Raw genomic sequence first — 115,343 nt, 5'->3', positions numbered from 1 at the left:
GAGTAATTCCGGCGTGGGCTCACTATCGTGTCGGCTCGCGTGAATTGCGCTCAAGGGTTCGCTCCGCTCGCAAAGAGTCCTGCATGCTTCCTGCGGAAAAATCGTCAAATCGTGCACTGTTCCGCATCAAATCTTAGCTCGCACTCACAATCAAGGCAACGAATTAAGGCGGCACTCGCAATTCGCAGGCCATTTCCCTGCAAATACTTGCGCTATTCTGATGCCACCGGCGAACAGTTCGAACTGAAATTCGCAGTAAAACAGGGACTGATATGACGTAAAACGCCACTTTCCGGCCGAATGTTCGCCAAAAACCTCGCAAAACAGGCCCTGAAGAAGGCGTTTCACGCACACTGCCCGCGACGAAGCGCACGACGCCCGCGATGAAGCAATCGTGAGCGGGGCGATTGAGCCTGTTCTGCCAGGCGGAAAAAGGGAGCTCACTGAACGATCCACCACCCCGGATTCACGCAACGGAAGAGCGGTATCGACAGGTGATACCGCTCCCGGTGAATGCGGGCGGGACGATTAACAAGGCAGACCGTATCTTGTTAGCGTCGCCTTCAGAGTCGTGATCTGATCTTCGGAGAGTGGCGTCATCGGCAATCGCACACTTCCACAATCGCGGCCCAGAATTCCCATTGCCGCCTTCACAGGAATTGGATTTGTTGACAGCGACAGCATGTCCCGACACAGCGGGAACAATTTGTGATGAATCGTCTGAGCACCCGCGATATCGCCGGACATGAAGGCCGCGATCAGTTGCTTGACGTCTTTTGGCACGATGTTCCCGACAACGGAGACAACACCACTTCCTCCCAGAGACATCAGTGGAAGTGTGAGACTGTCGTCCCCCGAAAGGACCGTCAAGTCTGAGGCAGACAGGATTTGTGATGCCTGATCCATCATGCCCGTCGATTCTTTGATCGCTACGACGTTCGGGCACGCTTCGGAAATACGGCAGATCGTCTCAGGCTCCATGTTCTTTGCCGTACGCCCCGGAATGTTGTAGAGCACAATCGGGATATCAACAGCATCGGCAACCGCTTTGTAGTGCAGGAAAAAACCTTCCTGCGTTGGCTTGTTGTAGTAAGGGGCAACCATTAGTGCGGCTGTGGCTCCTGCAGACCACGCGAACTTTGTAAGTCGGATAGCCTCCGCCGTACTGTTCGACCCTGTCCCTGCCATCACTTTGATGCGACCCGCTGCCTGCTCACATACGATACTGATCACTCGCTCGTGTTCTTCGTGCGAAAGCGTGGGGCTCTCGCCGGTTGTACCCACAGGGCTGACGCAATCTGTGCCAGATTCGATCTGAAAGTCAACCAGATCCCGCAGCATGCTTTCGTTGACGGTACCATCGCTGTTCATCGGTGTCACAAGTGCCACCGTTAGTCCCGAAAACTGTTCCCCTTTACGAGCCATGATTCCATCTTCTCAGTTGCTGAAGTTTAAACGTCGTGAGGCCGGTTGACCTGAAGCCCCGATGCCCTGAAGTGGGAAGCTTACGCACGAATCCACATCCGGCAAACCGAATCAGCCTCGATTCTTCCAGTCGATACCAGACAGACTGGCTAATGCCAGTTGCAGTGCATGCGTCCCGTTACGGCCAAAACCCTGAGCCATCACGGCATGGTAGAGCTGCTGCCCAAGCGCGAGGCCGGGCATCGACAGTCCCATTCGCTTTGATTCTTCGAGTGCGATTCCCATATCTTTGATGAAATGTTCAACAAAGAACCCCGGATCGAAATTGTTATCGATGATTCGCGGTCCCAGATTTGAAAGGGACCAGCTTCCGGCAGCACCGCTTGAAACGGATTTCAAAACTGTCGGAAGATCAAGCCCGGCCCGATATCCGTACAACAGGGCTTCGCACACACCGATCATTCCCGTGGCAATCAATATCTGATTCACCATTTTTGTATGCTGGCCGGCACCCGCCGGCCCCTGATAGACAATTGTTTTGCCCATCGCCTGCCAAAGAGGCTGAAGCGAATTCACAACGCCTTCGTCGCCGCCAATCATGATCGACAACGCGGCATTTCTTGCTCCGATATCACCCCCGGAAACGGGGGCATCAATGCTGTGGACACCCTTCGCCAAAGCGACTTCGCTGATTTCCATCGCCAGAGACGGCTGACTTGTCGTCATGTCAACCAGGACGTTGCCGGCAGACGCCCCGTTCAGAGCTCCGTTTTCACCCAGAAAGACCTCGCGAACATCCGACGGAAAACCCACGATCGCAAACACGATGTCAGAATTCTCAGCGACTGATTTGGGACTGTCAGCCCATTCTGCTCCATTGCTGAGCAGAGAATCGGCCTTCGATTTTGTACGTGAATAGACGGTCGCATGAAATCCGGCCTTCATCAGGTGGCCGCACATGCTGGCTCCCATCACCCCCGTGCCAATCCAGCCAATTCGAGTCTTGCCGGGAACGACTTCCACTAGTGCCATTTGCCAGTTTCTCCTGAAGTTGAATTTCTCTGATTTGTGTGCCTTGAAGCATCAAACAGCGTTTCACGGGGCGCAAACCTCCAGTGCTTACCTGTTGTGCCCAGTTGAATGGAACGCCATGCCACTGCGAATCTGCAGTTTAGCGCAGTGACTGAATGCGACGTCCGGGAATCAATGAGGCACTAGAACTTGGGTTCCCAGCCGGGCTCATAGGTTCGAGCCCACAATTTGTCTGCTTCCGGGTTGGCAATCACGTGTCCGTTCGATGGATCGACGTTGATGGTATCACCCGTGCGATGGGCGATGTTTCCAAGATGGCAGAGCAATGTCGATTTGTAGCCCTCTTCGATTTCTGAATTCAGCATGGTTGGATCATCAGCACGGATCGCTTCGATAAAATTGGAGGCGTGAGCTTCCAGGCCGTCCTGACCATCCACCTTCTGAATCTCCTTCGTCTTTTCGTCGTACAGGGTATAGCCCCAGCTGTTCATTCGCAGGCTGCCTTTTTCTCCATGGAATGACACGCCGAAACTGTCTCCATAAAAACCATCCCGGTTACAGCTCAGGCCTTCCCAGATAATCTGCTTTTTCCCTGGGAACTCAAAAGAAACCAGATGCGTATCGGCAGTCTGCTGATCGTCCTCAAATCGATAGCGTCCGCCCGAAGATGTCACTCGTTCCGGGTAATCCGCGTCCAGCCCCCAGCGGCTCAGATCCAGTGAATGAATTCCGTTGTTTCCCAGTTCGCCATTCCCAAAGTGCCAGCGCCAGTGCCAGTTGTAATGCACAATGTTGGACTGATAAGGAGTTCGCGGCGCCGGCCCCTGCCATAATTCATAGTCAATGTGGTCCGGCACGGCTTCAGGCATGCCAGTCCCCATCGGCCCTCGAAGATTTGCATACCAGCTACGGCTGTAATAAACCCGACCAATACGCCCTTCGTGCAGCAGAGAAATCGCTTCCACAATTTTCGCTCCGCTTCGGCGTTGATTTCCCATCTGCACACAGCGTTTATGTTTTCGAGCGGCCGCAATCAGCATCTCACCCTCCGCCGGATTATGACAGCAGGGCTTTTCCACGTAGGCATGCTTGCCGGCCGCACACGCCATGATGCCAGCCGGAGCATGCCAGTGATTGGGCGCGGCAACAATCAGAGCGTCCACGTTCTTGTCGTCCAGAATGTGGCGGAAATCTCCTGTCGTGCGGACATCGTAGTCAACAGTTTTCGCAAACGATTCGTGTGCCGACTTCAACCGGATGCTGTCGGTATCGCAAAGATAACGAACTTTCACCCCCTCCAGTTTCGCAAACACTCGCGCCAGTGCCGAACCGCGACTCACGCCCATGATGCCGACGGTCACCTGTTTCTTTTCTGCCTGACCAGGTTCTGCCGCGAACAGCCCGGCATTCAGGGCCGACGTCGCTGCGATGCCAGCGACAGCGTTTCCAACAAACTGACGGCGAGTGGTATCTGCAGATGAGTTGGAATCTGAAGATGAAAAGGTCATAGATCGCATCCCAATCCGGGGCCGGGCGGCCGACGTCTAAGATTTTAAATCACGGAGGCATCGTCTGCCCCAGCAGTTTCAGGTGAGGCCAGAAAGCGTAACGAGGCAGCCGTCACAACGCCAGCAGGACGAGTCGAACCCGGCAGCGACTTCTGCAAGGACCAAAGAACCTGGTACCGTGTTCTGGAATTGAACTTGATTTCCATTTGCCCCGGACGGCCCGGGCAATCTGAAATTCGTCTCCGGTGTGTGGACGATTCGAGCCTATCAGCCCGCTTATCCGGCAATGCTTACCTTTGCGGCCGAAATCAGAAATCATATTCTGTTTTCGTTGATCGACGAATGCGATCTGGAGTCTGGCAGGATCTGTACCTGGCAGGACCGCAGTCTACCCATTCGCCGAATAAGGAATGGAATTGCGTTCCCGGGACGACAAGGCAACCCTGCCACTTACTCCGTTTTGCCAGACTTGTCCGGCCCACACACAATATTCAGACGGCCAGCGGGCGATGATGGATGGCCGTTATGTTTCACGAAGCCGCCGCAAAAATGTACGCCGCTTTCATGTCTGAACTTTGCCGCTTCATGATCGATGCAGAGATTGCAACGGACGAGACCATTCGTGGATGTACGGATGCAGAACTCAGGCAACTCGAGCAACAACTGTCGATTTCCCTTCCGATATCGATGGCCGAATGCCTGCGACAGATCGGGCACGCATGCGGGAGGCTGATGGATGGCGATCTCTTTGGAGCGGACGCTTTTGAAGGGGCCCGCGAAGTTGCCGTTGAATTGACCGCTGCAAAAGATTCTCCCTGGCGATTGCCGGAACACATGATTCCGTACCTCCAGCATCAGGGTTACGAATTCCTCTTTGTTGATCCCCATGCAGGAGATGATCCCCCTGTTTGGCTCTACGTTGAGACAGAACCTGAACCAAAGGAATGGGCACCTTCTTTTACCGCATGGTTGCGCGAAGCGGCCATCAGTGCTGTGGAGTGTAAGCCATGGAATGAGGAAGTCTGCCGAGAAATCAGCCTGCATCGAGACGATTGGACGTCTCGCAGGAAGACGCTCGACGAATACGACAGTGAAGCAGGCCAGATTCGCAGATCTCTGATTGCCCGGTTGAGCCAAAGAGACCGTGAACTCGGCCGGATTACCGGACCGATTGAGTTCCAGGAGATTTGGAATCGGGAATTCCCGCAGAGCGAGCTGTGCCGTAAACTCAACACAGAAGGGAAACGCATTCCCTGGGGCTGGATCAGTCCCCGGGAGGCATAGGAAAATCGGGAAATCCTTTATGGTGAATAACTACACCATGCACTGGATTTTGGTTAGGCAGCGTTTCCTGAAAGAAGAGAATCAGGAAGCGGCCGGGGGTGGCTGTTTTTTCGAGACTGAATCGATGGGAGGCCGCGATATTGAGTTACGATCTCATGGTGTTTGATCCATCCGCCGCGCCAATGGATCGCGAGGAGTTTCTGGCGTGGTGTGATTTGCAAAATGATCAAACCGAAGTCTTCGATCCAACTCGCACTGAATTCTCAACACCCGGGCTGCGATCGTGGCTTGAAGAAATGCTCCGGGTATTTCCTGCCATGGATGGACCTTACTGCAGTGCTGACCGAGACGATGATCCCCATCTCACGGACTATGAAATAAACCGTACGAGTATCTTCGCCTGTTTCGCGTGGTCAAAGGCAAAATCCGCGTACAATGCGGTGATGTCAATCGCTGAAAAACATGGCATTGCCGTTTATGAAATCAGTGACCCCGGGGGAAGAATCTGGCGACCCGGCGGCGATGGCTTGCTGTGCTGACGTGGAGGAGACGAAGTTGCTCGCTACCCATCCCTGGCCGCTGGCTTCTTTCGAAAAGCCAAACGCAATTTGGAAAGTGCGGCGCGAATCACAGCTCACCTCATGGCACCCCGGGATCCTCTCGCTAGAATCGCACGGCGACAGAGCAACGGGTGAACAGAGCGACGGGTGAACTGAGCGGCCCTCGAAGAGCGTGGCTCCGGAATCAATTGCAATACACATGGTGGTTTGCCAGAGGTCGCAAATCCGGGGCATGGAGCACAAACCACTGATCATGGACCTTCGGCAGGAAGCTATCAGACGTGTCAGAAAAAATCCCTCAAACCTGCCCCGCCTGCCGTGGTTCATTTACCGCGTCCAGCCAGAGCACCAGGTGCCCGCATTGCGGCGTGATGACTGAGCTGGGCATTGACGGGAGGGCCAGGTACGCCTTTGTTGCTCCGCGACCGGCAAACGGCACGTCTTTTACGGTAACGGATCTGCTGAAGGAGTTAACCGCGCCGCATATGACTGGCCCGGGCCTACCGGATCAACGCGGCTTGATCAGCATTTTGAAGACCGTATCAATCAACGATGTTTGTCCGGTGTCCGGAATGACTCCTTTGCTTTGGGCCATCGAGAACGGAAGGCACATCGCGTTTTGTTTTTTGCACGGTGCAGACCCGTCCAAACGAGGGACGGGGGACTACGACTGTACGCCGGTGGAACTTGCGAGCCGTCAGAAAAACTTCGAGCTTGTCGAAAATCTCCTTCGCCGAGGGGCGGAAGCAGATCCTGCACTTCTAAAGGCCATCGCAGATAAACGCGAAGCGGAAGAAAACGAAATCAGGCCTCGCGCTCAATTTGTCAAGGACACCATCGACCGCTTTAAACGAGAGTCAAAGACCACCAGCTTTCAGGAGCATGTTCGGCAACTGGAGTCGTTGCTGGGCGTGTCTTCTTCTGTGGCACGTGGTCGCGGAATGCAAGCCTTCGCGAAGGTCCCGATACGGGCACTGGCGAAGGCAAACCATTTTGAAGACGATATCGAATACCTTGCGTCGATGCATGAGTTGAGCCTGAAGGCAGGTTTCACGCTCTTCTGCGAACGGGGGCTGGATATCGCTAAGGTGGTACGGCTGCTGCTGGCTCCGACAATCCGAATTGAGGAAGTTGTTGCCGCTTCAAATCTGCTGCCGCTGGACGACACGGTGTTTGAACGAGTCGTTATCGGTACTGCTCTCAGTAAATTGAATGATGACTATCCTTTCCAGTTGCTTGAATGTGGACGCGATGGCGTTTCAGGTCAATTCCGGCAAACTCCGGAAGACACATTCAAGCTTGCCGGGCGGTTGCTGGAAATCTGCCCGCACTATGGCAGCGATCTGCAGGCAGGTCACGGTAGGCCGTGGGAGAATGTTGACGATGTCACTGCCGTCCGGAAGGAACTGGAAGCGTCACAGGGTTTTCACTTTTCGTGGGATTAATTTGCCACCGGGCGCTGGATTCGCGCGGAAGTTGATCGCTCGGTTTGAACGTCCGTTTCCGGGGATGCCGTGGTGGGTAAGCGGGGCCTGGTGACCGCTGTTGGACGGCAGACTATTTCTGGTTTCGTGGTACCCATGTTTCCGGCGCGTTCAGCATCAGTGGCGGATGAAATACGGTCAGCCGGTCACCCTGCGACTCTATCCAGCGGTTCAATTCAGACAACAGGTCCTGCTGAATCTTTGTCAGTGCGGGATCATTGGCAAGATTGTTCAGCTCTTCAGGGTCTTCCGTCAGATCGAAGAATTCCAGTTGGGGTCTTCCGTGGTGACGGGCAACGATTTCTGCTGCATGCTGGTCATGCCCGGCCGCTTCGGTCCATTCTCGGAAGTAGTCGCCCGAAGTTTCTCGCAGCAGCAGATCAATGTGGGTGGTGAATGCAAATTCCGGATGTACGTTCCAGATCAGCTTGTATTGCGATGTGCGTATGGAACGACTGAGATAGACATTCATCATCCGGTCACCGCTGTGAGTCGAAAAGATTCGGGCACGGTGCGTATCGCTTTTGCCTCGCAGAACCTCCTGGAACGACCGACCGTCAATATTTTCGGGCACCTTGCCACCAGCCACGTCAATCAGAGTTGGCAGAATGTCAATCCAGCTGACCATCGCATCAGTGCGCGTTCCGGGTTTCGTAACCCCTGGCCAAGAGATAATCAGCGGGACGTGGATGCCTTCGTCATAAAGCGTCCACTTACCAAACGGAAATTGCGCTCCGTGATCGCTGGAAAACACAAAGATGCGATCCTTGTCCATGTAACGGTCGGTAACGGCGCGCAGTTCTGCCAGGAACGCGTCCAGTTCTTTAACTTCCTGCAGGTACCGGGATCGCTGGACGCGCGTTCGCGGTGTATCCAATAACTGGGGCGGCATCGACATGGTCTCTGGATCGACCGTGGAATCAACGGGCCAGGGTACGTGCGGGTTAGAAACACCCACAAACAATGCCAGCGGTCGCACGTCGGTCCGATTCTTCAGAAAGTCGCTGACCGTCGTGCGCAGCTCCGGAATTTCCTTCTTCAGATCGTACACGTCGAAATCAAAATCTGCAGCGCTGTTGGAATGGGCTACCTTTCCGAACGACGCCGTCTGATAGCCGAGCTCGTTGAGGACTTTGGGGAGCCGAAGAATCTGACGTTTCGGATACGTGTGATTCTCCTCGGCACCGTTACGAGCGGGCATCAGACCTGTCAGCAGAGCCGCACGACTGGGGGCACAAGCCGGACTTGCGACAAACGAACGATTGAAGGTGAGTCCCTCAGAGGCCAGTCGGCTGATCGCCGGCGTCGCAATATTCTTCCCGCCGTAAACCGGAAGGTCAGCGGTCGAAAGGTCGTCTGCCAGGTAAAAGACTATGTCCGGGAGGCGGGCATGATCTTTGGCCGGAGAGTATTGTGGCAGCAGCGTCCCCCATACCGCCACCGTCAGGACAAGTGCCTTTCCGCTGTTCATGCTCTGTCTCTGCCTAATTCTACAGGTGATGAATTCCTGAGGCGATGACACCTTCAGGCGAGAACCTCGCTCAGGAGACGCCCAGGAACACCGTTGCGTGTCATCCCTGGTCATGCTCCGGCGGGATATTGCCCGAAACGCCCTGAATTACAATGATCAACCATGGTCAGGAGCCGGCTCCGGCATGTCAGTCGCCCTGAATCTCCGCATTAAAGCCCGTAATTCAGGCAGAAACGGCGTTTCAAAGGCGGGTGGGACCGCCAATTTCGTATCTGCTCTGAAATTTCGATGACGGTAAGCAATTGGGACTGGCATTTTTCTATGATTTTTGCGACAAACCAAGGCAGTAGGCCGTATCTCTTCACGATTTCAATGGTCTGCAGGTTTGGATGGCAAGAGCCTTGAACCATCCAAAAATTGTTTCCGTGTTCCGTTCCTTCAGGAGGCAACCATTAAAAGATCTCGTCCGACAGTTGCACCCCAGACAAACATTCCGCGTATGAATGATCGGATTCGCATTTCGCCGATCCGGGTTGTGAACGCAGAGGGTGAAATGCTGGGGGAAATGGAGACCGCAACCGCATTGCGGCTCGCTCAGGAAGATGGGCTCGACTTAGTAGAAGTCAGCCCGGACGCTCGACCACCCGTCTGCCGAATTATGAATTACGGCAAGGTGCTTTATGAGCGTCAGAAAAAATCCGGTGGCCCAAAGCAACACAAGACCCAACTGAAACAACTTCGACTGCGTGCGAAAACCGGCGCGCATGATATCGAAGTCAAGGTAAACAAAGCTCGCGAATTCCTGGAACGACGCGACAAGGTCAAAATCAATGTCATGTTCAAGGGGCGTGAGAACGCTCACCATGAACGCGGTGCAGAGATGCTGACAGAGATTATCAAGAGTCTGGAAGACATTGCCTCAGTCGAGCAGCAGCCAAAGATGGAAAGCGGGAAGACGATGTCAATCCTGCTCGCCCCGCTCAAACATTGATGGATGTGCGCTCGCGGGTTTTGGTCCTTCCATTTGAAGACCATAATCCGGCACATGCAGTCTCAACCGCAGTGACACCACTGCGGTTTTTTTGTGATGCACCAGCACCTCAAGGCACGAATGTTACTGCGTTATGAGTACTGAAGGAAATGGAGTTTCCACTGCACCAGCATCCGGCACTCTTCAGTCGGGGCAAGATCACTTCGACGATCCGGGGCGAACCGGAAACGTTCGGGCCGACCTGAAAACTGTCGGATGCGGGTTTCTTATGGGGGCAGCTGACATAGTTCCGGGTGTTTCCGGCGGCACCGTCGCCCTCATTCTCGGAATTTACCCAAGGCTTGTCGGCGCAATCAGCAGAGTAGATTCGAGGTTGCTGCTGGCTGTTACTAAGCGAAGATGGAGCGAAGCCGCCACGCACCTGGATCTGAGATTCCTTGCGGCGCTCGGCTTTGGGATTCTCGCGGGCATTGGCAGCCTCGCTTCGCTGATGAAACACCTGCTCGTCCACCATCGATCACTTACGTATGCATGCTTCGCGGGACTGATTTTTGCTTCAACGCTGCTCGTCGCTCGACATATCCATCGATGGAGTATGCAAACGCTCGGAGCAGCACTGCTTGGTACAATCGTCGCCCTTCGACTGGTGACGCTGGATGCAATGCATTCGCCGCCGGACACTTCCTGGTATCTGTTCCTCTGCGGGATGATTGGTATCACAGCAATGATCCTCCCGGGTATCAGCGGCGCATTTATTCTGGTGCTTCTGCAGCGTTACTTCTACATCGTTGAAACACTGAAAGAACTGCTGCACGGCAACATCAGCGCGCAGACTCTCATTCCCGTGATTGTTTTCAGCTTTGGTTGCCTGACCGGACTGCTTCTGTTCAGTCGCGTGCTGCGATGGCTGCTGACGCATCACGAACAACTGACCATGGCAATTCTCTGCGGCTTCATGCTGGGCGCCATGTACTGTCTCTGGCCATTCCAGAAGGACACAACACCAGACGAGACCGACACGAAGCGCAAGGTCTTCGTTCACGTTGCTCCGAGCGAGTCAGGCAGTTCTTCTGGCCTGGCAGGGTTGTTGTTTGTTGGTTCTGCGGGGCTTGTCCTTGGCCTCGACCGGATTGGCACAAACATGAGAAAGAAGCATTAGGACGGGCAAATGAATACGATCGAGGAACTCATTAACCAGTACGAAGCCGGGCCTGAGATTCTTGCTGATTCAATTGTTGGGTTGACGCCACAGCAGATGCAGTTGCATCCCATCGAAGGCAAGTGGTCGGTCAGCGAAGTCGTATGTCATCTGGCCGATTTCGAAATCATCTATGCCGATCGGATGAAACGAGTTCTGGCGGAGGAAAACCCAACACTGTTTGGCGCAGATCCGGATTTGTTTGAGCGACGGTTGCACTATGGCAACAGGTCAGTTGTGGATGAAATGGCCATCATCGCAGGTATACGAAAACACATCACCGTACTTCTCCGATGTGTCGATGTTGAAGACTTTCAAAGAACCGGAGTGCACACCGAAGTCGGGCCTCTCACCCTGGAAACTCTACTTGAGCAGATCACTGCCCACATTCCTCACCATGTGGAATTTGTTGCTGCGAAACGTCGAGTCCTGGGGGCCAGCTAGTGACAGCCTGCTGCGCAATGGGTGGCTGTCTGTCGAGGACCTTTGGGGATTTCCGCAACACCTGAACGAGGCATAGCTGCCTACCAGGGCTGTTCCGGGTATCCGCGGAAACCATCGTCCGCCTGATTCAGCCGCTTTCTCGCATCCTTGCCGCGCAGGAAATACGGTCCGCTTTTGCCTGGCTGGCTTGTTGATTCGTCTGCGGGCTCAACTCGGTGGATAGAATCCTCGACATTGTCGCTGGCCGCGGATTGCCTCGTATGTTGATCGGCGGGGGCGGCTGGTGCGGCCCCGACGTTCGATTGGCTCACGAAACTTTCCGCGCTTCCAGTCTTTGATTCCTTGCCATCCGTTGCCAATGCCTCCAGCATCGCCGCCATGACGTCTCGACGCAGAAGGATTCCGGCCAAACGATCATCTGTCCCGACTACAGCCAGGGCCGTGTTGCATGATGCTCGAAACAGGTGTGAAATCTCTGCGACCGGAGACGTTAATCGTACAGATTCCGCATGAGCAACGATCAACGAATGAACAGTTATTGATTCGGTGTTGTTTGCCAGCAGGCTTCGCACAACGCTGGACTCGGAGACGACACCGGCAAGTTTGCCGTCGGTGTCCTTCACGACGAGCAAGTCGCATTCCGACTGAATCAGGCGCTCTGCTGCCTCGCGAATCGTCAATGCCGGCGAAACGATATTTTCGCTTTCCTGTCGGACCAAATCCAGAACGGTCAGTTGATGCATGCCAACGCTCCCGGCAGTTGCAGTGTTCGATGCGGACCCAACCAACCGTAGATCGCCGCCAACACAGTGTTCAAACCTTTTGTGCGGTTCGTCTGGATCGTGCAAGTGTGCTGCCTTTTCTCAACGCCTGTCTCGTCTGTATCGGTTACGCTGCCTGTGGTCTTGATGACGGGATGGGTTCTCGTGTGCCTGCTCACTTGTCTACGGATCAGGCGTTGCATTCCCGGAACCTTTCATCTGAACTGTGCATTCCGTACGACCGGAGTTATCCTGACGACAGAAATCAGCATCTGATCTGCCTGCGCTGGAACGGAACAAATTGATGCAATCTGAACGGAATATTTCCTCAATCGTTAAGGCGTCTGTTGGTGTTGCTGCGATTCTGCTGAACGCAATTACGAACGGGTTACCGCGGGCGGAATCTGCACCGATATCGAAATCGATTTCTGAATGTCAGGAGCTTCTGCGTACCGGCCAGTATGAGGAGTGCCTTGCAGAAACGTCTGCTGCCATTGCGGATCGCAGCTATGGAGAAGAATGGCCTGTCCTGAAGACTCAGTGCGAGCTCGCCACAGGTCGATATGAAGAAGCGATGCAAACGATCGCAGCGGGCATTGAACGCTATTCGTGGAGTGTTCGTCTTCGAATGCTCGAACATCAGGCAGCGATGGCGAATGGTCGGAAGGAGCAGGCCGCAGAAGCACTGACGAATATTGAAAAACTTGTCTCCAGTGCCTCGTGGCGTTACACCGATGCCGATGATCTTGTGGCTCTTGGACAGGCAGCGCTCGTCCTGGGAGCTGATGCCCGTGATGTACAGGAGGGCTTCTTTGATCGTGCTCGCCGGAATTTTAAAACTCGCCCGGATGGTGTCATCGCAGCCGGGCATCTGGCTAATCAGAAAGGTGACTTTGAGTTTGCGGGTGAAATCCTGCTGCCGGCAATTGAGCTTTTCGAGTCAAACCCGGAGCTTCTGTTCGAAGCCTCTGAAGCCCTCAAGTCATCTGGCCAGGAAGCCTCAGCCGAGCTGCTGAAAAAAACTCTGGAAATCAATCCACGGTTTGCACCGGCGATGCATCGAATCGTCGAACAGAGAATTGATTCTGAAGCCTATCAGGAGGCAATCGAATTACTCGAACAGGTCTTTGCAGTGAACGCGAACAGTCCTGAAGGGCATGCACTCAGGGCGGTGATCTATCACCTGCAGTACGATTCCGATGGAGAAACGCAAAGCCTGGACGCTGCCACGAAGTATTCCGGCCCCAATGCTGAGGTCCTGCATTTGATCGGACGCAAATTGTCTCAGAAGTATCGTTTTGCGGAAGGAGCCGCTTATCAACGCCGTGCACTGGAAATTGATCCCGGGCATAATGATTCTCGCATTCAACTGGCTCAGGACCTGCTCCGGCTGGGAGAGGAAGAGGAGGGGTGGAAACTGGCCGAGCAGGCATATGAAACGGATGCCTACAATACGACGATTTTCAATCTGCTTCAGCTTCGCGACGGAATGCAGAAGTTTGTGAGTCTGGAATCGGAACACTTTGTAGTTCGTATGGATGCTCACGAAGCACGCGTGTACGGTTCGCGGGCCGTCGAATTACTCGAATCTGCCTACCAGGCGATGGTCGATCGATATGAGTTTGTTCCAGAGGGACCAATTATTCTGGAGATGTTCGACCGCAAAGATGACTTCGCTGTGCGTACCTTCGGTATTCCGGATGTCGCGGGATTTCTGGGCGTCTGTTTTGGAAAAGTAATCACTGCCAATAGTCCTGCAACGCGACGCGATTCGCCGGCGAACTGGGAATCAGTGCTCTGGCATGAGTTCTGCCATGTTGTCACCCTGCAGATGACATCGAATCGCATTCCACGATGGTTGAGCGAAGGGATTTCGGTCTACGAAGAACGCCGAAAGGATTCACGCTGGGGACAACGGATGGATGCCACCTGTCGCGATCGTATCCTGAATGCAGACAACGCGGTAACTCCGATTCGTGAGCTCAGCAGCGCATTCCTGAATGCGTCCGATGGAAGTGACATCAACTTTGCCTACTTCGAATCGTCCATGGTTGTTGAGCACCTCGTCAATGAACATGGGCTGAAAACACTGATTGCCATCCTGAACGATCTGAACACCGGTTTGTCGATCAATGATGCACTGGAAAGGCATACCGGAGGACTTGAAGGTCTCGAATCTTCATTTGCCACCTACCTTCGCGCTGAGGCGGAACGCTACGCTCCGGGGGTAAGCTTCGATTCGGACGATATCCCGGAATCTGCACTTGCGAATCCGGAGGTTCTGGAATCATTCGTAAAGGAGAATCCGAACTGTTACCCGGCGGTGTTGATTTCAGCGGATATCAGCGCAGAGGCCGGTCATGTTTCGGAGGCAGAAAAAAGTTTGCTTCGATTGATCACATTGGTTCCGGACGACTCGAGTACGAGCGGACCGCGCAAACAGCTCGCTGCTCTCTATCGTCAGCAGGGACGGTTGCAGGATGAACAGGCCGTCCTGCAGGAACACCTCAATCATACAGCCGATGATCTTGCAGCAACGCTGAGACTGCAGGAGCTGGCACTTTCCTCACATGAAAACGCCCTGACCCATGAGCAGGATGAATCCAAATCCGAAGTTCTTTCAATGGTTGTTCAGCTTGGCTATCAGGTGATGGCCATTGATCCCTTCCAAACGGCTGCTGTTTCCAGAATGGCAGATGGCGCTGAGGCGCTGAATGATCGCAGCTCGGCCATCATGGCGCTGACAAGTCTTTTGCAATTAAGGCCGGACGATGGAGCTCGGCTGAACTATCGGCTCGGCCTGCAGCACGAAGAATCGAACACTGACGAGGCAAAGCGTTTTGCACTCAAAGCACTCGAAAATGCCCCCCGCTTTCGGGAGGCACATCGATTGCTGCTAAAATTACACCGTCATGATAAATCACCTGAATCGAGCGAATCTCAACAGGAACCGAATGAAGAATCTGCTGGGAATTAGTCAGTGGATGTCTGCTCAGGCTCTCCCGCATTTTGCCGTTCAGGCGCAACAGAACGGGAATGGGAGAGCAGAAGCGGACAAGTGTTGAACGCCCCCGATCAGGGAACCAGCGGTTTGAGCGCGACTCGGTTTTCCTTGTCTACGGGATAAACGGCATGATGGTCTTCGAGCGCCTTCGAAAGGCGTGTCATCATGGTTTTAAGCACGGTCGGCTCGGATGAAGCAAGGTCATTCTGTTCGAATGGATCGGACTTAAGGTTGAAGAGTTGGTAATGACTTCCGCCCGACACTTCTGTTGGGAAGTAATGGTAAATCACTTTCCAGTCGCCGCTCCGTAACACGGTGAAGTAGTCCGTCCGATGGGGCGAATGTGGGTAGTGCATTAGAAAATCTTCGTTGCGTTCTTTGTCCGGATTGGCCGTGAGAAGAGTCTTCAGACTGTATCCATCAACAACATGGGCATCGGGCACGCTTGTTTCTGTCAGCGCTGCGATTGTTGGAAACAGATCCTGAACGGCGGCCTGCTGTGGCTGCAATGCACCTGCTGCAATGGGCAATCTGGCTTGCGTCGGGCTCTTCGGGTCCGGTGCTGCCCACGCTGCGATGAAAGGCACGCGCGTGCCACCTTCGTAGTGAGAACCCTTCTTTCCGCGCAGTGGAGCCGCACAGGCAACAGCATGTTGATGTCCGAGCGGAGCATCGCTTCCGTTGTCGCCGAGAAAGATGACGAGTGTGTTGTCGGCAACGCCCAGTTCATCAATGTGGTCAAGCATATCGCCCAGTGACTTGTCCATTCCTTCGATCAGAGTAGCAAATGCCTGTGCGTTTGCCGGCTTGCCTGAATTCTTATAGTTCTCTGCGAATCGGGGATCACTGTTAAACGGAGCGTGTACGGCGTACTGAGCGAAGTAAAGAAAGAATGGTCGCTCCTCGCGAACTGCAGCCGTCAATTCTTTCTTTGCTTCGATGGTCAATGCCTCTGTAAGAAACGTGTCTGTCCCGTGATACTGTTCAAGGCCCGGCACCGCATGGTGAGTCCTCTTGCCTTTGCCACCGAAGTTTTCGCTTGCATAGTAACTTCCCGGAGCGCCGAACGAAGCGCCAGCGACATTGACATCAAACCCAATTGCCTGAGGATTGGCGGCCTCGGCATGCCGAGGTGCAAAATGCCCTTTGCCAACGTGGATTGTTCTATAGCCCTGAGCCTGCAGAAGGCGTGGCAGCGTGATGGAATCCGAATTCAGGCCCAGCCAGTTCCAGTCCGGAGGTCCCTGAGGTCCACCGTTGTTGTTGTCAGGATTTATCCAGTTGGTTGTGCGGTGTCGCGCAGCATTCTGGCCGGTCATGATGGAAACGCGAGTTGGCGAACAAACACTCATCGCACAGAAATTATTGAAACGAATACCGCGCTTCGCCAGACGCTCCATATTCGGCGTGCGATAGAAGTCGTTAAGCGGGTACCGCTTTTCATTTCCGTTCTGGTCCGTCAGAAAAGGTAACGAAGTGTCCATCACTCCCATGTCGTCGACCAGCATGATCATGATGTTCGGCTGTGTGGGAGCGTCTGCCGCAAGCATCAGGCTTGTCAGCGAAGTTGCCAGCACAAACATCAGTGGCGACAAGCATTGCTTTCTCGCGCTCAATTGCATCGAGGAATTCCTTTCAGAAATGTAAGCGGCTGAATCGACAACTGGTAACCAGTCACAGCCTGATATGGATTCGATTGCGGTCCAGATAACCGATGAAGATCCACATGATGGCAAAGAACAAACCCAGCGCCAAAGCTACGTACCAGAAGGGCGAGTCTCGCGGAATGAATGGATCCATCGCATTCATCAGCATCAAGTGCAGCACATACCCCGCCAGAGCGTTGGATCCAAGGACTCGAAAAGGCATGAATTCAAGGCGATAGACATCGCACGCCTGGTGGAAGACGGCAAAGACAACCAGAGAAAAACCCGCACCGAACAGCAAATAGGTGAGAGTGCCGGCTCTCTGGCTCATCATCCAGTAATTCCACTGCCTGTCTTCAAATCCAGGTGGTTCAATAAACGGTAGTTCACAGAAGCCATGCCATGTCCTTCCTGGTCCTGGTACAACCGGATCTTCTGCAATCTTTTCGTGAATGCCGGGGCCATCACCTGAAGGAACGACGTCGTAAAAGCGAGTCCCACAGGAGAGAGCCCAGCCCATCAGCATCAGTCCGAGGCCCGTTACGACGAGCGACCGGGCGCGGTTCACCGACGTCATCAGATCGCAGGCGATTGTTCCTGCGATCGCAGGAATCGACCACGTGAGAAAACCAAATGGACCACCATCAATCGCATTGGGCGATGTATTGCACCAGGCAAAGTTGAATTTCCAGGATAGCCAGATATGAATGCCAGCTGAGAACAACAGGAATACGATCCGGCTTCCAATCGAAAGCCGGATCACTGGCAGGATCCAAAGCGAAGTCGCGGCAATGTGCATCAACGTTTGGAACCATTCGCGTTTCATGACACGGGCCAGAACCGCTGCCGGACCAAGTTCTACCAGTTCAACCCAGCTGCCGGCGATCCCGCTCGGCGCGTAAATGACCACTGACAACAACGCCAGTCCGGCCAGTCGCTGAATAACCCTCTTATAAGCGGCGTATTTGCCTTCTCGCTGGATACGACGTTCAAGAGTCAGCCGAAAAGCAAATCCGACAGCGAACAGAAACTGAGGCATGATCGTGTCCGCGTAGCTGCAGTAACTATGATGATGCTTCAGCACTGCCGGCGTGACATTAAAACCACCCAGAAAATTCACCAGGAACATCCCGGCGACCGTGTATCCACGAAACTGGTCCAGGGAGAGCAGCCGGTCGTTCGAAGGATGACTGAGGGTTGTGGTGGGTTTCATCTATTTGTCGCTCGCCGTAATGCGAACTTTTTCGCGGAACTGTTTCCAGTTGAGCAATGTTACGTTCTGATCCTTTAAAAGCGTACGCGTGGTTTCGGAGGTGAAGATTCGACGATCACCATCCCGTCGTTCTGAACTGTTCGTGATCGCGCGAAGTTCTTCATTGTCGAACCCACAGTGGATGATCAGTTCGCTGACGCCGGGCTTCAGGTTGCGAATGGCTTTGTAATAGCTGTTCGTCCTCTGTTCATGCGTCTCTCCGTCGTAGAACTGAGCAAGTGAGTCCAGAACGGGCAGTTGCTTCGAATCCAGCAACTTCACCATGGATATGCTTGATTCCCGAAGGCTCTCGTACTTTCCGGCCGTATCATCATCCAGCGTTCGCAGGAACAACACCGGCAGGTCGTACTCAATGCCCAGGCGGACGTAAACTTCAATCAAATCCGGTCGGCTGACCAGCGCGCCCATGTGAGTATCCAGATGACTGATCGGGACTCCAAATGACCTTGCCCGATCAATCTGCGCCCGCAATTCGGTTTCGACCTCTTCCGCTCGAACATTAGCCGCAACCTGCGGGACGTTATCCCAGAGATAACCGTCTTTGTCCACAAGACTCGGGACCTTGTCTTTCGGGGTCACGGGGCCCCAGCGATAGTGCTTCCATTCGGAATTCAGAGTCAAATGAATTCCATAGTCGAACTCAGGATGTGTTCTTGCGTATTCAGCAAATTCAGAGAACCAGGGACAGGGAACCATAACGCTGGCAGAAGTGACAATGCCCGATTCGAGTCCCTGAATCGTCGCCATATTCACGGAATGTGACATTCCAGCGTCATCGGCGTGAATGATCAGAAAACGATGTTCGTCTGCCAGCACCGTGAAGCAGGTCGCTGAAATGAACAGAAGGAAAGCTGCAATCTGAATTCGCATCCACATACAGAACACTCCGCATTTCAGTTGAACAAACAGTGAGAAGGCAATTCACGTGACGCGGACAATCGCGGTACTGAAACGTCCTGCCATTCTGGATGGTAGAACAGGGAATCATCGGTGACAGCATCCGGGCGCGTCAACCTGTCCGGGTGATCTGTCGGCCGGAGGTAACTTCCTCTTCTTTCGGTGGAAATTCAAGTCGCCGGGTCAGAGGCATTCCAGTGTCGGAAGTGCTTAAATGAACGAAGCCCTGCATTGAGATCAATGCAGGGCTTCTGTCGATTCACTGAAAGTCAGTGTTGGTCGTCTGATGGCAACAAAGCCATTATGTTGAAGCAGCTTCAACTGCAGCCTGTGCTGCTGCCAGTCGAGCGATTGGAATTCGTCGCGGTGAACAACTGACGTAATTCAAACCGATTTCATGGCAGAAGTAGACTGACTTCGGATCGCCACCGTGTTCACCACAGATGCCGATCTTCAGATCCTTGCGTGTTCCGCGACCATCAGCCACAGCGGTCTTCATCAGGCGACCGATACCGACCTGATCGATGGTCTGGAACGGGTCGGCTGGCATGATGTCATGCTCTGTGTAGTAACCGATGAAGCCCTTGTAGTCGTCTCGGCTGATGCCGAGACCGGTCTGGGTCAGGTCGTTTGTACCGAAGCTGAAGAATTCAGCCGTTTCAGCAATTTCGCCTGCAGTCATTGCCGCACGTGGGATTTCGATCATCGTGCCGGTCATGTAGTCAACGGTGATGCCTTGTTCTGCGAAGACCTTAGCAGCCGTTTCTTTGATGACAGCAGTCTGATTATCCACTTCTGCCTTGTAGCCAGCCAGTGGAATCATAATTTCCGGAAGAACTTCGATGCCTTCTTTCTTGCAGGCACATGCGGCTTCAAGAATCGCTCGAGCCTGCATCGCGGTAATTTCCGGGTAGACGATCCCCAGCCGGCAACCACGGTGACCGAGCATCGGATTCGATTCAACCAGTTCCGCAACGCGTCGCTTCACGTCTTCTTCCGTCACACCGAAAGTCTTCGCCAGCTTTGCTGCCAGCGTTGGATCTTCGTGCATGTGGTGCTCAGACAGGAATTCATGCAGCGGTGGGTCAAGAAGACGAATTGTAACAGCCTTGCCAGCCATTACTTTGAACAAGTGTGTGAAGTCGTCTCGCTGGAAGGTGATCAGTTTTGCCAGGGCCTTCTCACGATCCACCTTTGTCCGGGAGAAGATCATTTCCCGCATTTCGTCAAGGTGATCAAAGAACATGTGCTCTGTTCGGCAAAGGCCCACGCCTTCCGCACCCAGTTGAACACTGATTTCTGCGTCGTGCGATTCCGTGTTGGCTCGCACCTTCAGAGTTCGGTGTTCATCTGCCCAGGCCATCAGCTGAGCGTATCGCTGATAGACTTCTGATTCTTCCGGCTTCATGTTACCAGTCATGACTTCCATGACTTCTGAAGGACTGGTTTCGATCTTGCCTGCGAAGACTTCACCTGTAAAGCCATCCACAGAAATCCAGTCACCACCCTTCAAGACCTGACCGGCGACAGTGACTGTGCCAGCTTCGTAGTCGATGTTGAGCTTGTCGCATCCGCAAACGCAGGTCTTGCCCATCTGGCGGCTGACGAGCGCTGCGTGTGATGAAGCCCCACCAAACGCGGTGAGAATACCTTTGGCAACCTTCATGCCTCGCAGGTCTTCCGGGCTGGTTTCCTTACGCACCAGAATCAGCTGGACATCATTGTCCGCGTTGTACATTTCCTCTGCGTCCGACGCATGGAAGACGATCTGTCCGGTCGCTGCACCTGGACCAGCGTTGATGCCTTTAGCCAGCAGTCGATTGTCCTTTTCCGCCTGAGCCTTATCAGCGGGGTTGAAAATCGGCTGAAGCAGCTGGTTGAGGTCGTCGGCAGGAATACGGCGTTTTTGAAGGGCCGTCTTCGCGTCGATCAGGCCTTCGTTTACCAGGTCCACAGCAATGCGAACGGCAGCGAAGCCGGTTCGCTTGGCGTTTCGAGTCTGAAGCATCCAGACCTTGCCGCGCTGAACAGTGAACTCAATGTCCTGAACTTCTTTGTAATGCTGTTCCAGTGCTTTCCCGATGTTGTCGAGCTGAGCGTAAGCGTCTGGTGCATCCAGCTTCAGCGTTTCTTCGATACGCTTTGGGGTACGCGTTCCGGCAACAACGTCTTCGCCCTGAGCGTTGATCAGGTAGTCACCGCAGAATCCGGGGATACCGACGGAGCAGTTTCGAGTCAGACCGACGCCCGTTGCGCAGTCGTCGCCGAGGTTGCCGAAGACCATCGCCTGAACATTTACAGCCGTTCCCCAGCTGTGAGGAATTCCGTACTGCCGACGATAGACCATCGCTCGGTCATTCATCCAGCTGCCGAATACGGCTCCGATACAGCCCCAAAGTTGTTCCATGGGATCTTCGGGGAAGTCAATTCCGGCATGCTTCTTGATGACAGCCTTGAACTGGACGACGATATCCTTCAGGGTTTCTGTGCTGAGGTCCTTTTCGTGCTCAACGCCAGCCTGTTCACGGGCATGATCGAGGATATCTTCAAAGTGGTCCGGATCGTTCTTTGATTCCGGCTTGAGCCCGAGGACGACGTCGCCATACATCTGAATCAAACGGCGGTAGCTGTCCCATGCGAAGTGTTCGTTGCCGGACTGCTTGATCAGTGCCTGTACGACCTGCTCGTTGATACCAATGTTCAGGACGGTATCCATCATGCCGGGCATAGATTCGCGAGCACCCGATCGGCAGCTCATCAGCAGCGGATTGGTTGTGTCGCCGAACTTTGCACCCATGACAGCTTCGGCGTTCTTAATGGCTGCCTCAACCTGATTCTTGAGCTCAGGTGGGTATTGTCGCTCGTTTGCGTAGAAGTACGTACAGACTTCAGTACTGATTGTGAAGCCTGCAGGAACCGGCATACCAATGCGGCTCATTTCGGCCAGATTCGCACCTTTTCCGCCCAGCAGTGCCTTTTGAGTGGCGTCTCCGTCCGCTTTCCCATCACCAAAGACATAAACGTACTTAGTTTCAGCAGCCATTGAGTTAGAACCTCTTCAGGTTGATCGCCGTGATTCGCCACAGCAAACGATGAAGGCAAAACGGGTTACCCTCGAACCTCCGGACGCCCCCATCTGCCACAAAACACAATGCAGCGGGATCCGGACGAAACAAGCGGACGGGGGGTGTCGAAGCCATCATGCCGTCGACGCCTTTTGCCACCCATCGCCCTGCAAAGCTTCGCGCGCACGATGAGCGGGCTGGAACCCCGGTCCAAAACGAGCCGGAACGGTAGCAATCGCAGAATCAAACTTCAAGCAGTTTCCCGGCCTCCCCAAAAATCGGGGTGTCCTGGAGTCAGATGCATCAGTTCAGGGAAAATTCCTGTCTGAAAACCCGGGTTTGTCTCGTTCCTGCAAACGATTTCATGTTGGAAGGCATTCGTTGCTGCCCGAATTGCTGACAGCGGGTGGGTTCGCTAAAGTCGACGCTTTGTCAGGGCACAATGGCTGTACGGAGTTGGAAAATAATGGCTGTTCGAGGAGTACGTGGGGCAATCTCTGTCACCGCAGATCACGCCGATCTGATTCGTGAAGCAGCAAGGGAACTGCTGCAGGAAATCGTAAAGCGAAATGGAATCAGCGATTTCGATGATATTGTCTCGGCCGTTTTCACAACGACCGAAGACCTGGTTTCTGCTTTTCCTGCCGAAGCTGCCCGTGCGCTCGGAATGAGCCATGTTCCGTTGCTTTGCGCGCGAGAGATACCCGTTACCGGGTCAATGCCGATGTGTATCCGCGTTTTGCTTCACATCAACACAGAACGTACGCCGCACCAGATCGAACACGTTTATCTTGGGGACGCCCAACGGCTCCGTCCGGACATCACAAGTGCTCAATAGCCAGTTCCGACATGAAAATGCGGAAGTTGATCCCGAATTGTCAGTCTCCGGCGGTTTCTATACCCTCCACGTCGCCTCCGGACCATCACCCTTCCTTCTACCCGTAAAGCTGCACAACAATGACCTCTGCCAATCCTTTTGGTGCTGAATCCACTCTTTCAACATCCGCGGGATCTCTGAAGTATTTCAGCCTGCAAAAACTGGCGAAGGATGGCATTGGCGATATTCAGACCCTGCCGTTTTCCATCCGAGTTCTTCTGGAAGCCTGTCTGCGTAACGTTGATGGTTTTGTTGTCAGTGCCGACGACGTTACCAATCTGGCCAACTGGAACGCCGCCAAACCGGCGGAAGTGGAAAAGCCTGGTCGAGTGGTCCTGCAGGACTTCACCGGCGTGCCAGCCGTTGTGGACCTCGCCGCCCCGCGGCGCATTATTCTGATGGGCGGTATCTGGCGGGATCTTAATCGCAGTTAATTTCGGGATTAAGTCAGCTTATCGCAGTGCAAAGAATGCTCGTATTCGACGGCATTTCGGTGGTGAGCCAGCCAAATCTGGTCGGAGCCGGCAGGAGCCGCGAAGCAAAGAAAAGAGCTAGTGACCGAGCATCCGCCGCAAAGACCGGACGTCAAGATCATCGACTGAAGGCATCAAGAAGGATATCGCCTATTTTCAGGCATGGTTTCGGATATTCGGCTGCAGCCCAGACAGTCACACCACCATGATCAACGGCCTGGGCGTCGTGGGCTGGGGTGTCGGCGGCATCGAAGCGAAAGCGAGCGCTGGGGGCAGCCATCTGAGCGCGACGCCCGGGAAGGGCTTAACAAAACCGCTGAAGCCAGCCAAGCAGAAAGACCAACTGCCACCGACCTGGTACTTACCGTGACTCAGATGCTGAGAGCTCACAAAGTCGTTGGCAAATTTTATTCAAATTTGATGGACCCGGCCTGGATGCACTAGCCTGGGCCAACTGAGTCACCTCGCGAATATGGCACCGGAATATGGAGCAACGATGGGCGCTTTTTTCCCGGTCGACGTCGAAACTCTGCGATACCTGGAACGCACAGGTCGGCCGAAACAAGTCATTGAACGAATGAAGGGCTGCTAAAGAGCAGGTATGTTCCGCAATGCCGATTCGCCGGAACCACGTTTCAGCAGCAAGCTGGCACCCGACATGGGCGATGTGGTCCCTTCGCTGGCCGGTCCCAAGCGACCTCAGGACCGCATCCTGCTGAAGGATATGCTTTCCTCGTGGACCAAAGACCGCAGTGCACCGTCTGGCAAGACAGCGGCGGCTCCTGTCAAAGTCGGTGGCTCGATGGGCGAATCGCTGGACGCGCCGCCAGGTCATCGCGGCGATCACCAGCGCCAACAATGAAAGAACTCCAGCGTGATGATCGCCGCGGGGCTGCCGCTCGCATCGCTGAGCCGCGAAGGCCGATCAGCAAGCCATGGGTCAAAACCAGCTGGCTCCTGGAAGTCGAGTCGTCACAGAATACTACGAAAAGTCAGGTCTGGACAAAGCTCTGGATGCACTGGGCTTTCAGACCGAAGTTATGGGTGCACAACATGCATCGGCAACAGCGGCCCGCTGCCCGAACCCGTGGCTGTTAGTGATGACCGGTGACCTGACGTTTCTGCCGTCTTGTCCGGAAATCGCAACTTCGAAGGTCGAGTCAACCCGCTGGTGAAAGCCACAACTACCTGGCCATCCTCCGCTGGTTGTGGCCTATGCCATTGCCGGAACCGTCGACATTGATCTGGCCACTCAACCGCTGGGCCAGGGAAGCGACGGTCAGGATGTTTATCTGAAGACATCTGGCCAACCCAGAAGGAAGTCGCCGACACGATCGCAGCTTCGATGTCTCCCAACGGTCTGCCCGAGCAGCATGCATGGTAAGTCCGTGGGTCCCGAAGAATGGCAGAAGATTGAAAGCGCAGTGATGTACGACCTGTATGAATGGGACACCAACAGCACGTACGTTCAGGAACCACCGCTCTTTGTCGACATGCCTGCTGAACCGGCCCCGATCACCGCCATCGAAGGTGCTCGCTGTCTGGTGTTTGTCGGAGATTCCACAACCACCGACCACATCAGCCCGGCCGGTAACATCAAAGGCGATTCGCCTGCCGGAAAGTACCCGCAGGAAAATGGTGTCAAGCCCGTTGACTTCAATACTGCGGAGTCGCCGAGGTAACGACCGCGGCGATATGAACCTTCGCCAACATCCGCCTGAAGAACCTGATTGCTCCGGGTTCCGAAGGCAGCGTGGTCACATTCATTTCCCCAGCGGCGAAAAGACCTCCATCTACGACGCAGCCATGAAATATAAGGCGGAAGGAACTCCGCTGGTCGTTCTGGCCGGAGCCGAATATGGGCACAGTTCGTCTCGTGACTGGGCTGCCAAGGGAACGTACCTGCTGGGCATTCGAGCCGTCATTGCCACCAGCTTCGAACGTATCCATCGCAGCAACCTGGTAGGCATGGGAGTTCTGCCGCTGCAGTTCCGCGAAGGCGAAAGCCGCGAAAGCCTGGATCTGGATGGCACTGAAGTTTTCGACATCCGCCTGGATGATAACCTTCAGCCACGCCAGGCCGTGGAGGTCACCGCCCGCAAAGCCAACGGCGACGAAGTTCACTTCGTCACCACCTGCCGCATCGACACCCCAGTTGAAGTCGTCTACTACCGCAACGGCGGCATCTTACACACTGTGCTTCGACAGCTGGCGAAATAGCAGACGTCCAGCGGTTCGTTGTTTGCAGACAGATGGCTCCACTGGTCCTCGCAAGGTGATCAGTGGAGCAGTCTTGCGTGCTGCTTAGCAACTGCTGCAGTACGTTTGCTCTCCCGTCACAGGAAACGCAGGCAGCGATCTGAAAACAGAAGTGTAAACGACGGGCTGACTTCACGAGAGGATCTCAGTCACGACCCTTGCGTCCCTGCCTGCGGTTACGATCTGCGGTTGCCCGTTGTGTGGAAACACCAGTTCCTTCCAGTCCAGTCCAAACAATCGGAACAGGGTAGCCTGATAGTCATTGGGAGTGACTACGTTTTCCACCGCCTTGTGGCCGAATTCGTCGGTTGTTCCGTACGCAATTCCGGGTTTGAATCCGCCGCCAGCAAACCAGATGCTGAAGCCCTGCCCATTGTGATCGCGTCCGTGCTTTTCGGGGCCACCCTGATCCTGAGTCACGGGGAGTCGGCCAATTTCTCCGCCCCAGTGAACGATGGTTTCATTGAGCATTCCGCGTTGTTTGAGATCTTTAACAAGGCCGGCTGCGGGGCGATCCGTTCTCCTGCATACTGCTGGCAACGCCGTCACCAGATTGTTGTGATTGTCCCACGGTTGGCCCGCCAGAAATAACTGGACGAACCGAACGCCGCGTTCGACTAATCGCCGCGCAATCAGGCAGCGCGTTCCGTATTCACGCGTGGCATCTTCATGGATTCCATACAATTCCTGGGTACTCCTGGTTTCCTGACTGATGTCCAGTGCATCTGTTGCGGCAATCTGCATCCGAGCTGCCAGCTCGTAACTTGCGATTCGTGCATCGAGATCGGGTTCGTTGGGGAACTGGGATGAGTAGCGGCGATTCAGGGTTTGCAGCAAATCCAGATTCTGTCGTTGCGGTTCACCCTGCAAATGCGGAGGAGCTTCGAGGTTCAGAATTCGAGGTTCTCTGGGGCGAAGTACGGTTCCCTGAAACAGCGGCGGCATGAATCCACTGGACCAGTTATTGGTACTGTCAACAGGATGTCCACCGGGGTCCGTCAGCACCATGTAGGACGGCAGATTCTGAGTTTCAGAACCCAAACCGTACAAAAGCCACGATGCGTAGTGCGGTCGCCCCAGGACTCCGGGAATGCCACCATGAAAATAGCGAATTGATACTTCATGCCCATTGGCTCCGGTGTGCATGCTTCGGATCAGGCAGAGGTCGTCCGCGATGCTGGCAATTTGAGGGAGCAGTTCAGAGAATTCCGTACCACACTGACCATGTTGGCGAAATTTCCATCGCGTCCCCAGCAGCTTCTTGCTGGCTGCGTTCACAAAGCTGTATTGAATGTCGCCCTGGTAATCGCTGCCGTCGTACTTTGTCAGCATTGGTTTGGGATCGGTCAAATCCATATGCGATGGACCACCATGCTGAAACAGCGAAATCATTGCCTTTGCCGTTGGTTGCAGAGGCGGCTGTTTTGGAAGCAGATCGAATGTCTGGTTGCCGGAATCCACCCCCGGTGGCTTTGCCGTGACGCTGTTTTCCTGCAGCATCCACGCCGCCGCAACAGCTCCCGCGCCAAGCGATGATCGCTTCAGAAAGATCCGCCGGTTATGCAGGTCTGCGTTCGGGTGGGGAATGGCCATAACTGAAATCCGGAGTCAGCCTGAATTCTGTTGGAAAGGACAAACGCTGTCGTGATGCGTTCGAGCTGATCTTTTGAATTCAGGTCAGGTGGGAAGAAGAAGGAAGGCGATTCGAGGAAGGACTGCAGTTCCGTTGGAAGGCAGCGTGATCGCTGCAGTTTGACCAGAACGCCCCGGATTCTGCAAGTCCGACGGCCCCTGCGGCCCATTCTCATTCACACGACTCTCAGGAGAGCGTCCGGCAGGTTTTGTGCCAGGGTTTGCATTTCAGCTTCCCACCACCATACTTCCGACTTCCTCTCGGTGCAGATTCCTTGTTTGAACCCGTCGATAGCCGTGTGTCCGGCTTTCCGGATGGCATTCGAGAGATTGACAATGCTGTGATTGAGGAGCTTGGAAGAGATGTCAAACGTTGGTGAATTCCCGATTCCGCTGAAGAATTACAAGGCCATCGCACTGGATCCCGGCCAGACGGCATTGACAGCGGAGCAACGTGAGACGCTCAAACAAAACATCCAGATTTGTCGCGATGCGATTGTCTTCTTCACTGCGATTGCAGATGCCAAGGGCCTGGGTGGACATACCGGCGGCCCGTTCGACACGGTCCCTGAGGTCTGCATCATGCACGGCTTCATGAAGCATGCCGCCGCAGGTGGTACTCCCAATGTACTGCCCGTCTTTTTCGACGAAGCAGGACACCGTGTCGCCACGCAGTATCTGATGGCCGTTCTGGAAGGTGAGCTGCCTGTCGAAAAGTTGTACCACTATCGCGAGTACCTTTCTCATCTTCCGGGGCACCCGGAGCGAGGCTTTACCCCGGGCGTCAAGTTTTCCTCAGGCCGACTGGGGCACATGTGGCCGTTCGTCAATGGAGTCGCCATCGCAAACCCCGGTAAGGTCGTTTTCATGCTGGGATCAGATGGATCTCAGATGGAAGGGAATGATGCAGAGGCGGCCCGGCTGGCAGTCGCGCAGAAACTCAACATCAAACTGTTGATCGACGACAATGATGTGACCATCGCAGGCCATCCGTCCGACTACCTGCCGGGCTTCGATGTTTCGAAAACGCTCGCTGGACATGGTTTGCCGGTCGACATTGGTGATGGGGAAGAACTTGACAGTCTGTACGCACGCATGTGTGCAGCGGTCACAACTGACGGGCCAGTCGCATTGATTAATCGACGCAAGATGTGTGTTGGCGTCAAAGGACTCGAAGGCAGTGCTCACGGGCACGACGTCATCAAGGTCTCCGTTGCAAAAGAATATCTGACTGAACGCGGACAGACGGCGGCAGTCGAATACCTGAACAACGTCACCAAAGGACCATCCGGCCCAACCTATCAGGGTAGTGATTCGAAGAGCGTTGGTAAGAACCGGGATCTGTTTGGCAAGATTCTGAACGAGATCCTTGACGCCATTCCAGAGCCGGAACGCGTCGCATCGGTACGTGTTTTTGACAGTGACCTTGAGGGTAGCTGTGGACTCAACCACGTTCGCGCGAAGCACCCGGAAGTCTTTGTTCGCGGCGGTATCATGGAACGCGGCAACTACTCAGCTGCCGCCGGGTTTGGATTCGAAGCCGGAAAGCAGGGGATCTTCGGGACGTTTTCGGCCTTCCTCGAAATGGTGGTTTCAGAAATCACGATGGCGCGGCTGAATCAGTCGAATGTCCTCGCCCATTTCTCGCACGCCGGCTGCGACGACATGGCGGACAATACCTGCCACTTCGGGCTGAACAACATGTACGCGGCGAACGGTCTGCCGGACGAAGGTCGTGATACCACACGGCTCTACTTCCCTGCCGATCAACACCAGTTCCGCGCATGCCTGAAGAAGATCTACGGCGACGCCGGTCTTCGATTTATCTATTCAACACGGTCCGGCGTTCCGGACCTGCTGAAAGAAGACGGCAGTCGAGTCTATGGCGACGACTACGAATTTGTCACAGGCAAAGACGACGTCATTCGCGAAGGCAAAGATGGTTATATCGTCAGCTTTGGTGAAACGGTGTACCGGGCTCTGGATGCTGTCATCCGTCTGAAGGCTCAGGGACTTGAGGTCGGACTTATCAACAAAGCGACACTGAATGTCTACGACGAAGACATGATGAGCAAGCTTGCAGCGGCCCCGATGGTTCTGGTGGCAGAATCGTTCAACGTAGCGACTGGTCTGGGGTCGCGGTTCGGAACGGAACTTCTGAAACGAGGCTTCAAGGGTCGATACAACAACATTGGCACCAACCGAGAAGGCTCTGGTGGCCTCTGGCAGCAGATGGGACATCAGGGAATCGACTCCGATGGGATTATCGAATCCGTTCTGGCACTGCGTTAACAGCCTGTCGAAAAACCGGACTGGCTCGAGCTGGAGACCTGGAAACAAGCCGGTTGACATCCGTCCAGCGTGCCTCTCCCGATTTTTCAACGGATAGTTAGGTTAGGTTAAGCACACAGCCGCAACAAAAATCCATCGGGCCATACAAAATGGGCGACCTCAGGGTCGCCCATTTATTTTGCAGGCTTCCTGAATGGATGGCCTGTGACTGACTGACCGACGTTCAAATGTGACGAGAAATCAAATCAGAACCAATCCCGTCGCTATATGTCAGGTCACGTGAGAGACTCTTGATCGGCATCCGTCGTACGGTGGCCCACTGTTCGCGGTACTGTATGGCCCGGACTTCACCGTTTGGTCGCCGATCCTATCCTGAAATTTACACTTGAACCTTTTCAACTCTCAGAGACTGGCGACTGGGCGAACAAAAAATGCAGGTGCCAAAGCGATCTCATAAGTGGGCGTCGAACTGCCTTTGGTGCTTCCTGTGGTCCGTGGCGATCGGCTGGTGTGGATGGAGTCTCGGTGCAGTATATTTCTTCGACGCCATGCCTGGCTGGCTACGAATTCCTTTTGCGCTTGCATATGGAATCTGCCTGGTATACGTCAGTTTGAGGACAAAAACTTGTCGTTTGCGGCTTGCTGGGATCACGGTCTGCGTCGTGATCGTTTACGTCCTCACTCTCCTTCAGCAACCATCGAATGACCGCGACTGGGCACTTGACAATTCGATTGTGCCCGAAATCCGGATCGTCGGGAAAGACGTCAGCATCTCAGGATTCCGTCACATAACATTCAGCAGCGGACCGGAAGACGCTGAGGATGAGACAAACGTAAACTATTCCACCCTTCGATTTCAGATCGATCAGTTGCGCGAAGTTTGGTTTGTCGTACAGAAATTCACTGCCCTCGAGGGGATTGCTCATAATTTTCTGACGTTCTCATATGACCCGGGCGACGGACCTCGCTACTTCAGTGTGTCGGTAGAAATTCGTCGGGAGCGAGGTGAGTCGTTCTCTCCGACGCGAGGACTCTATCGACAGTATGAACTGATTTATGTCGTTGCAGATGAGCGGGATGAAATTGGATCTCGAACCGTGTTCCGCCCGAACGACCGCGTCTATCTGTATCCCGTAAATGCAACCAGTGAGCAGGTACAGAGTCTGTTTGTCAGTATCGCTGCTCGCATGCAGGCACTTGTGGAAACGCCGGAGTACTACCATTCGCTGCTGAACAACTGCACCAACAACATCGTCGAACACACCTATCAACTGACATCAAAGCCGATTAACTGGCTGAATCCACAAATTGTTCTCCCGGGATTTGCAGATCGGCTCGCATTTTCGCGCGGGCTGATCGGCGATGGCGATGATGACTTCGAAACCCTGCGAGCTCGTTGTCGCATTGACGGTATTGCACGAAAAGGCGGGATCACCCCGGATTTTTCGACGCTGATCCGACAGCGTCTGGACCGTCAGGGACCCGGGCCTGGGAAGCAGGGAACGATATCGAGCGATCCTCGGTGAGCGATTGGCATCTGCATTGCGTTTCCAATCAATCCGATTTGATGTCTGGTGCTGTCGGGCCGTCGTCAGAGACTTAACTGTCGGTTGAAAAACCGGGACCGGCACGCAGGACGACTGCAAAGCATGGTGTTTTACGGTCTCATGCTCGAGCCAGTCTCGTTTTTCAACAGGCGGTGAACTGGCGCTGCGGTGCGTTTGAGTTTAATTCCTGGGGCCTGGCTGGTATGAATTCGCCTCGGATGCTATCCCGGCGAGTGAATTGTTCTGTTTGAATTTCGGAGGAATCATGAAGTCAATCGTCTCGACACTCTTGGTCGGAATTTCGTGTAGTCTGTTGGCCGGGCAGGAAAAAAATCTCGTGTATCCTGAAACAAAAACTGTGGATCAGATTGATGATTACCACGGCACAAAAGTCGCAGATCCGTATCGTTGGCTCGAGAACGATGTGCGTTCTTCAGACGAAGTTGCCGCCTGGGTAGAAGCTCAGAATAAGGTGACATTCGATTTTCTGAAGGCCATCCCTGAGCGAGATGCCATCGAAAAACGCATGACGGAATTGTGGAACTACGAAAAGATCAGCGCACCCTTCAAACGCGGAGGTCGGTATTATTTTACTCGAAACGATGGCCTGCAGAATCAGAGTGTTCTCTGGATGCAGCAGACCCTGGATGACACACCGTCCGTCCTGATTGATCCGAACACCTGGTCCGACGATGGAACAATCGCGCTTTCCGGGATGGCCTTCAGCGACGACGGCCGATTTCTGGCCTACGGAATTCAGGACGCCGGTTCCGACTGGAACACCTGGCGCGTGATGGAAATCGAAACGAAGAAGGTGCTGGATGACGAATTGAAGTGGGTGAAGTTCAGTGGTGCCGACTGGACACCGGACAGCAGGGGATTCTTCTACGCCCGATATCCGAAGCCCGAAGAAGATGCCGCCTTCCAGTCGCTTAACATGAATATGAAGGTGTACTACCACCGGGTTGGCACACAGCAGTCTTCGGACGTCCTGGTCTACGAACGTCCTGACCACCCCGAATGGGGATTTCAGAATGCGGTTTCAGAAGACGGCCGGTATCTGATACTGACGATCTGGGTTGGAACTGATGATCGCTACCGTATCGTTGTCAAAGATCTGACGGAACCGTATGGGCTTCCGTATGAGCTCATCGATAACTTTGAGAATGAGTATTCCTTCGTTGGTAACGACGATCACGTGCTCTATTTCCAGACGAATGTGGAGGCTGCAAATAAGCGTGTCATCGCCATTGACTTGAAACGCCCCCAGCGAGAGAACTGGAAGGAGGTCATTCCGGAAACAGAAAACGCTTTGTCAAGCACCGGTATCGTTGGAAACATGTTTGTGTGCGAATACCTGAAGGACGCGAAAACTCAGATTCGCCTGCACACCATGGACGGGAAGTTCGTTCGTGAAGTCGAATTCCCCGGTATCGGCAGTGCGCGAGGCTTCGGCGGTCGGCGTGGTGATACGGAGACCTTCTACTCTTTCAGCAGCTTCGCATTGCCCCCCAGCACCTATCGCTACAACATGATCACCGGCGAAAGTGAACTGCTGAGAAGAGCGGATGTGAAATTCAATCCGGATGACTACGAGACCAAACAGGTCTTCTACACCAGCAAGGACGGAACTCGAGTTCCCATGTTTATTTGCCACCGCAAAGGACTCACGCTGGACGGCTCACATCCTGCGTTGCTGTATGGATATGGTGGATTCAATATTTCACTGACGCCCGGATTCAGTGTCAGCCGTTTGGCATGGATGGAGATGGGTGGCGTTTTTGCACTGGCCAATTTGCGGGGTGGCGGTGAATACGGTGAAAAATGGCACAAGGCCGGAACGAAACTCAACAAGCAAAACGTCTTTGATGACTTCATTGCGGCGGCTGAGTATCTGATCGCTGAGAAATATACGTCGCCAAAGAAACTTGCCATTCAGGGCGGCAGCAACGGCGGACTACTTGTCGGCGCTTGTATGGCTCAGCGTCCGGATCTGTACGGCGCGTGTTTACCAGCTGTTGGTGTCATGGATATGCTGCGATTCCACAAGTTTACTGCCGGCCGCTTCTGGGTCGATGACTACGGAAGTGCTGATGACCCCGAGGAATTCAAAGCGTTGCTGGATTATTCCCCTTATCAGAACTTAAAGGGCGGCGTGCAGTATCCGGCAACTCTGGTTACGACGGCTGACACAGACGATCGCGTCGTCCCCGGCCACAGTTTCAAATTTGCAGCCAAACTGCAGGCCAGTCAGTCTGGTCGCTCGCCTGTGCTGATTCGCATTGAAACTCGAGCTGGACACGGAGCAGGAAAACCAACGGCAAAGATCATTGAAGAAGCAGCCGATCAATGGGCGTTCCTTGTGAAGACTCTGGGGATGGATCTGGCTAAGTAAAGCACAACTCCCCTCTCGGAACCGTTTCTCTGACAGGCTCCGCACACGATTGTGCGGAGCCTGTTTGCTTTGTAGCCCCTGCTTCCCAAACGGCATGGCTACCCACATCGTATGTTCGTCAATGTTTCACAGGGTTACCCTGCTGGCAGCACCGTAACGCATTTTCCCGGCAGCATACGGTTCCTGGAAAGTAGGTACGCAACGCGCACCCGGACGTGGTAAGTTGAATCAGGCTGCCAATGGTTCTGGCAGTTCTCACCAGCTTGATCAAAAAGTGTGTGGCTCCAGGCCTTCCTGGAGCACTTGCAGCTACGGGGTCTTATGATGTGGAATCGACTTCTTGTTGTGGTGTTCGTCGGCGTTCTTGCTCTGCCAACTACGTCTCCCGTTCAGGCAGATGAAATCTGTCTGACATCTCCAATGGATCTTCCAGTGGGCAGCGTCATGATGGGCCAGCCGCTTGGAGCCATGGGTTTCCAGGTGGCCGCTATCTCTTTGCCGGGAACTGTCGGTGAAACCTACACGCGGCCTTCCCACCCAATCCCGCATGAGAAACACCCTCGCACGGGAATGCTGGCCGTTCGGGATAATTCAGGTTCGCCGCTTTTGAGCGTTCAGCGAATGGGCGGCTTCAGAATGCAGAATGGTGTCTGGCTGTTCGAATCAGAACGACCACTGGATCATGGCGCATCTCAGATCGTGCGAGTCGAGGCCAGAAAGAACTCCAATGATATCGAACCATACGCAACACGATTCGTTCGCTTGATTCCAGGTCGGATTGTTTATCTGGACTTTTGATTCCTCCCCCCAGTTCAATGGTGATGGCACCGGGATTTTGCACCAGTGATTTCACCCGAATCAATTGACAGAACCGATGCTGAGCGGAAACGCCTGGCATCGGTTTTTTCGTGGACACCGCTTCATCATTCGTGGACTATTCCATCATCCTGTGTTCTTATTAGCAGCCTGTTGAAAAACGGGACTGGCTCGTGCGGGAAACCTGAAAACACGACGATCTCCAGTCGTCCTGCGTGCCTGTCCCGGTTTTTCAACGCACAGTTAGGTTAGGGCATCCCATTCCTTTTGAACGCATCTTCACTGACGTTTCTTCAACGCCTGGACAAGCTGCCGGATCCCTGTTCTCGAATTCATTGACCGTCCCTGGACTAATCCATTCGGTGTTGTTCACAGATGAAACTTCCCGGCCGAAAACTGTTGTATGAAAACGAGATCTCCTGGTTCGTTCTCGCCAGTGCCATGGATGTTTTTGTGACGTACATCATTCTGCGTTTGAGCGGACAGGGACTCACACGTCTGAATATGATTGAAAGCAATCCGGTGGCTCAATGGGTGATTCGGCATTCGGGCATGCCCGGAATGGTCGCTTTCAAGTTTGTCATGGTGGCAATTGTCGTGACAGCCGCGGAGTTGGTTGGCCGCAAACATTTTCGGATCGGCCGTCTGTTGCTGCTCGCAGGAACCACAGTCGTTGGAGGAGTCGCGGTCTACAGTCTGATCCTGCTTTCCGGTCAGCTCTAGCCAGTTGACAGTTTATTAAAGACGCCCCTTAGCTTAGCAGCCTGAAAAACGGATTGGGTCGAGCGAGAGATCTCAATACACGACAGTTCCCAGTCGTCCAGCGCGCCGGTCCCGATGTTCAACGGACAGTGAGCGATCGAATGCTGCTCCGTCACCGAGTGGCACAATGCCCCTCGCTCACACTTTGGTGTTCCTTCCGCAAGATTGTCAAAGCTGTGATCTCAGAAACCATTTCGACTCGGAAAAGGAATCCGACAGGCCAATCACATCAGAACGCCGTTCGGCCGGGAAGAATCGACTCTCTCAGGGCGACGACCACCTTGTCACTAGTGTCGCACGTCTGAGCGAAACCGAAGAAGAGACTGTCGGCTGCAAACATGGCTGCAGTAAAGAAAGTCTGTGGGCGCGTCCGCGGGAATGTTCACAGACACAATGTCGCAAGATGGGCCAGCCGGTGCCATGGTTTCATTTGATCGAAGCTCACCCCGACTGACTGATCAATGTCGCTAATGACAGAACAACTCAGGCCCCGGACAGCCAGGTTGCTGGCTGTGTTTCACGTCCCGCAATTTACCTGGTCCCCGGTGACAGTTTCTGCGCGGTGCGAATTTCGGACAGATCAAGGCTGTAAAGAACCTGATTGTAGTCATGCCGTGGTACTGGGGTTGTCGTTTTCGAAAAGGTGTGGGTGAACGTGGCTTCGAATAAAAGTTGCGATTCGCCTTCGGCAGTGAATTCGGGATGAAGTTGCGGATTGTAGAACGAATACTTGTCGTGGGTCACAACTTTGATGGCGTCCTGCCATGGCCCGGTGGGCTGACTTGCGGTGGCAAACCAGAGTTCCCCGAGTTGCGAAGATTCTCCACCGAACTCAGTAAACACGCTCACCCAGCAATTCAAGTAGTCGTTCCACGCGATCGCACCTCGGTGGACTTTGACCGTACGAGTTCCGTCTGAGGAAAGAACAGTCGGCTGCGGATCGAGCGGTTGCCAGTTTTCGGGGCTGCACCAGTCCTCAAACGTTGGCTTGCAACGCAGGCTGGGAAATGGGTCGCCAAACAGAATCCATTCATGATCGGCATCCTCCGCCCATCGAACCGCATGACCGCCCGGCGTTCGCTGTGGTTTGGCAAGACCTTCCGATTGGCTCCAGAGAACTTTGAATGGCTCAAAGCGGTCTGAATCTTCATTCCAAACGCACAAACCAAGTTCATATTCGGTAAGCGGCGGTCGAATTTTGGCGTAGGTCGCACACAGCTGTTGCTTCCCGGATTGATCGGGCAGGCTCACCAGACCGTTCAGCCATGTCGGCCCATCGCCCGGCATTTTCGCGACGTTGTCGGGGATCCCTTCCTTGTCAGTGAAGTACTGGTAGGCGAGTTTTATGGGGGGCTGAAACTTTTCGAGGGGCTGTAGTGCAGTGGTGCCGGCAATCATGTGGAAGCGGCCAAGCGGGTAGTTTGAGAGAATGGTATCGCCCCAGGCCCAATACATGCGGCCTCTGTGCTGTGTGTTCTGGACGCTGTCGCAGCCCAGTATTCCCTGATCGTTCCAGTCCAGGTGTTCCCTCAGCTTTTGACTTTCTGCAAACAAACCACCACCCGTGATTCGCCCGAGTCGACGCGCTGGTAGTTCTCGACGGACACGGATTTCCAGAGAACCGCCACGGGAAGGAATCACGCGGACCCCTTCGTACCCGAAGCCGTCTTTTGCGATCGAATATCCATGACCAATGACCGAAAGCCACGTGGGTTTGTTCATCAATTCCGGGACGTCAAGACACACGACGCCCGCATTGTCTGAAATGAACCGCATCCCATGCGTTGTCCGGAGTTCAACAAGCGGAACAGGCCAGCCATTTTCACTATCCAGAATCTGAATCCGGCATGCGTCGTTCGCAGGAAGACTCCGGACAGGAATGGCAGAGACAAAAAACAACACAAACAAACATGCCGTCAGATGAAGGAATCGTCGCATGAATAACTACCAGACGTCGAAAGGCCCGATGAAAATGCCGGATAGAGAAGGGAGACAATGCCTGCTGACCAACAGGCCGCAATCACCGCCCCATGAACTGTGACCGATCAACGGACGCTGACAGCTAATGCATATACCCGGGCTCAAGAAACGTAATCCCCAGCGCAACGAGAATGCCGCCAATCAGCGTCAGCGTCAATCGAGCCCTGTTATGTGCATGGAATTCCATTTCCGGCAGAAGATCACTCAGCGAAATGCAGATGAATAGTCCGGCCGAAAAGGCCAGTGTTGCACCAACAACATAACCCTGCCAGTCACCCAGCATCCTGACACCGGACAGAAACAGGAATGCGCCGGCCGGACACATCATGGAAAACAACGCATTCACCCGGTGCTGCCATCGCGGATGCCATCCACTGGCCGACATCAGTGATGCAATGGAAACGGCGTCCAATGGCTTGTGCAGCATGATCGCCAGGAAAGTTCCAAGCCCAAACAACGAATACGGAATGCGATGCGTGGATTCGGCCTGCACACTGGCTGCCAGTGCGATCCCATCGATGAACGTATGCAGAGAAAGTCCAATCGCAATTCCCGCCCAGCTGAGTTCATGGGCATGACCACAAGGCGGACCGGACGCGATCAACTGCTGCAAACTAGCTGGCGAAGGAGAGTTGTCATGGTCATGGTCATGGTCATGGTCATGGTCGTGGTCGTGGTCGTGGTCGTGGTCGTGGTCGTGGTCGTGGTCGTGGTGGATGCCCAGGACAACATTGTTTCCGTCACTTGAACCGCAGCTATCAGTAGCGTTCTTCGCAGCAGGTTCGTGCCGATGAACATCCACCGCAACCTCCAGTGGACCGTGGTGATGAAAGTGAAACGTACGAATGAGCAGGAACATCGCAAGCATTCCTGCCATCATCCACCGCGCGGCAGAATCAATGGACGGCAGGCCATGGACCGAATGCGGAAGCAGATGAAAGACTCCAATACCAAGCATCAGACCGCCAACAAAACTGATGACCGTCTGCATGCTGTTGTGTGACAAACGCAAACGAGTAGCAAGCCAGCCACCCAGCATAGATGCCATCATGATTGCAAGGCAGTAGCCCGCCAGAAGCAACAATGATTGCGTCTTCAGCGGTGGTAGTTCGCCGCGTCTGTTGAGTCCACCGACAGCAGGATTCCATGGAGACTTTGCGGCCGCGGCGGAACCCGTGGCAGGGACAGGTTGGTCCTCCGCTGTGTACTGGGGTGCGACTTCTGCATTTTGCAGCAGAAGGAGTGGCATCGAAAATCCCACGCTGCTCCCGCCGATCATGGCAATAACGACGCAGATCAATCCACTGAGTCGCCCAATAGACTTGTCTCGGTACAGGAGTCGCATGAATGTCATTTCAACCAGCAATCAACCTCACGAACAGTGACCAGTCGCACGCAATCCGGATGAAATCAGGAGTTAAAAGGGGAGAAACAAAGTGCTGTGGGGATCGTATCCAGGTGCGAATGAATTGCAAATGCGATCTGATTGCTTCTGTGCGTCGGGAAGGGCCTGGCTATTGCCATTCAACAACTTCGCCGCTGCCAATCCGGACATCGCCATCCGCGGTTGCAATAACAATATGTCCAGCCTGGTTGACTTCCCTGCAAATTCCGGTCACCGGAGTCGGTGAATTGACTGTCACCCGCCGTCCGTTCAGCAGATGATTCTGGTTGAACGGTTGGATGATTCGAGCCGCATCCTGCGCCAGCTCATTTGCTCTGTGAAGAATGCGGGCCGTAGTCGCCAGCAGGATTTGTGTCAAATCGAATGACTGCTGTTGTTCGTCAAACATCGACGTCGCGCGAAAACGAACATCATCCGGAGCATGCGCCAGAGAATTATTGACATTGATCCCGACGCCGACAATGACTCCTGATTGCCCGTCAGTTGTGACGTGTTCGGACAGAATACCGCAGATCTTCTGGTGTTGCACATAAACATCGTTCGGCCACTTGATGCTGATCGCAGTCGACGTCAGCTCGCCGGCCAGCATGTCGTGCACGGCGACTCCCGTCGCCAGCGATAGCATTGGACAATTCTCCTGAGACAATCCTATATCGGCGGGCCTGATCACCAGCGAAAAAGTGAGTGCCCCTGCTGTGGACCACCACTCTCGCATTCCGCGTCCGCGTCCAGCTGTTTGTTCGTCGGCTAACACCAGTGCCGGAGCGTGTGCCAACAGTGGAACGAATAATTCGCGTGCAGTGGTATTTGTCGACGGAAGGGATCGATGATACTCGACATGACCAAAGATCCCTGATTTACGAATTCGGCCGAGATCAAACATCAACGGGCGGGCGGGTGACATTCCAGTGGCTCTGGCAGGAGTATGCATGCGAAGTCGTGAGCGTCGATGTTATTCGGTCAACCGAGCGAACGCTTCTTCCGCCTCGGATACTGAAACCGACGGCAGCGAAATGGTCAGTGAATGGCCGGAGACGCTGTCGGCGGGAAAGGTGGCCAGCAGTTTCCCATGGACAAACAGCGCAAGATGACTCTCTGTTGGCTCGAACAAATCGCATGACTCAGGTTTGATATAGAATCGAAGCAGCGGAGCAGGGCCTTCGGATGAACCGTGAAATGTGGTCAAATCATCTGCATCCCAGACAACCTCTGGAGAAACAAACACCGGCAGCCCATCCGGGGTTGTCTCTGCCTGCCACCCTTCTATGGGGGCAGTCGACGCAAAGCGAAAGGCAACATCGGCACTGCCGGAAACGCGTTCGCCGAAGAGCCTCGGAAACAGGTACCACCATACGCTTGCAAGAATGATTGCGAAAACGGCAAGACCCACCACGATCGTCCATCGCTGACCGGTGTGTGGCTGCGGGTCTGCCGTGTCCATCGCGAACTCTGCTGAAGGGTTACTCATCAGCTCCATCCAGAACCATAATTTCAACCTTACGGAAATCGACCGGATGACTCTCGGACTGCAGGGAGATTGTGCCCCCGGACAACATCAACGCATCGTCTTTGATCAGCGGCTTCGCATTCTTATCTCTCGGATCGAGCTGTGGCTGTTGGTATTCAAGGACGACTTCTCCTTCGAGGATATGTCGGATCACTTTATTGCCCAGCACTTCAATTTCAGCCGTGACCCATTGTTCGCCGTGGTAGGTTTTCGAAGTCGAATCGATACAGTGCTGAAGCTTCATTTTTCCGTCCATGACAACGTTGGTACCAGGGGTACAAAGATTGGACGTGTGTCGGTCATTCCTGCCGTTTCCACCCAGTAGCTGCACTTCAATGGAGACCGGAAAGTCCTGATCCTTTGCCATGGTTGCAGGATCCTGCCCGTGAACCATCACACCGCTGTTGCGCGTTGCCCAGCCTGGACCGCCTTTGCATTGCTCACCAACAAATCGGTATTCAACTCGAAACTTGTAGTGCGAAAATGGCGTCTTGTAGAAGATGTGTCCGAAGCGTTCTCCGAACTCCTCGTAGCCACCACCGTCGTACCGAACCTTCATCAGGCCGTCTTCGACCCGAAAGGTGTTTGAATAGTTTTCACCGAGTTCGCTGTAGCGAATCTTGGGCGTCCAGCCCTTCAGGTCTTTACCATTGAAGATAGAAACCCATTCGCCCTTCCTGATCGAGTCCGCATCATCTGCCTGACAGGTACCGATGGCCAGAAGGCTTGTCGTAAGCAAAGCCGCATTGAAGAAAAAAAATGACACAGGAACACGGATCGACGATTTCATTCTTTGCTTCCAAGACAGTACAGAGTGGAAAAGGTGCGGACGAAGAGCTGTCCGTTTGCTGCCGCTGGTGACGCACGCATACCGTCAGCCAGCTTGTTTCGAGAAACGATTTCCAGTGAGGGATCGGCTTTGATGACATATGTGTCGCCCTCTTCGTTGCACACATAAAGTAACTTGCCGTCGCTGACAGGTGATGCCGTGAATGTGCCATCCAGTCGAATCTTGTGAAGTTCTTCGCCCGTACCAGCCTCCAGGCAGGAAACCACACCATTGTTGGTCACCATCAGAATGTGATCACCGACGCAAACGGGGGCAGCGAGATCAGAGTTTCCTTTGGTTCGATTCCAGACGACGTGCGACTCAGAAACATCACCGCGGGTATCGTCAGCCAGCCGGACCGCCAGCAAATTTGCATTCCGCGATCCGGTGTTCAGGATTGCAAAGTCTTTGTAGAAGCACGGCGGAGCAGACGCGTTAAAATCATCGTGGCGAATTGTCCACAGCTCCTCGCCCGTGCGGATGTCGTAAGCAAATGCCGCTCGGGATCCCACGGAGACAACCTGCGTTCTTCCGTTCACGGTAGTAAACGCCGGAGTGCTGTAAGATTTCCGGAGATCTCCCTCCAGCTTTGGCTGACCGTTCTCATCCAGGTCACCGTAATCAGTTGTTCGTTCTGTTCGCCATACGGTCTTGCCCGTTTCGCAGTCAAGAGCAGTCAAAAACTGATGATCAATGCCGTCAAAAGTCAGAATCAGCAGGTTTTCAAAAATGATGGGGGATGAGCCCGGGCCACGAAAGTGGCGACAGTTGATATCTCGACGTTGCCAAATGACATGAGCGGTGTTGCGATCCAGTTTGGCCGTCCCGTACGTGCCAAAGTGAACGTAAACACCAGTGGAATCCAGTGCACATGATGGCGACGCGTAGGTATTAATTGCGTTCTTTAGTGGCTCTGGTTCGGCATTTTCGAACAGCAGAATGTGATGAATTACCTTCCCGGTTGCCTGGTCGATACAGTAGACGTATTGGCGATGCCCCTCTTCCGTAGCCGCGGTCAGCCAGATCCGGCCGTCGCCGATAATTGGCGTCGAGTGCCCGGCATTTTCAAGTGGACACTTCCAGACGATGCCCTTTCCTGATGCTTCATCCCACTCCTTTGGCAGGCCCTCAGCATCACTGGCGGCGATGTGCGAATTGAGAGTCGGCCCAGCCCGGAACGGCCAGTTTAATTCGGCAGCCGAAACTTGTGACCGGTTTATTCCAGCCACAACCATTACGCCGGTGAACAGCAGGATCGGCATTCGCTGTAGCTTCTCCCGCCGCAAACAGGTCAGTTGTCTAACCCGGCCGCTTGCCCAAGTTACTAAAACTCGCGCGCATTCTTGGCAAATTGCCATCAACCCCGGCATATCTGTAGCTCCAGACGAAGCACCCAAACTCTGCAACCTGAACAACGTGTCAACGACGAGCGCGCAAATTCCACGCTCGACAATCGATTCGTACTTTAACGATGTCGCTTCGATCTGTCTTTCTCGCCGGGCGATTTGCCGGGCTCCTGTGCCGCAGCGTGCCGTTTGAGTGGAAATTGAAGCTGCGAAACGGTAAATATCCGCTCAAACAAGTCTCGGTAGCTCAATTGGATAGAGCGTCGGCCTCCGAAGCCGAAGGTTGTGGGTTCGACCCCCGCCCGAGACACTCGTCCGTAAATAGAATTGCGGCGAATTGACGACCTGCTGACACTGCAGTTCGAGCGGTTAGCCCGCCGCGGCGTTTCAGATCTCGCGATCACTGGTTCTGAAACCGTTCAGAACTCACTCCTCTGCGCTGACTCAGAGAAACTTGTTCCAAAGCAGAAAAATGCTGCTCGCCAAGTCACTAAAATCAGCATCCTGCCTCACAGCTACATCATCGCCCAACACTTAAGCCCGAACATAGTCCGCGTTCCTTGAACAGAAATTAGGACTTGGCTCCGCGAGTTTCTGATCCACGACGGTTCTCTGCTGTTTTAGCCAGTGCTTGGGTTCGGCATTACAACTTCGTGCGAATCGGACCAAACACCATTCATGTATGTTTGATATTCACATCTGTATTCAGTTGCCGTTGGTTCGTGGTACATCAATACGATGCCAACAGAAAAGTTGTAAGGTGAGCACGCAAATGCTTCAATTCGAGATTTGTCGGCGTCCCAAGTTTCGGAGTTCCAGTGGCCTTTTGCTTCTATCACTAGCTTGTTGTCGTCATTCGACTCGCGAGTGTGAACAATGATATCAGGTTTCGAATTCTTCACGGGGCCACTGTTGGTTTTGAGCCGCTTCATTTCGTCCATATTGCGGTTGTATTCAACATCCACATGATAATCTGGAAACTGCGTGCGGAGTGCACATGCAAGTGACGCAGTGAGAGTTTGCTCGTTTGTGCATCGACGAATGAGCGAACGATCCTCTTTGAGATGGACTCGCAGTGCTGTCTCGAATCGAACTAAAATCAGGTCGTTCATAAGCATATTCGGAGGAAGATAAGGACCGGGATCAGTGCGCGGCGGGAGTAAACATCGTTCTGACCAACAAACGCATCGGGGAGCGTTTGCCGTAACCGGGCACTCACGGAAGACTTTGATTTCAGTTGCCGCGTGAATGAGTACTCCGGTTCACGGCATTGTTCGCCACTGGTTTCAGAATTCGTGTTCCTCAACGATGAACGCGGCGGATTTGGAGTGATCCACGAACTTGCTTTCATCCTCAAGCAAGGCACCCGCCAATTTCTGCCCTTCGGGTGAGCTCATCCCTTGAATCAGCGCCTCTTCCGAATCGAACCAAACCTCTGCAACGCCGTCAAACTCGGCCATCATGCCTCTCGATTCCCTGAGACCCTGGTTGAGTGTGGAGTCCAATGTTTGCGACTGGACATACTTTCTGGCACCTATCACGGCCGCATTCTTCATGAAGAAGGGGCCGTGGTTGTTTCTCCAATAATCCCGGAACTCGTCGCGAGACAAGTCGGGGTGTCGCGTCAGGCACATTACAAATTTAATCACAGTGTATCGCTTTTCGCTGAAAGGTGTTTGGTGGCGAACGTCTGGCAGAACCGTGCCGCCGAGGTTGATGCTCCACTTGACAACGCCCGATCGACGGCTCCGCGTTGATGCCATTGTTATTTGTCTATCCGGCGTCACTCTTCAGGTTGCTGAAGTCTCGCTGCGCAAGTTTGCTTGACTCGATGAACACCATCAGTTTGTCGCCGTCGTGCCAGCACCAGTCGAACTCATCGAGCGAGTGGACTGTTAACAGTGAAATCCAGTCACCATCTGGTGTAGGATCGTACGCTAATGAGGTAAAAGAAGGGTATCCAAGCAAGTATTCGCTGTTTTCGTCGAGAGCGTCAGTCAGTTCGTACAGTGCATCGCGGTCGAAGGGCCAGTCGGATCGCAAGTCTTCGTACCGTGGTATATCGATTCCACCAGTCAGGCTTATCGCAACGCTCTCGGGAACATCAGCAGTTGGTGAGTCGAATAACGAGTGCCCATCAAACGATGGCCAGTAGAAACCGAGAACGTAACCGTCATCGCCCCAGAAGATCTCGCCCTCTTCGTCGTCTGCGTAGAAAAAGGCCAATAGTCCCGAATCCGGTAGCGAGGCTGGCCGATCTTCGATCTCGGCGAAGTTGATTTGGCCAAGAAATTTATACTCGCCGTCCTCGTGGTTCGGCCATTGAAAGTCTGTTGGCAAATATGGGTGGCCACCGAATCGACTACCGGCTTCTTCAATCGGCCCGTCGCTGAGACGAATATGGACGCAGGGTTTCAAGAGGCCAAGGATGAATTCGGAGTGTTCAGCCACCGATGGAACATTGGCGATAGTTTTCTTCAGAGATTCGATGTTCAAGTACCGCACTCCTGGAGTAAGCACATAACGAATTGCGATCTATGCGACGGCAGTTGCTGGCGTATGGATCGTGTGTTGACCTTTGCCGCTCTGCGAATACTTGCGGCCAGGTTGTTTGCTTGCGGCATTCATCACGGTGAGGAATCCGCTGCGGAGCAGTTTACGGATGCGGCAATGGGTTGTCACCCTGGGATTGGCGATTGGATCGTGGTCGGATGTTGGCATTGATTCGGCCGCGACTGTCGATCGAGCAACGAATGGGTCGGCATCTCCGGAGTGGCGCAGCGGCTGCGAGATCGGTCTCCGTTTCGAAGCGATCTGAATATCGACGTGTGGTGTAAAAGACGCCGTCATCCATCCGGCTCCCACGTTCGATACGATGCTCGTCTCGCATCGCTGCGGAAGATGTCTCGCCGTCTGCATGGCCCGTTCGTCAAAGTGCGGGCTGACTGGAGCATGGGAATACTGCGCAAACAGAAGCGGGGCTGACTGGAATCCGTCGTAGCGTCAATCGCGGTTCGTCATTTGGCGATCAAACCCGGGCAGACGGAGCAACTGCAAAGCCGGGGCTGGAAATCACAACTCGCCCTCGCAGACAACCCGGACTCAATAAGAACGGTTCCTGACACCTTTAGTCCCCGCCGAGGATACCATCCGGTAATCTCATAGTACCAATTCAGCGTTTCCTGTTCGTCAAAACACGTTTAGGAAAACATTTTGGCTGAACATGCCAACACTAAGCCATAAGGCATGCGAGAATTGCGAAGAATGTTCCTGTCCCAATTCCGATCGCCGTGACCGCCCAAAGGCTCGGCCAGTCATTGATTTGGGAATTTTCTGGTCGAGACGGGTCGTAGAGAACATCGACCCGGGAACCCACATGGTACCGATTCGACCCGCCCATGAAATTCGTGAATTCGTACTTCCGCCCGTGACTGTCCGTAAACACCACAATAGGTGACCCACCGGGACCGTCGGCAAAGTCTTCCATGTCTACAATCTTCCCTTTGGCAGTCTTCCATGTCCGAATTCGGTAGCGAGCCCGTTGGAAAAAGTACGCGGCAGCCGAGTAATTGACGATTCCGCCAAGAATAAAAAAAGACAGAGGGCTTACTCCATCGGTAATCCACCAGTAAGCGAGTGCAACCCCTACACAGACGAAGAGGGCTTTGAGTAAATGTGGCAGCGGCCGTTTCAGTTGATTCATGTTGAATGATCTCGGTTACTCGTTGCTCCAATCGAGGAATACGCGAATAACCAGATTCCCTTCTGGCGTAGCTCGCAACTTATCGATTGCCACGCGACGCAAGGGTGGAATGCCGTCACCCGAATGTACTCCGCCCTGCTGACTCAGCGCAAAGAATGCCAAAGTGATCGAAAGCATGGCGGAATCCAGAAGGCCGATTCGACAGCGAAATAACGAATTGCGATCTATGCGTCGGGCGATTAGCCGACTTATAGATCGTGCGTTGAACTTTGCCGCTTTGCAAGTGCTTGCGGCTCGGTTGATTCCTTGCGGGATTCATCACGATAATGGGTCCGCTAGCGGATCAGTTTACCGATGGGGAGATGGTTTGTCACCCTGGGATTGGCGATTTGAGGGTGATTGGATTCCGGCGGATGTTGGGATGGATTCGGATGTGACTGTTGTTCGAGCAACGGTTGCGGCGGCATCCTCGAAGTGGCGCAGCGGCGAAGAGATCGGCTTCTGTTTCGAAGCGATCTGAACAACGACTTGTGTTGTCAGAGACACTGTCATCCATCCGGCTCCCGCGTTCGATACCATGCTGGCCTCGCGTCGCTGACTCGCAAACTGAAACTGGTGATCAATCATCAGAAAAGCCGCATCTGCCGCACGGACGGAGTCGCCCTGAGATTCATAGAAGACAACAGGGCTCGGCTTCGCTTTCGAAGGCTGGGGCGGTCAGATTCGAGTCAGTCCGAAGAACGAACGCAAGTTCCGTGACCGCGTCAAGCAGATCACCCGTCGCAACCGCGGCGTGTCGAGGTCTCTTCGCATCTCGGAGCTGAGTCGCTACTTTCAGGGCTGGGTGGGTTACTTTCGTCTGTTGCCGATCAAAACGTACTTCGTGGAAGTCGACAAGTGGATTCGCCGTCGCATCCGGGCTTGCTACTGGAAGCAATGGCGCGGTGTCCGCACGAGGATCGCGAATCTGCGTCGGCTCGGTGTCAAAGACGACGAAGCGGTGACTCACGGCAGCAGCAGTCGCAAAGGTCCGTGGACGCAGTCGTCCAGCAAAGCCGTGCACGAAGCACTGTCGCTGGACTATCTCGCTCACGAAGGATTAGCCAGCCTGTTCACAATCTGGCAGACACTCACTGCGAAAGATCTGAGCCGCCCGGTGCGGACCCGCATGCCGGGTGGTGTGGGAGGGGCTCAGCCGCAGGGCTGACCGCTATCCCGATCTGTTGTTCCCCAGCGTTTTCCGAGGATGGCATCGATCAACCAGCATCCGCGAAAGTGAGGAACAGTCGTGCGACAGTGATCTAAAATGTCCTGGTCAGTGCATCCCGCATTGTGCAGTGATCGCCCCAATCCATTCATTTGGGCGAAGTCCATCGAGTCATACATTCTTTGGCACATTTGCGGAATCGCCGCGTCGCGCCATTTCAGCCATTCGGTGTCGATCTTTGGGGCAGAGTGAAATGGGTAACGGAATATGTCTCGCGCGACGTTTGCATTTGCTTTTCTTTCTGAACGAACGTATTCGTCGTCGTCCATCCACATGTCATCCATTGTTAACAGTGGTTCGCCTGCCGCGGCAATTGCAAGTGCGCGGGTAATGCAGCTGTCGCATTTTTTGGCAGCGTACATTGGGGTTCCGCGAAAAAGTGAGGCGACAGCTTCGGCGGCGTCGCGTGTCACATCCAGATTGTTGAGTTCCTCCACTTTGCAAGCGTCCATTGCAACCGAGCGAGTTGCCTCGCGATCGAATAGGCCATCCGCAAATCCTTCGGCGAACTCGACGGCTCGACGGCTCGCAGGATTTGTCAGAAGTGACCAAGCACGTCGACAACACCCAGTGGCGAAAAGATACAACAGGCGCCTGCACACTTGACGCACTTGTAGACAGCATAGTCCGTCTGTGGCCATGGTATTCCGTACGGCAAAGTGAGCCTCTTTGGTTTGAGATGCGAACAAGTATTATCCAGCCGCTGGATAATCACAGTGGATAGTCTGAAAGCGAAACGTGCGGCAACGGAGCAGATTCTGACTCCCGGAGAAGCTGATGTCAACAGCCCTGCGGGGATGGCGTCTTGACACACCCGCGATACACTTTCGGCTGAGTCCTGGAATATCCAGAAGCTGGATATTCCCGGGCGCCCCAAATCAGCAAACGAGAGACATGAGCAGCCAGGGCATGCCGCGGCTTCTGGATCAGGTGCAAGGACTAATGAGGGCTCGGCACATGTCCATTCGAACAGAAGAAGCCTATGTCCGATGGATTGTTCAATACCTCACTTTTTACAAAGAGAGACGGGGAATCTGGGTTCATCCGTCGGAATGAGGCAATCTTGAAATCAATCAGTTCCTCACGTGGCTGGCCGTCGAGGCCGTCAGAGCAAAGTAACCGGAACGGTTGCCCGTTGTATTGTCCGTGGATGCGGAATGCCCACGCAGTCTGGAAGAAGTGATTCGCGATACGGGTGATCGTATCAACGTGTGAGAGGGTGATGTCTCGCAAAGTCGCTAAGACGCAAAGGCGGGACTCCTTCGGGAGCTCAATGGTCTGGTTCAAAGGGATGCCTGGAGCCCGCAGCTACTCGCATAGCACTTCGTCTTTGCGCCTTGGCGACTCTGCGTGCCCCGTTCTTCGGCCCCTCGCTCACGCTTCGGGTTTCCTTTTGGGCCGTCTGACTTAGAATGTCTATCTTGCGTGGGAATTCACGCAGTCTGGAAGAAGTAATTCGGGATACAAATGATCGCATCAACGTGTGAGCGAGTGAATTCTCGCTAAGACGCAAAGGCAGGCCAGCAATTCTTCGGGAATTCAATGGTCTGGCCCAGCCGGATACATGGAGCCCGCAGCTATTCTCGCTGCGTGTCGTCTTCGCGTCTTGGCGACTCTGCGTGCCCCGATCTTCGGTCCCTCGCTCATGCTTCGGGTTTCCTTTCATTTGCTTCTATCACGGACTGTGAAGTCAGAACTCCATGAGCAAACTCCCCCCGCCTTGACGAATTAAGGAGTGACTGGGAAGCCGATTCCATCGATTTCGACTTGCCCAAAGAAGGACGGAGCAAACGTGTCAAACAATGTCTGTTCGACAGCGTTTGATGTGGTGTTGCCGGTGCCCGACAGGATCACCTTGTCGGCAATGCCGAAACTTCCAAAGCGGTAACCAATGGTTCCGGTGCTTCCCTGCGCAAAGATGGCCTGGTTGTTATTCAGTGTGGCAAAACCGCCATTGCCATATTCCAGGGTGACAAGGCCGAAGACATCGTTGGCGTTCGTACTGAAGATCATATTTTCCAGTGTGATGGTGCCGCTTCCGGAGTCATGCTTAAAGACGGCCTGTTGTCCTGACTTGATTCCGGAGATTTCACCGTCGCTTACTGTCAGACGACCATCAAACAATGACATCGTAATGCCGTTCGCTCCGGGATCGGTAACGATCAGATTGCTGAAGTTGATGTTGCCGGTACCCTGAGTCAGAATCAATCCGTTGGCACCAGGCGATGTGATCGTTGTGGTTCCGGACGCGGTCAGATTCTTGTTGCCGCCGAACACGCTGATCCCGTTGGTGCCGGGCGAATTGATCGTTATGTCGGCAAACGTCATGTCGCCGGTTCCGCCTTCGACCTGCAGGCCGATGTTGGCTCCTGTGAAGTTGGTGTTGCCCGTGACCGTGAAGTCTCCGGCATGGTTCACGAGGGCCACGTTATTCGTCCAGTTGCCGGTGGTCGTGAGGTTGCTGAAGCTGTAGTCGCCTCTTGAGTTGCCCTGAGAAAGGAACGACGTTCCTCCAGCGCCGGTGAATGTGGCGTCGTTGGTGACAACGAAATTGCCGGTGTGCCCATTCAGCGAAACTCCACTTGCCCAGTTCGTATTGACGTCCAGATTGTTGAACTGAAGATTGCCGGACGAGGCACCGTCAGAAAGAATGGCGGAGGCCCCTGTGTTGCTAAAGCTCGCATTCCCGGTGACGTTTACATTCGATCTGCTGTTATACAACGACAGGCCGTTGCCGGTCATGTTTTCGATGGTCAGGTCATTAAAGTTGAGATCGCTCCATGAGTTGGTGACGGCGATCCCCTGGTGTGAGTTACTGATATTCGTTGTACCGGTGACCGTGAAGCTGCTGTTGTTATTCGTGATTCCGACACCTGTGGAGGTTGCCCCATTGATGTCCAGATTCTCGACCGAAGTGTTTCCACCAATATTGTTGAGGTAGATGCCGAAGGTGCCGCTGTTGTCCATGTCGACATCGCCAAGAGTCAGATCGCCGCTGATGTTTTGAGCGAACAAACCGTTCTGCGACGTTGTCTCAACTGTCAGATTACCGAACTCAACGGCCCCGGTGACGTTTGTGATACTCGCACCGTTCAGGCCGGTGTTCGTGAACGTTGCGTCCCCATCGATCAGCACACTTCCATTGTTACGTGTAACAAACAGGCCGGTGCCGAAGCCGCCAGTCCCTGTCACATCGACATCTCCAATTCGAATGTCGCCCGTGTTATCCAGTGCCTGAACACCGTTGATGAAGCCAGTGGAGGACAGGCCACCGTTTGCGGTTGTGCCGGCGATTGTCAGGCCGGACTGGTTGAAGCGGTAGTCGAGCCCCAGGGCTCCGTTCCCGTCCATGACCAGTGATCCAAAGTTAACGGCGCCGCTTGTGCCGCTGACCTGCACTGCCTTATCAACATACCATCCCTGCCCAACGTTGGAGGCAATGAAGTCGTTCGTTACGTTCAGATTGCCGTTGATGTTTTGAAAGACACCTCCGATGTATCGGTTGTTGCTTGTTGTCAGAGATCCAAAGCTGACATCGCCCGTCCGGTTGTTCACCTGGACTCCGAAATTTCCTCCATCAATCGTCGCACCATTCTGTACCAGAACGCTGCCCGTTCCGCCTTCAACATTGAGTCCCACGTAACTTGCTCCGGTTACGTTGAGTGAACCAAATCTCACGTCTCCGTTGGTCCACGGGCCCACCTGCACACCATACCCGCCAACATTGGTCAGGTTCGCAGCGCCGTCGACGATGAAGTCTCCCGTATGACTATTGAGTGCTACCGCGTACTGAGCTGTGTTGCTGGTGGACAACGACCCGAAGTGAATGTTGGAATTACTGTTGTTTGACAACATGCCATACTGCCAGGGATCAGTAAAGTTCACAGCACCATCAACAGTGAAATCCCCCGTATGATGATCGAGTGCCACACCGAAGATGGACGTTCCGATGACATCGAGTGATCCAAACTGAAATGTCGTGTTTGAGTTGCGGGACTGAATGCCCCACTGACCTGTCGAGTTGAAGTCTGCGTCACCGACCACTGTAAATGTTCCGTTGTGGCCTTCCAGTGCCACTCCATAACCCTGCATCGGAACGTGGCTGACAGCCAGCGAGCCAAAGCTGATGTCGGAGTTGCCAGCGGCAACTAATAGTCCACCGCCACGATTGTTACTGAGATTGGCATCCGCATGGACGATAAAATTGCCGTTATTACCCGACAGAGCGATCGCGATACCGTTACCATTGGAGACATTCAGCGAGCCAAGATCGAACTCAGTGGCCCCTCCCTGCACCTGAAAACCAAATGCAGCATAGTCGTCAACGCTGGTAGCACCTGTGACATTGAATTCCCCGGTGTGATTAATCAATGCAACTGCGGTGCCACCACCATTGGTAACGGAGAGAGAGCCCAGGTTGAAATTCGTCGTTGAACCTTCGGACTGAATTCCAAGGATACCGTAGTCATCGATGCTGGTCTGACCGTCCACGGTGAAATTTCCACTGTGGTTGATCAGAGCCAGGGCGGTTCCTGCATGATGGATATCCAGCGAACCGAACGAGAAATCTGTGGACGAATTGTTGCTCAAAATGCCCAGTGCAACCGGCAGTGTTTGTGAGCTCTCGATGACAGCGTCACCGGTCACCTTGAACGAACCGGTATGGTTTTCAAGAGACACGGCGTAACCGTTATGGTTGTCGATCGTCAGGTTGCCAAAGGAAAGGTTGCTGGTGTTGCCGACACCTGCAGCAGAAGGCTGAATAATGCCTGTTGAGACCTGTTTGTTGAATACGGCATCGCCCGTCACCGTAAAGTCACCGTTGAATCCATCAAGGAACAGGCCGTTGCCCCCACCATTGATGGTCAGGTTCTCGAACTGGAAGGTCGAATCGTTATTCGTTAGATAAATTCCGTTAAAGCCAGGATTGTTAATTACGGTGTTGCCTGTGCCGACGAATGTTCCGGTGTAGTTCGTCCGGATAGCATTCATGCCAACGTTATTGAAGGTGACGTTATCCAGCAGGACATCGACGTCCCCGAGCGCTTCGATACCGTCGCCCGTGACATTCTGAATGAGTCCGCCATTGGTCCCCGCCAGAAACTGGAAGGTGCCAAATGAATTCACAATGTGAATTCCGTCGTCGACCGAACCATTGACGTTCACACTGTCAACAACGATCGTCTGGCTGGCAGCAAGTCCGTCGACGTAGATGGGAATAAGCGAAGCCGAGGAAATATCAAACCCACTGGCACGACCGTAGGTATTAAACAGAATCTGGCCATCGATCGTTGATCGTCCTCCCAGTCCACCCTGAGTGAGAATTACGTTGCCGGGCAGCGTTGTGGTGGCGAATCCGGAAGCATCCGGCGACCCGATCAACTGTTGGCCAGGTGCGTCAATGACAAACGAGTCTGTGAATGTGCCACCAGAGTTAATAAGGAATGCGACGTCACCGGCTTTGAAATTCGGGTCGCTTGACAACGCTCCCAAACTGCCGGGATCAGCCAGTGTTCCGCTGCCGGATGCTCCCTGCTGCACGAAGAATGCGTTGTATCCGGTGTTACTCGTGACGGTGTGCTCGGTCACGGCCACATTCTGAGATCGGTGGACTCGCTCCGTCATGCGATTGTAGACCGACTGACGGTAACCGGGATCGTGAATGTCTCTCCCTGGTAGTGTGAACGTCGCACCAAACATCGCGGTGGTGCCGAATATGGAATCATTCTGAACGCTCAGATTTAGAGCCGCAGATGACCCTATTGCCAGTTCACCGCGGCCACGGAGGCCGAAGGCTCCGTTAACTCCTGTGCCGTCGTAATAGTAGGTACCTCCAAAGGCTTTCAGTGTTCTGTTATTTCCTGACAGCAATGCGCCGCCGTACTCCAGATCCCAGCCTTTCAGGGCTGACTGGAGGTGGCGAGTGGCAAAAATGTCTGTCCCCACGACGAATCCGTTCGCGAGGCCAATCTGCTGGTCTTCACGCCCGACGGGAACATAACCGTTCAACCGAGCTTCCCAGCCATCTCCCAGCAACTCAGCACCAAGACCAATCTGATTAAATGCATTCTGACCGAGGTTCCAGCGATCGTAGAACAGGTTCCCTCCAATCACAACGTTGGATCCCGCCCGAAATTGTCGGTACCCCAATCCCAGGTTTCCACCGGGAAGTGTGTAGTCGTTGAGCAGTAATCGGTTATCGAAAAAGAAGACCTCGTTTCCGCTGTCCTCAAAAAGTCCTCCGCGCCCTTCAAGGCTCATGTATCCATTGTTGATCCCTGTGTTCCTGCCTCCGTAGGTTCCGATCTGCCCCGAGAAAAATCCCTTATCAGTCATCCTTGCTCCGTTAAGAACGACGGGACCTCCAGACTCTGCAGAGTCCAGCACCGTCGTAGCGGACGCATGCTCCCCTGGCACAGCATCTGTTAACTGAGAGGATAGATCAGCGTTTGAACGGCCTGAAGACGTCGCCAGGACGGCGATGGAAAATCCGACTCGAAGAATCCCTTCACGAAACGTCATATCCAACCCCTCACAGGAAACCGGCTGTTGCTTATCACGGCTGTTGGTCTGTTAGAAGCCGGAATCGAGTGGCTGAACGGCGTTGGAATTTGATCATCCCGAACGTCGGTCGCGTGCTCATTCCATTCTTCAACAAACGACCAGGCGTTGCGAATCCTCGTGTACAGCATCCATTGCAAAGTACTCATGTTATTCGCAGGTCGAAGAACCAAATCGTCGAGAGCGCATTTCTTTGGTTATCCTGAATGTAGGGTGCAAATCGATATTACGTATATCCAGTAGTTCCGGATATCCGTTAGTGGAAATGGGAAGACTTTGCGTTCACAAGCGATCGTTTACACTTGTGTTTTACGCTGATATCCAATTGTCCGTTGAAAAATGGGGACAGGCACGCTGGACGGCTGCAAGCGGCCGTGTTTTCAGGTCTCCTGCTCGGGCCAGTCCCGTTTTCAACAGGCTCCTCAGACTTGCGCGTCACAATGATTGATTAAGAAATTCAGCGGACGGGTAGGGAGAATACTGACGGGGGATAAGACGGATATGATTCTATGCAAGTCGTGCAGCGTCTCAGTTTCGAAGACGCTGAATCTATATATCCGGGGTAGGGGAAAGTACTGACTCCGGCAGGCATGCCAGGATTCATGGTATTGCCCCGCCTAAAGATCTGCCGATGGTTCCATCATTTGCATCACTGTTATCAACCCGTTGAAAAGGACTTCGGCGCATCAGTGAAAATCCATGGACCGTGAACGCCTGTCAAACGACTCTCGGTAACACATTGAGTTGCCTTCGGGGTGTTCTCTCAGCGGGTGGAGATGATTTCAAACCCGGAACGGGGATTTACTACCAGGGTGGGTCATGGAATCGTTCTCCATTTTCAATGGGCGCCAGAACCGGATTTGAAAGCAGTATTCGCTGTGTCCCGCGCGGAATTGACTGCCGGAGTGCTCATCGACGATAGAGAAACTGATCGAGACAGATCCTATGGATTCCTGGGCCTATTTTCGTTTCACCTCACTGAGCGTGATGCTTGGCTGTGCGACATTCTTTTTCAGTTATGCCGCGTGGGTGTGGCAACGTCGACAGAAGAATGCAGACTCAACCACACCTGAAATCCCTCTGATGTCCAGATTGTCCAGAGCAATGTTCCTCGGCGGCATTCTGCTGGCAGCAGTCGGCTACATCATCGCAGAGATGGTGCCAATCCAGGGTGTCATGCGGCTCAGGCAGTCATTTGCAGCGCGCGCAAGGCTTGACACTGAGATTGGCCACGTCGCTCCTCTGGGCATCATCAGCAAGGGTGAGGCACTGACTGAATTTACACCAGGAAATTTTCAGTCAGAAATCTGCGTGTTGCAGGCGAAGCAGGACAAGCTTGCTGCGGAACTGAATGTCATGAGTTCGAAGCCTCTGGAAATCGATGAGGAACTGACACGCAAACACCAGAATGCCCTCGCGAAGATAGAACTCGCTCAGGCGACACTGAACAACCTGGAGCCGCTGCTGAAAGAGACGATCCGGGTGGGGCTCGAAAAACACCTCGAGAGAGAAGACAAAGTTGTCGCAATCGATCGCTATATCATTGATTATGCGGCAACACGAAATCAGTCCCGTTCTGAATTCGATCTGCGGCTCAAAGACTATGAACGGACGGCGACGCTGCTGGCCAAAGGAGCGCTCACCGCAAAAGAGCACCAGTTTTCTCGACACCAGGCGATTTCGAGTAGTGAACAACTGCAGAAACTTGATAAGACAATTGAGCAGTTCAAGGCGGAGATTGAACATCTGAATTCGAACGGAGAACGGTTTGATAAATTGATTGCTCAGCAGGTGGCTTCTCTTGAACGCGACATTAGTGCAGCTTCTTCAACGATGAGCGTTGCCAGGTCGGAGTTGAAATCTGTAGAGACCTCGATCCAGCAGGACTACTTTCGAGCACAGCGGCAACGTGACGCCGAAATCGAAATGATTCGTGCTGAAATCAACGAAGTTGTAGCGGGTATTCGCAGTATGCAGGAAGCAAATACCATCCTCGCTCCCTGCGATGGCGTTGTGGTCTACCGTTCGGCCGCCCCAAATTCCGTTGAAGAACATGGAGTCGTGGCGGTGATGGCCGAAAGGGATTCCGCTGAAGTGCAGTTTACGATTCCCAGGCACTTTGCCGAAATGCTGAACCAATCGGGAGGCCTTGATGTATGGGTTGAACATTCGGTTCTTACATCTCATCTGAAGGGCGTAATTACCGGCTCAGAAGTTTCACCGTATCATTCCGATCACGCGATTGTTTCCGCAACCTGTCAAACTCCGATGGATCTTTTTCCACTGCTTGCAAATGAAGAGCTTGTTCCCGTTCAGTTGACCTGGCAGCCGCCACTCCTGTCGGTTCCTTTGTTTCAGTTCGCTCTGCTGCTGCTGGCCGCAGGCAGTGTCGGTATCGTTGTCACCCGAAAGTCGCGTTTACATGCAGCAGCATCGCACGCAGAAACGACCGACCAGGGCCCTTTTGTGAACAGTCAAAAGACGCACGTTACACAACAGCTGCAGCAACTGCGGCTGGATCATGGCGATTCCGGGGTTCTTCTGCAGTCGCTGGGTAACCGTTTACGCGAATCAATCCTCGCACGTAGAGTCGATGCCGATCTTCTGGCCAGTGCGGGCTGGGCGATTAATCGATACCAGGGCAAGGGAATCAGGATGATTCGCCAGGGATTTGCGGGAAACCTGGCAGAAGGTGAAGATCCGACCGGAGAGTTAGAGCACGCGCTCAGGGATCTTGGTCAAACTGAGGGCCCGGAAAGTTCACTTCATGAAGATCTGACTGAATTGCTGAGAACCCTGCAGGTCAACCGATCCTTCAGGACGCGTGAATCCGAATCCCGGACGCGATGAAACGGTTCACGAAAGCCAGAGCATTCAGCAGCGATCATTGACTCCTGAGCAGGACTTCAACAATCTCTTACCGAGCGAACAGGGATCAATGAGCCCCGTCATCAATGACAGCGTTAGCATCCTGACGGCATCGGATCCGCGGGCCGTAGCTGGTGCCCCCAAAGAATGGCGCAGGAGCCATTCTTCGATCGTCCAGGTCACGATCATTTATCTTCTGACCGTATTATTTACGGCGACCGCATACACATTGTGGTACACACGTTTCGCAGAATGGCTGGGCATTCATTCACAGAACTTTTCCCCCTTCATGCGCTACATGGTGATCATCGTTTCCGTTTGCTGGGCAGTCATGCTGTCTCGCTGGGCGTTCCTGTTGACGATGTCTTATCTTCAGTTGCTGCAGGATTCGCGAACTCCTGCCAATTCAATTCATCACTGGCCTCATGTCTCGATCCTCATTCCGGCCTTTAACGAAGAGCCGACCATCACCGCAGCTCTGGCCTCATTGCGGCAACTTGATTATCCCAACTTCGACGTCGTGGTGATCGATGACGGCTCAAAGGATCTGACGTATCAGCTGGCGAAACAGTTTGCACTGGCCAACCCGACCTTAAACATCAGGGTTTTCCGTAAACCGAACGGTGGCAAATGGTCGGCTCATAACTTCGGCCTGCAACGCACCCTGGGCGAATTAGTGCTCTGTCTTGATGCGGACAGCCGACTGCGATCAGAGTCACTGAAACTCATGGTGGCTCGACTCGTCGACCCAAACGTCGCTGCAGTTGCCGGACAGGTAAGCGTGAGGAACCGCACCAACCTGCTTACTTATTTGCAGTCTCTCGAGTACCTTATGGCGAACGGGGCTTTACGACTCGCGCAAAGCTTTTTTGGCCAGGTGCTGGTTGTTCCCGGCCCCATCGGACTGTTTCGCAGGGACGTCATGGAAGAGGTCCACATGTTGTTTGCGAAGCCCCCGGGTGAAATCAAAGAGGGAGAGTGCTCTGGCCCCTTTGAAGGAGACACTTTTGCCGAAGATTTCGATCTCTCTGTCTCCATACTTTCGCTCGGATACCGCATCGTCTACGAACCGATGGCGGTGTCAGATACCAAGGCGCCAGATAGTCTTTTGGTACTTCTCAACCAGCGTTACCGCTGGTCTCGCGGTTCATTGCAGGTCATCCGCAAGTTCGTGAATCGACTCCGAAAGCGACAGATCGCCTGGCACACAGGATTGTTCTTCTGGCTGTGTTTCTGTTACCTCCTGGAAATCGCAATCTTCCCGTTCATGTATGGAATGGGTTTGGTCTGCATGACACCTTTCATGATGTATCCCGGCACTTTCGCCCTCATCGTATCGGGCGTGATTCTGATGTGGGGGCTTAATGCATCGATATCGTCGCTGTACATCGCTGTGCATCGCGATCAGTGGAGGCTACTATCCGCAGTGCCTCTGCTCGATTCGTATTTTGGTCTGTGCCTGTCCGCCGGCCTGTTTTTCTCCCTGCTCGACGAAGCACGATGCAAGAAAATGAAATGGTAGTCTACAAGAGGTTCTCGAGTGCTGCGCAGCCGAGACCTTCGGTCCCCGTCCTGTTTTTTCAGTTTACGCTACCAGAAGAATGTCCGAGGCTCACGTTTTCCAGTCAAGAGTTCGGACGCCGTGCCTCACGGCACGCTCACTTCGCCAGTGATCATCGCCCGGACAACTTCGTGTGACCAGGATGAGTCGGTTGCCGCGAGTGATCTTATCGTTGTGTGGGCAGCCCGTTTGCAGCTCGTTCGCACCGTCTTGATCGCATTCCTGGCACACTAAAAAACGACGGGCACTACTCTCTCTTCCGAAGCGAGAAAAGAATGAGAGCACCGGCGACCGTGACACTCGAAAACAATACGGCAAGGAATACCCCACGGTTTCGCGACGGGGCCGACATACTAGTCCAGAACTGAAACAGCCAGAATACTCGAGCGGTCATGAATATTCCGATGAGAATTAGTGACCAACCAAACAACCGCATGCGGATCTCACCCCCATTCATAAATCCGAAACGAGTCCGCACTCGGCTCGACAGAAAAAGCGGACGGGATGCCCCATGACCACACCGTGATTCCTGCAGGGCGGACTTCAAAGGTGGCTTTTCCTGAAATGGATCATTCAGCGTCTGTTTTGGTCACCCAGGCTGGTGTTTTGGAATCGTCTACAAAGTTCTCGAGGATCTGATAGGGTGGGAAACGGTTCTTGTAGTTCATCGAACCGCAGTCCCGGATATAGTAGCCCATGTACAGATGAGCCTTTTTGAGTTGCCTGCCAGCCTCCAGCTCTTTGAGGACAGAAAACGTACCGAGCGACAAGCTGCGAAGTTCGGGAGCGTAGAAAAAATAGATGCTGGACATCGCGGATTGCGTGATATCGACGATCCCTAATCCCACCAGTTTGCCATTCAGGCGGTAGATGAACTCGCGGCTGAAACCGAAATTCCCTTCGACAAACGATTCATGATACTGATCGGCGGTGATTTCCCGGCTTGGCCAATTGCGGCGACGGTTCATGTCGGCGTGGTATCGGTCGTAAAGATCCAGGTATTCCTGCGTGACCCGAGGCGACTGAATTGTCAGGTTGATCTCCTGATTTCTGGCGAGTATTCGCCGCTGACTTTTCGACGGCTGAAACTCGTTGATGCAGATTCTGAGAGGCTGACATTCACGGCAGCCGCCGCAAATCGGCCGAAACAGAGAGCGTCCGAATCTGCGCCAGCCGCGTTCGAGCAGGGCAGAATAGCGTTGCTCCGGCAGCTCCAGCGCATAACGGAAGGTCATTTGCGCAGTGCGTCCGCTGAGATACGCGCAATCATGCTGGTCACCCACGATTTCCAATTCACGTGCCATGAATATTTCCTGCGTTCGCTGCTCAGTTGGACAGCGACATGCTACATTCGCGACTCAAGTTGTCTGCCCCCCTGCGGGACGGGCTCATTTTACCGCCATCTTAATCTGGAGAGCGTCTATGTCAGAAGGTCAGCAGGTACCGGGTGGAGTTTCCCCGGCTCGAAAAATGGTCTCGACAGTGTTTCTGGTCATCGCACTGATTGTGCTGGCCATTGAACTGCGAGCGGGTCTCGGTCAACGTTTCTCGGGCGAATCGCTGGCGAAGATTTCGACCGATGGCGTTTTCGAAAGCGGAACTTCCGTCGAAACAGCACAACAGCAGCTTTCCATGTCTCCGTCCGTTACGATCGTCCGTGACAACGAAATGGAAACGGTTTATCACTATCAGTGGCTGAGCCTGTTGAGAACTGTGGTTGGTCAACCGCCCGCCGAACTGTTTCTTGTTGCGACGAAGACTGATCCCCCTCAGGCGCTGGGCTACTATACGGACCCGGACGATGCGAACGTCGGGTTCTACGGCGACAGCCTGCCATCCGAAGATCCAATGGGTGAGTCTGATGCTGCGGCCGGCATGTCAGACATGTCTGGCGGTGGTTATGGAGGTGGTGGTGGAGGCGCAGAAGGCGGGCCTGCCGGAGGCGGCGGTGGGGCAGAACCGGCCGCTTCGATTGATGCACCTCCATCAGCGGATGCTCCTGCCACCGATGAGCCAAAGTCCGAAGGCGATGCGGCAGAAGGCGATGCGAAGGAAGGCGACAAGACCGAAGCAAACGCACCAGCGGCTGATGAGCCAGCAGCGGATGCCTCGGCATCAGAAACACCAGCGGCTAACACCCCTGGCGAAGAAACTTCGGCGGGCGCATAGTGGCAATTGCATTGCCGCAGCAGGCCCGGCAACTTGATGTCGAAGCGCTGACATCAGGCCCGGCGCAGGCAGAAGCCCGGATCGGCGTCGCCGACGCAAAGTGGTGGAAGGGACAAGGGCAAGCGTCCCTTGACCCGTATTGATCGTATCGCAGGAGGACACGAGGGCACTGAATCCACGCCGGACTCAGTGCCTTCCCAAACCTTCACCCCACGAATCAACGCGTAGACGCACTCCATCGGCGAGGCGAATTCACTGAGGAGCGATCATCGACGCCGGGCCACATTCTCACCGGTCGGTGCGTTCAGCGAAGGGAGCCCCATCGACAGCGACGTCGCGAAGGACCCATTCAGAGAATCACTGCAGCACAATACCGGCTGAATGCACAGTCATAGCGCATCGCACCAGATTTCGAACTGCGAGTGGTAAAGAATTGCGGCCGCGAAGGTCTTAGTAAGTCGCGAGAGGATCGACGGGCAGCATGGCTGTCTGAGCATATGGGTGGTAAGCCGTTGTTGGCTGAGCATAGGCCGTTGCAGGACCTGCTCCGTAAATGCCGGCAGAAGGATAGCCGCCGGGAGCATAAGCGCCGCAGGCCCCGGTTGAACAACCACCGCAGCCACCGCCGTAGCCGCCACCATAGTATCCGGGGTAGCCGCCGCCCATGCCATGCAGCAGGCAACATCCGCTCATTGAACAGGCGAGAAACAGGCCACAACAAAACATGGCGATTCGAGACATCAGAGAACCTCCGAGGAGTGAGCGGAAAACCGTCACAGTGCGGGAAGGGTGAATGAGGGCAATCGCGGGCGTCAGCAGAAGAGACTGGTGCCAGAGAAGGCGAACCACATTCGTGAGGAGAGATTGAGAAGGGAGATGACGCCTGCGAAGAGCACGCAGACGGATCGAGGCGGAAATTATGGGAACCGGCAAAACACGTCAAGACCTCTTTCGACTCGGCAAAAACCGATTCATTTGACGCATTCTCGCCTGGAATTTCATGTGGGGGTAGAGATTCTTTCACTTTCGACTCACGTCATCGCACAGGGATGATCCTTCAGTATCGCGACTGCTGTCGCCTTCTGAAACGCGGTTCCGAGCTGAGGGGCGGATCGGTTCCGGTTTCTGCCCAAACTTGTGTCGTCTCTGTATTTCTGCCGAAAGCGTCGAAAAGCCGGGTTTTGCGGCACTCGAACGGCTCATCCTGGAGTCACCAACAATTCGCTGTACGCTTCAAACCGTTAATGTTGGCAGGAAGTGGGTTGAGGAGTTTCCTGAGCAGTCTACAATCATCGACCCTGCCATAAGGAATTCAGGCGGGTGAATTCGGTGAACTGTGGGACTGTTCAGCAGGGATGGTTCAGCCGCAGCGACTGAAAACAGCCGACGTTGAATTGTCAGTGCCCAGTCACATTTCCGCTTGATGTTGAATTTTGAATCACTCAGGAGCTTGCTCAATGCCGTACTCACTTCCTCAACTGCCCTATGCTTACGACGCTCTGGAGCCTCACTTCGATGCTCGTACGATGGAGATCCACCACACCAAGCATCATCAGGCGTACATCAACAACGTCAATGCAGCTCTGGAAGGTTCTCCGCTGGCGGACAAGCCAATCGACGATCTCGTTCGCGATTTGGCGTCGGTCCCTGAAGCCATCCAGGGAGCAGTCCGCAACAATGGTGGCGGTCACGCCAACCATTCACTGTTCTGGACCGTATTGTCACCCAACGGGGGCGGTGCTCCGACTGGCGATCTGGCGAAGGCCATTGACGCTGCGTTCGGCAGTCTGGAAAAGATGCAGGAACAGTTCAACAAGGCGGCTGCCACTCGATTCGGCAGTGGCTGGGCCTGGTTGTGCGTCGGTGGAGACGGCAGTCTGATCGTGGAAAGCACGGCGAATCAGGATTCTCCTCTTTCAATCGGACACACTCCAATCCTTGGCCTGGACGTCTGGGAACATGCGTACTACCTGCACTACCAAAATCGACGACCAGACTATGTAAAGGCGTTCTGGAATATCGTGAACTGGGCCGAAGTTGCTCGCCGATTCGCAACAGCCAAAGGCTAATCGCCACGTCTCAGCTTGACATTGGCATATGTCACGGGTGACTTCGAAGGTTTGCCCTGTGATGTCACATTTGTCACCTGATGCCAATCGGTGTCGGTAACAACGCTTTGCAGAGCCCGGCCTTCTCTATCCAGAGGGAGCCGGGCTCTTCGCGTGAGAATCGTTATCCATTTCATTGCCAGGTGATTGGCAACAGATGGGGATCTCTATAAGTTTCCTTTGCCTCTTTGTGCGGCAGACCGCCGGAAGCGCAATTGGCGTGTGGGGACCCATGGCGAATCAGAAGATATGAAGACGAAAGGTGCAGAAAGATGAAGGCTCCGATTCGAGTAGCAGTAACGGGTGCAGCCGGTCAGATTGGTTACGCTCTGATATTTCGACTGGCTTCAGGAGAAGTCTTCGGACCGGATCAGCCAGTCATTCTTCATCTGGTAGAAGTACCACCCGTTATGGGCGCGCTGGATGGCGTTGAAATGGAACTGGCAGACTGCGCGTTCCCCACACTTGCTGGCGTTGTCAAAGCCAGCAGCGATCAGCTTGAAGTTGGATTTGGAGATTGTAACTGGGTTTTGTGCGTGGGCAGCGTTCCGAGAAAAGCCGGGATGGAACGGGGTGATCTGATCCGCATCAATGGCCCTATCTTCACCAGTACCGGTCGTGCGATCAATGCGGCCGCAGCGAAAGATGTGCGCGTCGTTGTGGTGGGAAATCCCTGCAACACGAACTGCCTGATCGCAATGAACAGTGCACCAGATGTGCCTCGCGACCGGTGGTTTGCCATGACGATGCTGGACCAGAATCGCGCGGTATCACAGTTGGCGGCACGGGCGGGCGTTGGCGTTGCCGATGTCAGCAATGTTGGCATTTGGGGGAACCACAGTGCCACACAGTTCCCGGACTTTTTCCACGCAAAGATTGGCGGCAAGCCCGCCACCGAAGTCATTGGTGACGATGCATGGCTGCAGGGTGATTTTATCTCAACAGTCCAGAAACGTGGTGCCGCCGTCATCGCAGCCCGAGGAGCTTCCAGTGCTGCATCGGCAGCGAACGCAGTTCTCGATACCGTGAAAGGCATCATCCGTCCAACACCAGCCGGGTCGTGCTTCAGTGCAGCCATCTGCAGCGACGGTAGCTACGGTGTTGAGGCAGGTTTGATCAGCGGATTCCCTCTGGTCAGTGACGGATCCAGGGTCTCCATTGTTCAGGGACAGACACATTCTGAGTTCGCTCAGGAAAAGATCGACGTCACCGTAAACGAGCTGAAGTCGGAACGCGACACAGTCAAAGACCTTCTGTCGTAATTCGCACGTCTCTTTCTGAAGCAGATCCAGGGACGGATGGGCTCTGGATCTGCTCCACAGAATTTGCAGGACAATCACGATGCGAGAAGCGGGGGCCTTTTGTAATGCCCGTCTCGCTAACCAGCGTCTGAATCGTAAGCATGAATGATCATCATGGCCTCATTTCTCCGGACAACTCGGCGAGTCGAGTTTTGTGAAACGGACATGGCGGGCATCGTCCACTTCTCGAACTTCTACAAATGGATGGAGCAGGCGGAACACGATTTTTTTCGAATGCTCGGCCTGACGATTGTCAATCATCAGTCAGATGGATCGACAATCGGGTGGCCACGCGTTTCGGCAAGCTGCCGATTCGAATCGCCCGCACACTACGACGATGTGCTGGACGTGTTTCTGTCAGTGCAGCGGATCGGAGTGAAGTCACTGACGTACAGTGTCGAGTTTTCGTGTGGTGGTCGTCCGGTGGCTCGTGGATCGATGAAATCTGTCAGCTGCACAGTACGTCCGGGTCAGCCGCTGCAGTCAGTGGAGATTCCCGAGGAGTATCTTGCTAAGATCCATGAATATTCCCCGGAAGACGAGCAATCTTCCTGACTGATCCGCGATACCGGGTTCGTAATCCCCTGCTCAATGACCATCAGAAAAACGAATGTGAACACCAATGACGATCGTTCTTCAGATGAACAAGGTCTCACGAACCTTCAACGAGGCGGGACGCTCCCTGAAGATTCTCACCGACATTAACATGACGGTTTCGGCAGGCAGTGCAACTGCTATTCGCGGCCCCAGTGGTTGTGGCAAAACAACGCTGCTCCATATCGCCGGCACTCTGGATCAGCCAACAACAGGTACCGTCGAAATCCTCGGCGAGAATCCCTGGGGCATGCGCCAATCTCGGCTCGCAGGCTTTCGCAATCAACACATTGGATTTATCTTTCAGGAGCACCAATTGCTGCCGCAATGCAGCGTCCTCGAAAACGTGCTCCTGCCGACGCTGGCGGGGTTTGACAGCGGGCTGAACCCCAAACAAAGGGCGTTGGAACTACTGGAACGCGTCGGTCTGAAAGATCGCCTTGATCATCGGCCTGCGAAGCTGTCGGGGGGAGAGCGACAGAGGGTGGCCGTGTGTCGCGCTTTAATTAACCAGCCGTCTCTGCTTCTGGCAGATGAACCGACGGGAAATCTGGACCCGGAAACAGCGTCGCATATTGGCCGATTGTTACTACAGGTAGCCGCTGAGCAGAAGGCGGCCCTGCTGTGCGTAACCCACAGCGATGAATTAGCAGGCCATTTTCCTTCGACCGTGCTGCTGAAGCATGGACAAGTTGTTGACTCATCCGACTAACACAACCGGTGAGCCGAAACCTGCCTGATTTCCCTTGTCCAGGCAAACTCGTCGCCCCGCAGCGATATCGATCCCCGGTCGGCGTAAAAAAAGCCCGACTCAATTGTCGGGCTGCCTGATCGGATAACTCTCGAACGGATATTACTTGCGCGGGATCGGTCACATTCGTACGGATCAGTTGTCAAGATCCCGGGTACGGACTTCCAGTTGATCCCTGCGGCGGAAAGTGTCTCTCATTCGTTCTTTCGAATACATGCGGATTACAGTGCCCTTGTATCGCATCCGGCCATCGGAATCCTGATCGATGTGTTGTGAGATTTCAGCATTGGCTCGGTCGGCGTAGATGGCAGCAAACGTTTCCGGATCGACACCACGTCCTTCTTCCAGATCACGCAGCGCATCAATTCCTCCAACACTGATCGCAAAGAAATTGGTGCCTTCGACAGCCGTTGTCGTCACGCCTTCTCCCCGAAGGCTGTCCGACAAGTCGTTGCTGGCTTTCTGAAATTTCTGATAGGCCGTCAGCGATTCGTTGGTGATCGCACTGACGGGTTTCCTGTCTTCCTGCGCTTCCAGTGGTTGTGGTCCCGCTGACTGGAACGTGCCAAAGATGTATCCCGCTCCAAACAAAGCAGCGCAAGCGATCAGTTTTCCGGGGTGAGCCATTGAGAGATCTCTCATTACGCGATGACACGGTGAATTCAGAATTGCCGACGAATTGTGGTCGGTCCGACGGCGCAAAACAATCGAAATCCGGTCTTTCCAGTCATCCGAACGTATCTGGCACCACAAACACGAGCCGCTTGATCAGGCTGCCCGGCGTTCTTCGCTGGTTTGGTTCTTGCTGGATTCGGGAGAAATCCGACCTGCTGTTCGAAGTCGGTCGGTTCGCTGTTTCTGCCCAGCGGGACCAAAATGGAAACTGGTTGCAGCTATCAGCCCGCATGCCAGCAACGCTCCAAAGCAGCCCAGCAGGGCCAGCTGATCATCCGAAAACAGTGCGGAAAGGTCCATGGTCGTAATTCCGAGCAATTGAGATATTCGACTTTGGATGACAGGAAAGGTTCTGACCGAAGGGCAGCAAGGCGAAACCAGAACCGGCAAAACCTGCACCAAAACAGTTTTCGGAACCAGGGCAGGGGTAACTGCAGGCGGTGTTTCAAAGTTCATGCCGTGGCAATTAGTGAAAAATGTTAAACGGTGACGGCAATTCCCTCAGAATCGGTCAGGACCGGACGTTTCGATTGAGCCAGACAAAACAATCAACTGGCCTGTGACGATCATTTCGATAGCCCACGGTTACAGTAGTCCTTGCGCGAGATCCGCGATGAACAAGAAGTCGTCCAGATTGACGGGAACTCAACGCCCGATCCCTGACCATACCGCCCCCGGTTTCAGTCGAACGAAGCGGTTGGGCCTGTTTCGGAGCTGGCTGAGGCAACTTCCGCATTGGATTACCAGGGCACAGACTGCTCGTTTGGGTGGAAGGACACTGGCACACACAACGCTGGCTCACACAACACTGGCACTCTGTTTGATCGGCGGAATGTGCCTGAGTATCCCGGGCTGCTCAAACCAGAAGAAGCAGGCCGAATCACTGGTGCGTGTCGCTCTGAAGCATCAGGACACAAGGCACCACGAGGAAGCGATCCAGGTGTTGAGTCGCGCGGTGGCCCTGAATCCGGAGCTTGCGGAAGCCTGGTATCTGCGTGGAACCAGCTACGCCGCAACGGACAACCAGGTTCAGGCGGTTTCTGATCTGACTCGCGCAACTCGACTGAAGCCCGACTGGGATAAAGCGTGGTGGGCGCTCGGTGTTTCGCAGCGAGCCGACGGGCAACTTCTGGCGTGCGTGGATTCGTTTTCACACGCCATTCGACTGAACTCATTGTTCGCGGAGGCTTTATTTGACCGCGGTTGTGCACTGGACGACCTGAATCAGGACGGACCGGCCATTGCAGATTTCGAACGATTGCTTCAAATCAACCCCCGGAATACTGACGCACTGATGCGACACGGCATGTTGACGGCAAGATCAAATCCGGAACAGGCCGTCGCCAGTTTTTCCCGGGTGCTGAGCCTTGATCGTGGATGTTCGGCCGCGTGGCTTCAGCGGGGGCTGGCCCACAGGCAACTTGGAGAAACCGATCGTGCGCTGACGGATCTTAACATGGCCTGCCGCATGAGAGCCGAGGATCCTGTGGCGTGGCATCAGCGAGGTCTGATGCTTCTGAAGACTGGGCGAGCGGAAGATGCGATCAGTGATCTTTCCACCGCAGCGCAGCTGTCACCCGGCAATGCTTCCATCCACCAGCATCTTGGGGAAGCATTGCTTGAAGCCGGGCGGGCGGAAGCGGCCATGGCCAACCTGAACCATGCTCTGAAATTATCGCCAGCGAATGCCGAAGTTCTCCTGTCCCGGGCTCGGGCAGAACTTCAGCTGAGTCAGACGGCCGATGCGCTCGCAGATCTCACGGCAATTCTGCGGACTGCTGGTGAGCGGATGGACGCCAGAATGATGAGAGCCAGAGTACTGCAGCAGTTGAACCGCCTGCCGGAAGCTCTGGAAGACGTCAACATGGTTCTGTCAGAAGATTCTGGTGATGAAACGGCCCTGTCGCTGCGCGCGGATCTGCTGAGGCAGATGAATCGCTATTCAGAAGCGATCGCGGACTACACGCGTTTGATCTCTTCTGATTCCACGCAACGTGACCTGTTGATGACTCGTGCAAATCTGCTGACATCTGAGGGCAAGCTTGGTGAAGCGATTGACGATTACAGCGCTGTGCTTCAGCACCATCCCGGTGATAGAGATGCGATTCTGCGAAGAGCGGACGCTTACGCTGCCAATGACAGCGTGCAGCTGGCGATTGCGGATCTGACACGCCTTATCCAGGTGGACCCTGCAAATCACGCCGCGCTCATACGTCGCAGCGAACTTTTCTGGCAGATCGGTGAGCCGGAGGCAGCCGTCGCAGACTTGCAGCGAGCGTTGCTACTTCAGCCCGCCAACGCTCAGCTGGTCCGGACGAATACAGCACGGCTGATCGAGAATGGTCGCGCTGACCTGGCAATCGATCTGCTGAGCATCCCGGATATCGTTTCTGCCGAAACTCCGGAGCTATTGCTCTATCGTGCTCAACTGCGGTATGTCTCCGAAGATGCTGCCGGAGCCATGGCTGATCTGAAGATGCTGAGCGACGCGGATGCCAGGCGATTCGACGCGGCCCTTCTGCGCGGAACGCTGCATTTTGATCTGGAAGAATTCCAGGCCGCCGTTCAGCAGTTCGATGTGGCGGCAGAAACCAAGGAGACTCCGGAACTGCTGCTGCAGCGTGGGATTGCGAAAATCCGGTTGGGAGATTCAACGTCGGCAATGCGTGACCTTTCGGTCCTGCTGTCACAGCAGCCGGATCAAAAAGCGGCCTTAACGGCTCGGATGCAACTCTTCGCTTCTATGGAAGAATGGAAGGCCGCAATGGCCGATGCGGAGGCAGTTCTGAAGCAGGCACCGGATGATCTTGATGCCCACCGTATTTGTGGCGAATGTCTTTACCGGTTGAAGTCTTATAAAGCTGCGGCAGTGGAACTGGCATGGGTGGAACGAGTGCTGACAACGTCAGGCGTTGATGAGCAGGCGACACTGATCCCGGTGCGTCGCATGCTGGCCGAAAGTCTGGTCCAGTCGGAGCAGAAGTCGGAGGCATTTCCGGTGCTTGACGCCCTTCTTAAGGACGTTCCCCGCGACACAGATGCGCTGATGCTGAGATCACAGCTTGCAGAAGAACGCGGTCTGCTCGATTCTTCGATCAACGATCTCACCGTGTTGCTCGAATCAAATCCTGCGGACGGTGAGCTTTGGAAACATCGCGGAATTCTGCGACATCGTAGTGGAAGGTCTGAAGAAGCCGTGGAGGACTTTACTCGCGCCATGCTTGTCTCCGGTGAGTCGGCCGATCTCTTCTATCACCGGGGGCTGGCTCGCCATCAGCTGAAGCAATCAGACGCCGCACTGGAGGACCTGGATAAGGCTATCGCATCCAATCCGAAACTTGCCGACGCGTGGTATGTGCGCGGCAATGTTTACGCGGCCCAATCGAATATCCCGTTCGCGCTGGAGAACTTTGAAAGAGCCATCCAGCTGGATCGAGACCACACAGCCGCATGGTACAATCGCGGAAACCTTCTGTATCACTCCAACGATTACCTGGCGGCTATCGAATGCTGGACCGAAGCCATTCGTACGCAGCCAGATTTGTTTCGGGCCTACAACAATCGTGCGACAGCCTACGTTCGAACCGATCAGGATGCCATGGCTGTGGCAGACTACCGGCGGACCATCTCGCTGAACCCGGGATTCGCCAAAGCGTACGACAACATTGCGTGGGTACTGGCAACCACAGAAGACAAAGAGGTCCGCGATACGACAGAGGCGGTCATGATGGCCAGACAGGCCTGCGAACTGACAGAGTACAAAGAATGGTCATACCTGAGCACGTTGGCGGCGACATACGCCGAAGCCGGCGATACGCTGAAGGCCTCCGAATGGGCCGAACGAGCTCTGACGCTGGCTCCGGATCCGGAGAAGGAAGATCTTCAGAAACTGGTGAGTCTTTATTCCGCACGGCTGACCGCTGAACAAAAATCCGTCGAATCGGCCGCGAAAGACAGCACCAGAAAGTAATACGAGAGCAAAACGAATTCAGAGTACTCTATGACGAACGTATCGAACGATCATCTTTCAGAGCGGCTTGAGCGAATTGAATCCGCACTGGCCCACCTGCAGCACGATGTCGAGGGACTTAACGACGCGCTGACGGGATACTTCAAGCGGCTGGCAGAATTCGATGCGAGATTCGTCCGTATCGAACATGAGCTGGAAGCTGCCAGTCAGTCTGCGGAACCCAGAGATCCGGAATCGGAACGCCCACCGCACTACTGATACTCTTTCCTGGGGTGATGCTTTCGCATCGTGTGCTGATGTTACCTGCTGCTACCGGCGTTTCTTCCCGGTAGGTATAGGAATTGTCACGGGGACATCAGCGCGCTGACTTCCTTCAATACGTGCTGGAGGGCCGGAGGTTCCTTCACCAAAGAGGGCGGTGTTCCAGTCGGAAGACAACAACAGGTCGAATCCCGGATTCAGTTCCTTCACCTGACACGAACATGCGCCGCATAGAAAGACCGTCAGGTCTTCAATGAGATCCGGATTCAGCTTCGAGGCAGGGATTACTTCCAGCGCACGGCCGCGGCCGAAAACCGGAGCGATCAATGGCTCTCCGTCGGCCACCGCATCCGGGTGAAAACCGGTGAGCAGCTTCACCAGAAAGCTCTCCTTTGGATCAGAAGGATCGATTTCCAGGACAGAAAACTTCAGCAGCAACGGAACCTCGCTGTAGAGCTCCGATCCGGGAAGGCCGATTCCTTCCGGCAATTCAATCGAAGTGGCCAGACGTTCGAATTGTGAGTTCAGCATCTTGCGGGTCGCCTCATTCCTGGTATCGTCGGTCGATTTCAGCATCAACCAAACGACCGCATGGCCCGCTTGCAGTCGTTGTGCAAGTTCACTTCGAACAGGAGATCGAAGCACACCTGTACGATTAAGCTCTTCGGAAGTCCCCTGCCAGACGGTGATTGTCTTTCCCTGACCGACAACACTTCGAGCGACGTAGACGGCCTGGCCTTTATGATTTTCTGCGAGCGGCCTGGCGTCAAACCAAACATCCTGAATATCGGCAGGCAACTGCTGGCGGACATCGTGTTGGTGTAATCGAACATTGGCCAGGCGACGTTCACCGCCAGCGACCGATTCCAGTTCTGCCACAACCCTGCGGTCATTATCCGTCAACGGACCATCATGGAAAACGTAAATCTGACAATTGTCCGGAGTCCATCGTTCCAGCGCGTATCGAAAGACCGGGATGTTGCAGGCAACAGCCGCTGTTGAAAGGCAAATCAGTGCCAGAAGGATCCGAACAGGAATTCCAGTCACAGCGTTTCGGTATCGAGCATTTTGTGTACACATGGTCGACTCATCTTGTCTTGTACTGAGAGATTTCGGCGAATGCCGATCAGCATCGATGCATTTGCAATGTAACAGAATCCTGAGGGTTGCGCAGGGAATTCTGCCCAGCGACGAACAAAGAAGATTGGTCGAACCAGCCGTATTCAGACGGTGACGGGCATCCCGCGAAATTATCTTCATCGCCAACCCGGGGGGCTACCCTTTGGCATGCCGCGTACCTTTATTCTTGCAGTGATTTCGGCGTCGGGCAAACTCGGAAGGGAAACGCTGCAAGACTCTGAAAGGGATATAGAAGAAGACCGGACACCGGTTAACAGTCTGTTAGAAAACGGGACTGGCTCGAGCAGGAGACCTTAAAACACGATGGTTTGCAGTCGTCCTGCATGCCTGCCCGGGTGCTTCAACGCACCGTTAAGGTACAGGGATGTCTGAGACCTTGCTCAGATACCTGAGGCATCGGACGTGGAATATCGTTCAATCTCCATGACAAACAATTGCCTGATGCCGGGCAGGGATACCGCACTCGGCAGAGACGCAAGATTCAGTGATTCGCTTTGTTCGTTTAGAACCGAGCAAAACGAGTGGTAACGGCTGTCGTGCTCCGGCGACTTGATAGCAACGCAAAGCAGCCCGTATCGGATTTTCGACAAGGCTGGTATCCAGTTGCCACGTTCAAACAGTAAACGCAAAGGCTCGGGAAAATCGCCTTGAAGGTAGTCGACGTACCTCAATGTATTTTTGAGGATCCGTACGTAAGCTGATGAGTCGGCAACAACGTCCAGAACAGGTCTGTTGAGTGGGTTTTCTGCAGGAGATTTCATAAGTCATCACGACCTGGTCAACCGGTGTGACGCCACAACGCCTACGGCGGATTCCAATCATAGAATTGTTGTGTGATCGTGGCCAGGCCGCTGATCCGTCCGGCTCAGGATGCAAACAGTTCCCGGATGGGTTCACCTGCGTAAAGAGGATGCGGGCGACCAGTGGCGTCATTCAGAGTCGCGGATCTCGGTACGCCCGTCGCGTGAAGCATTGTGGCAACCAGGTCGCGCGGCGAAACAGGATCTTCTTCCGGGTGCATCGCGATTTCATCACTGCGGCCATAAACGCTGCCGCCGCGAATTCCGCCACCGGCAAGGAGACCACTGTAACAGAACGGATGATGTTCGCGACCGGCGGCTGCTGCATTGATTTGCGGACGTCTTCCGAATTCACCCACCCAGACGACCAGGGTCTCGTCCAGCATATTTCGGTCGATCAGATCGGTCAAAAGCGCGGACAGCGCCATGTCTGCAGGAGGTATCAGATCTCGTTTCAGGCGGTTGAAATTATCGCCGTGTGTGTCCCAGAAGTTTCTTCCGTCGTTGTGCCAGTTCACGCTGACAAATGGTACACCGCTTTCCAGTAGTCGCCTGCCAAGCAAAACACATTGCCCATGAATGTGACGCCCGTAGCGGTTCCGCGTAGTATCACTTTCCGCATTCAGGTCGAATGCCTGACGAACTTTGGACGAACCCAGCAAAGTGAATGCCTGCCCCTGCTGAGCATCCATCGCCTGCGGTGCCAGGCTGTCGGATCGTCGTTGTTGTGATTCGATGGCCTGCAAAAGTTCCCGACGGTGATCGAGTCGACGGGTATCGATACCATCTAACAGCTGCAGTGCCGGGACCTTCCAGTCGGGCGCATTGGGATCGCCTGTCACCAGCATCGGGTCCGCCGACTGGCCAAGCCAGCCACCTGTCTGCCCGGGAGATTCGCCTCCGGGAGCCGCAGGATGCAGAGTCTTCCACGGCATCATCACCGCGGAGGGCAATCCCCGGGGAGCTTCATGGAACTGCGACAACACTGCACCAAGGTGGGGATGGTCGTTTCTGCTGGGCGGTTCCGCGTCGCTCTTGTTGACAGGAGGCAGATGTCCGGTCAGGGTGGTATGCGCACTGCTCAGATGCGCAGGGTCATCGTGGGTCAAAGACCGGATTAACGAAACCTGGTCCGTTAACCCGGCGAGATGGCGAAAGTGTTCGCAGATCTGCATACCGGGAACGGCGGAGTTGATGGGGGAGAATTCGCCCCGCACCTCCGCCGGCGCATTGGGTTTCAGATCAAATGTATCCAGTTGGCTCGGCCCACCCCACATAAAGAGGACGATGCATCTTTTGGCTTTGCCGAAACCTGGTTCGACGCTGCTGGTCCGATCTCCGGTCGCGCTGCCGCTGGCAGAATTGCCAAAGCTTCCGGTCAAGGTCAGCGCAGAGGCAGCGCTTGCGGTAAGCACCGCACGGCGAGAAGCTCGTGATGCAAGTGGTGGATAACCAAACATGTTAAGTCAGCTCCGCCTGGGAAGAGGCGGCATCAGATGTCGCGGCGTGGTGTCGCGACCTTGGGAGGCTTTAGGGGTGGGTAGGTTCAGGTTGGGAATTCAACACGGCAGAAGATCACTGTTGGATCACTGAAAAGATTCGGGGGCAGTCACCGTTCTGAGATAGTCCGTCGTCTTTTGAACATCAGATATCGCCGGAAACGCAACGCGTTAAAACCCTCGTTGAGGTATGGGGTTTCCTGCTTTGCTCATACCAGTAAGCGTACCTCGTGAAACAATAAAATGTCCAGCGAGCTTTCTCCATCTGCTGCCGACCGTGAAATCAGGGTCGGAGCGAGCGAAGAAATCTCGTGCATCAGGATTTACAGCTTCGGTAGTTTTGTAGGCATGCCGTATTTCGGATCCCAGAACCTGTCGGTAATTACGAAGCCAAATCCATCGTTGATTTCCTGCTGAGCTCGCCTGGCCCAGGGAGTTCCGTCATGTTCCTTGATGACTGACTGCAGGCGTTCGACCGCGGCCTTTTCTTCGGCTTTGACCATCGCAATGTATTCATCTCGGGTCATTGTCAGGTTGAAAGCGGTCTTCAAACGTCCAAACTGGGCTTCGTCCGGGACGATGGTTTTTCGATTCCACCAGATGTTCCATTCGTTGGCGCGGGAATCCTTCGGTTGGGGGAAGTTGTTGACGTGATTGTCGATTGCCAGGAGAAACTGAAAGAGACGCAGTCGGAAAACGTAAAGCTGGGCGATTGCCAGGTCATAGCCAGCACGCCATCGCTGGGAAGATTCACTGGCCCGCAGCGGCCGGATTTTTTCCAGCATTGCGATGGTCTCCTCCGTGAGTGCCATTGCCCTGGCTGCTCGGACGGCCTGCGATGCCGCTTCCTGTCGAAACCCTGCAAGATCCAGTTTGTAGTGTTCGTGTTTGATGTTGAGTTCCGGGTCATCCTTCTCAAACAACAGTGTATTCTTTGTTGGATTCAGGCGTGCGATGACCTGCCAGAGCGTCTCTCGAAATTCGCTGGTTGCTCGTTCCCTGAAGTATTCGGGCCGGGATAAGAGCAGCGGTGAGTATTCTCGCATCGCGAGGAAGTCGTACTTGCGTTTATCGTTTGCACCTCGACCAACGAGCGATTGTTCTTCACCCGGCAGGACAAAGAAAATGCCGCCGGATTCCTTTGCGATGCGGACTTGTTCGTAGGGTCCGAATCCGGATGATTGCGCGTCCCATCGAGCACGCAAACCGTTCCACTGGAGGCATTCGGGGAATTCTGTTTCCGGACCACGGCGGATGGAAATCCAGTGCGGCAGGTTGGTTTCAGGATCGACCCAGCGCTGGCGGGCATAGGGGTAGCCGAACATGCTTTCTCGCCCCATAAAATACACGGGAGCTTTCGCTGCTCGAGCGGCGGTAACAGCGTCTTCGACATACTGCCCATCGTCTCCGGATTCGTCCGTCACGACAATAACGGCCAGTTTGCGTTTACCGCGAAGTGCGGTCGGTTTGTACTCGTTGATAACCTTGGTGATTGAATCGCACATGTTCTCCGTGCCGGATTCATCAATGGGGACCCTGTCGATGGCGGTCTTGATTTGTTCAATATCGGAGGTTGGTCTGGGAGTTAGTTTATGGATGGTTGCTCCGTATCCGCAGACAACGGTCAACAGCAGCTCGCTGCCTTTGCGGAGGTCTTCATCCTGGGATGCAGCGATGCCAAGTTCTTCGTAAACGCGAATGTAGTTTTCGCGAATTTCCTTGCGGTCGTCGACCAGACTGCCGGATTCATCAAAGAGCCAGATGACCGTCACTTTCTGCTGGCGCATCATGCGCACGAGTTCCTGCGTGATCACTCCCATGGCGGCTCCGTACCCTTCCACCATAGCCCCCACTTCGCCACTGATTTCGCCTTCTCCCAGTTCGGTACCAATCATATTGTCGGTCGGAAGCGAGACGTCGGTCAGAACAGGGCGAATATCTGCTTCGCGCATGACATTGGCCTGCTGTACGTTGACGGGAGTGGCAACGGGTTGGGCAGCTGCCCCCACTGCGGTCGAAGGAGTACCGCCTGCAATGACATTCAGCGAATCCGACGGTGTCGTTTCCAGGTCGAGTTCACGGGTGATTTCTTCCTGCGGAAGTTCCTTCGTGAAGATCGATTCGATCATGACCTCGGGTGCAACCTGCTCAATAATCACGGGGATCATCAGCAGAATGACGAAAACCAGTCCGTGGACCACCAGCGAAATCAGCACCGACGGTAAATTCTTTGCAAGCTCGGACACCCAACGGCCTCCTGATAGAGCATCAACTGCGACTGCATGTCGAGTAAACCAAAAATGAGAGCCCTTTGATTGTCCGGTCTGGAATCCCGGTGTTCAAGTGTCGCTTTCCATTGAACGACGTTCCCGAGGGAAATTCATACGGAAAACCCGACTAACCGAGCAGCGGAATTCTGTTTCCAACGTCCGAACGTGGTTCCTCTGCGCGGCAGGTTTCGCTAGACTTCCCCGCTTCAAATTGTGCGGTTTTGCCGCATCACATCCCAATTCCTGCTACATTTTTCCGAATCGCGTGCAGCCATGATCGTTAGCCAGGACTGGCTCAATCAGTATGTGGAGCTATCAAAGGCTGGAATCTCTGTCGAGCAACTGACGGACCGACTGACGATGTCGGGCTTAAACCTCGAAGAATTTCATCCGGTCGGAAACGACGTGGCGATTGACGTGGAAGTGACCAGCAATCGGCCGGATTGCCTTGGGCACATCGGTGTTGCACGCGAAGCCGCCGTGCTGTTTGATCTTCCGCTGAACATCCCTGCAGCGGAACCCTCCGCCTCCGGAAAAGCAGCTTACAGCGATTTCAGGCTTTCTATTGAATGTCCGGATTTGTGTCCGGAATACCACGCTCGACTCATTCGCGGTGTCCGCATCGGTCCCAGTCCGGCATGGCTGGTGGATCGCTTGTCTGCCATCGGGGTCAATTCCGTCAACAATGTCGTGGATGTGACTAACTATGTCATGATGGAATGCGGTCAGCCGCTGCATGCCTTCGATTTCGACAAACTGAAAGACAAGACCATCGTTGTTCGTCGAGCAAAGGCTGGGGAAAAGATAACAGCCATCGATCAGAAACAATACGCGTTGAGCGAAGAGATGTGTGTCATTGCCGATGCAGAGATGCCTGTGGCCGTTGCGGGAGTGATGGGCGGTCTGGATACTGAAATCAGCGATTCGACTGTCAACGTGCTGATCGAAACGGCAAGTTTTGCTTCGTTGTCCGTGAGATCGACGGCTCGTTCACTGAAGCTTCACAGTCCCTCGTCCTATCGATTCGAACGCAAAGTCGATCGCCGCAATCTGGATTGGGCGTCGAGACGTTGCTGCGAGTTGATCCTGCAGATTGCGGGCGGCGAACTGGCTGAAGGTTCCGTTGTTGCCGGCGAGGGGCCTCCGGCCGATGCACAACCAGTGACACTTCGATTTTCGAAGGTGACAGAATTGCTGGGAATTGTCATCACACCGAATGAATGTGTGTCGATTCTTTCCCGTCTGGGACTGGAACTGGTTTCCGACAATGAAACGTCCGCGGCATTCAAACCTCCAAGCTGGCGACAGGACCTTACTCGCGAATGTGATTTGATCGAAGAGGTCGCCCGGATCCATGGATATGACCAGATCCCGACCGATGCCACTCTTCCCGTTGTGGCCACGTGTCGAACGACGCGGGAGAGAGTCCTGGACGGCATTCGAAGTCACTTCGCATCCTGCGGAATGTACGAAGCATTGACGCTGTCGTTTGTCAGTGAAGACCAGCGTCAATTGTTCAAACCACGCGGCACGATGGAAGCGGTCGCCGTTTCACATTCAAGCCGCAGTCATGAAAACCAACTGCGGCAGAGTCTGATTCCCAGTTTGCTGCAATGCCGACGTCAGAATGAACGGCACGGTACGGTGAATGCTGAATTGTTTGAGATCGCGAAAGTCTACCTTTCTGCCGGACAGGGTGAGCCCGAAAGACAGGCTGAGCCAACCATGGTTAGTTTCGTCTCAGGACGATCCTTCGCAGCTGGAAAAGGCCTGGTGGAAACACTCGTGGCCAGGCTGGCCCCGAACGCTGTCCTCACGACAGAACCATGCGAAGCACCGGAATTCGCGGCCGGGCGCGGGGCGGCGTTCAGGCTGAACGGGCAGGCGTTTGGATGGATTGGAGAGCTGGATCGGCAGGTGACAGATGCTGTGGATCTGGAAGATGCCGTGACGATCGCGGAATTGGATGTGCATCTCCTGGAAGACACATTCGAACTGCATCGCCTTTACACACCAATCCCCCGTTTTCCTGTCATCTCACGCGATTTGAATTTCGTTGTCTCAGAATCAATCACCTGGTCAAAGCTTGTCACCACCGTGACTTCAGCGGGAGGGAGCCTTTTGAAATCCGTCGATTTCAACGGCCAATACCGTGGCAAGCAAATCGAAACCGGCTGCAAATCCTATGTTGTGACCTGCCGCTTTCTTGCTGAAGACCGGACATTGACGGCCGATGAAGTGGACTTGAGCGTCAATGCCATCATCGCCGCATGTGCCTCGGAACTTTCAGCGAAGCTTCGTGCCTGAGTCGCTGCGACGCTGCAGCCTCCGGAAAACTGCGTTCTGTCATTCCAGTATCAACATTCTCGTCAAATTCCGACGGCACTAAAACGAGTTCGCAATGGAACGTAAACTGCTGAAATCCAAAATCCATCGCGCGACGGTGACAGATGCGAATCTGGAATACGAAGGCAGCGTCACAATTGACCCGCTTCTGATGGAAGCGACCGACATCGTCGAATGGGAGCAGGTTGATGTTTACGACATCACCAACGGTAGCCGGCTGACAACCTACGCAATCAGCGGAGAACGAGGGTCGGGAGTCATCTGTTTGAACGGGGCAGCAGCCAGACTGGTTCAGGTCGGCGACCTGGTCATCATTTGCAGTTACGCCACCTACACCGAAGTCGAGCGGGCTGTTCACACACCCAGAATTGCCCTGGTAAACAGCAGGAATCAAATTCCCCGGAAACGCAAGGCCGGCAAAGAGCGATCGTGAGTCCCGCCCAGTTGTAAGTCGGAGTGCCAACTGCGAAAGAATTCGCAACCCTGCTGTGCGCGAGTGGGACGTGAATGCGTCAGGGCATCGCGAATGCTGCTGCCGCGTCTTCCGATGCGAAGGGTGTCCGGCAACTGCGGACGATTGCTTCCTCGGAACCTACTGGTTTTCTGTGCCAGTTTCAGATTCGGCAGGGTCCTTTTCAGGAATCGCAGGCATAACTGGCTGGCGGTCCGGGTTTTGATGATACCGAGCAAACCCGCTGCCGGATTCTGCGAAACAAATGATCGAACCGGAAGCGGTCGACATGTAGATCCGGTCCGTCACACTGTTGCGAATCTTGTGGACATAGTCAGCGACGGGAATTCGGTCGATAAGTCGACCATCCTTCCGGTCAATCACTGTCAGGTGATCAGTAATGTCGATCGCATATACGCGATGTTCGGTGACCGCTGCCACTGAGCGGATTGAAGGAACAAACCAGTCTTTGCTTCCGGTACGATGGGGTAATCCCTGCTTCAGCGACATGGAAGTCATTCCGCCACCATCCGTGATGACGTAAATATCATCGCCAAAGCACAACAGCGGCTGAGTGATCGCTTCGCCCATCGGATACGTCCATTTAATCTCCGCCCCTTTGGCAAGACGAATGCAGAACAAGCGGTTGTCAGCCGTTGCTGCCAGCAGCATCTCCTCATTGTCACGTGTGACGTGAAACAGGGGCGCGGACACGGCACTTCGCATGAGCAGTTCGTACAAGGATTTTCCTGCATTATCCAGGGCATGGATATTTCCAGCCTCCGTACACAGAGAAATCTGATCACTGGCAACCACCGGGCTGAAGCGAGAAAGTTCGCCCGACACAAAACGCCATGCAGTCGCCCGAACGACCCCAGGTGGAAGTTTTCCGTATCGCTCCAGATGTGACAGAGTCTGGATGGAAAATGCACCCATGGAACCATCGATCATTGGTACGAAGAATGACGAAGCATCGATTCCGGGTGAGGTCACCGGCTGGTTCGGGAGTCGATACTTGAAGAGTTCGTCTCCCGTGAACTTATTCACACCAAACGCATACAACCCCGCGATGACGACTGCCGTATCCTTATTGGATGCCACTCCCATAGAGTGGGCATCATTCAGTCCGAGCTGGTTGGACCACATCTTCCGGCCGTTTTCCGCATTGAATGCGGTCAGCACACCGGCTGAGGATTGAACATACACCAGCTCTTCATCATTGGAGAAATGCTGAACCTGGTCTCGGTTGATGTTCAGAACGGCCTGTGCGTTCCATCGGATCTCAAGCCCCGCTTCGGAGAGACGCTGCGGCGTGGGTTCGCTACCAGTTGCCAGGGATGGCAATAATGTGCAAACGAAAACCAGAGCGACATATCGAATTCGTTGAGGCATGATCATTGGTTCCACACCGATCGGGAGATTCAGTCGTGAGGCGGCGAATTCAATGTACGGATGCACGCAGGACTGACCGCCGTACACACTTTTCATCACAGAGTACCGTTCCGAGGCGAAAATCGCCATTTTCACTGCATCGACTATCCTAACGCGCAGGCAAAAGGGAACTCTAGAGGCGATCGGCTCGAAAACAGCAAGAAGTGAGAATCAGCCAATTCTGGTGTCAGCTTCGGTATATCCCGCGGCCAAAAACCCGCATTCTGGGGTCGACCGGCAGGATTCGGGGCTCCATGCAAATCGACAGAGACTCCGTGAATACCCCCGATTCCCACCGGGACGGTGAGTTTTGCAATGCAGGACAGCCTGTTATCGCTGCACAGATCTATCGAGACCGCCAGACGGGAGGAGACTGATTGGCAGTCGTGCCGGTCCCATAGCCGGGGACGCCAGCACCAGTCGGACCGTTCCAACTGGGCGTACCCGTTACAGGAGCGTATGCAGCCGATTGCCCTGTCTGCGGGAGAACCCGACTTGAACTTGCCGAGGAGACCGGCACCGACGACGGCCCTGCGGGCGGTGCCGTCGAATTGCTCCAAGACGTCGTCTGGATCGGATGCTGAACGACCCGAGCAGAAGCAATCGATGGCGTTTCCACACTCTGCTGCAGCAGGCTTGCGGAGGAACCGCCAGCCGGTTGAGTTGCCTGTTGCCTGGCAATCATCGAATCACCGGAGTGGCCCGGAGCGATCTTACTCGCCGGAACCCCAAGTTCTGCCAGCGCGGTGGTTGCTGCCAGCTTTGTGCGGTCGTCCGGATGACTGCCGAGTGCACGCTGGTACCAGGCAACGGCTTCGGGAATCTTTCCGGCTTCGCCAAGAATGTATCCAATGTTGTACATGGCCGCGGATTCGCCGACGGCAAAAGTCAGTGAACTCATCGCCAGATCCAGCTCTCCTGCATGCACGCAGGCGATACCCAGATCGTAAGCCGCCATTTGTTCTTTCGGATGGGCCTCAACAGCCGCCTGAAGTACGCGGATCGCTGAACTCCAGTCCTGCCGCTGTGCGTACATCTGTCCCAATTGACGCTGAACTTCCAGATTGTTCGGATGCTGCTCGTTCAGTCGGTTCAGCATTTCCTCTGCCTGAGTAACTCGCCCTGTTTCCAGTTCAATCCGGATGAGGCCCAGTTCGGCTTCCATACAGTCAGGATTGTTTGCGAGTATATCCTGGTAACGTTGTCTGGCCTCAGGAAGGTTGCCATTGTCTGCCATGTAAGCGGCGAACGCCAGGTTTGTACCTTCCGGATCTTTCTTGAGCAGCTTTTTCGATGCTTTGAACTCGCTGCTTACCGTGTGCTCTTCGCCGTTAACAAGCTGTGTTTCGCTTTTGGAATGAAACGGATTCATCCGGCTGACCCAGGATCCCCGGGTTCCAGTGCTGCTGCAACCTGAAGCAAGTGAGAAGCCAGCGGCCAGCAGCAAAACATTCGATAATTTTTTCATCACGCACCTCCGTGTGCTGCTTCACGAAACAATCGCACAGCGATAGTTAAAGTTGCGAGGGCAAAACGCCCCGGATTCTGGTCACATCGACTTTTTCAGGAATTTCACTGTAGTTCAGTCCGTCGATGTACGACGCGATTCCCGTGTTCCAGGAGCCGTCAGTTCTTGTCCGGCAGAATCTGCCGTTCATGGGGCCTGATCGACCTTTCGCCATGCAGCATCTTTCGACTCGCGGTTCTTTGCGTCTTCAGGCTTCGTTGACGGCACTTGACGCAACGGAACGCCACTTTTCACGGGCTGAGCATCCAGCTTCGGCGATTCCGGGGATGGCAGAATGTTGATCTGCAGCTGAAGCTGCACTCGAAACCAGCCATCTTCCTCTTCGGTCGCCTCAGACTGACTCACGGAAATCATTGCTGGTTGAGGCGACTGTTTCGTTGTCTCAACCACCGCCCCTTCCAGCTTCGGTCCATCCAGTTCCCTCGTCATTGATGGCAGACGAACAGGAATTCGGCCCGATGGTGAAAGCGAAACAGGGACTGCCGGAGTCGCCAAAGGAATCTGCAACACACGGTCACCGGTTATCACATCGTCACCAGTCATCACGCGGTCACCAGTCATCACGCGGTCACCCGTCGATTCCATTTGGCCTACTGCCGAAGGAATCTCAACTGTGGTTTCGTCTGATGCCAGTGCCCCCACCTGACGGCCCGCTCCGATCATGTCATCGGGAACCGGCTCGGGGAGTGGTTCCGTTGACTCTGCGATCGGAATTTCCAAAGGAATTAAGTCGGTCGACGTTTCCACTGGCGGCACAGATCCCGTCGGTGCTTCCTCAGGCTGCTCAATCTGCCCCGGCAGCTCAGACTTCTCGCGGGACTCTGGCTGTGGTGCAGTGGAAACCTCTCCTGTCGTCGGTTCGGATTCGACAGCAGGTGAATCCGCAGACTTGCCCACTGGAATCTTCAATGCGTCGGTCGCTTCAACATTCGCAGTTGGGATTTCAATCAGGTCGTCGGGAATGATTGCGGCGACGGATTCCTCGGCCGCACTTTCAGACGGATTTCTGGCCACGGTTTGTTCTTTCACCAGAGGAACCGTGGGCGGATCAGGTACCTTTGTGACAGGGACTTCCGCAGTCCGCATCTCCTGCGAATTGACGGTGGCCTTTGTTCCCGCACCAATCTCGCGAGACTGCGTAATTGTTCGCGTCCCTGCTGGTGCCTTCGCCATTTGTCCCGGTGCGGGCTGCGGTGCAACACGATCCAGATAGGTGCTCAATGCATTCACTGTATGGTAGAGCGGGGAACAACTGACATATTCATGGCGGTTGTTCATCAGGTCCTTGCAGGTGGCTTCAATTGCGCGACGCACCCACGGCTGCTTCAGTTCATCCTGAGGCAAAGCAATCATCAGGAACTCAAGCACATGACCAGCGCTGGCCATGCGTTTATCGAAATCTTCTTTGTACTCTCGTCCCCGGAAGAAGTTGGAGGACAGCGTGCCGTTTGGATTCTGCTGCAGTCGAGCTGTCTGGATGTAGCGTCGAATTTTTTGCTCTGCCTCCAGCCAGACACCTCGCAAAGGTCGACCGGTCCGCAGGTAAACATTTCTGGCATGCGCCAGAGCGAACAAGCCGTGGGTACCGCCGCAGGGCGATCCTTGAAGCGGCTTGTCGACCTGAAGCTTCACCATTCGCTCAATACTCCAGACTTCACCCTGAGCATTCCTCCATTGAGCATCGGGAGGCAGGTAGCGACTGAGAGCCCAGAGCGTCCAGGTAATCTCTTCTCGATCGTTCACCGTCTTCTGAGCATTCGTCAACATGTCACGCATCGTGATCGTGCCGGTCGCAGTCGTGAACTGGTAATCCAGAGGCAGTCCACTCATGGAAAGAATTGCCAGAAACTGGTTGATGTGTCCTTCGAAGGCATAGGGAACGCTGTACGGGTGAGCTCGGCCACCGAACTCTGTTCGTTCAAACCAGAATTCATTGCGAAACTGGGGCCCACTGGCAATCCAGTCGATGCCTGAGACCGTCTTTTCTTCGTGCGAAATGATGAAGTCCTGACGGAGGCCCAGAAGACCATGCATGATCTGCCAGGGGGTGTGCACGTTCGTGGACAACAGGCGTCTTCGCTGAGATTCCCTCGTGTCGTACGCCAGTTGGATCAGAGGATCACTGGTTTCGATGGTCCGTGAAGACACGGTCCGCGTCTTGGTTTCCCGAAGAATAATTCGAGGTTCATCGACGCTGGAATTGAGTTCATTCGGGAATTGTTCGTCGGCAGGTAGTGATCCGCATAGGAAGGCCAAGCCTGCATAGAGGGCCATCATTCGACATGAATTCTGGATAACACCGCAACTCGACTGCATCAATTTGCTCCAGACTGGATGGTCCGAAGGTGAGATGAACGGGCAACAGGGCAAAATCGCTAAACGACAAATACTCGCCGGAGCATTGGTTATTTCGCAGTGAATGGCCCACCGTGACAGTCAACAGACTGCCCCTGGTAGTTTTCGTCATCAGCGTGCAATGGCTTGACGGCATCGCTTCTGGCAAAGACGGAATTGTTCGCACAAACGGACTGCACGATTCATCCGGAAGACTGGATAAGATGCGCAGCCCTTCGTTTGGTGCAAACCAGGGATTTGTTAGAGTGAGTTTAAGCCACTGGATGGGGCGTTATTTGCCGATCATGCGAGCGGCTGATCGTTTGCTGCCGCAGTTCATCCCGACAGATCCACACGACCAAAACTGAACCTATGAAAATCATTCTTGCCAGCACTTCTGTCTACCGTCGCGAACTGCTTGGTCGGTTGGGGCTGGAATTCGAATGTCTTGCTCCCGAGGTCGACGAGAGCATGTTTTCAGAACTGCCCCTCGCACCAGCAGACCTTGCGTCTCGTTTGGCGCAGGAGAAAGCCCGAGCAGTGGCGGCGAATCGGCCGGAAGCCATTGTCATTGGCGCCGACCAGGTTGTTGACCTCGCTGGCAAAACGCTCGGAAAGCCCGGAGACCAGGAGAAGGCGCGGCAACAGCTTCGCATGCTGGCTGGAAAAACACATTGCCTCCATACGGCAGTGACTGTGTGGATGGCAGGGGCTGAATATTCGCTGATCAACGAAACAAGACTGCGGATGCGACCGCTCGACGACGGCGAGATTTATCGCTACGTAACACTTGACGATCCCATTCACTGTGCGGGCAGCTACATGGTGGAGCGTGCCGGGATCAGTCTCTTTGATGAGGTTGAAACGTCAGATTTCACCGCAATTACCGGTCTCCCGCTGCTGGGATTATCGGGAGTCCTTCGGTCCCTGGGGGTCGCCATTCCCTGAACACAATGCATTTGCCATGTGTCCCCTTGAGAAAGGCAAAACTCGGCAGGCATCTGCACTTTCCGATGTGCGGACAGAAAACTACTGTTCACGCGAGATGACGCGGAAACCGTTGGCCTTGCCGCAAACGCGTCTGAATTCACCATTTCGCCAGGTTGGCCTGAAGTTATGAATACCCCATCAGAACATCGCGACTTCGTCCGTCAGATCATCGAAGAAGACAATGCTACCGGAAAATGGGGCGGGCGGGTCCAGACTCGGTTTCCGCCGGAACCGAATGGGTACCTGCACATCGGCCACGCGAAGTCTATCTGCCTGAACTTTGGCATAGCCAAAGAGTACGGCGGGAAGTGCAACCTGCGTTTCGACGATACCAACCCGGAAAAAGAGGACACAGAGTACGTCGATTCCATCATGGAAGACGTGCGCTGGCTGGGATTCGACTGGGATGATCGCCTGTTCTACGCATCAGACTACTTTGAACAGCTCTACGAATGGGCAGAGCAACTGATTCGTGACGGCAAAGCCTACGTCTGCTCGCTGCCACTTGAGGAAATCCGCGCGGGCAGAGGAACGCCAACAGAACCCGGTGTGCACAGCCCGTATCGTTCCCGGACTCCCGAAGAGAATCTGGACTTGTTTCGTCGAATGCGAGCTGGCGAATTTGCTGAAGGTACTCATGTGCTTCGCGCCAAAATTGACATGGCGCATCCTCACATGCTGCTGCGTGATCCCATCATGTACCGAATTCGATTTGCCGAACACCATCGCACTGGTGATAAGTGGTGCATCTACCCGACCTACGACTACACACACGGTCAGTCGGATTCGCTCGAAAAGATCACCCACTCTATTTGTACGCTGGAATTCGAGAACCACCGACCACTGTACGACTGGTACTGCGATGCTTTGGCGATTCATCATCCGCAGCAGATTGAGTTTAATCGCCTGAACCTCACGTATACCGTCATGAGCAAACGGAGACTGCTGCAACTCGTTCAGGACAATGCCGTCAGTGGCTGGGACGATCCACGAATGCCAACTCTGTGCGGCCTCCGGCGTCGGGGATACACCCCCGAAGCCATTCGAGCGTTCTGCGCTCATGTGGGTGTCACCAAGCACAATGCAACCATGGACATGGTCGTGCTGGAGAACCATTTGCGCGAAGATCTGAATCGTCGTGCAGAACGTCGTATGGCGGTGCTGAACCCCCTGAAGGTTGTCATCACAAATTACCCGGAAGGTGAAAGTGACGAACTGAATGCCATCAATAACCCGGAGGATGCCGCCGCCGGAACACGGGTTGTTCCGTTCAGCCGGGAGTTATACATCGAACGCGAGGATTTCCTGGAGGATCCACCGAAGAAGTTCTTCCGGCTTGGCCCTGGCCGTGAAGTGCGTTTGCGATGGGCCTATTTCATCACCTGCACTGATGTGATCAAAGATGCGAGTGGGGAAATTACGGAGATCCACTGTACCTATGATCCGGAAACACGCGGTGGTGATGCTCCGGATGGCCGCAAGGTAAAAGCGACACTGCACTGGGTTTCGGCAAAACACGCAATCCCTGCAGAAGTCCGGATGTATGATCACCTGTTTCTTCGCGAAGATCCGGATGAAGTCGACGACGAATCACTGGACTGGCGTTCGAACCTGAATCCTGAATCGCTCCGCGTCAACACAGCAGCAATGCTGGAGCCGGCATTGGCAAACGCGTCTGTTGGTGATCAGTTCCAGTTCGAACGTCTGGGATACTTCTGCGTCGACAGAGATTCTGCACCAGAGGCTCTGGTATTTAATCGAACGGTTACACTGAAAGATGCCTGGGCAAAGCAACAGGCTCGATCCTGAATTCCCTCCTGATTCCGTAAGCTTCTCTATGACGCATCCACGGATATCGGCGGCCCCCTTCGAATGATGTCGATCCGGAAGCCTGCAACAAAGATGCTGATCGCCGTTTCATGACAATACTGACAGGATGTTTATTGTTGCTGGCCAGCATCGCCGGGCACACTGAATACTGGGTGATGCTGGTCAATCGAACGCATTCTTTGGGGATCAGCTACCTGATCCTGAAAGCCTTTCGCAAACTGCATGACCTTGCTGTAGTGCTGTTCGCTGCATTCGTCATCTGGAAGCTGGGAGTGTGCCCGAATGGACTGCTAACAGGTGGCACATTCGCCGGCCAGCCACGGTGGGCTCAGAATCTTCTTCTGTTCACCATCCCGGGCACAATACCGCTGATCGTTGGCATCCTGCGATGGCATCTTGTCATGAAGCGGGATTTCCATCGGACCGACAGCAGCAGAACGTACGATGTTTCCGCCCCTGCGGTGACACCATCAGCGGGTAACAACGTGAAGGGAACGCGGATGCACTTATCGCGTCTTTTCCCGTTAAATGAAATCTATCATCTGCAGATCAATGAAAAATCGGTTCATCTTTCGGGAGAAGTCGGGAGCAGCTCTGAATTTCGTCAGGAAGTGAAAAACACGTCACCGATCCGGATCGTTCATTTTTCCGACCTGCATTTCGTGGGCTGTCCGGGAGAAGGGTACTACCAATGGCTTTTTGATCGAGCCATGGAAATGAAACCGGACGTCTTTGCTTTCACCGGCGATCTGATCGATGATCCCACACTTCTGCCATTAGCTTGCAGGCTACTCAAGCCCCTCACAGAAATCGCACCGTGTTTCTTCGTGCTGGGTAATCATGACTGGAGATTCGATTCATCCGAGATACGAAAGCAGGTCGAACAGACGGGCTGGATTGATGTCTCGGGAAATGCAATCACCCTGAAGCTGGCAGATCGAAACATTGTGATCTGCGGAACGGAACGGCCGTGGCTGGGGAAAGCTCCCCCAGTCGTGCACCAGCACACTGCGGATCTGAAACTCCTGTTGAGCCACGGGCCAGACCAGCTTCGATTCGCTCAGCGATCCGGATTCAACCTGATGCTTGCCGGACATACCCACGGCGGCCAGGTTGTGTTGCCGGTTATCGGACCTGTGTTTGCGCCCAGCTGGTATGGAGTGCGGTATGCCTCTGGCTTGTTCAGAATTGACACCCTGAATTTACATGTATCTCGCGGAGTTGGTGGGAAGGATCCCATGAGATGGCGCTGTCCGCCGGAACTAACCTGCCTGAATGTTTTCGTCGATTAACTTCGCAGCAACTCCAGCCGAAAGCAAAGATGCCTGCCGTTCAGGCTTTCGCTGCGTCCTGCGACGCAGGAACAGATTTGCAAGTCGATTTCTCTGAAGATTCATGACGTTTGGATATGGCGCTGGCAATCGTTGAGGGTTGAGAAACCTCGGAACTGACGGGCGTCTCGGGGTTTGACTCACTGCTGATCAGCGATTTCCAGCTGTTCTTCACTCTGGACTTCAGTTTCAAAATACGAAAGGTCAATTCCGCTGCAATAAACAACAGCGTCCCTGTCAGTGACCACACGAGCAACTGATTCGTCATGACCTGAGAGATGCGCCCGAACCAAACAGCAACTGCCACGAACAGCAGGCTGATCAGGATCGCTCGACGAACCAGCAAACGATTGCGGACCTTCCGGAATGAATGAGCTGCCAGCGCAAACTCGGTAGACTGCCGAGAAACATTTCGGAACGAGTTCATATCTTTCCGCAGAGACTCTACATCGACTGCTCGGCGACTACCTTTGCGTCGCTCCAACTCAGGCGGTCGTGACGGATCATTGTACTGGCGACGATCGTTCCCCCGCCGGTCGGTCTCTGCCGAGCCCTGCGGAGATTCCGAACCCAACGAAGCCTTCCCTCCCGGCTTCAAGAGCTTCTGCAGATACGCGGTCACTGAATCTTCGTGCGATTCCTGTTCAGCAGCAGCGGAATTCAACTTTGATGGATCGGTTTTGTGGGCAGCCTGCGTCAGGCTGAACAGCCCGGCAAGTTGGTCGCGGATATCCATTAAGTCCGAATCACTGGAAGAATGATCCGCCGAATCGTATTCGCGTTCTGAAGGGGGCACCACGAATTCAGCCGTTTCCATTTGCGTCTTCAGCAAATCGGGCTGATAGGAGTCTGCGTATGATGGCTCAGACCGGCTGGAGAACTGACCATCGTCAACCGATATCGGCATGCCCGGCTCATAATTGTGCTCTGCTTCGACCTGCTCTGCTTCGACCTTCTCGGCAAGGAGCGCACTCAACTCAGTGATTTGGAGTCTGAGCTCTCGAATCTGTGTGTCTTTCTCCAGCACAATCCGATTCGCTTCGATGTGATTTCGTTTCACCTCGTTCCGCAGCGATTCGACCTGCTCCCGGAATGCATTCACATCAGCGTCCGGATGAACGGGCTCCGATGGACGCGCTGCGTCCCAGTCGATCGATTTGATGGATCGTCTTCGCATCTTCTCCCAGAAAGCTATTGCAAAGATCGCCGTGATGGTTGCCACAAAGATGGCGAAGAATCGAGAGGTTCGTCTTGTTCCAGCGGGCCACGCACCGGGACCGATGGAGAGATTTCCATCAGGAATGGCTGCGGCAATTCCCTGAGACTGTACATTCTGAGGAGTCCATTCAACACGGACACTTCCAACCGAAAGGGCTCCGGATTTATCTTCCGCCTGCAGTAACAGAGTACAACCGTCGCCCGACGCTTTTGCCAGCAGAGAGGGATCGATAAGAATCAGATCGCCGCTGACAGGGTCCAGGTCGAAAGCCCCGTTGGTAGGATCGACAAGGAGGCGGTAGATCAGAATGTCATCGCAATCCGGATCAGTAGCCGCTATTCGGAATGCCTGATCTGTGCCTGGATGAAGTGTCCATGAGCCGGACTTCAGGTCTGGCGCCTCATTGATATCGACGAGGCGTATGATCACTTTTTCTGTTACGGAGAGACCGTGTTGGTCGCGAACCCGGACCAGACAATGAAATTCACTGCAACGCTCGAAATTCATGGCTGCGGGATCTTCCACAGTGATCTCCCCCGATTGCTCGTCGACAGCAAACGCATCTGATGGAGACTGAGAAAGCAGCTCGAACTGAAACTTCCCATCGGCATCCGGATCATCCACCCGGATCCTGCCTGCCGAATGACCATGAAAACAGTTCTCCGGAACCGTCAGTACATGACCAGCCAGCTTATGCGTTTCGTTGACATCGTCAGTAAAAAGCCACAATGTCACGTTCGCATGCACTCGTAGCTGCGGAACAAAGTCAGTGACGGAAGCTCCCGATTCCTCAATCGATTCCAGGAACTGCTGCTCCAGCGATCGTTCAACTTCGCTGACCGACTTTCGCTGCATTGCGACTTCAAGCCGCCGCATCGGGGCTGTTTCGAAGTCAAGAGCGTCAGAGTTCCTGACAGCGATCTTTCCAGTCTCCGAATCAATCTGAAAGACTCCGCCGTCATCACCACCAATGATTCTGAAACCAGTCAGTTCCTTCGTGGAAACTCCCGCAATCTCATCCGGCGGAAACCCGGGAAGTTCAGTTCCGATTTCGGCTGCCTCCGAGATATGGATTTCCAGACGTTTTGAATCTGAGTCGTCAGACTCACCATGAGCTTCGTCAGGTCGCGGCATCTCCTTCGCATGCCTGGTAGTCGCCAAAGCTATTTGGTCCTCCGCCAGGCATTGATGGCTCGTTGCACCGAACGCCAGAAGCACGAGGCCAGTCAGAACGCATTGGAAGGGGAGAATTCTCATCGGAGTCGACCATACAACACCTGGGAGTCAGGACTGGTTCTGACGAACCAACCCGTAATGCCTGAAAAACTCATCCGAAAACGTAGTTCACCCATGTGAAGAAATTCAAATTATGTTGAAAAACCACAACACCAGCGTCAGACGCTGATTCCGAGGAGACCAGAGGTGCGTCTGTGATGATTGTCAGGAATTCTTCCGGGAACAATTTCACGCCGCGCCGGGAAAAATCTCAACGCCAGAAGTGTCGCATCATGAATGGCAAACAATCGCCTGGGCATTTGAACCTGGGGAGATGCACCTGGAATTCAAAATCACACCGGCAATTGTCACATGAGCATTACCTGGTCAGATAATACACGGCAAACGTTGCCAGCCAGTGTTCACCTTCGTAGTGGCCGCTTGTCACGTAACTCAGTCCTGCATTGCCGTGCGCATGCGCGCTCTCCAGCAGGATTTCGCGGCGATCGTCATGCTCCGGCAGCGCCGCCGCAATTCCCTTCATTGTCCAGGCACGTGACAGATTGAGCCCGGCGAGATGCACCAGATGCCCGTCCGTCACATCAGTGACTTTGACCGGCGTCATCATTGGGCCCATCTTGTTTGTACGCAGATGGGGAAGAAACTGGTCTAACCATTCTGCAAACTTTTGCTTTGGCAAAACGCGCTGCATCAGATCTGCTTCATTGAAGCCGGAAGAAAAGAAATCGTGACCGGAGGGTTCGTAGTGGACCGGGTAATCCCGGTCCTGTCCGTAGAACGCCATCGCCTTCGCCTGAATCAATTCCGCAAACGGCAAATTCTTCACTGTGCGAGCGTAGTCCAGCTCCATCGCCAATGCGAAGCCAGTGTCGGGATGGATGCCTGTGCGGATTGGAAATGACAACTTTGGCAGATATTCGCTGGCCAGCTGAACAATGGTCCGTTCGAGTGGCTCCAGATTCTGGCGCCATCGCCGGGCATCTTCGTCCTGCCAGTCATGCAGTTCTGCCACAAGTTGAAGAGTCCATGCCCAACCGTACATCCGCTCGAAGCTCTTGTTTTCTTTGCCCGTAAAATATTCCGCCTCCGTCCTGAGTTTATCCTGTGTGAGTTGATCATTCAGCACCGCTCGAATGCGAGGTGCGATCGGAGCGTTGGGATAATTCCTGAGCAGACGTGCCAGCATCCAGTGTCCATGGACGGAAGAATGCCAGTCGAAGCATCCGTAGAAGACAGGATGCATTTGCTTCGGAGATTTTACGTCCGCCGCTGATGTCATGACGTTCGATGGCTTATTCGGGAATTCCTGCGGAATGCTTTTCAATGCCAGAGCGGCGAATGCAGCTACCTGCTCATCTGTGAGTTGATTTTTCGTGAACTGCAAATTCGCGTCGTCCGCTTTCAATGAATGCCCCCGAACGATGATGAACGACGCAGCCAGAATAATCCTGATGACCTGAAGCAGTGACTGTGACAAGACAGGGGTCCTCGCGGAAGTTGCACTCGAAATCAACATGCCGAAACATTCTGAAAATCACCGCACTCCATAATTTTGGAGTGCTCCGACTTGTCGGAGCTTTGGTTCTGAACCGTTTTGAACTTGTTGTCGGTCATGATTCTGTCGTTTTGGCCTCGTTGGTCGGAGCTGGAAAATCCAAAGCGGTGCCGAGTCACCGCACTCCATTATTTTGGAGTGCTCCGACTTGTCGGAGCTTTGGTTCTTAACCGTTCTGAAATTGTCGGTGGTCACTGCCGGCCTTCGTTGTGTTCGGCCGACAGATACAGACGGCTGGTGATCTCGACAGTGAGTTTCACTTGCGCCTGCCCCAATATATGACTTGCGATTCCGAAAGGGAATTGGGACATTCATTGTTCGGCCGTGAGCGTTATAGAAGGAGAACGCGCTGGCAGAATGAGAATGCACCAGCAGACTGCGTTTATCGTCCGACTGTAGAAGGGGCTGCGTTTCATGCGAAACATGTTAATCGCCGTTGTGTTGCTCACGAAGCTGTCTTTCACCGGCCTTGCGGATGAAATCCAGCGGCCCAATGTTCTGTTCATCGCTATTGATGACTTGCGGAATGAGCTGGGCTGCTACGGTGTCGAAGCCATTCAGTCGCCCCATATCGATGAGCTTGCCGCATCCGGCGTTGCATTTCGTCGGGCCTATTGTCAGCAGGCCGTCTGCAATCCTTCGCGAGTGTCGTTGATGACGGGGATGCGGCCGGATTCCACAAGAGTCTGGGACCTGATCACGGAGATGCGTTCTGTCATTCCGGATGCAGTAACAGTGCCACAGCACTTTCGATCTCATGGTTATCGAGCGGTGGCCTACGGCAAGATTTTTCACAATCCGTTTCCCGATGCCGCATCCTGGGACGAGCCAACACATAATCCACAGGGAGTGATCTCCTATTCAGAAGACAATCGTCTTCGGCTGGCAGAGTATCGGAAACAGATGAAGAAAGACGGGCGGCCACAATCAGTGATCGCGCGAATGCGTGGACCAGCGACTGAAGTTCAGCAACAGCCCGAAACCAAAAACTATGACGGCAAGCAAACTCGGGATGCCTTGGAGAAGATGACCGAACTGGCCCGCGGAGAAAAACCGTTCTTTCTGGCGGTCGGTTATATTCGTCCACATCTGCCGTTTATTGTTCCTCAGCCATACTGGGAGCTTTACAACCGCGATCAAATACCATTAGCAACCAACTCATTTCTTCCCCGGGATTCACCCGCTGTTGCATTCGGCAATCGTTCACTGGGAGGTTTCTATGAAATCCGCGCTTACATGGATTACGCCGATGCACCGTCGCCCTTTGAACGTCCGCTGAGCGTCCATCAGCAACGCGAGCTGAAACACGGTTACTACGCGTCCGTTTCCTTTATTGACGCTCAGGTGGGGCTACTCCTGCAACAACTGGAATCACTAGACCTTCACCAGAATACGATTGTTGTGCTTTGGGGTGATCATGGCTGGAAGCTCGGCGAGCATGGCGCCTGGTGTAAGCAGACCAACTACGAAATCGATACTCGCGCACCGTTGATGATCCGGGCTCCCGGAGCAAAGGCAAATGGAACAATGTCGAATGCGCTCGTTGAATTTGTCGACATCTATCCAACTTTGTGTGAACTGGCCGCGTTGCCGGTTCCTGAATCGGTGGAAGGCACAAGCCTGGTACCAATTCTGAAGGGAGAATCCAGCAGCGTTAAGGAAGCTGCGTACAGCCAGTTCCCTCGCACTCATGAGGGTCGAGAATATATGGGGTATGCCATGCGAACGGATCGATACCGGTACATCGAATGGCAGGATCAGACAACCGGCAGTGTCACAGCTCAGGAACTCTACGACCATTCGAATGATCCGGACGAGAATCAGAATATTGCAGGACGCCCCGAGCATGAAGGCCTTCTGACATTGCTCAGCGAACAGATGTGGAAAGAACGACCACGGCCGCCGGTTCCGCATCCATTTGTAACGTTGCGGAACACTCGCACAGCAGCAGCCCGACGGTCAGCCGCCGATCTCCCGGCATTAGCATGGGTTCCCCATGAAGGAATGTCGCTTCCCGTGTCACGACCGGCCGGAATCCCGCAAGCAGTGACTTTCATCAACGCAGGTCGCGAAACGATTGAATTATTCTGGCGAAGTCAGAAGGACACCGAAGAGTCGTATGGCACCCTTGTGCCAGGCGATCGTAAAGTCATTCGCAGTCGTCCGGGTGCCGTCTGGGCCATACGAACTGAGCAGAATCAGCTTCTGGGACATTTTCTAGTTGAAGAGAGGCCGCAAAATGCCGCCAGGGCCATTATCCCGGAGAAGCGCTGAATCGAAATCCATGGTCACCTCCCAGGGGCCGATCCAGAAACACAAAGTCCACAGCCTGAGAACACCGGAGTAGAGATCCAGCCACGGTACGATGTTTGCTCCTCGAGGCTCGATGCGGAAAACAGGCAAACGTCACTCTTTCCTGAATGAATCGCTCTTTTCTGGAACAATGTGTTCTCTAAAACCCCGGTTAAACATTAATTCAAGATTGAGGGTTCCATTCTTTCCTCAATCCCATAGAACCAAAGGGATAGCAGTGCTGTAAAAACACTCAGCACTGCGTAAACCCTGAGCAGACCAAAATTCATATGCGCCAATTCACATTCGAAGACTACGACACCGAGGGGTTCTACGACGAGATTATCAGTGAAGCCGGCAGTCCCCGATCAGGGTCGGAGATTCTGGTGAGTCGAATCAACGATCTGCCGTTGAGTGAACTGAAGTTTCGTCAGGAAGCCATCGATCGGGCATTGCTGAGGATGGGGATTACCTTCACGGTCTACGGCGACGAACACGGCACTGAGAAAATCTTTCCGTTCGATATTATTCCCCGCGTGGTGCAGGCATTCGAATGGGCACACATCGAAGCTGGTCTGCGTCAGCGCATTAAAGCCCTGAATCTGTTCCTCGACGATATTTATCATTCTCAAAACATTGTGAACGAAGGCATAGTGCCGCGTTCAATGCTGGAGAAGGCAAAGTCTTTTCGTCCACAATGCATCGGGCTGAATCCCCCGAAAGGCATCTGGTGCCACATTACAGGCACCGACCTTGTCAGGCACAGCGACGGAGCCATCTACGTTCTTGAAGATAACCTTCGATGTCCCTCCGGGGTTTCGTATGTACTTCAGAATCGCTCCGTCATGAAGCGAAGCTTCCCCCACATTTTTGCAGATTCCAGAGTCCGGCCGGTCATCGACTATCCGTCCCGATTGTACAACACCCTTTCATGGCTGAGCCCGGAAGACACTCCCGATCCAACGATCGTCGTCCTGACGCCCGGAATCTATAATTCAGCCTACTACGAACATTCCTTCCTCGCTCAGCAGATGGGCGTCGAGTTGGTCGAGGGCCAGGATCTGGTGGTACACGACGACCGGGTCTTTATGCGGACCACAGAGGGGTTTCAGAGAGTCCATGTGATCTATCGGCGGATCGACGACGACTTCATGGACCCGGAAGCTTTCCGAAAAGATTCGATGCTCGGGGTCCCAGGCCTGATGAGAGCTTATCGTAAAGGCAACGTGGCCCTCGCGAATGCCCCGGGCACGGGTGTCGCCGATGATAAAGTCATCTACGCCTATGTGCCTGAGATGATTCGCTACTATCTTGGCGAAGAGCCCGTCCTTCCCAACGTGCCCACATACGTTTGCGAACGTGAAGACGATCGCAGGTACGTACTGGAACACCTGCCGGAACTTGTGGTGAAAGCCGCAAATGAAGCGGGAGGTTACGGAATGCTTGTTGGACCACATTCCACCGAAGCAGAGCAGCGTAAGTTTGCAGAACTGATCAAGGCCGATCCGCGAAACTATATTGCTCAGCCAACTCTGGCATTATCCCGGGTCCCAACACTCGTTGGTGATCATTTTGAAGGCCGACACGTCGACCTTCGCCCGTATATTCTTTACGGAGAATCTGTTTGGGTCCTGCCCGGAGGTCTGACCCGTGTCGCACTGAAAAAGGGATCGCTGGTGGTCAATTCATCTCAGGGAGGCGGCAGCAAAGACACGTGGGTGATCTCCGGGTATCACCACGAAAAATCTGATGTCGACGACGTTTTGTAAGACCGTGCAGCGCTGGTGAATCAATCAGAGAAACTACGGGGAATCAGGCAATGCTGAGTCGAGTGGCAAATTCAATCTACTGGATGTCGAGGTATGTTGAACGTGCAGAGAATATTGCAAGGTTTGTGGAAGTCACCGTTCAACTGGTTCTCGACCAGCCAGTTCAGGCCGGCGAACAATGGGAACCACTAATCCGTGCTACCGGCGATGACGAACAGTTCCTCGAAAAATACGGCGAATTCACGTCAGAGAATGTCCGACAGTTCCTCACCTTCGATCGCGAGTATTCGAACTCCGTCTTCACAGCGATCCGCAATGCACGGGAGAATGCACGTACGGTTCGCGAAGCAATCTCATCTGAAGCGTGGGAACAGCTCAACGACTTCTACCACCTGGTCAAGCGTGCCGCGGAATCAGGCGTCAGTGCAGCAAACATCGAATTCTATGAACAGGTGCGGGAACAATCCCATCTGTTCACCGGAATCCTGGAAGGTACGATGTCGCGCGGTAGTGGATGGCATTTTGCAAATCTGGGTCGCGTTCTCGAACGAGCCGATAAGTCCAGCCGCATCCTTGACGTCAAGTATTTTACTCTGCTGCGAAGCATCCAGGATATCAATACAACTCTGGATGACCTGATGTGGTCAGCAGTGCTGCGATCGGTAAGCGGCTTCGAGATGTTTCGAAAGCGATACCATGCATTGACTGTGCATCGGGTGGTTGAGTTTCTGTTGCTCGATACCCGCTTTCCAAGAGCAGTGTTGTTTTGCATTAAGCAGATTCGAAATTCCCTGGAGGAAATTCCCGGGCCGGAACTGCCTGATGGAAATCCGGCTCTGCGGTTAACGCAGGGGCTGATCAGCCAGCTGACCGAAACATCCGCCGAATCAATTATCAATGGCGGCACCCACGAGTTTATCGACGATCTGCAGACGAAATTGAATGCAATTGGTGAAGCCATTCACAATACTTACTTTGCATTCCGCTGCTTCCCTGATTCAGAAGAGTCATCTCCGTCACAGAACCAGGTGGCACAGTCACAGAGTCAGATCATCGGCGCGTAGTCAGCGACGACGGCTGACATCCGGTGCACTGCCAGGTCGCAGTGACGCTTCAAATCACATTCGCCCTATCGACAGATAACCTATGACCATTCGTGTCGCACTGAATCACAAGACGACATACTACTACGATCGTCGGATTTCACTTGGGCCACAGATCGTACGATTGAGACCGGCACCACACTGTCGAACTCCAATCCACAGCTATTCGCTGACCGTTAAGCCTGAAAAACATTTTATTAACTGGCAGCAGGACCCTCACGCCAATTATCAGGCAAGATTCGTCTTCCCTGATAAGACGAAGCAGTTGTCTGTTGAGGTCGACCTGATCGCAGAAATGACGGTCATCAATCCATTCGATTTCTTCGTTGAAGAATCCGGGGATCAGTTTCCATTTCAATACGACAAGGCTTTGCGGCGCGATCTGCTTCCGTTTCTGGAACTTACAGAACCGGGTCCTCAATGGCGGTCCTTCATCGACAGTATCGACCGCACCCGACGAAACACGGTCGATTTTCTGGTTGATCTGAATGCACGCCTGCAGCAGGAGATTCGCTATGAAATCAGGATGGAACCCGGTGTCCAGTCGGCCGAAGAAACTCTGACACTGAAGCGAGGGTCCTGCCGCGACACCGGATGGTTGCTGGTACAGACTCTGCGCCACCTTGGTTTAGCCGCCCGATTTGTTTCCGGGTATTTGATTCAGCTTACTCCGGACGTAAAGTCCCTGGATGGTCCAAGCGGGGCAGAGTACGACTTCACGGACCTTCACGCCTGGGCCGAAGTCTTCCTTCCCGGAGCTGGATGGGTGGGGCTCGATCCGACTTCCGGTTTGTTCGCAGGCGAAGGCCACATTCCTCTGGCCTGTACGCCGGAGCCAATGTCAGCCGCGCCCATCAGTGGAACACTGGATGAATGTGAGGTTGAATTTGACTTCGCAATGACTGTGACTCGCATCCACGAGGATCCGCGAGTGACCAGGCCATACACCGACATGCAATGGGAGGCGATCAATCGCCTTGGCAACGAAGTGGATCGCAGGCTCAAGGAGGAAGATGTTCGATTGACGATGGGCGGCGAACCAACCTTCGTATCGGTCGATGACATGGAAGGCGCAGAATGGAATTCCGCTGCTGTCGGACCACAAAAGCGGCGTCTGTCCGAAGTGCTCATCAAGCGACTGCGCGACGCCTTCGCTGCAGGGGCATTTCTGCATTATGGTCAGGGAAAATGGTATCCCGGAGAGTCTCTGCCCCGATGGGCACTGGGTTGTTACTGGCGAACCGACGGACTGCCGGTCTGGCATGATGCAGGTTTGATTGCCGACATCGATCGCGATTATGGCCTGGATGCAGATGCGGCGGCCCGCTTTATTCACCACCTGGCAAAAGCTCTGGAAGTCAATGACCGCTACATCGTCCCCGCCTTCGAAGACATCGCACATTACCTGGTGAAGGAACAGCGGCTGCCGGTGAATGTGGATCCACGTGACCCAAAGCTGCGCAATCCGGAAGACCGAGCCAGAATGGTTTCGGTTTTCGAACGCGGACTCAACGCGCCGGTGGGATTCGTAATGCCATTAAAACGCCAGTGGTGGCAGAGCCAGCATCGCCCCTGGATCAGTGGACCGTGGCCGGTTCGGTCAGGACGCATGTTTCTCCTTCCAGGAGACTCGCCGCTGGGGCTGCGATTGCCACTGGATTCCCTGCCCTACGTGCCGGATTCCAGACTGCCGCCTTTTCAGCCGCGAGACCCGACCATCCAGCGACCACCGTTGCCACGATTTGATGATCGGCGACAGGATTTCCTGCGAGGAGCAGAGCAGGCTGTTGGCGTTCAGGGAATTTCAGAACAGTTGCTGTCCAGAGTTCATTCTCCCGATGAAGTGATGGATCCGGGTTCGGTGGTTCGCACAGCGTTATGTGTAGAACCCCGTAACGGGCGTCTTCATGTGTTCATGCCACCGGTTGAACTTCTCGAAGACTACCTGGAATTGCTTGCTGCCGTCGAATGCACAGCCCAGACATTAAAAATGCCGGTTGTGATCGAAGGCTATTTACCGCCGCAGGACGACCGGCTTCAGTGTCTGAAAGTGACACCGGATCCGGGCGTCATCGAAGTAAATACGCATCCGGCATCCTCGTGGGATGAGTTGGTTGAAACAACAACAACGCTTTACGAACTTGCACGCCAAACGCGTCTTGGTACCGAGAAGTTTGATCTGGACGGACATCATACGGGAACTGGTGGTGGCAACCATGTGGTCATGGGTGGACCAACTCCGGCGGACAGCCCTTTCCTTCGACGCCCGGACATGCTGAAGAGCTTCGTTGGCTACTGGCTGAATCACCCTTCATTGTCTTACCTTTTCAGCGGACGTTTTGTCGGCCCCACGAGCCAGGCTCCACGCGTTGACGAAGGTCGCCGTGATGCACTTTATGAACTGGAACTTGCTTTTTCGCAGGTCCCCGATCGGAGTCAGCCATCTGCGCCATGGCTGGTGGATCGATTGTTCAGAAATCTGCTGATCGATCTGACTGGAAACACGCATCGTGCGGAGATTTGTATCGACAAACTGTACTCGCCGGATAGTACGACGGGACGACTTGGCCTGGTCGAACTCCGCGGATTTGAAATGCCGCCGCATGCACAGATGAGTCTGACGCAGCAACTGCTGATTCGGGCTCTCGCGATGAAATTCTGGTCAACGCCATTCAACGAACGACTGACCGACTGGGGAACCTCACTGCACGACCGTTATCTGTTACCCTGGTTCGTCTGGACGGACCTTGGCCACGTAATCGAAGATCTGAACGCCGCTGGTTTAGCGTTTGAACGCAGTTGGTTTTCGCCACACTTCGAATTTCGTTTTCCGATGATCGGTGAGATTACCGTGGACGGAATTCATTTCGAGTTACGCAATGCCATTGAACCCTGGTACGTGCTGGGCGAAGAGCCAGGCGGAGGTGGAACGGTCCGATTCGTCGATTCGTCGGTCGAGCGGCTGCAGGTTCGAGTGACAGGAATGACGGGCACTCGACATGTGATTTCATGCAATGGTCGACGCATTCCGCTGCACCCCACCGGTGTCCAGGGAGAATACGTCGGAGCCGTTCGCTATCGTGCCTGGTGGCCGCCATCGTGTTTGCATCCCACGGTACCCGTGCATAGTCCGCTCGTCTTTGATATTCTGGATGTCTGGTCAGAACGATCGATCGGCGGATGCGTTTACCACGTATCGCACCCGGCCGGCCGAAACTATGAAACTTTTCCTGTCAATGCGTACGAAGCCGAGGCGAGGCGAGTGTCACGATTCTTTGCGATGGGGCATACCCCCGGGCCGGTTAATATCCCGCCGCGCGAGATTAACGCGGCGTTTCCCCTGACGCTCGATCTGCGCCGAGGCGTTAGTCCTGCATGAGTTCCAATCGCATCGACGGATCGATCCATCCCGGCACTGGCGCAAAGCCATTCTCTTTTTTTAGTGAATACCAGCCGCTGGCCGGAGCGTATGACGAATGTTGCCTTCCCAATGGGTCAATCCGGAAGGAATGGCAGTCTGTGGTGGCACGTCTCGACAGCATGGGACTCGAGGAACTCAGCAATCGCTGGCAGCAGGCACGGACGCAGATTTCCAGGGACGGGGTTACATTTAACCCGCACGATTCGGAAGGCACAGTATCCAGGCCGTGGTTGCTGGACGCCATTCCGTTGGTTTTTGCTGAATCAGCATGGCAGTCGCTGAGTCTGAAACTTGCTCAGCGCGCCCGATTGATGGAAGCTCTGCTGTCGGACTTGTTCGGTGACCAGCGACTTCTGAAAGAACGGATCATCCCCCCCGATCTTGTGTTCGGACATCCTGCCTGGTACCCCGTTTATCAGCAGTTGTACGCATCAGGTCATCGCTTTCTGGATTATTACGTCAGCGATCTGGCTCGAGACACGGATGGCAAGTGGTGGGTCACCGGAGATCGTGTCAAATCACCTTTCGGACTCGGGTATTCACTGGAGAACCGCATTGTCACGTCACGTATGTTGTCGGGGATTCTGCGAAAAGTGCCCGTCAAACGTCTGGCACCGTTCTATGCAACCATGAAAGAACAACTGCGGCAACTGGCCCCGCGTTTTCGGGACAATCCGCGAATCGTTCTCTGGTCAAAGGGGCCCAAGAGTCGTTCGTACTTCGAAGACTCTTATTTGTCGCGGTACCTGGGCTACACGCTCGCCGAAGGTGGTGACCTCGCAATTCGCGGGGAAAGCGTGCAATTAAAAACCCTGGGCGGGCTGCTTCCCGTTGAAGTTCTGTTTCGGCGGCTGGACGATGATGATTGTGATCCGATTGAGTTGAATCCTGGTTCTGAACACGGTGTGCCGGGCCTGCTGGAAACGATTCGGAGCGGAAAGATCGCGGTCACAAATTCCATCGGAAGTCGACTCATCGAATCCCCGGCCTTTGTACCGTATCTGCCCGCAATCAGCCGATTCCTGCTGTCCGAAGAGTTGCAGCTGCCGTCCGTTCCGACCTGGTGGTGCGGCGAATCAAGCGCGATGGAGCACGTGCTGCGAAATCTGGACACAATGATCGTTCGACCGGCATTCAGAACAACCGATGAACCGCCGCTCCATTCCTCGGGGATGTCGGCCCAGCAACGTAATGAACTGGAACAGAAGATCCGCGCGGAGCCCACCAGCTACGTGGCGCAAAGCCCCGTTCACCGATCCACTGCACCCGTACTTGTCGACGGGAAGGTAGTGCCCTGGTATCTGGCGTTGCGGGCGTTTCTGATCCATTCGGATTCCGGATTTCGGAGCCTGCCAGGTGGACTGGCTCGCGTTTCACCCCAGTCTGAGAATCTGAACTTCACGATGACGTCCGGGGAACGAACGCAGGATGTCTGGATTCTGACTCAGCACCACGAGCCGGAAATCAGTCTTCTGGATGCGCCGACTACGATGGTTCAGCCGCGCAGAAGCGGTTCTGAACTGCCAAGTCGAGTTGCAGATAACATGTTCTGGCTGGGGCGATACATTGAACGGGCTGAACAGACCTGCCGTCTGTTCCGGACGGTTTTCGAATCGTTTGAATCAGAGTTGCCGGATGGGCCTGAACATCAGCCCCTGCTGAGATCTCTCGCGGAACATGGACACATTGAACCAGACCATGCGGTTCCGGAACTGCGTCGAATGTCAACGGAGTTGATCGACCTGCTGCCCGAATCTCTCTTCGACCTTCAGCGTCCAATGGGGCTGCGATCCACGATTGCCAGCGCAACCTACAATGCCGTGCGCGTGCGGGATCGAATTTCCCCGGACATGTGGAGGACGATCGATCGCATTAAGGAACGGATGAAACCGGAAACATATGGAAAGGACCTTCGTGACTTAGATGTCATGGACATGCTCGACCGCATGCTGGCGGACTTTGCAGCCTTCTCCGGACTGGCCGCCGAAAGCATGACGCGCACACTGGCATGGCGTTTTCTGGACCTTGGCCAGCGACTCGAAAGAACAGCACAGATTAATGGGCTGATCAAGAATTTCTTTTGTCAGGTTACCCCAGGCGGGGATCCGGTAGTCGTTGACCCGGCCGTCATCGAAACGGTACTCAAGATCACAAACAGCCTGATGACATATCGAAGTCGTTATCTCGCGACTTACCAGATCCCGGTCGTACTTGATCTGCTCATTACGGATTCAACAAATCCAAGGTCCATCCTGTTTCAAATACAGCAGATCAACCAGCATCTGGACGCAATGCCACATGGAGAAACTCAGGCAATGCTGAATTCTGAACAGCGTCATGGGCTTGCCATGGCAAACGCTGTTCGGCTCGCAGATATTTTCGAGCTAAGCGAGGCGGATGCCTCAGGACGTCGCCTTCAGCTTCAAAAGCTTACAAAACGTCTGGACGATCAATTGCCGCGATTGTCCGATGAGTTATCAGGCCGATTTCTGATTCACGCCGGGCTGACCCGTCACTTCGCCATGTCCAATCCGCATCTGCACCGAGTATCAAACTCGACGCAGGCAGCGTCCGGGAATCCACGTCGCGACTCCGGGAAGTCGACCCGATGAAATATAAAATCACTCATACAACGACGTACCAGTACACGTCGGCGGTCAGCATTTGCCAGAACGTCGTTATCCTGACACCACGAGATTCCGCCACGCTGACATGCCTTCATCACCGGTTGACGATTCGGCCCACTCCCACTTCTGCCAGTCGCAGGATTGATGCGTTCGGAAATGTCGTGCACGCATTTTCTCTGGAGGAGACGCATTCGCAACTATCGATCACTGCGGTTAGTCGAGTTGACGTGAAAGAGTCGCAACTGTCGTCAGGCACTGAGTCTTTCACAGTGGCCGATCTGAGGAAAGAGCTCAACGCGGGATGCGGAAACGAATGGCTGAAGGTAGCAGTCTTTCTGTTTAATTCCCCCCGAATTCGGAAAGGTCAGATTTTCAGCAGCTTCGCACGCCGCTTCTTCCCTTCCGATGCCTCCCTGCTGCAGGCGATCAAGTCGTTCAACACGCACATGCACGAATCGTTCGTTTACGATAAAGACGCCACACACGTCGACACAAAGACAGAAGAAGCGTTTGAAGGGGGACGAGGTGTGTGTCAGGACTTTGCTCACATTGCCATTGCATGTCTCCGATCGATTGGTATTCCGGCACGCTATGTCAGCGGCTATCTGCGAACGGAGCCGCCCGAAGGCAGGGAGCGGCTTATCGGTGCAGATCAGTCTCATGCATGGTTGTCTGTGTATGCGGGCGAAACCATTGGCTGGGTTGATATTGATCCCACAAACGATTGTGTCTGTTCCACAGACCACATTCCTGTCGCCACGGGGCGAGACTATTCGGACGTCGTCCCGGTCCGCGGTATTTTCCTTGGAGGTGGCGATACTTCGCAGGCCGTGAGCGTCGATGTCGCGCCGATATAGTTCTTCCGATTGACCGGCATCGGACCGCGCGGCCCGTTGCCGTTGCACACATCTCAGTGTTGCTCACATCTCATTGTTGCTCACATATCAGTGTTGCTCACCGGCCAGCCATGTTTGGCTGACGCGTTGAATTCCTGTTGTTGACCCCGGTCAATTCAAATCACGCTGAGAAACCCGAAAAGAACAACGCACCGACCTGTAACAGGTCGGTGCGTCAGGAGGAACAAGTTTGGTATCGAACGACTGCGATGTCAGTTAGTTCTTTTGCGTTCTGGGAGCGTTCGCCGCTGACTGTCGCGTTGCATCCAGCTTTTCACCCTTCAGCAATGCCTGAACAGCGGTTTCAAGATTCTCCGTAGCGATGCCACTGGCTACGACACCATCCTTATCCATTATGAACATCGTTGGCACTGAAATGATTCCATAGTCGCGAGCCAGCTGACCTTCCATACCGCCAGCGTCACGAATACTCTGCCATCGAATTCCGTACTGTCTGAGATAGGCGGGAAGCGTATCCACGGTGGAATCCAGATTCACGCCAAGGATCTCAAATCCGGACGGCTGATACTTCTGATAAATCGCATTAATGGTTTGCAGATCCGAAGTAAATGGCGTGGCCCAGGTTGTCCAGAATACGACCAGCGTCACTTTGCCTCGATACTGCTGAATGGAAAGCGGCTGCCCGTTTAGTGACCGCCCCTGAAGTTCCAGTCTCGTTCCATTCAAAGCCAGTCGCTTCAGCGCTCCACGGGCCCGGATCCCCTGATTGCTTCGTTCGTAGTCACGAGCCAGCATCGTATACCAGGACTTCGCATCGTCGATTCGCCCAAGAAGCTCAGCACCAATGGCAAGCTGTGCGATGGCTTCAGGTGCACTCTCTGATTTTGGCCAGCGTTTGACGTAGGCTTCCACCTGTTCGCCCCACCATGTCTGAGCAGCATCCGGGGCCTTGGGATCGGCATTCTTCAGACGGATTGCGTACTCCGCCAGAAGACGGCGGTAGTAGATGAAGCTCAGCAGTTCTTCGTTGTCTTTTACTTTTTCCTGCAGATCCGCCAGTCGTTTGGGACCAGCAGCATATTCACCAGTCTGAGTAGCAGCGGTAACGCCTTCTGCGAACTGACGAATCCATTGCACACGGTCTTCGTCCGACTGTGGCTGTTGCATCAGTTTTTCCAGAACATCCGCGCGCTGAACGTTGAAGGCCACCAATTGAGCAGGGGTTGCTTCGGCAGATGGACTTGCTTCATCGATTTTTTGCAGCTCTGCCAGCAGACGCTGCATTTCTTCCGACATACTGTCGGGCGCACCCGCGGATGCTCGTGTGAGCTGAGGCTGCATCAGAATTCCGCCGAGTTGAATTGTCTGCGGGCCGCTTCCTTCAAGTGGGCTGGGCAATTGAGCCAGTTTCCAGACGTTCCCGATCTGAACCATCTCTCCGATCATGACCAGATCGTGCTTCTCTCCATTTTGCACGATGGCCATGGCGTTTTCATAGACAGTCAGGTCAGTTGCCGCCCTGTCGTCTTCTGCCGGAATGAGTCCGGGGACGGGCGGATCAAATCGTACCCATGTTGATCGCTGATTCAGAATCTTACTGGAGGACAGGATTGCCCGAAGCTTTCCGGGCAAATCACTGGTCGCAGCCGCCAGTTCTCTGGCGACAGAATCGTTGATTTTCAAATTCTTGATGTCGTCTGCAGATAACATCACGCTGGAGAGTGCCTGAACATCTCCGCGGATCATTGACTCGACCGCGATCCGAGCGGCTTCCTGAGCTGAAAGAATGCGCCACGCATCAATGCGGCCGTCTTCATTTTGGTCGAGCCCCCAGCGAGTCCCGCCCCAGTTCATCCACCGGCACTGGTCCGGCTTGTTGTTCTTGTTGGTATCGATATCGCGGAAGACTTCCAGCCCCATGCGATAGTATCGATACTGGTCGGCAAAACCGTCGGCATTGGTGTCCGAGATCCGGCGGAGGACCTGGCCGGCTGCTCCCAACACGACGTAACTGCCAGGTTCATTTTCGACTCGACATTTGGGTAGTTCTTCCGCCGTCGGGTTATCAATTTCCACATCTGACTGGCTTGGGCGGTAGGCCTTCAGAATCTGTTCGGCCGTCGGGGCTTTCTGCTGAGCATGAGCAGCCCCTGAAACCAAAATGCCCGCGACGACCCTGAGCAACGCGATCTGAGCGCAGCGTTTGAAACGCATCCCTGCCACTCCGTACAAAAAACCATTGAACCGTTAGAATCCCTGAGTCAGCAGCCAGGGAATCCAATTTCACTGCCGCTGACATCCGGCAGTTTAGGACATTTCGACCTGCCAAGTCACCACCAGTTTCTGACGATCCGAGCCGACTGCCATGCCTGCTAACTACTTGTCCACCGCTTCGAACGATTCTCCCCAATCCTGCCCGGTAGTCGCCATCACCATTGGAGATGTTGCGGGAATCGGCCCCGAAGTCGTCGTTCGGGCGCTGAACAGCATCCTTCATCCGCCCAGCAGTACCGAGATTTCTCCGTCACATTGTATGTTCCTTCCTTTAGTCATCGGGCACCCGCGCGTCATGGAGGAGGCAGCCCAATTGGCTGGAAAATCGCTGACCTTTGTCCCTCTGGATGCAATTCCGGGCGAAGGTCACCTGCAGTCCCTGTTGCAGAAACTTCAATCTTCCGGACAGGTTGCCTGCTGGAATCCAGCCGGGGATGCCGTTCTCTCCGCCCCTGGATGTCAAGTCAGCTCGACGGCGGGCGAAGCTGCTTATCAATATCTGGTTGAAGCCATTCGCCTGACTCAGTCGGGGGTGACCGACGCCATTGTCACCGCCCCACTGAACAAGGAGTCCCTGCACGCAGCCGGACATCAGGAACCAGGTCACACAGAAATTCTGGCCGCCGAATGCCGGATTGAAGAATTCGCCATGATGCTTCACCTGTCCGAGTCCCGCATTCGAAACATCCGTGGGGTCCTGAGTGGAATGCAGGATGAAACCGAGTTTGACGGAAATGGACTCAGCATCGCCCACGTGACGCTACACACTTCGGTGAAAAGTGTGCCGCAGCTCCTGTCACAGAAAGCGGTGCTGGAAAAAATCCAGCTGATGGACCAGTTCCTCACGCGAATCGGCTGCTCACGCAAAGCCATTGCCGTCTGCGCTCTCAACCCTCACGGTGGCGAAAACGGTCTGTTCGGAGACGAGGAGTCTCGAATGATTCGCCCTGCCGTTGAACAGGCGGCCGCCGGGGGCACGAATGTGACCGGCCCCCTGCCAGTCGACACGCTGATACGTCGGGCCGTTCTGGGAGAATTTGATGGTGTGGTGGCGATGTACCACGATCAGGGACACATTCCCGTCAAACTCATTGGATTTGATTCTGCCGTGAATATTACGCTGGGCCTGCCCATCATTCGAACCAGTCCGACCCACGGAACGGCATTCGACCGCGCATGGAATCCTTCAACCCCAGCCGACCATTCCGGTATGCTCGAAGCAATTCGAATGGCAGTACTGTTGTGTGATCCGCGTGACAACCGCTCAAACGGTGGCCAGACGGGGGAAGGACGGCCACTATGAACCGATCTGTCCCATTTGTACAACGTAACCGCAGTTTTGACGCAGCCTGAACAAAGAGACATCTCGTAAAGAACATTCAGCATTTCAGCCTTTGCCCCCTGTCGAATTGTTCGGTTCGTCCGATGATTTCGGCGGGTCTTCCCGGATACCGCATTTCGCCGTGCCTGCCGCTTGAATCGAGGGCCTCGGATTGCCAGAATCTGCTAGCCTTGGTGGCACTGAACAAAAATCTCTGATTTGGTTCCACCGCAAGGTCGCAGGACTTTGCGTCTGCGTGGTATTCGCCCGGACCTTCCGGTGAATCCTACGGCAGACATTTTGTCAGCAAGGACAGCGCAAGGTACGTATCGCGTTCCAGTCAAAGAAGAATCTGAGGGTCCACATGAAGTTCCTTGAAGGTAACACTGTCGGTATTGACCTTGGCACGACCTACAGTGCCATCGCCCGCATCGACGAAGATGGTAATCCGACCGTCATCAATAATGCCGACGGCCGTCCGATCACACCTTCAGTGGTTTTGCTCGACGAAGATCGAGTTGTCGTGGGTCCTTCCTTCGAACGTATCTCTGTTGCCGATCCGACTTCCATTGTGGAAGCAATCAAACGAGAAATGGGCAACAAGGACTTCTACGTTGTTTACCAGAACAAGAAGTTGACCCCTGAATTTGTGTCTGCTCTGATCCTGAAGAAGATGAAGCAGGACGCAGAAAAGGTGATCGGACCGATTGCCAACGCAGTGATCACTGTTCCCTACTACTTCAATGATGTTCGCCGAAAGGCAACACAGGACGCCGGTCGAATCGCTGGCCTGAACGTGGTTGACATCATCAACGAACCAACCGCGGCGACTCTTGCATACGCATGGAATCGTGGCGAACTGGGACGGACAGATCTGAAGAATGAAGAAAAGACGATCCTGGTTTACGACCTCGGGGGCGGTACTTTCGACGTCACCGTCGTCCGCTATACCCCTACCAGTTTCCGAGTGCTCGCCACGGACGGGGACGTCATGCTGGGGGGACTGGACTGGAGTAAGCGACTGTCTGACCATCTGGTTGAACAGTTCAAGCAGAAATTCGGGGCCGACCCAAGCGAAGACCCCGAAGCAATGCTCACCTTCCATCAGGAATCTGAAGACGCCAAACGTGACCTCAGCTCAAAGCCGACCGTCAACATCAGCGTCTACTACAAGGGTAATACTCTGACCGTTGCATTGTCGCGCGTTGATTTCGAACGCATGACCGCTGACCTGTTGCAGCGAACAAAAGACACGACCGAACTGGTGATGCACCAGGCAGGCGTCAAACCGGGAATGCTTGACGAAGTCGTTCTGGTCGGCGGATCAACGTACATGCCGGTTGTGGAACAGATGCTTCGCGAAGTTACGCAACGCGAGCCTTCACGTGCCCTGGCACCTGAACGTGCCGTGGCAGAAGGTGCAGCCATCCACGCAGCCATCCTGCAGGCTCGCCATGGCGAAGCCGGGAACTCAGTGGCCGAAGCTGTTCAGAAGCGACTCAACTCGGTTAAGACTTCCGATGTGAACTCTCACAGCCTGGGAATCAAGATTACCGATCCCAAGGACCGGAGTCGTAAGATCAATCATATTATGATCCCGAAGAACACTCCTGTTCCTCACAGTGTGTCGCAAAGGTTCGGCACCAACAGCCAGAACCAGCAGCGAATTCACGTGGAAGTTTTGGAAGGGGACGCAATTGATCCGGCAGCATGCGAAATGATTGGGGACTTCCGCGTCTTCAATCTGCCTGCCAATCTGCCGAAGGGTTCACCTCTCGAAATTACGTACTCCTACGACTCCGCAGGACGTTTTTCTGCCAAAGCTCGCGAACTGGCGGGCAACAACGAGGCAAGTACCGAGATTGTTCGTGCAGGTGGTATGAGCGAAGCTCAGGTCACCGACGCCCTTGATACTCTGTCCAAAGAATACGAGATCGAGTAATCGGTTTCACGCTTTGAGAATGATAACGCAGGGCGAAGTTCCTTCAAGGACTTCGCCCTTTTTCTGTTGATATCTCGCCTGCCGCGAAGACAATTTGTCCCCGGGCAGGCATAATGTGAAACTCATTTCAATTCAGAAAGGATTTGCCATGATGACAAAGAGTTCACTCCGAGCCATCCTGACCCTGGCCCTGTGTCTAACCGCCAGCCAGGCACTGGCCGACGAAAAGGCATCGAATGAAAAACCTGCCACTCAGGCTGCTGCTTTCGGCAAACTCACTCTCAACCTGCCCTCGACATGGAAAGATGCCGAAGTTGTCTCTCGCATGCGGCTTGGGAAAACGTATCACACGCCAATTGCTGAAGGCGATAAGGATCCAGGCGAGCTGACCGTATTCAGCTTTCCCGGCGGGGGTGGAGGAGTTGCCGCTAACATCCAGCGATGGATCGGTCAGTTTCAAAGTGCTGGCCGAAAATCTTCGATCAAAACCGGCAAGGCTGGTGAATCGACCTATTACCTTGCAGAGATCTCCGGAACCTACAAGAAATCCATCGGTCCACCGATTCAGCAGCGAACAGAAGATATGGAAGGTTACCGAATGATTGGTGTCATTCTGGAAGCCGATGGCGAGGTGTACTATCTGAAACTGACCGGACCGGATGCCACAATCCGGGCACAGGCCCATGCGTTCCGAACATCATTCGGGGGCCACGCCGCTCATGAATCTGACTACGCACTCTAATCGAATCAACGTCAGCATTCCGAATGGCTGACGGTGTCCAACTGATTCAGAACGCGGGCCGGCGAAACTTCTCGCTGGCCCGAAGCGTTTGAATCTTGTCATTTCAAACGACTTCACACCCACTGATTTGCTCGTTTGCCGGAATCTGTCCTTCCGATGTCCCAACAACAACGCACTCTCCGCATTGCTACTCGCACCAGCCCACTCGCACTGTGGCAGGCAAACTACATGGCCGAGCAACTGCGATCGTTGCCGACTGGCCACTCGGTTGAAATCGTTCACATCATCACCACCGGCGACACCAATCAAACAGATGCCCTGCGTCAGTTTGGAGGAACCGGCGTCTTCACACGCGAAGTCCAAAAGGCGGTTCTGGACGATCGCGCTGACCTGGCTGTCCACAGCCTGAAAGACCTGCCCACTGTTTCCGCAGAAGGTCTTGTGCTTGGATGTGTTCCCCCTCGCGCGCCGAGATGTGATGCGTTGCTGGTCGGTTCCGGCAGTTCCGCTCCCTCCGGACTGCATGATCTGCCACACAACGCTCGTATCGGGACTGGAAGTCCTCGCCGACAGGCCCAGCTGCTTCACTATCGACCAGACTTGAAGCTGGAAGAAATTCGCGGCAATGTTGATACACGGATTCGCAAGCTGGACGAAGGACAGTTCGACGCCATCATCCTGGCCGAAGCCGGGTTGACGCGTCTCGGACTTGCGGACCGAATCAGCCTCCACCTTCATCCGCCCCTGTTTTACCCGGCCGTTGGACAAGGGGCCCTTGGCATTGAATGCCGATCAGACGACGAAGAACTGCTGAAGCTTCTGGCGCAAATTACGTGCCCGCAAACACTTGCCGAAGTCACTGCAGAACGCGCACTGCTGCGTGAACTTCGCGCCGGATGTCATGCACCTCTTGCCGCATGGACGAGCATCATCGGAGATCAACTGCAGTTAAATTCAATTCTGTTGACAAGTGACGGCCGCCTGCGATTATCACATGTTGAAGTGGGCAGTAAAGCGGACGCAGAGTTCATTGGAATCTCCGCCGCTCAGCAACTGATTGCAATCGGCGGGGACCATCTTCTGAACGAACCAGCACCGCAGGATGCGTGAAACATCAGTGATCACTGGAGGACGCCGTTGCGGCAAAGATGTTGGAATTGCTGAAACGAATTCACTGGTCCATCCCGGTCCTTTCCCTGGCGATCTACGCCTTTGGCCTGGCTGGATTACAGCGAGCAGATGAACTTTACGGAGCATCGCGGCTGTTCGAACGGCAGTTGATCTGGGCGGCAATCGCCATCCCTGTGATGATGGCGACAGTGGCGGTTCCCTATCGATCGTTGCGATCATTCAGTACGCCGGCATATCTGCTTTGCGTTGTCCTCCTGGTCGTCGTGCTGTTCATGCCTGCGATCAATGGTTCGCGAAGATGGATCCCCCTGGGATTTCTTGATTTCCAGCCAAGCGAGGTCACTCGACTGACATTTATTCTTGCCCTCGCTGCGCACTTGATGCACCAGGACCGACATCGGAATCTGACAGGGTTAACGATCCCTTTCCTGATGACTTTTGTTCCGCTGTTACTTGTTCTCAAAGAGCCGGACCTGGGCACGGCAATGCTGTTTCTGCCTGTTCTGTTTGCTGTGCTGTTTGCGGCAGGAGCACGCACAAAACACCTGACGATGGCTGCAATAACAGGCTTACTGCTGATGCCTGTTCTTTGGACACAGATGAATGCGGAGCAGCGATCGAGAGTGGTTTCTGTGTTCCGTCAGCAGGATGGTGGAAATGCTCCGGCCGGCGATGGCTTCCATCTTCATCAGTCCAAGCAGATTCTTTCACTGGGGGGCATCCGGGGCCTGACCATGGAAGATGCCGAAGCGCTGGAAGATCCAGCGGCATTGCAGCTTCCGGCCGCCCGAACCGACTTCATTTTTGTCATGATCGGCGAACGGTTTGGATTATTGGGCTGCAGCGTCCTGCTTCTGCTGTACGCAGTGCTTATCTGGAAGGGACTTTCTGTCGCCCGCAGGACCAGGGAGCCTTTCGGAAGATTAGTGGTTGTTGGCATTGTCACCATGCTTGCCACACAAGTCGTCATAAACGTCAGCATGACTGTTGGACTCATGCCAATTACCGGCATCACACTTCCGCTGTGCAGCTACGGCGGAAGCAGCCTGCTTTCAACGTGCACAGCCATCGCGCTGATCATGAACGTAGCATTCAGACCAGGCTACGAAGTCGTCGATTCTGCCCGTTTTCGACGGATGGAACAGTGACCGAACGTATGCTGGAATCATCACCTCCGGGAACAAAGACGAACATGATCTTGCCCGGCTCCTTCCAGCAAAAAGGCCCGACATCAAAGGTGATGCCGGGCCGCTGTTGATGACGACAATCTGCAAAGATCCCGTTTGTTCTGACGGCTACTTCTGCGGCGGGACATCCTGATTCTGAGCATTCAGATAAGCCAGCAGGTCGACGAATTCTGAAGGGGCGACCGTCGCGGCGGCCCCTTCCGGCATGCTGCTTTGCTGCTGAATCACTCTGTCCTCGATATCAGACTTAGCGATTGTTCGTACTGCTTTGCCATCGAAGATATCCACGTTCAGATCATCTTCCTTGACCACAAGCCCGGCGACCGGCATGCCGTCTGATGTCACGATCACCGTTTGGCGATATTTTTCCGCAACTTCAGCATTGGGGTCCACAATCGACTGAACAATCTTCACTTTGTTCATGCGTTTCGCAACGCCTGCCAGATTGGGGCCAAAGTCGCGACCTTCGCCATTTGCAACGCGATGACATGCCGTGCAGTTTCGCACGAAGACTTCGCGGCCACGATTGCCATTGCCACCTTCCAGATCCGCAAGAGCCGTCATTGCCTTGTTGCGTTGTTCTTCAGGTTTTGTTTCCTGGCTGAGCAGCACCTGCAGGTGAGGAAATGCCGCCGCACCGGATTTGGAAGCCGACATAATCTGGCTCACAATTTCCCCTGCGCGGGCTCCCGCCTCAGGAATACGGCCGGTCACAAAGTCAGCTCGCCAAAGAGATTCGTGAGCAGCGAGCGCGTGCCGAACGGTGTAGTCGACCCAGTAGTCCGCATCGAAACTGGTCATTGCCATCAGTGCTTTGACAGCCACCATGTCGTCGTAATAGCTGAGCCCGCGAGCGGCTTCGGTGCGAACCCGGGGGTGCTGATCTCTGGACGCAGCGGCCAGGAGATTCAATGCGTCCGGAACCGATTCTCGCTCGTCAGCAATGATTCGAACGGCAGCCGCGCGGGCATTCGGTTCTGCGGCGCTGGTCACGACAGTCGTTAGCAGAGTCTTGTCGATGTGGTGATGAGACTGTTGAATCCACAATGCTTCGGTTCGAAGACGGTCGTATTCGGGATCCTGCCTGTCCAGGCTGGCAATCCACTTCTCCACGGCTGGCAGCACATCGGAGCTGGCCCGGTCGCGAAGTTCACGACGAGCTCGATATCGAGTACGCCATTCATATTCCCGAAGTTGTTCAAGAATCTCTGGCACCGATTTCCCGAACTGGGTCACAGGTTTGACGAGCGGTCTGGAGGGATAGGTCAGTCGATAGATGCGGCCCCTGGTATGATCACGATTCGGGTCTCGCTGGCTGTACTGCATATGACCGATCAACGCATTGGCCCAATCACCAAACCACATCGCGCCATCAGGACCAATTTGCGGATCTGCCGGTCGAAAATGCTTGTCGGTTGAACGGATCAAATCGTCTGGTGAACCATCTGGCTTCTTCAGTCGAGCACCATGGTAGCCTCCGCCATCATCACCCACTGTAAACCGCGGAAAGCCATTCATGTTGATCACGCAGGCATAGGTAAACTGTCCCTGAACGTCATCCGGAAAGTGCCGCGACACCAGAAACTCATTCCCGAGAGCTGGTCGCATTCCTTCGTTGTTAAAAATGAAATTCAGCCCCGTGCGTCCACCGAACTGGGCTCCGGAAAGCGGCGTATCCCAGGCCTGATTGGCTGTCGTCCCGTCTCCGACAAACCCCTGCCCCCAGTTATTGAACACGTAACACCACATGTTGTACTGTCCGGGAAGTGCAAACTGTCGAATCTTCAGTGACCGCGGATCCATCACATAGGCACCTCCAGCACCTTTGCTGCGATATGGTCCCCATGGTGTTTCCAGCGTTGTGCTGGTTGCGATACCTTCAAGCATGTGAAGATATCCGCCGTGATTCCACTCAAACGCGCTGCATGTGTGATGCGTATCGTCAGTTGCCCAACCGTCCATCAAATGCACAACCAGATCTGCTTTATCGTCACCATCCGTATCCTTCAGAAACAGAAGTCGCGGTTGATCAACAACCAGCACTCCGCCGTTCCAGAATTCAAAACCAGTTGGACAATGCAGTTCGTCGTAGAACACCTTGCAATTGTCAGCTTTGCCGTCCTGATCTGTGTCTTCCAGAATGATCAGGCGATCATTTGGTTTGGGGTCTCCCGGCTTCCATTGTGGGTAGGTTGGCATACAAGAAACCCAAAGCCGCCCCTTGTTGTCAAAGTTCAACTGAACGGGTTTTGCCAGCTCCGGAAACATGGTTTCGTCAGCAAAAGGCTCGACCGCAAAACCGTCCGGGACGGTGCATGATTCAACCAATTGCCGGGGTGTCAGGTATCGCAGTTCTTCAGCTTCCGAATAATCCTGTCGAGGATTTCCGAACCGCGTTTCCGGAGTAAACAGATCGGTCGTTCCCGAATCATCGGGCTGATCAGGCACTGGCTTACCGGCAGCAATATCCCATACATACTGATCGCGAACGGCTGCCATTTCCCGGATCTTTTTGTACTCACGGGGAAAGGTTTCGGTATCCCAGGTTCGTCGACCGCCATAGACATACCAGCCATTCAGCATCCGATAATCCTGCAGATGCACAAACGACTTATCATTTACAGCCGCTCGTAGTTTCTCGTATCCCGGACTTCCGAAGCTTGCTGGTGACGCGGCGCCAAACATCACTTCGTCGATGATGCGAGCAACCTCCTGATCTCCGCGATTGTTCAGGTGACAACCATTAATCGTGTACTGCATTCCGG

89 protein-coding genes and 1 tRNA gene (2 of these 90 only partly in view) are annotated in these 115,343 nt (G+C 54.3%); 48 read left to right on the top strand and 42 right to left on the bottom strand.

What is annotated here, in order from left to right; all coding sequences use genetic code 11:
* The 4 genes from R3C20_10335 to R3C20_10320 form a co-directional block, all read right to left on the bottom strand.
* Window positions 1-54: the beginning of a VWA domain-containing protein gene (locus tag R3C20_10335; GenBank protein MEZ6040895.1), read on the bottom strand. 1,410 nt of this gene lie to the left of the window's left edge; only the first 54 of its 1,464 coding nucleotides appear in the window; it begins with the start codon at window positions 52-54; its stop codon lies off the left edge, out of view.
* Window positions 55-528: 474 nt separating this feature from the next.
* Window positions 529-1,425, bottom strand: coding sequence for a 4-hydroxy-tetrahydrodipicolinate synthase (dapA, locus tag R3C20_10330; protein MEZ6040894.1), 897 nt, complete (start codon window positions 1,423-1,425; stop codon window positions 529-531).
* Between the two features lie 111 nt (window positions 1,426-1,536).
* Window positions 1,537-2,457 (bottom strand): NAD(P)-dependent oxidoreductase, encoded by a 921-nt coding sequence (locus tag R3C20_10325; protein MEZ6040893.1) that lies wholly within the window; start codon window positions 2,455-2,457, stop codon window positions 1,537-1,539.
* Window positions 2,458-2,639: 182 nt separating this feature from the next.
* Window positions 2,640-3,965 (bottom strand): Gfo/Idh/MocA family oxidoreductase, encoded by a 1,326-nt coding sequence (locus tag R3C20_10320; protein MEZ6040892.1) that lies wholly within the window; start codon window positions 3,963-3,965, stop codon window positions 2,640-2,642.
* 525 nt (window positions 3,966-4,490) lie between these two features.
* Between R3C20_10320 and R3C20_10315 the strand changes: the two genes are divergently transcribed.
* The 3 genes from R3C20_10315 (at window position 4,491) to R3C20_10305 (ending at window position 7,254) form a co-directional block, all read left to right on the top strand.
* Window positions 4,491-5,249, top strand: a complete 759-nt coding sequence (locus R3C20_10315; protein MEZ6040891.1) for an SMI1/KNR4 family protein — start codon at window positions 4,491-4,493, stop codon at window positions 5,247-5,249.
* 98 nt (window positions 5,250-5,347) lie between these two features.
* Window positions 5,348-5,788 (top strand): hypothetical protein, encoded by a 441-nt coding sequence (locus tag R3C20_10310; protein ID MEZ6040890.1) that lies wholly within the window; start codon window positions 5,348-5,350, stop codon window positions 5,786-5,788.
* A gap of 392 nt (window positions 5,789-6,180) precedes the next feature.
* Window positions 6,181-7,254, top strand: a complete 1,074-nt coding sequence (locus R3C20_10305; protein ID MEZ6040889.1) for a hypothetical protein — start codon at window positions 6,181-6,183, stop codon at window positions 7,252-7,254.
* A 112-nt stretch (window positions 7,255-7,366) separates the two neighbouring features.
* Here R3C20_10305 and R3C20_10300 read toward each other — a convergent pair whose 3' ends face one another.
* On the bottom strand, window positions 7,367-8,764 hold the full coding sequence (locus R3C20_10300) for a sulfatase (GenBank protein MEZ6040888.1): 1,398 nt from the start codon (window positions 8,762-8,764) through the stop codon (window positions 7,367-7,369).
* Window positions 8,765-9,263: 499 nt separating this feature from the next.
* Here R3C20_10300 and infC point away from each other — a divergent pair, with 499 nt between their 5' ends.
* From infC to R3C20_10285, 3 genes are all read left to right on the top strand, one after another.
* Window positions 9,264-9,755, top strand: a complete 492-nt coding sequence (infC, locus tag R3C20_10295) for a translation initiation factor IF-3 (GenBank protein MEZ6040887.1) — start codon at window positions 9,264-9,266, stop codon at window positions 9,753-9,755.
* Between the two features lie 133 nt (window positions 9,756-9,888).
* On the top strand, window positions 9,889-10,914 hold the full coding sequence (locus R3C20_10290) for a DUF368 domain-containing protein (GenBank protein MEZ6040886.1): 1,026 nt from the start codon (window positions 9,889-9,891) through the stop codon (window positions 10,912-10,914).
* Between the two features lie 9 nt (window positions 10,915-10,923).
* Window positions 10,924-11,397: a DinB family protein gene (locus tag R3C20_10285; GenBank protein MEZ6040885.1), complete on the top strand. Its 474-nt coding sequence runs from the start codon at window positions 10,924-10,926 to the stop codon at window positions 11,395-11,397.
* Between the two features lie 80 nt (window positions 11,398-11,477).
* Here R3C20_10285 and R3C20_10280 read toward each other — a convergent pair whose 3' ends face one another.
* Window positions 11,478-12,140, bottom strand: a complete 663-nt coding sequence (locus R3C20_10280) for a CBS domain-containing protein (GenBank protein ID MEZ6040884.1) — start codon at window positions 12,138-12,140, stop codon at window positions 11,478-11,480.
* Between the two features lie 322 nt (window positions 12,141-12,462).
* Between R3C20_10280 and R3C20_10275 the strand changes: the two genes are divergently transcribed.
* A complete protein-coding gene (locus tag R3C20_10275) occupies window positions 12,463-15,135 on the top strand; it encodes a peptidase MA family metallohydrolase (GenBank protein ID MEZ6040883.1) in 2,673 nt (890 codons plus the stop codon).
* 98 nt (window positions 15,136-15,233) lie between these two features.
* Here R3C20_10275 and R3C20_10270 read toward each other — a convergent pair whose 3' ends face one another.
* The 4 genes from R3C20_10270 to ppdK all read right to left on the bottom strand — a co-directional run bounded on the left by R3C20_10270 (window position 15,234) and on the right by ppdK (window position 22,021).
* Window positions 15,234-16,784 carry a sulfatase gene (locus tag R3C20_10270; GenBank protein ID MEZ6040882.1) on the bottom strand — a complete coding sequence of 517 codons (1,551 nt, stop codon included), beginning with the start codon at window positions 16,782-16,784 and terminating at the stop codon, window positions 15,234-15,236.
* Window positions 16,785-16,836: 52 nt separating this feature from the next.
* Complete coding sequence (locus R3C20_10265) at window positions 16,837-18,021, bottom strand: hypothetical protein (protein MEZ6040881.1); 1,185 nt, start codon at window positions 18,019-18,021, stop codon at window positions 16,837-16,839.
* Window positions 18,022-18,957, bottom strand: coding sequence for a polysaccharide deacetylase family protein (locus tag R3C20_10260; protein MEZ6040880.1), 936 nt, complete (start codon window positions 18,955-18,957; stop codon window positions 18,022-18,024).
* Window positions 18,958-19,279: 322 nt separating this feature from the next.
* Window positions 19,280-22,021: a pyruvate, phosphate dikinase gene (ppdK, locus tag R3C20_10255; protein ID MEZ6040879.1), complete on the bottom strand. Its 2,742-nt coding sequence runs from the start codon at window positions 22,019-22,021 to the stop codon at window positions 19,280-19,282.
* Window positions 22,022-22,509: 488 nt separating this feature from the next.
* Here ppdK and aroH point away from each other — a divergent pair, with 488 nt between their 5' ends.
* Together aroH and R3C20_10245 are read left to right on the top strand one after the other, a co-directional pair.
* A complete protein-coding gene (gene aroH / locus R3C20_10250; GenBank protein ID MEZ6040878.1) occupies window positions 22,510-22,881 on the top strand; it encodes a chorismate mutase in 372 nt (123 codons plus the stop codon).
* Window positions 22,882-23,000: 119 nt separating this feature from the next.
* A complete protein-coding gene (locus R3C20_10245; protein ID MEZ6040877.1) occupies window positions 23,001-23,354 on the top strand; it encodes a hypothetical protein in 354 nt (117 codons plus the stop codon).
* Window positions 23,355-23,511: 157 nt separating this feature from the next.
* Here the strand turns inward: R3C20_10245 and R3C20_10240 are convergent, their stop codons facing one another.
* Window positions 23,512-23,673, bottom strand: a complete 162-nt coding sequence (locus tag R3C20_10240; GenBank protein MEZ6040876.1) for a hypothetical protein — start codon at window positions 23,671-23,673, stop codon at window positions 23,512-23,514.
* 192 nt (window positions 23,674-23,865) lie between these two features.
* Between R3C20_10240 and R3C20_10235 the strand changes: the two genes are divergently transcribed.
* The 5 genes from R3C20_10235 (at window position 23,866) to R3C20_10215 (ending at window position 25,613) form a co-directional block, all read left to right on the top strand.
* Window positions 23,866-23,985, top strand: a complete 120-nt coding sequence (locus tag R3C20_10235; GenBank protein MEZ6040875.1) for an aconitase family protein — start codon at window positions 23,866-23,868, stop codon at window positions 23,983-23,985.
* Between the two features lie 9 nt (window positions 23,986-23,994).
* Window positions 23,995-24,255, top strand: a complete 261-nt coding sequence (locus R3C20_10230) for a hypothetical protein (protein ID MEZ6040874.1) — start codon at window positions 23,995-23,997, stop codon at window positions 24,253-24,255.
* Window positions 24,256-24,328: 73 nt separating this feature from the next.
* Entirely contained in the window at window positions 24,329-24,568 is a 240-nt protein-coding gene (locus R3C20_10225) for a hypothetical protein (GenBank protein ID MEZ6040873.1), read from the top strand.
* 33 nt (window positions 24,569-24,601) lie between these two features.
* Window positions 24,602-25,075 carry a hypothetical protein gene (locus tag R3C20_10220; protein MEZ6040872.1) on the top strand — a complete coding sequence of 158 codons (474 nt, stop codon included), beginning with the start codon at window positions 24,602-24,604 and terminating at the stop codon, window positions 25,073-25,075.
* A gap of 124 nt (window positions 25,076-25,199) precedes the next feature.
* A complete protein-coding gene (locus R3C20_10215) occupies window positions 25,200-25,613 on the top strand; it encodes a hypothetical protein (GenBank protein MEZ6040871.1) in 414 nt (137 codons plus the stop codon).
* Window positions 25,614-25,784: 171 nt separating this feature from the next.
* Here R3C20_10215 and R3C20_10210 read toward each other — a convergent pair whose 3' ends face one another.
* Window positions 25,785-27,245, bottom strand: coding sequence for a DUF1501 domain-containing protein (locus R3C20_10210; GenBank protein MEZ6040870.1), 1,461 nt, complete (start codon window positions 27,243-27,245; stop codon window positions 25,785-25,787).
* 402 nt (window positions 27,246-27,647) lie between these two features.
* Between R3C20_10210 and R3C20_10205 the strand changes: the two genes are divergently transcribed.
* The 5 genes from R3C20_10205 (at window position 27,648) to R3C20_10185 (ending at window position 35,057) form a co-directional block, all read left to right on the top strand.
* Window positions 27,648-29,576: a transketolase C-terminal domain-containing protein gene (locus tag R3C20_10205; protein ID MEZ6040869.1), complete on the top strand. Its 1,929-nt coding sequence runs from the start codon at window positions 27,648-27,650 to the stop codon at window positions 29,574-29,576.
* Between the two features lie 662 nt (window positions 29,577-30,238).
* Window positions 30,239-31,102, top strand: a complete 864-nt coding sequence (locus R3C20_10200) for a DUF4105 domain-containing protein (GenBank protein ID MEZ6040868.1) — start codon at window positions 30,239-30,241, stop codon at window positions 31,100-31,102.
* A gap of 358 nt (window positions 31,103-31,460) precedes the next feature.
* Entirely contained in the window at window positions 31,461-33,518 is a 2,058-nt protein-coding gene (locus tag R3C20_10195; GenBank protein ID MEZ6040867.1) for a prolyl oligopeptidase family serine peptidase, read from the top strand.
* 324 nt (window positions 33,519-33,842) lie between these two features.
* On the top strand, window positions 33,843-34,316 hold the full coding sequence (locus R3C20_10190) for a hypothetical protein (protein ID MEZ6040866.1): 474 nt from the start codon (window positions 33,843-33,845) through the stop codon (window positions 34,314-34,316).
* A 393-nt stretch (window positions 34,317-34,709) separates the two neighbouring features.
* Window positions 34,710-35,057: a DUF5658 family protein gene (locus R3C20_10185; GenBank protein ID MEZ6040865.1), complete on the top strand. Its 348-nt coding sequence runs from the start codon at window positions 34,710-34,712 to the stop codon at window positions 35,055-35,057.
* A 570-nt stretch (window positions 35,058-35,627) separates the two neighbouring features.
* Here the strand turns inward: R3C20_10185 and R3C20_10180 are convergent.
* The 6 genes from R3C20_10180 to R3C20_10155 all read right to left on the bottom strand — a co-directional run bounded on the left by R3C20_10180 (window position 35,628) and on the right by R3C20_10155 (window position 42,079).
* On the bottom strand, window positions 35,628-37,034 hold the full coding sequence (locus R3C20_10180; GenBank protein ID MEZ6040864.1) for a hypothetical protein: 1,407 nt from the start codon (window positions 37,032-37,034) through the stop codon (window positions 35,628-35,630).
* 124 nt (window positions 37,035-37,158) lie between these two features.
* Window positions 37,159-38,421, bottom strand: coding sequence for a ZIP family metal transporter (locus tag R3C20_10175; protein ID MEZ6040863.1), 1,263 nt, complete (start codon window positions 38,419-38,421; stop codon window positions 37,159-37,161).
* Window positions 38,422-38,590: 169 nt separating this feature from the next.
* Entirely contained in the window at window positions 38,591-39,385 is a 795-nt protein-coding gene (locus R3C20_10170; protein MEZ6040862.1) for a biotin--[acetyl-CoA-carboxylase] ligase, read from the bottom strand.
* A 48-nt stretch (window positions 39,386-39,433) separates the two neighbouring features.
* Window positions 39,434-39,949: a hypothetical protein gene (locus R3C20_10165; GenBank protein ID MEZ6040861.1), complete on the bottom strand. Its 516-nt coding sequence runs from the start codon at window positions 39,947-39,949 to the stop codon at window positions 39,434-39,436.
* Window positions 39,942-40,778 carry a DUF1080 domain-containing protein gene (locus R3C20_10160; protein ID MEZ6040860.1) on the bottom strand — a complete coding sequence of 279 codons (837 nt, stop codon included), beginning with the start codon at window positions 40,776-40,778 and terminating at the stop codon, window positions 39,942-39,944. Before R3C20_10160 ends, R3C20_10165 begins: the two co-directional genes overlap by 8 nt.
* Window positions 40,775-42,079: a PQQ-binding-like beta-propeller repeat protein gene (locus tag R3C20_10155; protein MEZ6040859.1), complete on the bottom strand. Its 1,305-nt coding sequence runs from the start codon at window positions 42,077-42,079 to the stop codon at window positions 40,775-40,777. The genes R3C20_10160 and R3C20_10155 overlap by 4 nt, the downstream gene beginning before the upstream one ends.
* A gap of 320 nt (window positions 42,080-42,399) precedes the next feature.
* Between R3C20_10155 and R3C20_10150 the strand changes: the two genes are divergently transcribed.
* A tRNA-Arg gene (locus R3C20_10150) sits at window positions 42,400-42,473 on the top strand.
* A 310-nt stretch (window positions 42,474-42,783) separates the two neighbouring features.
* Here the strand turns inward: R3C20_10150 and R3C20_10145 are convergent.
* From R3C20_10145 to R3C20_10115, 7 genes are all read right to left on the bottom strand, one after another.
* Window positions 42,784-43,275, bottom strand: coding sequence for a hypothetical protein (locus R3C20_10145; protein ID MEZ6040858.1), 492 nt, complete (start codon window positions 43,273-43,275; stop codon window positions 42,784-42,786).
* A gap of 174 nt (window positions 43,276-43,449) precedes the next feature.
* On the bottom strand, window positions 43,450-43,797 hold the full coding sequence (locus R3C20_10140; protein MEZ6040857.1) for an EthD domain-containing protein: 348 nt from the start codon (window positions 43,795-43,797) through the stop codon (window positions 43,450-43,452).
* A 139-nt stretch (window positions 43,798-43,936) separates the two neighbouring features.
* Window positions 43,937-44,659, bottom strand: coding sequence for a YwqG family protein (locus R3C20_10135; protein ID MEZ6040856.1), 723 nt, complete (start codon window positions 44,657-44,659; stop codon window positions 43,937-43,939).
* 39 nt (window positions 44,660-44,698) lie between these two features.
* The gene (locus R3C20_10130; GenBank protein ID MEZ6040855.1) at window positions 44,699-45,013 is read right to left on the bottom strand and encodes a hypothetical protein; all 315 of its coding nucleotides are present in this window, start codon (window positions 45,011-45,013) and stop codon (window positions 44,699-44,701) included.
* A 382-nt stretch (window positions 45,014-45,395) separates the two neighbouring features.
* On the bottom strand, window positions 45,396-45,866 hold the full coding sequence (locus tag R3C20_10125) for a DUF3592 domain-containing protein (GenBank protein ID MEZ6040854.1): 471 nt from the start codon (window positions 45,864-45,866) through the stop codon (window positions 45,396-45,398).
* Between the two features lie 15 nt (window positions 45,867-45,881).
* A complete protein-coding gene (locus R3C20_10120) occupies window positions 45,882-46,043 on the bottom strand; it encodes a hypothetical protein (GenBank protein MEZ6040853.1) in 162 nt (53 codons plus the stop codon).
* 171 nt (window positions 46,044-46,214) lie between these two features.
* Window positions 46,215-46,493: a hypothetical protein gene (locus R3C20_10115; GenBank protein ID MEZ6040852.1), complete on the bottom strand. Its 279-nt coding sequence runs from the start codon at window positions 46,491-46,493 to the stop codon at window positions 46,215-46,217.
* 94 nt (window positions 46,494-46,587) lie between these two features.
* Here R3C20_10115 and R3C20_10110 point away from each other — a divergent pair, with 94 nt between their 5' ends.
* Window positions 46,588-47,073 carry a group II intron maturase-specific domain-containing protein gene (locus R3C20_10110; GenBank protein MEZ6040851.1) on the top strand — a complete coding sequence of 162 codons (486 nt, stop codon included), beginning with the start codon at window positions 46,588-46,590 and terminating at the stop codon, window positions 47,071-47,073.
* Here R3C20_10110 and R3C20_10105 read toward each other — a convergent pair.
* Window positions 47,058-47,585: a hypothetical protein gene (locus R3C20_10105; GenBank protein ID MEZ6040850.1), complete on the bottom strand. Its 528-nt coding sequence runs from the start codon at window positions 47,583-47,585 to the stop codon at window positions 47,058-47,060. The two genes, R3C20_10110 and R3C20_10105, sit on opposite strands and share 16 nt — an antisense overlap.
* A gap of 1,276 nt (window positions 47,586-48,861) precedes the next feature.
* Complete coding sequence (locus R3C20_10100; protein MEZ6040849.1) at window positions 48,862-53,655, bottom strand: hypothetical protein; 4,794 nt, start codon at window positions 53,653-53,655, stop codon at window positions 48,862-48,864.
* Window positions 53,656-54,777: 1,122 nt separating this feature from the next.
* Between R3C20_10100 and R3C20_10095 the strand changes: the two genes are divergently transcribed.
* Complete coding sequence (locus tag R3C20_10095; protein ID MEZ6040848.1) at window positions 54,778-56,544, top strand: hypothetical protein; 1,767 nt, start codon at window positions 54,778-54,780, stop codon at window positions 56,542-56,544.
* On the top strand, window positions 56,519-58,084 hold the full coding sequence (locus R3C20_10090; protein MEZ6040847.1) for a glycosyltransferase family 2 protein: 1,566 nt from the start codon (window positions 56,519-56,521) through the stop codon (window positions 58,082-58,084). Before R3C20_10095 ends, R3C20_10090 begins: the two co-directional genes overlap by 26 nt.
* A gap of 608 nt (window positions 58,085-58,692) precedes the next feature.
* Here R3C20_10090 and R3C20_10085 read toward each other — a convergent pair.
* Window positions 58,693-59,427, bottom strand: coding sequence for an arginyltransferase (locus R3C20_10085; protein MEZ6040846.1), 735 nt, complete (start codon window positions 59,425-59,427; stop codon window positions 58,693-58,695).
* A 118-nt stretch (window positions 59,428-59,545) separates the two neighbouring features.
* On the opposite strand from R3C20_10085, the gene R3C20_10080 reads away from it, so the two are divergent.
* Window positions 59,546-60,292, top strand: a complete 747-nt coding sequence (locus tag R3C20_10080; protein MEZ6040845.1) for a hypothetical protein — start codon at window positions 59,546-59,548, stop codon at window positions 60,290-60,292.
* On the top strand, window positions 60,292-60,435 hold the full coding sequence (locus R3C20_10075) for a hypothetical protein (GenBank protein ID MEZ6040844.1): 144 nt from the start codon (window positions 60,292-60,294) through the stop codon (window positions 60,433-60,435). The genes R3C20_10080 and R3C20_10075 overlap by 1 nt, the downstream gene beginning before the upstream one ends.
* A gap of 307 nt (window positions 60,436-60,742) precedes the next feature.
* Here R3C20_10075 and R3C20_10070 read toward each other — a convergent pair whose 3' ends face one another.
* Window positions 60,743-61,033, bottom strand: a complete 291-nt coding sequence (locus R3C20_10070) for a hypothetical protein (protein MEZ6040843.1) — start codon at window positions 61,031-61,033, stop codon at window positions 60,743-60,745.
* Between the two features lie 716 nt (window positions 61,034-61,749).
* Between R3C20_10070 and R3C20_10065 the strand changes: the two genes are divergently transcribed.
* The 4 genes from R3C20_10065 (at window position 61,750) to R3C20_10050 (ending at window position 65,007) form a co-directional block, all read left to right on the top strand.
* Window positions 61,750-62,361, top strand: a complete 612-nt coding sequence (locus tag R3C20_10065) for a superoxide dismutase (GenBank protein MEZ6040842.1) — start codon at window positions 61,750-61,752, stop codon at window positions 62,359-62,361.
* A gap of 311 nt (window positions 62,362-62,672) precedes the next feature.
* Window positions 62,673-63,662, top strand: a complete 990-nt coding sequence (locus R3C20_10060) for a malate dehydrogenase (protein ID MEZ6040841.1) — start codon at window positions 62,673-62,675, stop codon at window positions 63,660-63,662.
* 153 nt (window positions 63,663-63,815) lie between these two features.
* Window positions 63,816-64,256: a thioesterase family protein gene (locus tag R3C20_10055; GenBank protein MEZ6040840.1), complete on the top strand. Its 441-nt coding sequence runs from the start codon at window positions 63,816-63,818 to the stop codon at window positions 64,254-64,256.
* Between the two features lie 67 nt (window positions 64,257-64,323).
* The gene (locus R3C20_10050) at window positions 64,324-65,007 is read left to right on the top strand and encodes an ABC transporter ATP-binding protein (protein MEZ6040839.1); all 684 of its coding nucleotides are present in this window, start codon (window positions 64,324-64,326) and stop codon (window positions 65,005-65,007) included.
* Between the two features lie 174 nt (window positions 65,008-65,181).
* On the opposite strand, the gene R3C20_10045 is transcribed toward R3C20_10050, so the two are convergent.
* A complete protein-coding gene (locus R3C20_10045) occupies window positions 65,182-65,673 on the bottom strand; it encodes a hypothetical protein (GenBank protein ID MEZ6040838.1) in 492 nt (163 codons plus the stop codon).
* Window positions 65,674-65,814: 141 nt separating this feature from the next.
* Window positions 65,815-66,021 carry a hypothetical protein gene (locus R3C20_10040; protein ID MEZ6040837.1) on the bottom strand — a complete coding sequence of 69 codons (207 nt, stop codon included), beginning with the start codon at window positions 66,019-66,021 and terminating at the stop codon, window positions 65,815-65,817.
* Between the two features lie 313 nt (window positions 66,022-66,334).
* Here R3C20_10040 and R3C20_10035 point away from each other — a divergent pair, with 313 nt between their 5' ends.
* On the top strand, window positions 66,335-69,691 hold the full coding sequence (locus R3C20_10035; protein ID MEZ6040836.1) for a tetratricopeptide repeat protein: 3,357 nt from the start codon (window positions 66,335-66,337) through the stop codon (window positions 69,689-69,691).
* Between the two features lie 30 nt (window positions 69,692-69,721).
* Complete coding sequence (locus R3C20_10030; GenBank protein ID MEZ6040835.1) at window positions 69,722-69,949, top strand: SlyX family protein; 228 nt, start codon at window positions 69,722-69,724, stop codon at window positions 69,947-69,949.
* A 51-nt stretch (window positions 69,950-70,000) separates the two neighbouring features.
* Here the strand turns inward: R3C20_10030 and R3C20_10025 are convergent, their stop codons facing one another.
* The 4 genes from R3C20_10025 to R3C20_10010 form a co-directional block, all read right to left on the bottom strand.
* Window positions 70,001-71,032 carry a hypothetical protein gene (locus R3C20_10025; protein ID MEZ6040834.1) on the bottom strand — a complete coding sequence of 344 codons (1,032 nt, stop codon included), beginning with the start codon at window positions 71,030-71,032 and terminating at the stop codon, window positions 70,001-70,003.
* 440 nt (window positions 71,033-71,472) lie between these two features.
* Window positions 71,473-71,853, bottom strand: coding sequence for a hypothetical protein (locus R3C20_10020; GenBank protein MEZ6040833.1), 381 nt, complete (start codon window positions 71,851-71,853; stop codon window positions 71,473-71,475).
* Window positions 71,854-71,957: 104 nt separating this feature from the next.
* A complete protein-coding gene (locus R3C20_10015) occupies window positions 71,958-73,352 on the bottom strand; it encodes a DUF1501 domain-containing protein (protein ID MEZ6040832.1) in 1,395 nt (464 codons plus the stop codon).
* Window positions 73,353-73,714: 362 nt separating this feature from the next.
* Complete coding sequence (locus R3C20_10010) at window positions 73,715-75,637, bottom strand: VWA domain-containing protein (protein ID MEZ6040831.1); 1,923 nt, start codon at window positions 75,635-75,637, stop codon at window positions 73,715-73,717.
* A 297-nt stretch (window positions 75,638-75,934) separates the two neighbouring features.
* Here R3C20_10010 and pheT point away from each other — a divergent pair, with 297 nt between their 5' ends.
* Both pheT and R3C20_10000 read left to right on the top strand, forming a co-directional pair.
* Window positions 75,935-77,968, top strand: a complete 2,034-nt coding sequence (pheT, locus tag R3C20_10005; GenBank protein MEZ6040830.1) for a phenylalanine--tRNA ligase subunit beta — start codon at window positions 75,935-75,937, stop codon at window positions 77,966-77,968.
* Between the two features lie 94 nt (window positions 77,969-78,062).
* The gene (locus tag R3C20_10000) at window positions 78,063-78,440 is read left to right on the top strand and encodes an aspartate 1-decarboxylase (GenBank protein ID MEZ6040829.1); all 378 of its coding nucleotides are present in this window, start codon (window positions 78,063-78,065) and stop codon (window positions 78,438-78,440) included.
* Between the two features lie 159 nt (window positions 78,441-78,599).
* Here the strand turns inward: R3C20_10000 and R3C20_09995 are convergent, their stop codons facing one another.
* The 3 genes from R3C20_09995 to R3C20_09985 form a co-directional block, all read right to left on the bottom strand.
* Entirely contained in the window at window positions 78,600-79,946 is a 1,347-nt protein-coding gene (locus tag R3C20_09995; GenBank protein MEZ6040828.1) for a PQQ-binding-like beta-propeller repeat protein, read from the bottom strand.
* A 289-nt stretch (window positions 79,947-80,235) separates the two neighbouring features.
* Window positions 80,236-81,357 carry a tetratricopeptide repeat protein gene (locus R3C20_09990; protein ID MEZ6040827.1) on the bottom strand — a complete coding sequence of 374 codons (1,122 nt, stop codon included), beginning with the start codon at window positions 81,355-81,357 and terminating at the stop codon, window positions 80,236-80,238.
* Between the two features lie 186 nt (window positions 81,358-81,543).
* Window positions 81,544-83,733, bottom strand: coding sequence for a hypothetical protein (locus R3C20_09985; GenBank protein ID MEZ6040826.1), 2,190 nt, complete (start codon window positions 83,731-83,733; stop codon window positions 81,544-81,546).
* Window positions 83,734-83,846: 113 nt separating this feature from the next.
* Between R3C20_09985 and R3C20_09980 the strand changes: the two genes are divergently transcribed.
* From R3C20_09980 to R3C20_09965, 4 genes are all read left to right on the top strand, one after another.
* A complete protein-coding gene (locus tag R3C20_09980) occupies window positions 83,847-84,119 on the top strand; it encodes a hypothetical protein (protein MEZ6040825.1) in 273 nt (90 codons plus the stop codon).
* Between the two features lie 4 nt (window positions 84,120-84,123).
* Entirely contained in the window at window positions 84,124-84,699 is a 576-nt protein-coding gene (locus R3C20_09975; GenBank protein ID MEZ6040824.1) for a Maf family protein, read from the top strand.
* A gap of 168 nt (window positions 84,700-84,867) precedes the next feature.
* On the top strand, window positions 84,868-86,550 hold the full coding sequence (locus tag R3C20_09970; protein ID MEZ6040823.1) for a glutamine--tRNA ligase/YqeY domain fusion protein: 1,683 nt from the start codon (window positions 84,868-84,870) through the stop codon (window positions 86,548-86,550).
* Between the two features lie 110 nt (window positions 86,551-86,660).
* Complete coding sequence (locus R3C20_09965) at window positions 86,661-87,863, top strand: metallophosphoesterase (protein MEZ6040822.1); 1,203 nt, start codon at window positions 86,661-86,663, stop codon at window positions 87,861-87,863.
* A gap of 40 nt (window positions 87,864-87,903) precedes the next feature.
* Here the strand turns inward: R3C20_09965 and R3C20_09960 are convergent, their stop codons facing one another.
* On the bottom strand, window positions 87,904-90,255 hold the full coding sequence (locus tag R3C20_09960; GenBank protein ID MEZ6040821.1) for a cadherin repeat domain-containing protein: 2,352 nt from the start codon (window positions 90,253-90,255) through the stop codon (window positions 87,904-87,906).
* Window positions 90,256-90,715: 460 nt separating this feature from the next.
* Entirely contained in the window at window positions 90,716-91,873 is a 1,158-nt protein-coding gene (locus tag R3C20_09955) for a DUF2891 domain-containing protein (protein MEZ6040820.1), read from the bottom strand.
* Between the two features lie 453 nt (window positions 91,874-92,326).
* Here R3C20_09955 and R3C20_09950 point away from each other — a divergent pair, with 453 nt between their 5' ends.
* The 6 genes from R3C20_09950 to R3C20_09925 all read left to right on the top strand — a co-directional run bounded on the left by R3C20_09950 (window position 92,327) and on the right by R3C20_09925 (window position 103,981).
* The gene (locus R3C20_09950) at window positions 92,327-94,186 is read left to right on the top strand and encodes a sulfatase-like hydrolase/transferase (protein MEZ6040819.1); all 1,860 of its coding nucleotides are present in this window, start codon (window positions 92,327-92,329) and stop codon (window positions 94,184-94,186) included.
* A 308-nt stretch (window positions 94,187-94,494) separates the two neighbouring features.
* Window positions 94,495-95,973 (top strand): circularly permuted type 2 ATP-grasp protein, encoded by a 1,479-nt coding sequence (locus R3C20_09945; GenBank protein ID MEZ6040818.1) that lies wholly within the window; start codon window positions 94,495-94,497, stop codon window positions 95,971-95,973.
* 50 nt (window positions 95,974-96,023) lie between these two features.
* Window positions 96,024-97,037 (top strand): alpha-E domain-containing protein, encoded by a 1,014-nt coding sequence (locus tag R3C20_09940; protein ID MEZ6040817.1) that lies wholly within the window; start codon window positions 96,024-96,026, stop codon window positions 97,035-97,037.
* An 82-nt stretch (window positions 97,038-97,119) separates the two neighbouring features.
* Entirely contained in the window at window positions 97,120-100,455 is a 3,336-nt protein-coding gene (locus R3C20_09935; GenBank protein ID MEZ6040816.1) for a transglutaminase family protein, read from the top strand.
* Window positions 100,452-103,109 (top strand): circularly permuted type 2 ATP-grasp protein, encoded by a 2,658-nt coding sequence (locus R3C20_09930; GenBank protein MEZ6040815.1) that lies wholly within the window; start codon window positions 100,452-100,454, stop codon window positions 103,107-103,109. The genes R3C20_09935 and R3C20_09930 overlap by 4 nt, the downstream gene beginning before the upstream one ends.
* Entirely contained in the window at window positions 103,106-103,981 is an 876-nt protein-coding gene (locus R3C20_09925) for a transglutaminase family protein (protein MEZ6040814.1), read from the top strand. Before R3C20_09930 ends, R3C20_09925 begins: the two co-directional genes overlap by 4 nt.
* Before the next feature lie 255 nt (window positions 103,982-104,236).
* Here the strand turns inward: R3C20_09925 and R3C20_09920 are convergent, their stop codons facing one another.
* Window positions 104,237-106,195, bottom strand: a complete 1,959-nt coding sequence (locus R3C20_09920; GenBank protein ID MEZ6040813.1) for a redoxin domain-containing protein — start codon at window positions 106,193-106,195, stop codon at window positions 104,237-104,239.
* Window positions 106,196-106,346: 151 nt separating this feature from the next.
* Here R3C20_09920 and pdxA point away from each other — a divergent pair, with 151 nt between their 5' ends.
* From pdxA to R3C20_09895, 5 genes are all read left to right on the top strand, one after another.
* A complete protein-coding gene (pdxA, locus tag R3C20_09915) occupies window positions 106,347-107,558 on the top strand; it encodes a 4-hydroxythreonine-4-phosphate dehydrogenase PdxA (GenBank protein MEZ6040812.1) in 1,212 nt (403 codons plus the stop codon).
* 382 nt (window positions 107,559-107,940) lie between these two features.
* The gene (locus R3C20_09910) at window positions 107,941-109,518 is read left to right on the top strand and encodes an Hsp70 family protein (GenBank protein MEZ6040811.1); all 1,578 of its coding nucleotides are present in this window, start codon (window positions 107,941-107,943) and stop codon (window positions 109,516-109,518) included.
* A gap of 148 nt (window positions 109,519-109,666) precedes the next feature.
* Window positions 109,667-110,260, top strand: coding sequence for a hypothetical protein (locus R3C20_09905; GenBank protein ID MEZ6040810.1), 594 nt, complete (start codon window positions 109,667-109,669; stop codon window positions 110,258-110,260).
* A 156-nt stretch (window positions 110,261-110,416) separates the two neighbouring features.
* Entirely contained in the window at window positions 110,417-111,370 is a 954-nt protein-coding gene (hemC, locus tag R3C20_09900; protein ID MEZ6040809.1) for a hydroxymethylbilane synthase, read from the top strand.
* A 38-nt stretch (window positions 111,371-111,408) separates the two neighbouring features.
* The gene (locus tag R3C20_09895) at window positions 111,409-112,539 is read left to right on the top strand and encodes an FtsW/RodA/SpoVE family cell cycle protein (protein ID MEZ6040808.1); all 1,131 of its coding nucleotides are present in this window, start codon (window positions 111,409-111,411) and stop codon (window positions 112,537-112,539) included.
* A gap of 147 nt (window positions 112,540-112,686) precedes the next feature.
* Here R3C20_09895 and R3C20_09890 read toward each other — a convergent pair whose 3' ends face one another.
* Window positions 112,687-115,343 carry the 3' portion of a HEAT repeat domain-containing protein gene (locus tag R3C20_09890; protein ID MEZ6040807.1) on the bottom strand. Its footprint extends 697 nt past the window's final position, so 2,657 of the gene's 3,354 nt are visible here — the last part of the coding sequence; the start codon falls outside the window, past its right edge; its stop codon occupies window positions 112,687-112,689.

Source organism: Planctomycetaceae bacterium (assembly GCA_041398825.1).
In the GTDB taxonomy this organism is placed as follows: Bacteria; Planctomycetota; Planctomycetia; order Planctomycetales; family Planctomycetaceae; genus F1-80-MAGs062.
The sequence above is the reverse complement of the archived record's forward strand: the minus strand, read 5'-3'. Positions and strand labels throughout refer to the sequence as shown.

Excerpts from the sequence above, each read along its gene's own strand:
- infC (MEZ6040887.1), top strand. The coding sequence starts at position 9,264 with ATGAATGATCGGATTCGCATTTCGCCGATCCGGGTTGTGAACGCAGAG.
- R3C20_10050 (MEZ6040839.1), top strand. The coding sequence starts at position 64,324 with ATGACGATCGTTCTTCAGATGAACAAGGTCTCACGAACCTTCAACGAG.
- R3C20_10000 (MEZ6040829.1), top strand. The coding sequence starts at position 78,063 with ATGGAACGTAAACTGCTGAAATCCAAAATCCATCGCGCGACGGTGACA.
- R3C20_10120 (MEZ6040853.1), bottom strand. The coding sequence starts at position 46,043 with ATGCTTTCGATCACTTTGGCATTCTTTGCGCTGAGTCAGCAGGGCGGA.
- R3C20_10225 (MEZ6040873.1), top strand. The coding sequence starts at position 24,329 with ATGGGTCAAAACCAGCTGGCTCCTGGAAGTCGAGTCGTCACAGAATAC.
- R3C20_09895 (MEZ6040808.1), top strand. The coding sequence starts at position 111,409 with ATGTTGGAATTGCTGAAACGAATTCACTGGTCCATCCCGGTCCTTTCC.
- R3C20_10265 (MEZ6040881.1), bottom strand. The coding sequence starts at position 18,021 with ATGAAACCCACCACAACCCTCAGTCATCCTTCGAACGACCGGCTGCTC.
- R3C20_10130 (MEZ6040855.1), bottom strand. The coding sequence starts at position 45,013 with ATGACGGCGTCTTTTACACCACACGTCGATATTCAGATCGCTTCGAAA.
- R3C20_09990 (MEZ6040827.1), bottom strand. The coding sequence starts at position 81,357 with ATGAAAAAATTATCGAATGTTTTGCTGCTGGCCGCTGGCTTCTCACTT.
- R3C20_10145 (MEZ6040858.1), bottom strand. The coding sequence starts at position 43,275 with ATGAACGACCTGATTTTAGTTCGATTCGAGACAGCACTGCGAGTCCAT.
- R3C20_10235 (MEZ6040875.1), top strand. The coding sequence starts at position 23,866 with ATGGCACCGGAATATGGAGCAACGATGGGCGCTTTTTTCCCGGTCGAC.
- R3C20_10275 (MEZ6040883.1), top strand. The coding sequence starts at position 12,463 with ATGCAATCTGAACGGAATATTTCCTCAATCGTTAAGGCGTCTGTTGGT.
- R3C20_10045 (MEZ6040838.1), bottom strand. The coding sequence starts at position 65,673 with ATGGCTCACCCCGGAAAACTGATCGCTTGCGCTGCTTTGTTTGGAGCG.
- R3C20_09910 (MEZ6040811.1), top strand. The coding sequence starts at position 107,941 with ATGAAGTTCCTTGAAGGTAACACTGTCGGTATTGACCTTGGCACGACC.
- R3C20_10230 (MEZ6040874.1), top strand. The coding sequence starts at position 23,995 with ATGTTCCGCAATGCCGATTCGCCGGAACCACGTTTCAGCAGCAAGCTG.
- R3C20_10055 (MEZ6040840.1), top strand. The coding sequence starts at position 63,816 with ATGGCCTCATTTCTCCGGACAACTCGGCGAGTCGAGTTTTGTGAAACG.
- R3C20_10305 (MEZ6040889.1), top strand. The coding sequence starts at position 6,181 with ATGACTGAGCTGGGCATTGACGGGAGGGCCAGGTACGCCTTTGTTGCT.
- R3C20_10095 (MEZ6040848.1), top strand. The coding sequence starts at position 54,778 with ATGTCCAGATTGTCCAGAGCAATGTTCCTCGGCGGCATTCTGCTGGCA.
- R3C20_10025 (MEZ6040834.1), bottom strand. The coding sequence starts at position 71,032 with ATGTGTACACAAAATGCTCGATACCGAAACGCTGTGACTGGAATTCCT.
- R3C20_10190 (MEZ6040866.1), top strand. The coding sequence starts at position 33,843 with ATGTGGAATCGACTTCTTGTTGTGGTGTTCGTCGGCGTTCTTGCTCTG.
- R3C20_10100 (MEZ6040849.1), bottom strand. The coding sequence starts at position 53,655 with ATGACGTTTCGTGAAGGGATTCTTCGAGTCGGATTTTCCATCGCCGTC.
- R3C20_10175 (MEZ6040863.1), bottom strand. The coding sequence starts at position 38,421 with ATGCGACTCCTGTACCGAGACAAGTCTATTGGGCGACTCAGTGGATTG.
- R3C20_10320 (MEZ6040892.1), bottom strand. The coding sequence starts at position 3,965 with ATGACCTTTTCATCTTCAGATTCCAACTCATCTGCAGATACCACTCGC.
- R3C20_09945 (MEZ6040818.1), top strand. The coding sequence starts at position 94,495 with ATGCGCCAATTCACATTCGAAGACTACGACACCGAGGGGTTCTACGAC.
- R3C20_10290 (MEZ6040886.1), top strand. The coding sequence starts at position 9,889 with ATGAGTACTGAAGGAAATGGAGTTTCCACTGCACCAGCATCCGGCACT.
- R3C20_09950 (MEZ6040819.1), top strand. The coding sequence starts at position 92,327 with ATGCGAAACATGTTAATCGCCGTTGTGTTGCTCACGAAGCTGTCTTTC.
- aroH (MEZ6040878.1), top strand. The coding sequence starts at position 22,510 with ATGGCTGTTCGAGGAGTACGTGGGGCAATCTCTGTCACCGCAGATCAC.
- R3C20_09985 (MEZ6040826.1), bottom strand. The coding sequence starts at position 83,733 with ATGCAGTCGAGTTGCGGTGTTATCCAGAATTCATGTCGAATGATGGCC.
- R3C20_10315 (MEZ6040891.1), top strand. The coding sequence starts at position 4,491 with ATGTTTCACGAAGCCGCCGCAAAAATGTACGCCGCTTTCATGTCTGAA.
- R3C20_10060 (MEZ6040841.1), top strand. The coding sequence starts at position 62,673 with ATGAAGGCTCCGATTCGAGTAGCAGTAACGGGTGCAGCCGGTCAGATT.
- R3C20_09930 (MEZ6040815.1), top strand. The coding sequence starts at position 100,452 with ATGAGTTCCAATCGCATCGACGGATCGATCCATCCCGGCACTGGCGCA.
- R3C20_10240 (MEZ6040876.1), bottom strand. The coding sequence starts at position 23,673 with ATGGCTGCCCCCAGCGCTCGCTTTCGCTTCGATGCCGCCGACACCCCA.
- R3C20_10210 (MEZ6040870.1), bottom strand. The coding sequence starts at position 27,245 with ATGGCCATTCCCCACCCGAACGCAGACCTGCATAACCGGCGGATCTTT.
- R3C20_09965 (MEZ6040822.1), top strand. The coding sequence starts at position 86,661 with ATGACAATACTGACAGGATGTTTATTGTTGCTGGCCAGCATCGCCGGG.
- R3C20_10030 (MEZ6040835.1), top strand. The coding sequence starts at position 69,722 with ATGACGAACGTATCGAACGATCATCTTTCAGAGCGGCTTGAGCGAATT.
- R3C20_10165 (MEZ6040861.1), bottom strand. The coding sequence starts at position 39,949 with ATGAGTAACCCTTCAGCAGAGTTCGCGATGGACACGGCAGACCCGCAG.
- R3C20_10080 (MEZ6040845.1), top strand. The coding sequence starts at position 59,546 with ATGTCAGAAGGTCAGCAGGTACCGGGTGGAGTTTCCCCGGCTCGAAAA.
- R3C20_10125 (MEZ6040854.1), bottom strand. The coding sequence starts at position 45,866 with ATGAATCAACTGAAACGGCCGCTGCCACATTTACTCAAAGCCCTCTTC.
- R3C20_10140 (MEZ6040857.1), bottom strand. The coding sequence starts at position 43,797 with ATGTGCCTGACGCGACACCCCGACTTGTCTCGCGACGAGTTCCGGGAT.
- ppdK (MEZ6040879.1), bottom strand. The coding sequence starts at position 22,021 with ATGGCTGCTGAAACTAAGTACGTTTATGTCTTTGGTGATGGGAAAGCG.
- R3C20_10155 (MEZ6040859.1), bottom strand. The coding sequence starts at position 42,079 with ATGCCGATCCTGCTGTTCACCGGCGTAATGGTTGTGGCTGGAATAAAC.
- R3C20_10325 (MEZ6040893.1), bottom strand. The coding sequence starts at position 2,457 with ATGGCACTAGTGGAAGTCGTTCCCGGCAAGACTCGAATTGGCTGGATT.
- R3C20_10180 (MEZ6040864.1), bottom strand. The coding sequence starts at position 37,034 with ATGCGACGATTCCTTCATCTGACGGCATGTTTGTTTGTGTTGTTTTTT.
- pdxA (MEZ6040812.1), top strand. The coding sequence starts at position 106,347 with ATGCCTGCTAACTACTTGTCCACCGCTTCGAACGATTCTCCCCAATCC.
- R3C20_10070 (MEZ6040843.1), bottom strand. The coding sequence starts at position 61,033 with ATGTCTCGAATCGCCATGTTTTGTTGTGGCCTGTTTCTCGCCTGTTCA.
- R3C20_09970 (MEZ6040823.1), top strand. The coding sequence starts at position 84,868 with ATGAATACCCCATCAGAACATCGCGACTTCGTCCGTCAGATCATCGAA.
- dapA (MEZ6040894.1), bottom strand. The coding sequence starts at position 1,425 with ATGGCTCGTAAAGGGGAACAGTTTTCGGGACTAACGGTGGCACTTGTG.
- hemC (MEZ6040809.1), top strand. The coding sequence starts at position 110,417 with ATGTCCCAACAACAACGCACTCTCCGCATTGCTACTCGCACCAGCCCA.
- R3C20_09925 (MEZ6040814.1), top strand. The coding sequence starts at position 103,106 with ATGAAATATAAAATCACTCATACAACGACGTACCAGTACACGTCGGCG.
- R3C20_10285 (MEZ6040885.1), top strand. The coding sequence starts at position 10,924 with ATGAATACGATCGAGGAACTCATTAACCAGTACGAAGCCGGGCCTGAG.
- R3C20_10300 (MEZ6040888.1), bottom strand. The coding sequence starts at position 8,764 with ATGAACAGCGGAAAGGCACTTGTCCTGACGGTGGCGGTATGGGGGACG.
- R3C20_09905 (MEZ6040810.1), top strand. The coding sequence starts at position 109,667 with ATGATGACAAAGAGTTCACTCCGAGCCATCCTGACCCTGGCCCTGTGT.
- R3C20_09960 (MEZ6040821.1), bottom strand. The coding sequence starts at position 90,255 with ATGCCGCGACCTGACGAAGCTCATGGTGAGTCTGACGACTCAGATTCA.
- R3C20_10065 (MEZ6040842.1), top strand. The coding sequence starts at position 61,750 with ATGCCGTACTCACTTCCTCAACTGCCCTATGCTTACGACGCTCTGGAG.
- R3C20_10035 (MEZ6040836.1), top strand. The coding sequence starts at position 66,335 with ATGAACAAGAAGTCGTCCAGATTGACGGGAACTCAACGCCCGATCCCT.
- pheT (MEZ6040830.1), top strand. The coding sequence starts at position 75,935 with ATGATCGTTAGCCAGGACTGGCTCAATCAGTATGTGGAGCTATCAAAG.
- R3C20_10260 (MEZ6040880.1), bottom strand. The coding sequence starts at position 18,957 with ATGTGGATGCGAATTCAGATTGCAGCTTTCCTTCTGTTCATTTCAGCG.
- R3C20_09955 (MEZ6040820.1), bottom strand. The coding sequence starts at position 91,873 with ATGTTGATTTCGAGTGCAACTTCCGCGAGGACCCCTGTCTTGTCACAG.
- R3C20_10215 (MEZ6040871.1), top strand. The coding sequence starts at position 25,200 with ATGAAATATAAGGCGGAAGGAACTCCGCTGGTCGTTCTGGCCGGAGCC.
- R3C20_10085 (MEZ6040846.1), bottom strand. The coding sequence starts at position 59,427 with ATGGCACGTGAATTGGAAATCGTGGGTGACCAGCATGATTGCGCGTAT.
- R3C20_09940 (MEZ6040817.1), top strand. The coding sequence starts at position 96,024 with ATGCTGAGTCGAGTGGCAAATTCAATCTACTGGATGTCGAGGTATGTT.
- R3C20_10205 (MEZ6040869.1), top strand. The coding sequence starts at position 27,648 with ATGTCAAACGTTGGTGAATTCCCGATTCCGCTGAAGAATTACAAGGCC.
- R3C20_10185 (MEZ6040865.1), top strand. The coding sequence starts at position 34,710 with ATGAAACTTCCCGGCCGAAAACTGTTGTATGAAAACGAGATCTCCTGG.
- R3C20_10270 (MEZ6040882.1), bottom strand. The coding sequence starts at position 16,784 with ATGCAATTGAGCGCGAGAAAGCAATGCTTGTCGCCACTGATGTTTGTG.
- R3C20_10160 (MEZ6040860.1), bottom strand. The coding sequence starts at position 40,778 with ATGAAATCGTCGATCCGTGTTCCTGTGTCATTTTTTTTCTTCAATGCG.
- R3C20_10020 (MEZ6040833.1), bottom strand. The coding sequence starts at position 71,853 with ATGAAATCTCCTGCAGAAAACCCACTCAACAGACCTGTTCTGGACGTT.
- R3C20_10015 (MEZ6040832.1), bottom strand. The coding sequence starts at position 73,352 with ATGTTTGGTTATCCACCACTTGCATCACGAGCTTCTCGCCGTGCGGTG.
- R3C20_10115 (MEZ6040852.1), bottom strand. The coding sequence starts at position 46,493 with ATGATTGATCACCAGTTTCAGTTTGCGAGTCAGCGACGCGAGGCCAGC.
- R3C20_09935 (MEZ6040816.1), top strand. The coding sequence starts at position 97,120 with ATGACCATTCGTGTCGCACTGAATCACAAGACGACATACTACTACGAT.
- R3C20_10040 (MEZ6040837.1), bottom strand. The coding sequence starts at position 66,021 with ATGGACCTTTCCGCACTGTTTTCGGATGATCAGCTGGCCCTGCTGGGC.
- R3C20_10105 (MEZ6040850.1), bottom strand. The coding sequence starts at position 47,585 with ATGGACGCTTGCAAAGTGGAGGAACTCAACAATCTGGATGTGACACGC.
- R3C20_09920 (MEZ6040813.1), bottom strand. The coding sequence starts at position 106,195 with ATGCGTTTCAAACGCTGCGCTCAGATCGCGTTGCTCAGGGTCGTCGCG.
- R3C20_10245 (MEZ6040877.1), top strand. The coding sequence starts at position 23,001 with ATGACCTCTGCCAATCCTTTTGGTGCTGAATCCACTCTTTCAACATCC.
- R3C20_09995 (MEZ6040828.1), bottom strand. The coding sequence starts at position 79,946 with ATGAAAAGTGTGTACGGCGGTCAGTCCTGCGTGCATCCGTACATTGAA.
- R3C20_10170 (MEZ6040862.1), bottom strand. The coding sequence starts at position 39,385 with ATGTCACCCGCCCGCCCGTTGATGTTTGATCTCGGCCGAATTCGTAAA.
- R3C20_10280 (MEZ6040884.1), bottom strand. The coding sequence starts at position 12,140 with ATGCATCAACTGACCGTTCTGGATTTGGTCCGACAGGAAAGCGAAAAT.
- R3C20_09975 (MEZ6040824.1), top strand. The coding sequence starts at position 84,124 with ATGAAAATCATTCTTGCCAGCACTTCTGTCTACCGTCGCGAACTGCTT.